Annotated in this window: 103 protein-coding genes and 2 pseudogenes (1 of these 105 only partly in view); 63 read left to right on the top strand and 42 right to left on the bottom strand. The window is 73.0% G+C overall.

Features of this window, described 5'->3' with window-relative positions; all coding sequences use genetic code 11:
- Positions 1 to 1,379 carry the 5' portion of a hypothetical protein gene (locus tag ACWFQ8_RS13320; protein WP_453786313.1) on the bottom strand. The gene continues 118 nt to the left of window position 1, outside the view, so only the first 1,379 of its 1,497 coding nucleotides appear in the window; it begins with the start codon at positions 1,377 to 1,379; its stop codon lies beyond the left edge, outside the window.
- A 166-nt stretch (positions 1,380 to 1,545) separates the two neighbouring features.
- On the opposite strand from ACWFQ8_RS13320, the gene ACWFQ8_RS13315 reads away from it, so the two are divergent.
- Both ACWFQ8_RS13315 and ACWFQ8_RS13310 read left to right on the top strand, forming a co-directional pair.
- Complete coding sequence (locus tag ACWFQ8_RS13315; protein ID WP_453786312.1) at positions 1,546 to 1,959, top strand: TraR/DksA family transcriptional regulator; 414 nt, start codon at positions 1,546 to 1,548, stop codon at positions 1,957 to 1,959.
- Between the two features lie 246 nt (positions 1,960 to 2,205).
- Positions 2,206 to 2,937, top strand: coding sequence for a VOC family protein (locus tag ACWFQ8_RS13310; RefSeq protein ID WP_453786400.1), 732 nt, complete (start codon positions 2,206 to 2,208; stop codon positions 2,935 to 2,937).
- 8 nt (positions 2,938 to 2,945) lie between these two features.
- On the opposite strand, the gene ACWFQ8_RS13305 is transcribed toward ACWFQ8_RS13310, so the two are convergent.
- Entirely contained in the window at positions 2,946 to 3,281 is a 336-nt protein-coding gene (locus ACWFQ8_RS13305; protein WP_453786311.1) for a hypothetical protein, read from the bottom strand.
- A 153-nt stretch (positions 3,282 to 3,434) separates the two neighbouring features.
- Here ACWFQ8_RS13305 and ACWFQ8_RS13300 point away from each other — a divergent pair, with 153 nt between their 5' ends.
- The 3 genes from ACWFQ8_RS13300 (at position 3,435) to ACWFQ8_RS13290 (ending at position 5,973) form a co-directional block, all read left to right on the top strand.
- Positions 3,435 to 4,013, top strand: a complete 579-nt coding sequence (locus ACWFQ8_RS13300; protein ID WP_453786310.1) for an STAS domain-containing protein — start codon at positions 3,435 to 3,437, stop codon at positions 4,011 to 4,013.
- Between the two features lie 127 nt (positions 4,014 to 4,140).
- Complete coding sequence (locus ACWFQ8_RS13295) at positions 4,141 to 4,686, top strand: DUF5133 domain-containing protein (RefSeq protein ID WP_453786309.1); 546 nt, start codon at positions 4,141 to 4,143, stop codon at positions 4,684 to 4,686.
- Between the two features lie 201 nt (positions 4,687 to 4,887).
- Positions 4,888 to 5,973 carry a carboxylate-amine ligase gene (locus ACWFQ8_RS13290; protein WP_453786308.1) on the top strand — a complete coding sequence of 362 codons (1,086 nt, stop codon included), beginning with the start codon at positions 4,888 to 4,890 and terminating at the stop codon, positions 5,971 to 5,973.
- A gap of 149 nt (positions 5,974 to 6,122) precedes the next feature.
- Here the strand turns inward: ACWFQ8_RS13290 and ACWFQ8_RS13285 are convergent, their stop codons facing one another.
- Complete coding sequence (locus ACWFQ8_RS13285; protein ID WP_453786307.1) at positions 6,123 to 6,494, bottom strand: PRC-barrel domain-containing protein; 372 nt, start codon at positions 6,492 to 6,494, stop codon at positions 6,123 to 6,125.
- A 183-nt stretch (positions 6,495 to 6,677) separates the two neighbouring features.
- Here ACWFQ8_RS13285 and ACWFQ8_RS13280 point away from each other — a divergent pair, with 183 nt between their 5' ends.
- The 4 genes from ACWFQ8_RS13280 (at position 6,678) to ACWFQ8_RS13265 (ending at position 8,487) form a co-directional block, all read left to right on the top strand.
- Positions 6,678 to 6,920 carry an antitoxin MazE7 gene (locus ACWFQ8_RS13280; protein WP_453786306.1) on the top strand — a complete coding sequence of 81 codons (243 nt, stop codon included), beginning with the start codon at positions 6,678 to 6,680 and terminating at the stop codon, positions 6,918 to 6,920.
- 100 nt (positions 6,921 to 7,020) lie between these two features.
- On the top strand, positions 7,021 to 7,329 hold the full coding sequence (locus ACWFQ8_RS13275) for a DUF6400 family protein (RefSeq protein ID WP_453786305.1): 309 nt from the start codon (positions 7,021 to 7,023) through the stop codon (positions 7,327 to 7,329).
- The gene (locus ACWFQ8_RS13270; RefSeq protein WP_453786304.1) at positions 7,316 to 7,576 is read left to right on the top strand and encodes a hypothetical protein; all 261 of its coding nucleotides are present in this window, start codon (positions 7,316 to 7,318) and stop codon (positions 7,574 to 7,576) included. The genes ACWFQ8_RS13275 and ACWFQ8_RS13270 overlap by 14 nt, the downstream gene beginning before the upstream one ends.
- An 80-nt stretch (positions 7,577 to 7,656) precedes the next feature.
- Positions 7,657 to 8,487 carry a class I SAM-dependent methyltransferase gene (locus tag ACWFQ8_RS13265; protein ID WP_453786303.1) on the top strand — a complete coding sequence of 277 codons (831 nt, stop codon included), beginning with the start codon at positions 7,657 to 7,659 and terminating at the stop codon, positions 8,485 to 8,487.
- A 213-nt stretch (positions 8,488 to 8,700) separates the two neighbouring features.
- Here the strand turns inward: ACWFQ8_RS13265 and ACWFQ8_RS13260 are convergent, their stop codons facing one another.
- The gene (locus ACWFQ8_RS13260; RefSeq protein ID WP_453786302.1) at positions 8,701 to 8,982 is read right to left on the bottom strand and encodes a hypothetical protein; all 282 of its coding nucleotides are present in this window, start codon (positions 8,980 to 8,982) and stop codon (positions 8,701 to 8,703) included.
- A gap of 201 nt (positions 8,983 to 9,183) precedes the next feature.
- Between ACWFQ8_RS13260 and ACWFQ8_RS13255 the strand changes: the two genes are divergently transcribed.
- Entirely contained in the window at positions 9,184 to 9,573 is a 390-nt protein-coding gene (locus ACWFQ8_RS13255; protein WP_453786301.1) for a response regulator, read from the top strand.
- Positions 9,574 to 9,775: 202 nt separating this feature from the next.
- On the opposite strand, the gene ACWFQ8_RS13250 is transcribed toward ACWFQ8_RS13255, so the two are convergent.
- A complete protein-coding gene (locus tag ACWFQ8_RS13250) occupies positions 9,776 to 10,186 on the bottom strand; it encodes a rodlin (RefSeq protein WP_453786399.1) in 411 nt (136 codons plus the stop codon).
- Between the two features lie 164 nt (positions 10,187 to 10,350).
- Between ACWFQ8_RS13250 and ACWFQ8_RS13245 the strand changes: the two genes are divergently transcribed.
- Complete coding sequence (locus ACWFQ8_RS13245; RefSeq protein ID WP_453786300.1) at positions 10,351 to 11,844, top strand: AMP-binding protein; 1,494 nt, start codon at positions 10,351 to 10,353, stop codon at positions 11,842 to 11,844.
- 187 nt (positions 11,845 to 12,031) lie between these two features.
- Entirely contained in the window at positions 12,032 to 13,234 is a 1,203-nt protein-coding gene (locus ACWFQ8_RS13240) for a tyrosine/phenylalanine carboxypeptidase domain-containing protein (protein ID WP_453786299.1), read from the top strand.
- On the opposite strand, the gene ACWFQ8_RS13235 is transcribed toward ACWFQ8_RS13240, so the two are convergent.
- The 5 genes from ACWFQ8_RS13235 to ACWFQ8_RS13215 all read right to left on the bottom strand — a co-directional run bounded on the left by ACWFQ8_RS13235 (position 13,235) and on the right by ACWFQ8_RS13215 (position 16,665).
- Positions 13,235 to 13,924, bottom strand: a complete 690-nt coding sequence (locus ACWFQ8_RS13235) for a hypothetical protein (RefSeq protein WP_453786298.1) — start codon at positions 13,922 to 13,924, stop codon at positions 13,235 to 13,237.
- A gap of 325 nt (positions 13,925 to 14,249) precedes the next feature.
- Positions 14,250 to 14,453: a hypothetical protein gene (locus ACWFQ8_RS13230; RefSeq protein ID WP_453786297.1), complete on the bottom strand. Its 204-nt coding sequence runs from the start codon at positions 14,451 to 14,453 to the stop codon at positions 14,250 to 14,252.
- Between the two features lie 46 nt (positions 14,454 to 14,499).
- Entirely contained in the window at positions 14,500 to 15,786 is a 1,287-nt protein-coding gene (locus tag ACWFQ8_RS13225) for an RNA polymerase sigma factor (RefSeq protein WP_453786296.1), read from the bottom strand.
- Positions 15,783 to 16,190 carry a YciI family protein gene (locus ACWFQ8_RS13220; protein ID WP_453786398.1) on the bottom strand — a complete coding sequence of 136 codons (408 nt, stop codon included), beginning with the start codon at positions 16,188 to 16,190 and terminating at the stop codon, positions 15,783 to 15,785. The genes ACWFQ8_RS13225 and ACWFQ8_RS13220 overlap by 4 nt, the downstream gene beginning before the upstream one ends.
- A gap of 274 nt (positions 16,191 to 16,464) precedes the next feature.
- A complete protein-coding gene (locus tag ACWFQ8_RS13215) occupies positions 16,465 to 16,665 on the bottom strand; it encodes a hypothetical protein (protein ID WP_453786295.1) in 201 nt (66 codons plus the stop codon).
- A 301-nt stretch (positions 16,666 to 16,966) separates the two neighbouring features.
- On the opposite strand from ACWFQ8_RS13215, the gene ACWFQ8_RS13210 reads away from it, so the two are divergent.
- Both ACWFQ8_RS13210 and ACWFQ8_RS13205 read left to right on the top strand, forming a co-directional pair.
- Positions 16,967 to 17,398, top strand: a complete 432-nt coding sequence (locus tag ACWFQ8_RS13210; protein WP_453786294.1) for a GNAT family N-acetyltransferase — start codon at positions 16,967 to 16,969, stop codon at positions 17,396 to 17,398.
- Between the two features lie 171 nt (positions 17,399 to 17,569).
- A complete protein-coding gene (locus tag ACWFQ8_RS13205) occupies positions 17,570 to 18,400 on the top strand; it encodes a PhzF family phenazine biosynthesis protein (protein WP_453786293.1) in 831 nt (276 codons plus the stop codon).
- Between the two features lie 114 nt (positions 18,401 to 18,514).
- Here the strand turns inward: ACWFQ8_RS13205 and ACWFQ8_RS13200 are convergent.
- The 4 genes and pseudogenes from ACWFQ8_RS13200 to ACWFQ8_RS13185 form a co-directional block, all read right to left on the bottom strand.
- Positions 18,515 to 18,646 (bottom strand): annotated as a pseudogene (locus ACWFQ8_RS13200) (ATP-binding protein); the annotation flags it as partial.
- A gap of 311 nt (positions 18,647 to 18,957) precedes the next feature.
- Positions 18,958 to 21,282 (bottom strand): FtsX-like permease family protein, encoded by a 2,325-nt coding sequence (locus ACWFQ8_RS13195; RefSeq protein WP_453786292.1) that lies wholly within the window; start codon positions 21,280 to 21,282, stop codon positions 18,958 to 18,960.
- Between the two features lie 2 nt (positions 21,283 to 21,284).
- Positions 21,285 to 22,052 carry an ABC transporter ATP-binding protein gene (locus ACWFQ8_RS13190; protein WP_453786291.1) on the bottom strand — a complete coding sequence of 256 codons (768 nt, stop codon included), beginning with the start codon at positions 22,050 to 22,052 and terminating at the stop codon, positions 21,285 to 21,287.
- Positions 22,049 to 22,555: a PadR family transcriptional regulator gene (locus tag ACWFQ8_RS13185; protein WP_030723089.1), complete on the bottom strand. Its 507-nt coding sequence runs from the start codon at positions 22,553 to 22,555 to the stop codon at positions 22,049 to 22,051. The genes ACWFQ8_RS13190 and ACWFQ8_RS13185 overlap by 4 nt, the downstream gene beginning before the upstream one ends.
- Before the next feature lie 168 nt (positions 22,556 to 22,723).
- Here ACWFQ8_RS13185 and ACWFQ8_RS13180 point away from each other — a divergent pair, with 168 nt between their 5' ends.
- From ACWFQ8_RS13180 to ACWFQ8_RS13150, 7 genes are all read left to right on the top strand, one after another.
- Positions 22,724 to 24,004 carry an ABC transporter substrate-binding protein gene (locus tag ACWFQ8_RS13180; protein ID WP_453786290.1) on the top strand — a complete coding sequence of 427 codons (1,281 nt, stop codon included), beginning with the start codon at positions 22,724 to 22,726 and terminating at the stop codon, positions 24,002 to 24,004.
- 257 nt (positions 24,005 to 24,261) lie between these two features.
- A complete protein-coding gene (locus ACWFQ8_RS13175; RefSeq protein ID WP_453786289.1) occupies positions 24,262 to 26,031 on the top strand; it encodes a glycoside hydrolase family 13 protein in 1,770 nt (589 codons plus the stop codon).
- A gap of 48 nt (positions 26,032 to 26,079) precedes the next feature.
- Positions 26,080 to 27,411 (top strand): ABC transporter substrate-binding protein, encoded by a 1,332-nt coding sequence (locus ACWFQ8_RS13170; protein WP_453786288.1) that lies wholly within the window; start codon positions 26,080 to 26,082, stop codon positions 27,409 to 27,411.
- Between the two features lie 10 nt (positions 27,412 to 27,421).
- Complete coding sequence (locus ACWFQ8_RS13165; protein WP_453786287.1) at positions 27,422 to 28,753, top strand: ABC transporter permease subunit; 1,332 nt, start codon at positions 27,422 to 27,424, stop codon at positions 28,751 to 28,753.
- Positions 28,750 to 29,682, top strand: a complete 933-nt coding sequence (locus tag ACWFQ8_RS13160) for a carbohydrate ABC transporter permease (RefSeq protein WP_453786286.1) — start codon at positions 28,750 to 28,752, stop codon at positions 29,680 to 29,682. The genes ACWFQ8_RS13165 and ACWFQ8_RS13160 overlap by 4 nt, the downstream gene beginning before the upstream one ends.
- 710 nt (positions 29,683 to 30,392) lie before the next feature.
- Positions 30,393 to 30,737 (top strand): VOC family protein, encoded by a 345-nt coding sequence (locus ACWFQ8_RS13155; RefSeq protein ID WP_453786285.1) that lies wholly within the window; start codon positions 30,393 to 30,395, stop codon positions 30,735 to 30,737.
- A 484-nt stretch (positions 30,738 to 31,221) separates the two neighbouring features.
- Entirely contained in the window at positions 31,222 to 31,548 is a 327-nt protein-coding gene (locus ACWFQ8_RS13150; RefSeq protein ID WP_453786284.1) for a hypothetical protein, read from the top strand.
- A gap of 190 nt (positions 31,549 to 31,738) precedes the next feature.
- On the opposite strand, the gene ACWFQ8_RS13145 is transcribed toward ACWFQ8_RS13150, so the two are convergent.
- Positions 31,739 to 32,395, bottom strand: coding sequence for a lysophospholipid acyltransferase family protein (locus ACWFQ8_RS13145; RefSeq protein ID WP_453786283.1), 657 nt, complete (start codon positions 32,393 to 32,395; stop codon positions 31,739 to 31,741).
- 92 nt (positions 32,396 to 32,487) lie between these two features.
- On the opposite strand from ACWFQ8_RS13145, the gene ACWFQ8_RS13140 reads away from it, so the two are divergent.
- Both ACWFQ8_RS13140 and ACWFQ8_RS13135 read left to right on the top strand, forming a co-directional pair.
- Entirely contained in the window at positions 32,488 to 33,198 is a 711-nt protein-coding gene (locus ACWFQ8_RS13140; RefSeq protein WP_453786282.1) for a galactose-binding domain-containing protein, read from the top strand.
- A 315-nt stretch (positions 33,199 to 33,513) separates the two neighbouring features.
- Positions 33,514 to 36,051: a serine hydrolase gene (locus tag ACWFQ8_RS13135; RefSeq protein ID WP_453786281.1), complete on the top strand. Its 2,538-nt coding sequence runs from the start codon at positions 33,514 to 33,516 to the stop codon at positions 36,049 to 36,051.
- 74 nt (positions 36,052 to 36,125) lie between these two features.
- Here the strand turns inward: ACWFQ8_RS13135 and ACWFQ8_RS13130 are convergent, their stop codons facing one another.
- From ACWFQ8_RS13130 to ACWFQ8_RS13115, 4 genes are all read right to left on the bottom strand, one after another.
- The gene (locus ACWFQ8_RS13130) at positions 36,126 to 36,932 is read right to left on the bottom strand and encodes a hypothetical protein (protein ID WP_453786280.1); all 807 of its coding nucleotides are present in this window, start codon (positions 36,930 to 36,932) and stop codon (positions 36,126 to 36,128) included.
- Positions 36,932 to 38,209: a VWA domain-containing protein gene (locus tag ACWFQ8_RS13125; protein WP_453786279.1), complete on the bottom strand. Its 1,278-nt coding sequence runs from the start codon at positions 38,207 to 38,209 to the stop codon at positions 36,932 to 36,934. Before ACWFQ8_RS13125 ends, ACWFQ8_RS13130 begins: the two co-directional genes overlap by 1 nt.
- 131 nt (positions 38,210 to 38,340) lie before the next feature.
- Positions 38,341 to 38,583, bottom strand: coding sequence for a hypothetical protein (locus tag ACWFQ8_RS13120; RefSeq protein ID WP_453786278.1), 243 nt, complete (start codon positions 38,581 to 38,583; stop codon positions 38,341 to 38,343).
- Between the two features lie 166 nt (positions 38,584 to 38,749).
- Positions 38,750 to 38,962 (bottom strand): hypothetical protein, encoded by a 213-nt coding sequence (locus tag ACWFQ8_RS13115; protein WP_453786277.1) that lies wholly within the window; start codon positions 38,960 to 38,962, stop codon positions 38,750 to 38,752.
- A gap of 93 nt (positions 38,963 to 39,055) precedes the next feature.
- Here ACWFQ8_RS13115 and ACWFQ8_RS13110 point away from each other — a divergent pair, with 93 nt between their 5' ends.
- Entirely contained in the window at positions 39,056 to 39,481 is a 426-nt protein-coding gene (locus ACWFQ8_RS13110; RefSeq protein WP_453786276.1) for an HIT family protein, read from the top strand.
- A gap of 105 nt (positions 39,482 to 39,586) precedes the next feature.
- Here the strand turns inward: ACWFQ8_RS13110 and ACWFQ8_RS13105 are convergent, their stop codons facing one another.
- Complete coding sequence (locus ACWFQ8_RS13105) at positions 39,587 to 40,159, bottom strand: TetR/AcrR family transcriptional regulator (protein ID WP_453786275.1); 573 nt, start codon at positions 40,157 to 40,159, stop codon at positions 39,587 to 39,589.
- Positions 40,160 to 40,534: 375 nt separating this feature from the next.
- Here ACWFQ8_RS13105 and ACWFQ8_RS13100 point away from each other — a divergent pair, with 375 nt between their 5' ends.
- Both ACWFQ8_RS13100 and ACWFQ8_RS13095 read left to right on the top strand, forming a co-directional pair.
- Complete coding sequence (locus ACWFQ8_RS13100) at positions 40,535 to 41,752, top strand: MFS transporter (RefSeq protein ID WP_453786274.1); 1,218 nt, start codon at positions 40,535 to 40,537, stop codon at positions 41,750 to 41,752.
- A gap of 191 nt (positions 41,753 to 41,943) precedes the next feature.
- Complete coding sequence (locus ACWFQ8_RS13095; protein ID WP_453786273.1) at positions 41,944 to 42,375, top strand: MarR family winged helix-turn-helix transcriptional regulator; 432 nt, start codon at positions 41,944 to 41,946, stop codon at positions 42,373 to 42,375.
- A 357-nt stretch (positions 42,376 to 42,732) separates the two neighbouring features.
- Here the strand turns inward: ACWFQ8_RS13095 and ACWFQ8_RS13090 are convergent, their stop codons facing one another.
- The 3 genes from ACWFQ8_RS13090 to ACWFQ8_RS13080 form a co-directional block, all read right to left on the bottom strand.
- Complete coding sequence (locus ACWFQ8_RS13090) at positions 42,733 to 44,754, bottom strand: BTAD domain-containing putative transcriptional regulator (RefSeq protein ID WP_453786272.1); 2,022 nt, start codon at positions 44,752 to 44,754, stop codon at positions 42,733 to 42,735.
- A gap of 664 nt (positions 44,755 to 45,418) precedes the next feature.
- A complete protein-coding gene (locus ACWFQ8_RS13085; RefSeq protein WP_453786271.1) occupies positions 45,419 to 46,816 on the bottom strand; it encodes an amidase in 1,398 nt (465 codons plus the stop codon).
- Complete coding sequence (locus tag ACWFQ8_RS13080; RefSeq protein ID WP_453786270.1) at positions 46,803 to 47,015, bottom strand: hypothetical protein; 213 nt, start codon at positions 47,013 to 47,015, stop codon at positions 46,803 to 46,805. Before ACWFQ8_RS13080 ends, ACWFQ8_RS13085 begins: the two co-directional genes overlap by 14 nt.
- A 263-nt stretch (positions 47,016 to 47,278) precedes the next feature.
- Here ACWFQ8_RS13080 and ACWFQ8_RS13075 point away from each other — a divergent pair, with 263 nt between their 5' ends.
- The 4 genes from ACWFQ8_RS13075 (at position 47,279) to ACWFQ8_RS13060 (ending at position 51,899) form a co-directional block, all read left to right on the top strand.
- On the top strand, positions 47,279 to 48,190 hold the full coding sequence (locus tag ACWFQ8_RS13075) for an MBL fold metallo-hydrolase (protein ID WP_453786269.1): 912 nt from the start codon (positions 47,279 to 47,281) through the stop codon (positions 48,188 to 48,190).
- 292 nt (positions 48,191 to 48,482) lie between these two features.
- Positions 48,483 to 49,478: a hypothetical protein gene (locus tag ACWFQ8_RS13070; RefSeq protein WP_453786268.1), complete on the top strand. Its 996-nt coding sequence runs from the start codon at positions 48,483 to 48,485 to the stop codon at positions 49,476 to 49,478.
- A 161-nt stretch (positions 49,479 to 49,639) separates the two neighbouring features.
- Positions 49,640 to 50,824 carry a S1 family peptidase gene (locus ACWFQ8_RS13065; protein ID WP_453786267.1) on the top strand — a complete coding sequence of 395 codons (1,185 nt, stop codon included), beginning with the start codon at positions 49,640 to 49,642 and terminating at the stop codon, positions 50,822 to 50,824.
- A gap of 160 nt (positions 50,825 to 50,984) precedes the next feature.
- On the top strand, positions 50,985 to 51,899 hold the full coding sequence (locus tag ACWFQ8_RS13060) for a recombinase family protein (RefSeq protein ID WP_453786266.1): 915 nt from the start codon (positions 50,985 to 50,987) through the stop codon (positions 51,897 to 51,899).
- Positions 51,900 to 52,037: 138 nt separating this feature from the next.
- Here ACWFQ8_RS13060 and ACWFQ8_RS13055 read toward each other — a convergent pair whose 3' ends face one another.
- Positions 52,038 to 52,979: a hypothetical protein gene (locus ACWFQ8_RS13055; protein WP_453786265.1), complete on the bottom strand. Its 942-nt coding sequence runs from the start codon at positions 52,977 to 52,979 to the stop codon at positions 52,038 to 52,040.
- A 314-nt stretch (positions 52,980 to 53,293) separates the two neighbouring features.
- Here ACWFQ8_RS13055 and ACWFQ8_RS13050 point away from each other — a divergent pair, with 314 nt between their 5' ends.
- The 4 genes from ACWFQ8_RS13050 (at position 53,294) to ACWFQ8_RS13035 (ending at position 56,277) form a co-directional block, all read left to right on the top strand.
- On the top strand, positions 53,294 to 53,980 hold the full coding sequence (locus ACWFQ8_RS13050) for an SDR family oxidoreductase (protein ID WP_453786264.1): 687 nt from the start codon (positions 53,294 to 53,296) through the stop codon (positions 53,978 to 53,980).
- A 293-nt stretch (positions 53,981 to 54,273) separates the two neighbouring features.
- Positions 54,274 to 54,549, top strand: a complete 276-nt coding sequence (locus ACWFQ8_RS13045) for a chaplin (RefSeq protein ID WP_453786263.1) — start codon at positions 54,274 to 54,276, stop codon at positions 54,547 to 54,549.
- A 600-nt stretch (positions 54,550 to 55,149) separates the two neighbouring features.
- On the top strand, positions 55,150 to 55,458 hold the full coding sequence (locus ACWFQ8_RS13040; RefSeq protein WP_453786262.1) for a hypothetical protein: 309 nt from the start codon (positions 55,150 to 55,152) through the stop codon (positions 55,456 to 55,458).
- A gap of 399 nt (positions 55,459 to 55,857) precedes the next feature.
- On the top strand, positions 55,858 to 56,277 hold the full coding sequence (locus tag ACWFQ8_RS13035; RefSeq protein WP_453786261.1) for a hypothetical protein: 420 nt from the start codon (positions 55,858 to 55,860) through the stop codon (positions 56,275 to 56,277).
- A gap of 306 nt (positions 56,278 to 56,583) precedes the next feature.
- Here ACWFQ8_RS13035 and ACWFQ8_RS13030 read toward each other — a convergent pair whose 3' ends face one another.
- Complete coding sequence (locus tag ACWFQ8_RS13030) at positions 56,584 to 58,770, bottom strand: MMPL family transporter (protein WP_453786260.1); 2,187 nt, start codon at positions 58,768 to 58,770, stop codon at positions 56,584 to 56,586.
- 285 nt (positions 58,771 to 59,055) lie between these two features.
- Here ACWFQ8_RS13030 and ACWFQ8_RS13025 point away from each other — a divergent pair, with 285 nt between their 5' ends.
- Positions 59,056 to 60,405 (top strand): sensor histidine kinase, encoded by a 1,350-nt coding sequence (locus tag ACWFQ8_RS13025; RefSeq protein ID WP_453786259.1) that lies wholly within the window; start codon positions 59,056 to 59,058, stop codon positions 60,403 to 60,405.
- Entirely contained in the window at positions 60,402 to 61,070 is a 669-nt protein-coding gene (locus tag ACWFQ8_RS13020; protein ID WP_453786258.1) for a response regulator, read from the top strand. The genes ACWFQ8_RS13025 and ACWFQ8_RS13020 overlap by 4 nt, the downstream gene beginning before the upstream one ends.
- A gap of 216 nt (positions 61,071 to 61,286) precedes the next feature.
- Here ACWFQ8_RS13020 and ACWFQ8_RS13015 read toward each other — a convergent pair whose 3' ends face one another.
- The 3 genes from ACWFQ8_RS13015 to ACWFQ8_RS13005 form a co-directional block, all read right to left on the bottom strand.
- Entirely contained in the window at positions 61,287 to 62,186 is a 900-nt protein-coding gene (locus tag ACWFQ8_RS13015; protein WP_453786257.1) for a GNAT family N-acetyltransferase, read from the bottom strand.
- A 758-nt stretch (positions 62,187 to 62,944) separates the two neighbouring features.
- Complete coding sequence (locus ACWFQ8_RS13010; RefSeq protein WP_453786256.1) at positions 62,945 to 63,160, bottom strand: DUF6243 family protein; 216 nt, start codon at positions 63,158 to 63,160, stop codon at positions 62,945 to 62,947.
- 849 nt (positions 63,161 to 64,009) lie between these two features.
- Complete coding sequence (locus ACWFQ8_RS13005; protein WP_453786255.1) at positions 64,010 to 64,420, bottom strand: organic hydroperoxide resistance protein; 411 nt, start codon at positions 64,418 to 64,420, stop codon at positions 64,010 to 64,012.
- Positions 64,421 to 64,549: 129 nt separating this feature from the next.
- On the opposite strand from ACWFQ8_RS13005, the gene ACWFQ8_RS13000 reads away from it, so the two are divergent.
- Both ACWFQ8_RS13000 and ACWFQ8_RS12995 read left to right on the top strand, forming a co-directional pair.
- Positions 64,550 to 65,026: a MarR family winged helix-turn-helix transcriptional regulator gene (locus ACWFQ8_RS13000; RefSeq protein ID WP_453786254.1), complete on the top strand. Its 477-nt coding sequence runs from the start codon at positions 64,550 to 64,552 to the stop codon at positions 65,024 to 65,026.
- A gap of 181 nt (positions 65,027 to 65,207) precedes the next feature.
- Complete coding sequence (locus ACWFQ8_RS12995; RefSeq protein WP_453786253.1) at positions 65,208 to 66,260, top strand: PHP domain-containing protein; 1,053 nt, start codon at positions 65,208 to 65,210, stop codon at positions 66,258 to 66,260.
- Positions 66,261 to 66,264: 4 nt separating this feature from the next.
- Here ACWFQ8_RS12995 and ACWFQ8_RS12990 read toward each other — a convergent pair whose 3' ends face one another.
- On the bottom strand, positions 66,265 to 67,194 hold the full coding sequence (locus tag ACWFQ8_RS12990; RefSeq protein ID WP_453786252.1) for a UbiA family prenyltransferase: 930 nt from the start codon (positions 67,192 to 67,194) through the stop codon (positions 66,265 to 66,267).
- Between the two features lie 76 nt (positions 67,195 to 67,270).
- Between ACWFQ8_RS12990 and ACWFQ8_RS12985 the strand changes: the two genes are divergently transcribed.
- The 5 genes and pseudogenes from ACWFQ8_RS12985 to ACWFQ8_RS12965 form a co-directional block, all read left to right on the top strand.
- The gene (locus ACWFQ8_RS12985; protein ID WP_453786251.1) at positions 67,271 to 68,332 is read left to right on the top strand and encodes a type III polyketide synthase; all 1,062 of its coding nucleotides are present in this window, start codon (positions 67,271 to 67,273) and stop codon (positions 68,330 to 68,332) included.
- A gap of 54 nt (positions 68,333 to 68,386) precedes the next feature.
- Positions 68,387 to 68,941, top strand: coding sequence for an isoprenylcysteine carboxyl methyltransferase family protein (locus tag ACWFQ8_RS12980; protein ID WP_453786397.1), 555 nt, complete (start codon positions 68,387 to 68,389; stop codon positions 68,939 to 68,941).
- Positions 68,938 to 69,963: an NAD(P)/FAD-dependent oxidoreductase gene (locus ACWFQ8_RS12975; protein ID WP_453786250.1), complete on the top strand. Its 1,026-nt coding sequence runs from the start codon at positions 68,938 to 68,940 to the stop codon at positions 69,961 to 69,963. The genes ACWFQ8_RS12980 and ACWFQ8_RS12975 overlap by 4 nt, the downstream gene beginning before the upstream one ends.
- A gap of 211 nt (positions 69,964 to 70,174) precedes the next feature.
- On the top strand, positions 70,175 to 71,800 hold the full coding sequence (locus tag ACWFQ8_RS12970) for a carboxylesterase/lipase family protein (RefSeq protein ID WP_453786249.1): 1,626 nt from the start codon (positions 70,175 to 70,177) through the stop codon (positions 71,798 to 71,800).
- 40 nt (positions 71,801 to 71,840) lie between these two features.
- Positions 71,841 to 72,326, top strand: a pseudogene (locus ACWFQ8_RS12965) (HAD domain-containing protein); the annotation flags it as partial.
- A 47-nt stretch (positions 72,327 to 72,373) separates the two neighbouring features.
- Here the strand turns inward: ACWFQ8_RS12965 and ACWFQ8_RS12960 are convergent.
- From ACWFQ8_RS12960 to ACWFQ8_RS12940, 5 genes are all read right to left on the bottom strand, one after another.
- Positions 72,374 to 74,227, bottom strand: coding sequence for a hypothetical protein (locus tag ACWFQ8_RS12960; protein WP_453786248.1), 1,854 nt, complete (start codon positions 74,225 to 74,227; stop codon positions 72,374 to 72,376).
- Positions 74,224 to 77,862, bottom strand: a complete 3,639-nt coding sequence (locus tag ACWFQ8_RS12955; RefSeq protein WP_453786396.1) for a vWA domain-containing protein — start codon at positions 77,860 to 77,862, stop codon at positions 74,224 to 74,226. The genes ACWFQ8_RS12960 and ACWFQ8_RS12955 overlap by 4 nt, the downstream gene beginning before the upstream one ends.
- A 98-nt stretch (positions 77,863 to 77,960) precedes the next feature.
- On the bottom strand, positions 77,961 to 79,133 hold the full coding sequence (locus ACWFQ8_RS12950) for an ATP-binding protein (protein WP_453786247.1): 1,173 nt from the start codon (positions 79,131 to 79,133) through the stop codon (positions 77,961 to 77,963).
- A gap of 251 nt (positions 79,134 to 79,384) precedes the next feature.
- Positions 79,385 to 84,301, bottom strand: a complete 4,917-nt coding sequence (locus ACWFQ8_RS12945) for a DNA-binding protein (RefSeq protein WP_453786395.1) — start codon at positions 84,299 to 84,301, stop codon at positions 79,385 to 79,387.
- 104 nt (positions 84,302 to 84,405) lie between these two features.
- Entirely contained in the window at positions 84,406 to 85,272 is an 867-nt protein-coding gene (locus ACWFQ8_RS12940; protein WP_453786246.1) for a DUF4132 domain-containing protein, read from the bottom strand.
- 193 nt (positions 85,273 to 85,465) lie between these two features.
- On the opposite strand from ACWFQ8_RS12940, the gene ACWFQ8_RS12935 reads away from it, so the two are divergent.
- Both ACWFQ8_RS12935 and ACWFQ8_RS12930 read left to right on the top strand, forming a co-directional pair.
- Positions 85,466 to 86,206, top strand: a complete 741-nt coding sequence (locus ACWFQ8_RS12935) for a GmrSD restriction endonuclease domain-containing protein (RefSeq protein ID WP_453786245.1) — start codon at positions 85,466 to 85,468, stop codon at positions 86,204 to 86,206.
- Positions 86,203 to 86,502, top strand: coding sequence for a hypothetical protein (locus ACWFQ8_RS12930; protein ID WP_453786244.1), 300 nt, complete (start codon positions 86,203 to 86,205; stop codon positions 86,500 to 86,502). Before ACWFQ8_RS12935 ends, ACWFQ8_RS12930 begins: the two co-directional genes overlap by 4 nt.
- Before the next feature lie 124 nt (positions 86,503 to 86,626).
- Here ACWFQ8_RS12930 and ACWFQ8_RS12925 read toward each other — a convergent pair whose 3' ends face one another.
- The gene (locus ACWFQ8_RS12925) at positions 86,627 to 87,160 is read right to left on the bottom strand and encodes a GNAT family N-acetyltransferase (RefSeq protein WP_453786243.1); all 534 of its coding nucleotides are present in this window, start codon (positions 87,158 to 87,160) and stop codon (positions 86,627 to 86,629) included.
- Between the two features lie 153 nt (positions 87,161 to 87,313).
- On the opposite strand from ACWFQ8_RS12925, the gene ACWFQ8_RS12920 reads away from it, so the two are divergent.
- Positions 87,314 to 88,600 carry a sulfite oxidase gene (locus ACWFQ8_RS12920; protein ID WP_453786242.1) on the top strand — a complete coding sequence of 429 codons (1,287 nt, stop codon included), beginning with the start codon at positions 87,314 to 87,316 and terminating at the stop codon, positions 88,598 to 88,600.
- Between the two features lie 230 nt (positions 88,601 to 88,830).
- Positions 88,831 to 89,577 (top strand): VOC family protein, encoded by a 747-nt coding sequence (locus ACWFQ8_RS12915; protein ID WP_453786394.1) that lies wholly within the window; start codon positions 88,831 to 88,833, stop codon positions 89,575 to 89,577.
- Positions 89,578 to 89,637: 60 nt separating this feature from the next.
- On the opposite strand, the gene ACWFQ8_RS12910 is transcribed toward ACWFQ8_RS12915, so the two are convergent.
- Entirely contained in the window at positions 89,638 to 90,483 is an 846-nt protein-coding gene (locus tag ACWFQ8_RS12910) for a class II glutamine amidotransferase (protein WP_453786241.1), read from the bottom strand.
- 212 nt (positions 90,484 to 90,695) lie between these two features.
- On the opposite strand from ACWFQ8_RS12910, the gene ACWFQ8_RS12905 reads away from it, so the two are divergent.
- From ACWFQ8_RS12905 to ACWFQ8_RS12895, 3 genes are all read left to right on the top strand, one after another.
- Positions 90,696 to 90,884: a DUF6381 family protein gene (locus ACWFQ8_RS12905; protein ID WP_453786240.1), complete on the top strand. Its 189-nt coding sequence runs from the start codon at positions 90,696 to 90,698 to the stop codon at positions 90,882 to 90,884.
- Positions 90,885 to 91,013: 129 nt separating this feature from the next.
- Positions 91,014 to 91,850 (top strand): DUF1206 domain-containing protein, encoded by an 837-nt coding sequence (locus tag ACWFQ8_RS12900; RefSeq protein WP_453786239.1) that lies wholly within the window; start codon positions 91,014 to 91,016, stop codon positions 91,848 to 91,850.
- 277 nt (positions 91,851 to 92,127) lie between these two features.
- Positions 92,128 to 92,559 (top strand): hypothetical protein, encoded by a 432-nt coding sequence (locus ACWFQ8_RS12895; protein ID WP_453786238.1) that lies wholly within the window; start codon positions 92,128 to 92,130, stop codon positions 92,557 to 92,559.
- Here the strand turns inward: ACWFQ8_RS12895 and ACWFQ8_RS12890 are convergent.
- Positions 92,540 to 93,244, bottom strand: a complete 705-nt coding sequence (locus ACWFQ8_RS12890) for a FadR/GntR family transcriptional regulator (RefSeq protein ID WP_453786237.1) — start codon at positions 93,242 to 93,244, stop codon at positions 92,540 to 92,542. The two genes, ACWFQ8_RS12895 and ACWFQ8_RS12890, sit on opposite strands and share 20 nt — an antisense overlap.
- 85 nt (positions 93,245 to 93,329) lie before the next feature.
- Here ACWFQ8_RS12890 and ACWFQ8_RS12885 point away from each other — a divergent pair, with 85 nt between their 5' ends.
- From ACWFQ8_RS12885 to ACWFQ8_RS12870, 4 genes are all read left to right on the top strand, one after another.
- The gene (locus ACWFQ8_RS12885; protein WP_453786236.1) at positions 93,330 to 94,655 is read left to right on the top strand and encodes a CynX/NimT family MFS transporter; all 1,326 of its coding nucleotides are present in this window, start codon (positions 93,330 to 93,332) and stop codon (positions 94,653 to 94,655) included.
- A gap of 5 nt (positions 94,656 to 94,660) precedes the next feature.
- Positions 94,661 to 94,780, top strand: coding sequence for an SGM_5486 family transporter-associated protein (locus tag ACWFQ8_RS12880; RefSeq protein ID WP_453786235.1), 120 nt, complete (start codon positions 94,661 to 94,663; stop codon positions 94,778 to 94,780).
- Positions 94,781 to 94,939: 159 nt separating this feature from the next.
- Positions 94,940 to 95,179, top strand: a complete 240-nt coding sequence (locus ACWFQ8_RS12875; RefSeq protein WP_453786234.1) for a hypothetical protein — start codon at positions 94,940 to 94,942, stop codon at positions 95,177 to 95,179.
- 98 nt (positions 95,180 to 95,277) lie between these two features.
- Entirely contained in the window at positions 95,278 to 95,799 is a 522-nt protein-coding gene (locus ACWFQ8_RS12870; RefSeq protein ID WP_453786233.1) for a SixA phosphatase family protein, read from the top strand.
- A gap of 91 nt (positions 95,800 to 95,890) precedes the next feature.
- On the opposite strand, the gene serB is transcribed toward ACWFQ8_RS12870, so the two are convergent.
- The gene (gene serB, locus ACWFQ8_RS12865; RefSeq protein ID WP_453786232.1) at positions 95,891 to 97,090 is read right to left on the bottom strand and encodes a phosphoserine phosphatase SerB; all 1,200 of its coding nucleotides are present in this window, start codon (positions 97,088 to 97,090) and stop codon (positions 95,891 to 95,893) included.
- 400 nt (positions 97,091 to 97,490) lie between these two features.
- Between serB and ACWFQ8_RS12860 the strand changes: the two genes are divergently transcribed.
- Positions 97,491 to 100,061, top strand: a complete 2,571-nt coding sequence (locus ACWFQ8_RS12860) for an FHA domain-containing protein (protein ID WP_453786231.1) — start codon at positions 97,491 to 97,493, stop codon at positions 100,059 to 100,061.
- Positions 100,062 to 100,166: 105 nt separating this feature from the next.
- Here the strand turns inward: ACWFQ8_RS12860 and ACWFQ8_RS12855 are convergent, their stop codons facing one another.
- Positions 100,167 to 100,844 carry a transglycosylase SLT domain-containing protein gene (locus ACWFQ8_RS12855; RefSeq protein WP_453786230.1) on the bottom strand — a complete coding sequence of 226 codons (678 nt, stop codon included), beginning with the start codon at positions 100,842 to 100,844 and terminating at the stop codon, positions 100,167 to 100,169.
- Between the two features lie 612 nt (positions 100,845 to 101,456).
- On the opposite strand from ACWFQ8_RS12855, the gene ACWFQ8_RS12850 reads away from it, so the two are divergent.
- The 3 genes from ACWFQ8_RS12850 to ACWFQ8_RS12840 all read left to right on the top strand — a co-directional run bounded on the left by ACWFQ8_RS12850 (position 101,457) and on the right by ACWFQ8_RS12840 (position 103,662).
- Positions 101,457 to 102,605, top strand: a complete 1,149-nt coding sequence (locus ACWFQ8_RS12850; RefSeq protein WP_453786393.1) for a GAF domain-containing sensor histidine kinase — start codon at positions 101,457 to 101,459, stop codon at positions 102,603 to 102,605.
- A complete protein-coding gene (locus tag ACWFQ8_RS12845) occupies positions 102,598 to 103,257 on the top strand; it encodes a response regulator (protein ID WP_453786229.1) in 660 nt (219 codons plus the stop codon). The genes ACWFQ8_RS12850 and ACWFQ8_RS12845 overlap by 8 nt, the downstream gene beginning before the upstream one ends.
- Positions 103,258 to 103,416: 159 nt before the next feature.
- Positions 103,417 to 103,662 (top strand): chaplin, encoded by a 246-nt coding sequence (locus ACWFQ8_RS12840; RefSeq protein ID WP_453786392.1) that lies wholly within the window; start codon positions 103,417 to 103,419, stop codon positions 103,660 to 103,662.
- A gap of 122 nt (positions 103,663 to 103,784) precedes the next feature.
- Here the strand turns inward: ACWFQ8_RS12840 and ACWFQ8_RS12835 are convergent, their stop codons facing one another.
- Positions 103,785 to 104,567, bottom strand: a complete 783-nt coding sequence (locus ACWFQ8_RS12835; RefSeq protein WP_453786228.1) for a hypothetical protein — start codon at positions 104,565 to 104,567, stop codon at positions 103,785 to 103,787.
- Positions 104,568 to 104,700: 133 nt separating this feature from the next.
- Here ACWFQ8_RS12835 and ACWFQ8_RS12830 point away from each other — a divergent pair, with 133 nt between their 5' ends.
- The 4 genes from ACWFQ8_RS12830 (at position 104,701) to ACWFQ8_RS12815 (ending at position 108,003) form a co-directional block, all read left to right on the top strand.
- Positions 104,701 to 105,495, top strand: a complete 795-nt coding sequence (locus ACWFQ8_RS12830; RefSeq protein WP_453786227.1) for an ABC transporter ATP-binding protein — start codon at positions 104,701 to 104,703, stop codon at positions 105,493 to 105,495.
- 77 nt (positions 105,496 to 105,572) lie between these two features.
- Positions 105,573 to 106,001, top strand: coding sequence for an NfeD family protein (locus ACWFQ8_RS12825; protein ID WP_453786226.1), 429 nt, complete (start codon positions 105,573 to 105,575; stop codon positions 105,999 to 106,001).
- A gap of 84 nt (positions 106,002 to 106,085) precedes the next feature.
- On the top strand, positions 106,086 to 107,072 hold the full coding sequence (locus ACWFQ8_RS12820; RefSeq protein ID WP_453786225.1) for an SPFH domain-containing protein: 987 nt from the start codon (positions 106,086 to 106,088) through the stop codon (positions 107,070 to 107,072).
- A 160-nt stretch (positions 107,073 to 107,232) separates the two neighbouring features.
- Positions 107,233 to 108,003: a sulfite exporter TauE/SafE family protein gene (locus tag ACWFQ8_RS12815; RefSeq protein ID WP_453786391.1), complete on the top strand. Its 771-nt coding sequence runs from the start codon at positions 107,233 to 107,235 to the stop codon at positions 108,001 to 108,003.
- Between the two features lie 79 nt (positions 108,004 to 108,082).
- On the opposite strand, the gene ACWFQ8_RS12810 is transcribed toward ACWFQ8_RS12815, so the two are convergent.
- Together ACWFQ8_RS12810 and ACWFQ8_RS12805 are read right to left on the bottom strand one after the other, a co-directional pair.
- The gene (locus ACWFQ8_RS12810; RefSeq protein WP_453786224.1) at positions 108,083 to 108,586 is read right to left on the bottom strand and encodes an HNH endonuclease; all 504 of its coding nucleotides are present in this window, start codon (positions 108,584 to 108,586) and stop codon (positions 108,083 to 108,085) included.
- 211 nt (positions 108,587 to 108,797) lie between these two features.
- Positions 108,798 to 109,580, bottom strand: a complete 783-nt coding sequence (locus ACWFQ8_RS12805; protein ID WP_453786223.1) for a sporulation protein — start codon at positions 109,578 to 109,580, stop codon at positions 108,798 to 108,800.
- 134 nt (positions 109,581 to 109,714) lie between these two features.
- Here ACWFQ8_RS12805 and ACWFQ8_RS12800 point away from each other — a divergent pair, with 134 nt between their 5' ends.
- Entirely contained in the window at positions 109,715 to 110,356 is a 642-nt protein-coding gene (locus ACWFQ8_RS12800; protein ID WP_453786222.1) for a DNA-3-methyladenine glycosylase, read from the top strand.
- Positions 110,357 to 110,808 lie beyond the last annotated feature (452 nt).

Genomic DNA, 110,808 nt, shown 5'->3' with positions numbered 1-110,808 from the left:
TCGCGGGCGATGTGGACCTGCATGTAGGGGATGGTGTCTCCGGGAGCGAAGGGCTTCCCTTCACGCCATGTCGGGATCACCCACCACATGGCCGCCCAGTCGGGAGCCTGCGTCATGTTCATGATCGCGCTGCTGCGGTAGATCCTCGACCGGTAGCGAAAGAAGTCGTCTCCCGGGTCGGCGAGCCACGACGGGGCGTCCCAGACGTGCTTGCGATCGGCGGAGTCCACGTCCCAGGAGTACTCGATCGACTGCGGGTAGCTGTTGGCGAGCTTGCAGCGGTCGGCCCGGATGAACGAGACCGTAGCGCCCAGTTCGACGCGTCCCTGACCGACGTCCTTCAGCGGTACTTCGATGACGGCCTGCTTCGAGAAGTCGTCACCGGGGTCGAGGCGGCTGCCCGCGGAGGTGATCTGCCCTGCCGCCAGCAGGCGGGCCGGGGCGTTGAAGTCCTCGTGGCGGTGGGTGTCCCAACCGTCGCCCAGTTCGTCCCGCCACCTCGTCAGTCCGGTGCCCTTCGCGCGGAAGGCGCTCGGCCAGAGAGTCGCCGACCACTGCGTTCCGACGACGAAGATGCTGATGGATCCCTCGTTACGGAAGGTGAGATGGGCCGGTACGTACAGGCTGGTGCGGGCGGCGTTCAGGGTCGGTTTCCCGAAGGAGACCATGAAGGGCACCTTCGGCGGGGCGACGTACGGGGTGTACATGGCGGAGTACGCCACGCTCGCGGAACCGACGAGAGCCGACAGGGCGACTCCGGTCGCGAAACCCTTCGGGTGCGGAATCCCCTGCCAGACCTTGTGCCGACCCACTTCCCACAGCGCCCAGACCGACCATGCCACCAGGGAGACCCACAGCCGGAACAACCCCGCGTGGTAGCCGCTCTCCCACTGCAGGATGAGGAACATCAGACTCGTGACGGCCACGATGACCACCCCCAGCAGGACGCACTGCCCCGCATACCGCGTGGCCCGCTTGCCCCAGTGGTCAAGGGCTGCCGCTGCCGCGACCGTCTCCGCCAGCGCAGCGGCCAGGAACACCACACCCATGACCCGACCGCCGAAGGTCAGCGCTCCGAGGGTGTCCGTCAGCCCCACCCGGAAGAGCACGGCGGCGGACACCAGGAGGCCGAGCACCATGAGGCCGGCTTGGATGCGCCTCCACCAGGGGCGATCCGGCCACAGGTCCGGGTCGGCCCGCCATCGGACCTGCCCGGGATGGTCGAGGTCGATGGCCGCGGGCACCCCTGCCCGCCGCAGTACCCGGCGGAGGTCCCGAGGTGACCAGGCCCGCCCCACGGTCTTCCCCGCGACGCTGACCTCGCGCAGCCCCCGGCGGTCGGGTGCGTGGACGATGACCTGCGGTCCGCTGGGCGTCATGCCATCAGGATCGGCGTGGCGCGAGAGGGCCGCAGCCGGCATGGGCATCCGGGTGAGCCCCGCGCCCGCGGCACCCGTTCGCCCTGCGGGGGTGGACGCGGAGCCGGACGCGGTCCGGACGCGGTCGTTGAGGAATCGGCGACCGCGAACCCGCGTTGTCGCACGCATGGGCGACACATCCCGCTACGGCCATGACGAGCGCGGCCCGTCCCCGTTCGCGACCGCCCGCGCACGCCTCGCGGCCGACCGCGCCGACACGCTCGCGCGGATGGCCGCGCTCGGCCGCGACTTCGACGGGATCGTCGCGGCGAACGCCCTGGTCGCGGTCGACGACGAGCACGACCCCGAGGGGGCCAGCACCGCCTTCGAGCGGGCCCACGTGGCCGCCCTGATGGCGCGGGCGCGCGAGCACCTGGACGACCTGGACCGGGCGCTGGAACGGCTCGAACGGGGCGGGTACGGGCAGTGCGAAGGCTGTGGCGAAACGATTCCGCCCGAGCGCCTGGAGATCCGCCCGGCGGCGACCACCTGTGTCCGCTGCGCCCGGTCCGACCCGCGCCGCCCGCCGCGCCCCGCCTGACGGCACGGCCTGCCCTGGTGCGGAGAGGCACCGGCGGGTCTGGCTCCCCGGCGCCACGTCCTTTCGCCCGCCCGCCCCGGACGGCGACGGCGTCCGCGGGGAATCTGCCTGGCCGAGCCTCGCGGGCTTCCGCGTCGGGCCGGGCTACGGTGGGGCCGATCCCGATCAGGACGAGCGACAGTGGAGTGGGCTGCTGTGTCGACGTCAAGTCACGAGGTGTTCGGCGCGCCGTGCTGGGTGAGCCTGATGGCCCACGACCTCGCCTCCGCTCAACGCTTCTACGCCCCGGTGCTGGGCTGGGAGTTCCGCCGCACCCGCTTCGGAGACGGCTTCGCCGTCGCCTTCCGCGACGGGGCACCGGTCGCCGGGATCGGCGTACTGGCCGAGAGCCTGGCCCTTCTTCCGGTGACCTGGACCCCGTACTTCGCCGTGGAGGACGCGGACGACACGGCGGCCCGGGTCCGCGAGCGCGGCGCCACCATGGCGGTCGGCCCGCTGTCCTTCGGTACGGGCCGGGCCGGACTTGCCGCCGACCCGGACGGGGCGGTCTTCGGCTTCTGGCAGGGCGAGGTGATCCCCGACTGGACGGTGGGCCGCGGCACGGCGCCCGCCTGGCTCGAACTTCGTACCCGCGACGCCTTCGCCGCGGCCATCTTCTACGGCGAGGTCCTCGACTGGGCCGGCGAGCGCCCGGGCTGCTGCGCGGTCGCCTACGAGCACGACCACGTGGTGCTCCGCCACGGACACGCCGCCGTCGCCCGGATCAGCGGCGGCGCCGTGGACACCGACCCGGACCCGCAGGTCAGGCCGCGCTGGCACGTCCACTTCCAGGTACCGGACCTGGAGGCCGCCCTGACCGACGCCGTCCGCCTGGGCGGCCGGACCGTCTCCCCCGTCCGGACGTCGACGTCGAGCCGGTGGGTCGCGGTCAGCGATCCCGACGGGGCCGTGTTCACACTCGTCTCGCCCCGGTCCTGACCGGGCCCTCAGCCCCGACCTGGCGGCGGCCGTACGGGAGGGCTTCCTCCCCCGGGCGCCCCGAGGTGAACGTCGGGCATGAGGTAGCTCATGCCGTCGTCGGTCACGAAGGAGCACAGCGGGCAGTCGTCGGGGCCCCCCGGGGGTCCGAGGTGGATGCTGAAGGGCTCCGGCGGATCGCCGGGCATCTGCGCGGCCAGCACGGTACGGGCCACTCTCTGGGGCCGCGCGGTGGCGACGGTCCTGCCGTCCACGAGGACCTCGACGGGGCGGCGGGGGCCCTCGCACAGCACGCTGATCGAGTGGCCGTTCTGGTCGAGATGGAAACAGTGCCGATTGGTCATGGCGCCCTCCCGGAGCCACGTGTGTTCCCCCTCTGCATCGTACGGCGCGCCGTACGGGTACGGACTCCCGCGGGCGACAGGATGTGCCTCCACCAGAAGTCACTCGGAGAGACCGGATCGGGACTTCTGTGGCAGGCCAGGAAGAGACCGTCTATGCAGTCCACTTTCGATACGGCGATCGAGTACGCCGGAAACACCGTGCTGATCAGTGCGGCAGGCGTGCTGGACGCGCACGCGGCACCGGCGCTGGTGCACGCGCTGGACGGGGCGCCGGACCATACCGCCGTCGCGCTGGTGGACCTGCACGGAGTGCACGTGATGGACGAGCCGGGTCTGGGACTGCTCCTGGACCTCCGGCGGCGCGCCGAGGACCTGGGGCTGCGGGTCCTGGTCGTCGGCTGGCAGGCCCAGCCCCGGCAGCTGCTGGAACTCCTGGCCCTGGACACCGAGGACGTCGAGTGCGCCGAAACCGACCCCGGATTCGGACACGCGACCCGCGCTGCCACCGGGACCACCGGGACCACCGAGGACACAGCGGGCACCGGCGACCCCGCCGCCGCCCGCGCCTTCTGCCGCGTCGTACGGCAGCGCGCCGAGCAGGAGCGCGCCTGGGCGGACGTCGAGGCGCAGGCCAGCGGCAAGGGGCTGCACGCGCGTTCCGTCCACGACATGCTCGCCAGGATCTGGCGTACCCGGCCGCCGGCCGGTGACACCCGCCGCCGGCGGGTGTGAGGGAGGCCGCCGCCAGGTCGTCCGGCCCCGGGCGCGCCGTACCCGTGCGGTCCGGCACACCTCCGATCCGCATGCCAACTCCTGCCGTCCTCCACTCACCCCCACCCGGGTCGAAGGGAACGAGACCGTGGTGTTTCCCCCTCCTGCCGCCGCCGAGCCCGCACCGGCGCCCGCTGCCGCGACCGCGCCCCCTGTGTCCGGGGCGCCCGTTTCCTGCGCCCCGGACGAAGCCGTCGACCCTCCCGTGACGGCGCAGGCGCTCGGCATGATCATGGCCCTGACCCCGTGCACGGTGCGCGAGGCCCGGACGGTACTGACAGCGGCATCGGAGATGGCGGGTGTCACTCCAATGGCGGTGGCCCGCGCCCTGGTGAACGAGTCGCGGGGCGGCGGCGTGCCGTCCGGTGTGGAGCGCGGGCTGCGCCTCGCCATCGGGGCCGCCCGTGTCTCGCCCGCCCCGCGAGTGCGGGGGCTGCTGCCGTGCCCCGAGCGGACGGCGGAGGCACTGGCGCGCTTCCGGGAGTGCCGGCGGCGGGTCCGGGCGACGCCGGGGGACGCCGGCGCCCGGGGGGAGCTCGACGACGCCGCGTACACGCTGTGCGTCCTCATGGCCCGCCGCACGGTGCACGAAGCGGTGCTCGCGGCCATGCGACACCTCGCCGACCGGGGGTAGCTGGCTCTCCCGGCCCCGGGGGGTCAGAGTGGGGATGCGGGGTACGCACCTTTCGCGGCCTTTGCACCCTTTGCCCATCTGACCGATGAGGGGTCGACGATGTCACTGACGGTGTCCGCATCCACTCCGAGCCCCGAGACGCCCACGGGGACCGGCGCCGCTCCCGCGACCTGCCCCACGACCGTTCGGACGCGACTGACCATGGGAGTGGAAGAGGAGTTCCTTCTGGTCGACCCGCGCAGCCGAGCCCCGGTGGGGCGCGGGCCGCGCGTGGTCCGGGCTGCGAGCGGGCTCTTGGGCGCGCGGGTGCAGCCGGAGTTCTTCACCTCTCAGGTGGAGGTCTGCTCCCAGCCCGCTTCGAGCGCCGATGCCCTCCGGGCCGATCTGGCGCGGCTGCGGTCCGTCCTGGGCGCGGCGGCCGCGGACGAGGGATGCCTGCTCGTCGCGTCCGGCACTCCCCCGATACCGCCGGACCGGCCGCTGGAGGTGACCGACGGCGAGCGCTACCGGCGGATGGAACAGCGGTTCGCCCACGCCATCGGCCGGTACGACCAGGTGGTGTGCGGCTGCCACGTCCACGTGGGCGTCACGGGTCGCGCCCAGGCGCTCGCGCTGGCGAACCACATGCGCCCCTGGCTGCCCGTCCTGCAGGCACTCGCGGCCAACTCCCCCTACGCGCACGGCGTGGACACCGGGTACGCGAGCTGGCGGTCGGTCGAGCACGCCCGGTGGCCCACGGTGGGCCCCGCGCCGCTCCTGGACGAGGCCGGCTACGACCGGCTGGCGCAGACCCTCGTACGGGGCGGGACCCTGATGGACCGGCGCATGATCTACTGGTACGCCCGCCCCTCGGAGCACGTGCCCACCCTGGAGATCAGGGTCGCCGACGTCACCGCCGATCTCGACACGGTCGTCCTGCTGGCGATCCTCGTACGGGGCCTCGCCGCCGCACTGGCGCCGGAGATCGACGACGGCCGGCCGCCCCCGCGGCTCGCGAGCCGCGCGCTGCTGGAGGCCCACCGGCTCGGCGCCGCGAACGGTCTGGACGGCGAGGGTCTGGATCCCGTGGCCGGCCTGCGGGTGCCCGCTCCCCAGTTGCTCGACCGGCTGCTCGAAAGGGCCGCTCCGGGTCTGGAGGCGGCGGGCGACCTGGCCGCGGCCTCCGCCCTCGTCGAGCGGATCCGCACCCGGGGCAACGGCGCGGCCCGGCAGCGGTCGGCCTACGCGCGGCGCGGCCGCATCCACGACGTGGTGGACGGCCTCGCGCGCTCGACGGCGGCCGTCTGATCCTCGGGCTGACGCCCGCACGCGACAGGTCCCCGGCCCGTGGAACGGGCCGGGGACCTGTGCGTCGGGACCTCGGTCGCCGGGATCTCGGTCGTCTTGGGATCTCGATCGCCGGGCCTCGGCGCGCCGGGGCCCCGGTCCCGCGGAGCTCAGGCGCGGTGGCTGCCGAACGGTCCGCCGCCGATGCCGTAGTAGAGGCCCAGCTCCTCGCGGTAGCCGGTGTCGGCCAGGTGCTGCTCCCGGTGGAACTCCGGGGCGTCCTTGATCTGGTCCTTGGTGAGGCTGACGTGGATCTTCTCCTCCTCCAGGTCGACGCGGGTCACCGCGCCGGCGGGAAGGAGGACTTCCTTCCCGAAGATCCACACTCCGGTGTCCACGACGAGGTACGCGTCGCCGGCCTCGTCGGAGTGCTTGTCGACCTTGCCGATGCTGCCGTCGAGCGCCTCGACCTTGTAGCCGGTCAGGTCGGAACCCGTCAGGTGGCCCGAGCTGACGGGGTAGTTCCAGGCATGGTCAGTCACGCGAAAACATCTCCTCCGGTGACGGAAGACTGGCGGACGCGGCGGACGTGACGCCTTCGTCGCGCGGTCTCCCTCTCGGTCCTGCGGTTCTCCTTGTCCATCGTCGCGCCTGCCCCGCGACCGGCGGCGTACACGTAGGCCGAACGGCCTTCCCCGTGCGGCGCGGACGCGCATACTCGGAACATGGCTGACACCACCACGGTCGAGCTCGACGCCGACGTCCACGCTCGGCTGACCGCCCTCGCCGAGGCCCGCGGGCTGGCCCTGGGCGGTTACCTCGCCGAGCTGGCCGCCGCCCAGGAGCAGGAGGCCGGCCTGGCCCGCGCCACCGCCGCCTTCGAGCGGGCGGTCGAGCGGCCCGGCTTCCGCGAGGCGTTCGCGCGCGACTTCGGTCCCGGGCGGAACGGCTCCTCCCGGGCGGCCTGAGGCGCCGCCGCTCCTCCGGGGCCGCGACGGACGGACGGGCCGCTGTGACTCCGCCCACCCTCCCTTGACCAGGCGAGGAAGGGTTACCTAAGTTCGCAGTATGAGCCAGCACCCTCCGTCCCCCGACGGCCCCGACGCCGCCGCCCCGCGCACATCCGGCGCCGGGCGGCCGGACCCGACGGCGCTGACGCACCTCACGGTCGACCTCACCTCCCACGAGCTGCTCCGCCGTGCCCAGGTGATGGCCGCCCTCGGCCCCGACTGGGACCCCGTCCAGGTACTGCGGGGCGAGGAAGCGGCGTACGACCTGCTCTACTCGGGGCTCGACGAGGCGCAGCAGCGCATGTACGACGATCTGGTCGCGGCCGGCGTGCTCCCGGAGCGGGGGCACGGCAGTGCTGCCGCTTGACCCGCAGGCCGACATCGGCCGCCGGGCCTGGGCGGCCTGCCCGAACTGCGACGACACCCGGGGCTGCGCGCCGTGCGCCGAGGGCCGGACGTGCTCCGCGCACTGGCGGTACCTGCTCACCAACACCGGCAGCCTGCTCCACCTCCAGTGCCCGGGCTGCGCCCACGTGTGGGTGCACGAGAGCGGTTTCGGCGCCACCCGATCCACCCTGTGGAGCCGTGTCACCGGCGGCCTTCCGCGGCTCTGACCCGGTCGAGGAGCCGCGCCCCGCAAACGTACCTATGCTCGGAACAGAGGGGGCGCTGCGAACTCTGGAGGGCGGCCGTCATGACCGAGCTGAGCGACGCGGTCCAGGCCGACCGCGCCCTGAAGGACAAGCACCGGGCGATGTGGTCCCTGGGCGACTACCCGTCCGTGGCTTCCCGCCTCATCTCCGAGCTGGGTCCCCTGCTCGTCCAGGAATGCGCCGTCGGACGCGGTGACCGGGTGCTCGACATCGCCGCCGGCTCCGGCAACGTGGCCATTCCGGCCGCCGAGGCGGGAGCCGACGTGGTCGCGTCCGACCTCACCCCCGATCTGCTGGAGGTGGGCCGGCACCTGGCTTCGGTACGCGGTGTCGAGCTGGAGTGGTGCGAGGCCGACGCGGAGGCACTGCCGTTCGCGGACGGCGAGTTCGACAAGGTGATGTCCTGCGTCGGCATCATGTTCGCTCCCCACCACGGGGCGGCCGCCGCGGAGATGCTGCGCGTCTGCCGCGCGGGCGGCACCGTCGGACTGATCAACTGGACCCCGCAGGGGTTCATCGGGCAGATGTTCGCCACGATGAAGCCCTACGCGCCCCCGCCGCCACCCGGTGCCCAGCCGCCGCCGCTGTGGGGCGACGAGGAGCACGTCCACGAGCTGTTGGGCGACTCGGTCACCGATGTGGAGGCCACCCGCCGTACGGTCCGGGTGGACCGTTTCGCGCAACCGGAGGAGTTCCGCGCGTTCTTCAAGGCCTGCTACGGGCCGACCATCGCCGTCTACCGCTTCATCGGCGACGACCCCGAACGCGTGGCCGCCCTCGACGCCGACCTCGACGCGCTCGTACGCGAGCACACCGCGAACGGCGCCATGGAGTGGGAGTACCTGCTCCTGACGGCACACCGCACCGGCTGACCGCACCGTTGCCCGTGTTGCGCGCCCGCGCGGGCGGGGGCGGGGGCTGTCCCCAGCCGGGCGGGGGGTCCTGGTGCGACATGGGTCCAGGGTCCGCCGGGACGGGCACGGCCGCATCCCGGACACCCGCCGCGCCGGGCGAGCTCGCGGCTGCGGTCGCGTGGAGCCGCCGCGGGTCCTGGAGTCGATCCCCCGGGACCGCACCTCACGCGCTCATCGCGCGCCGTGCGGGTCCGGCTCGGGGGCGATCACGGCTTTGAGGCCGTAGTCCAGTTCCGCGCCGTCGACGAGCAGTGCCTCCACGGTGCGCGTGCGCGGATCGATGTCGGCCTCCAGCCCTTCGCCCTGGTAGCGGGGGTACCCGGAAGCGCCCTTCTTGCCGGTCGCCTCGACGACGGCGGACCGCAAGGCCTTGTCCGTCGCCTTGGCTCGGCCCAGGTTCTCGATGTGCTCGGGCACCAGCAGGATCTCGAAGCGCTGCGGCTCAGTGGTCATGCCCGAAGCTAGACACGCCTCCCGCGGACAGGCAAGGACCCTGCCCCGCTCGGCCGCGTCGTCACGCCTGCGCCGGGAAGGGGCGGTACGGGGCGCCCCGTCCTTCTCGTACGCTCGTCGGGAACAGCGCACGAACGACACGCGCACGAAGACGCACACGCAGACGCAGACGCAGACGCAACGCAGACGATGAGGCACACGATGAGCGGCGACACCCCCGGCAAGATCCTTCTCGTGGCGAAGGACCGCACGCTCCGGGACCTGCTGGCGCGCCTCCTCGCGGGCCGGGGGTACGCCGTGGTCGACGGTGGCAGCGGCGCGGACACCGTAGCCCTCCTGGACGGGGGCGGCGCCGTCGCGCTGGTGGTCTGCGAACGCACCGGGCCGGGACTGGACGAGGTGGCCCTGTTCGAGGAGATCCGCCGGCATCCCGTCCACGGGCGGACGCCGATCCTCGCCCTGCCGCCCGCGGATCCGGAGTGCACGGCCCGCGCGCTGGAGGCGGGCGTGGACGAGTGCCTCGCGAAGCCCTTCCATCCGACCGAGTTCCTGACCCGCGTCGAGCGCCTCGCCCGGCCGTCGGCAGGCTGAGGGCACGTACCGCGCGGCGAGGCCCTCTCGCGGCGCGGCCTCCTGACGCGGCGAAGCCTCCCGCTCCGGTCGGCGGGAGGCTTCGTGCGTCGTGAGGGTGCCCGGGCGGAAGAGTCGGATCCGCGGGTCCGGGTGGTACAAGCCGGGGCCCCGTGGGCACTCGCGCAGGCGTCCGAGGCCCCGGCTCGAAAAGGGGACCGCGTCAGCTGCCGTTCGACAGGTTGCCCGACAGCACCGGGATGTTGCTGAGGATGTGCGAGAGCGGCTCGTCGCCCTTGGCCTGGGTGGAGTTCTCGACGCACTGCTGGTTCTGCGGGTTGGACAGGATGTTGATGTCCTGAACACCGACGTTGACAGCGGCAAGGATCGACTGGAGGTTGACCTTCGCCGGCAGGCCGATGCAGGGCTTGTTCAGGGTGCCTTGGACCAGGCTGAGCTGCGGGCTCAGGTCGCCGTGGGTCTTCTGGTTGCCGTAGATCTGCTGGGAACCGTTGCCGTTGACGGTGTTGACCCCGTTGTCGTTGCCGATGGCCATGGCCGGGGCGGCCAGCGCGGCGCCCGCACCGAGGATGGAGGCGGTGGCGGCGGCGGCGGCCATCATCTTCTTGATCATCATCGTCCTTCTGTTGCACACGTGCACGGGGGTGAGCGCTCTGATCAACGCCCGGGCCCGCGGCAGGTTCCGCGGCTTCACCCGATCGGCCGCCGGTGTGGCGGGCGCCGCCGCCGCGGATACGGCCGTAGCGTCGGCCGCGGAGCCGGAGAGGGAGGCCTCGGGTGGCGGGTGCGCGGTCGCGGTACGTCACGGGACTGGTGGCGTCGTTCGAGCGGTACGCGGGGCGGCCGGCCATCGGCGCCGGACCTGACGTCCTGCGCTACGCGGAGGTGCTGGAGTGCGGGTACCGGCTGGCCGGGGTGCTCGCGGACGCCGGCGTGCGGCGGGGTTCGGGGCTGGCCTGCGTGGCGGCCCGGAACGGGCCGGAGGTGCTGTGGGTACGCCTCGCCGCGCACCTCCTGGGTGCGCGGCTGACCCAGGTCGTCGCCGGACCGGCCCTGTACGGGCTGGAGTTCATCCTGCGGGACTGCCGGCCGGACCTGGTGCTGTACGGGGTTCCCGTGCCCGCGACCGGGGTGCGCGTGCTGGCCCTGGACGAGGCGCTGCGCCGGGCGGCCCGGCGCGATCCCGTGCCCGTGGCCGTTCAGGCGCGGGAGGAGGACCTGGCACGGGTGACCTACACCGGCGGCACCACCGGCCGGCCCAAGGGGGTGGCCTCCACCTTCGGCGCGATGGCCGCGCGGAACACCGAACGGGACCCGGACGGGCCCGCGCCGGTCTATCTGTCCGTCACCTCGCTGGCCCAGCGGTCCGGCGGCCGGTGCCTGGAACAGCTGCGGGCCGGCGGGCGGGTGGAGGTCCTGGAGCCCTTCGCACCAAGGGAGTTCGCCGCCGCGTGCCTGCGACTGGGGCCGGTGTCCACGTACGTGACGACCTCGATGATCTACCGGCTGCTGGACGATCCGGTGACGGCCGACGGCATGCCCGGGCTGGAGCGGATCTCGTACGGGGACTCGCCCGTGCACCCGGAACGGCTGCGGCAGGCGGTGACCCGCTGGGGCGGGCGGTGGCGGCAGGGCTACGGCACGAACGAGGCAGCGGTGATCTGCCGCCTCTCCCCCGCCGACCACGACGCGGCCGTCGCGGACCGGCCGGAGCTGCTCGCCTCCGTCGGGCGCCCCGTCGCGGGGGTCGGGGTCGAGGTGCGGGACGGGAGCGGCGCGGCGGTGCCCTCCGGGACCACCGGGGAGGTGTGGACGCGGTCGGCGGCCATGATGGCCGGCTACTGGCACCGGCCCCGGCTGACGGACGGTGCGCTGCGCGACGGCTGGCTGCGGACGGGCGACCTCGGGCACTTCGACGGGGACGGGTACCTGTACCTCGACGACCGGGTCGAGGACGTGGTGATGGTCGACGGGGAGAACGTGTACTGCCTGCCGGTCGAAGCCGCGCTCACCCGGCATCCGGCCGTGGCGCGGGCGGTGGTCGTGGGCCGGCACAGCGACCGGACGGGCGAGGAGGTGTGCGCCTTCCTGGTCCCGGCGCCGGGCGACCTACCGGGTCCGGTCGCGGCGGGCGAGGCGTGCGACCTGGTGGAGCGGGCCCTGGCCCCGGCACACCGGCCCACCGCGGTGTTCTGGGAGCAGGAGATTCCGCTGACCGGGCGCGGCAAGCCCGACAAGCGGCGGTTGCGCGAGCGCGCGGGCGGTCGGTGAGGGCGGGAGCGCGCGGAGCCGAACGGGCCGCGCCGGGGCCGGTCTTGGCGCTCGGCACTCGGCACTCGGCACTCGAACAGATTAGTACTCGAACAGATGGGAACAGAGAGCTGAGAGAGGCTCGGGACGCGGCCGTCGGCCGATGACCGGGTGACCCCGACGACCGCGACCTACGGAGCACTCAGGCGTGAACCCCGAGATGGACGGCATGCGGCGCGCCGACTCCGCGGCCCGCCGGTACAAGGCGGCCACCGCCGGACTGTCGCTGCTGGCGGTGGTGCTTCCCGACGACCTGGGGGGCCACCGCGAGCGGTTCCTGCGCGCGGCTCGGCGGGGCGTTCCGGACAGCCCCCGGTTCACGTACCGCGAGGCGGACGAGGGCAGTTCCCGGGCCCTGCGGGCGATCGTCGCCGAGGGCGCCGCCCACGACGACCCCTGGCACCGGCTGATAGCGGAGGAGGCCGCGCGGCACCTGGACAGGTACCTGGCCTGCGCGAGTCACGACGCCGTGAGGATCACGGAGGCCACGACCCGGGAGAACGGGGCCCCGGACGCCGCCCTGCTCGCCGACGCGGTCGCGCTCCTCGAAGGGGGCCCGGATGGGCCCGGCCCGGAGCGGGCCCACCGGCCGGAGGAGGAGCCGGCGCTGAACGCGGCCGCCGCCGCCTCGGCGATCACGGCCGTCCTCGACCAGGAGGGGCTGACGGACTGGACCGTCCGGATCAAGCCGGGCGCGGCCGCCCGGATGAGCGTGTCGACGGCGGACCGGTCCGTACGGATCCGGCCGGACATCCGGCTCTCGCGGGACGAGCTCGTACGGCTCGTCGTCCACGAGATAGGCACGCACGTCTTCCGATGGGTCAATGCCGTGCGCGGGGCGCGGATACTGGGTCTGCAACTCTCCGGGCACACGGCGACCGAGGAGGGATTCGCCGTCTGGAACGAGCAACGGGCGGCGAACGGCGGTGCGCTCGACCGGAGGTTCGCCCTGCGTGTGGTGGCCGTGGACGCGGCCCTGCGCGGGAGTTTCGTCGACGTGGTCGAGGCCCTCGCGCCGTACGCCCCGACGGACACCGCCTTCGATGTGGCCGTGCGCGTGAAGCGCGGCCTCGTGGACACCTCCGCGCCGGGAGGATTCGTGAAGGACCACGTCTACCTGGCCGGCTTCCGCATGCTCGACGAGCACTTGAGCGGGCGTCCGGACGACCACGACCTGCTGATGAGTTCGAAATGGCCGCTCGCCCGCCTCGATCTCCTACGGGACGCCGGGGTCCGCGACCACCTCGGCGACGACCTCAGGCGGCCGGACGAGCAGTTCGTGGCACGGGTGCGGGAGGTCGTACGGGGCCGAGCCGGGGCGTACGCACGCCCCGGCTCAACCCTGGAGTGATCAGCGGCCCGGTTCGGCGTCCCCGCCGGGTGGGCCGGCGTCACGCGCGACGGTGTCCGGGGTCTTGTCGCCGTCGGCGCGCGGCCCCGGAACCATTGCGGGATGCGTTCCGTCCGCGCCCTCGCTCGCGGCGGCGGCGGGAGTCCGCGCTCCGCCCTCGGCCGGTGACGCGTCCGGTGCGAAGAGGGCCATCTTCCGCGTCCAGCCCTCGTGCGGTTCCTCGCGGGTCACCCTTCGGCCCTTACCCTTCTCGAAGTTGCCGTAGAGCATGTGCTCCAGGGGCCCCTCGTACTTCATCTCGAACTGCTTCCCGATGCCGGACATTCCGTCGCGCGCGAAGCACCGGAACCGCAGGTGCGCGGGGCGGGTGCCGCCGAGCGTGCGCGCGGCGACGAGTCCGATGATGTCCTCGCTGTACGCGACGGTGTACACGCCCGAGACGTTCTCCGTCTGCTTGCGCCAGCTGCGCCCCTTGATGGACATCGGATCCGGCCGGTTGCGCATGATCAGCTTGGTCTTGGTCCGGCCCTCGGAGTTCTCGTAGACGAGGACCAGTTCGAACCTCAGGTCCACCAGCATGCGCCGGCTCCGGTTGACCAACTTCATGCTGTACCGCAGTCCCTGCCCCTCCACGGACCACTTGGCCGCGATGTCGGAAGAGATTTTGATGCGAGGTCTGAACAGGCGCATTCCCACGAGCGAGAGCGTCGAGGCCGAAGCGGCGACGACCACTTTTTCGGCAATGCCGAACAATAAGTCCACTGGCACCACGGACCTTTCCTCACCGCCAGACCGACCCGGTCCTCGACCATTTCCGCTGACTCGATGTGGCTGGAGCAGCTTCCCGCAACGCGCCGCACGGCCGGGGGTGATTGCGCCACTTGGCCGAATCGGGGCAGTCGATGGCCGAAACGCACGAGGAGGGACGAGGGGGCGGGCCGGCCCGCCGGTCGCGGGTCCGCGGCTCACGGCGCGGACACCCGCCGCCGTCCGGCGGATGCGGCGGTCCTATGTCCTACGCGGCGGGTACGACCGAGGCCCGTATCGCCGCGGCCCACTCCTGCAGCAGCCTCGCGTGCCGGACCCGCTCCGCGTCGGACAGCCGGCCCTCGGCGCGGGCGAAGAGGCCCCGGATGTCGGCGTTGATCTCGGCGAGGGAGCGTTCGGCCGCACGGGGGGCCGGGGTCCCGGGGGTCGTGGTGTCAGGGGTCGGGCTCACGTGATCAAGACTAGGCGGGGGGTCCGACAACCGTGCGCGGTGTCCGTCATGCGGACGCGTCTGCCCCGTCGGCGCCCGGTCCGGTTTCCGCGAGCCGGGCGGCCCGGGACCGGAGGTAGCGGCGTTCCGGGAGGCTGAGCGTGAGTGCGGCGGCCCGGGTGTAGGCGGCGCGCGCGGCCTCCCGGTCTCCGGCCGTCTCCAGCAGGTGCGCCCGTACCGCCTCCAGCCGGTGGTGACCGGCCAGGCGGTCGTCGCGCTCCAGGTCGGCCAGCAGCGCGAGGGCGGGGGCCGGCCCGTGCACCATGGCCACCGCGACCGCGTGGTTGAGCCGCTCCACGGGCCCCGGGACCATCCGGATCAGCAGCTCGTACAGGGCGAGGATCTCCGGCCAGTCGGTGTCGGCGTCGCTCGCCGCCTCGTCGTGGACGGCCGCGATGGCGGCGCGCAGTTGGTAGGGGCCGAGCCCGGTGTGCGTGAGTGCCTCGCTGACCAGGGCGACGCCCTCGGTGACGGCGGCGCGGTCCCAGCGGGAGCGGTCCTGTTCGGCGAGGGGGACCAGGTTCCCGTCGGGGCCGGTGCGGGCGGCGCGGCGGGCGTCGGTGAGGAGCATCAGGGCCAGCAGGCCGGACACCTCGCCGTCGGCGGGCAGCAGGGCGTGGACGGCGCGGGTGAGACGGATCGCCTCGGCGCAGAGGTCGGCGCGCCGGAGGTCGCGGCCGGAGGTGGCGGTGTAGCCCTCGTTGAAGATCAGGTAGAGCACGTGGAGCACGTCCGCGAGGCGTTCGGCGTGCTCGTCCTCGCCCGGCATGCCGAACGGCGTCCCCGATTCCCTGATCCGGCGCTTGGCACGGCTGATCCGCTGCGCCGTCGTCGCTTCGGGCACCAACTGGGCGCGGGCGATCTCGGCGGTCGTCAGACCGCCCACGGCGCGCAGGGTCAGCGCGATGCGGGCGGCCGGCGGGAGCTCGGCTCGGCAGCACAGGAAGAGCAGGGTGAGCGTGTCGTCCTGCGCCGGGGCGCGGCTCTCGCCGGGTGGCGGGGCGGTGAACGCGTCGCGCGGGGTGAGCGCCGCGTCCCGCTCCTCGCGGCGGCGGCGCGCGTCCTCGGCGCGCAGTTCGTCCACCAGACGGCGGGCGGCCACCCGGATCAGCCAGCCGCGCGGACGGGCGGGAATGCCTTCCCGGGGCCACTGGCGGGCCGCGGCGAGCAGGGCCTCCTGTACGGCGTCCTCGGCGGCGTCGAAGTGGCCGTAGCGGCGGACGAGCGCGCCGAGGACCTGCGGCGCCAGGCGGCGCAGCAGGTCCTCGATCGCGGGGGCGGGGTCCGCCGTCACATCTCGGTCCCGGTCCCCTCGTCCACGGGCTGGACGACGACGGGGTAGTTCGGCGCGCCCTCGGGGACGGGGCAGGCGTACGCCCGCGCGGCGATCTCGGCGGCGCGGGCGAAGTCGGCGACGTCGACGATCCAGTACCCGGCTAGCACCTCCTTGGACTCCCCGTAGGGCCCGTCGGACACCACGGGGGTCCCGTCGGGGGCCGCCGTGACCAGCCGGGCCTGCCGGGGCTCGGTGAGGCCCTGGCCGTCGACCCATTCGCCCGACTCGGCGAGGTCGTCGTTCAGCGCCCGCATGTGGTCGAACATGGCCTTGAGCTCCGCCTCGGACCAGGCAGGGCCCTCGCCGCCCGCCTTGCCGCCCATGGCGTCGTAGTCGTCCTGCTTGCCGAGGACCATCAGCATGTATTTCACGGGATGCCACTCCTTCTGCTCGCGAGCCCCGGGTCCGGGCCTCTCGTACGGGACGTCGGAGCCGTCCCTCCCCTTTCGACATGCCGGCCGGGCGGAGCGGGACGGTTCCGCCCTGCTGGAGGGACGGCGGCGGGGCGGAACTGGCCGGGCTCGCACCGATGCCGCGGGAGCCGACGGGCGCAACACTCCCGTGCCGAGACGGTGCGGGCCCGCTTCCCGGCGCGCTGAGGCACCGGGCCGCGGGCCCGCACGGTCGGACGGCAGGTCAGTTGTTGGAGCCGACCGTGTTGTCGTGACCCGCGTTGAACACGTCGTCGCCAGCGAACTGGAGCCAGTCGCCGAAGACGAGCGTGTACGAGTTCTCCGCGGGGGCGAAGACCACTACGTCGGCACTGGCCGCGGAGGCCCCGCCGAGGACGATGGCGCCGGCGGCGAGGACGGAGAACACGGTACGCATGGAGCGCATGGATCCACCTTTTCATGAGGTCGAAGGGGCACCCCCGAACCTAGGGAGAGTTCGTCCCGCTGTCCCGACGCACTGCCGGGCGCGGCCGAGGGATAGCCGATTGGCCGAGCCCCGAGGTCCGGCCGGGGCGGGGTCGGGGGGGCCGGGGCGGGGCCGGAGGCCGGGGTCGGTCCGGCTCGCCCGGGGTCGATCGGCCCGCCCGACCGCCGTGCCCCGCCCTGCCCGGTCGGCCTGCCCGCCCCGCCCGGCCAGCTCGCCCGAACCCGGCGGGGCGCGGGGTCTCGCGGATACGCTCGCCCCCATGAAGATCATCGACCTGGAGCCCGGCGACCCGCGGCTCGCCGAGGACCTGCTGCCCGTCCTGCGCGAACTGCGCCCCCATCTGACCGAGGAGCTGTTCCGCGCGGTCCTCGCGGAGGGCAGCGGCCAGGGGCTGCGGTTCACTGCGGCGTACGACGGGGAAGGTGCGTGCGTGGGTGCGGCGGGCTGGCGGATCGTGGCCAACACCAGCCAGGTCCGCAAGCTGTACGTGGACGACCTGGTCACCGCCGCCAGCACCCGTTCCACGGGCGTCGGCCACGCCCTCCTCGCGCACCTGGAGGAGCACGCCCGGGCCGCGGCCTGCACGGCCCTGAACCTCGACTCCGGGACCCATCGGACCGAGGCCCACCGCTTCTACTTCCGCGAGCGCATGTCCGTGACGGCCTTCAACTTCACCAAGCCCCTGGTCTGACCCGGCGGTGGCCCCGGCCCGCCCCGAAGCCCCGGGAACCCCCCGACCCTCACCCTGGACTTGAGGTTCACCCCCGCTGCCGGGCCGCCCGGGCCACTGAGGGCCGATCCAGGCCACTATCGCAGAATTGGCCTTGCCCATGGCGCGATTGGCCTCGGTACGTTTCGTGGCATGCATCTCAAGATCGTGGACGCCTTCACCTCCCGGCCCTTCGCCGGAAACCCCGCCGGAGTCTGTCTGCTCCCGGCCGGGGCATGGCCGGACGACCAGTGGCTGCGGCACATCGCCGCAGAGCTGAACCACTCGGAGACGGCCTTCGCCCTGCCGTTGCCGGCCGGCGGGGACGCCGACTGGGAGATCCGCTGGTTCACGCCGCTCGTCGAGACCAATCTGTGCGGTCATGCCACATTGGCCACCGCCCACACCTTGCACCGGGAGGGTCTGACCCCGGGACCCGTACGGTTCCGCAGCCGGTTCAGCGGCATCCTCACCGCCCACCCCCGCGAGGACGGGGCCGTCACCCTGGACTTCCCGGCCGCACCCGGCACCGAGGTCCCCGTACCCCGGGGTCTCGCCGAGGCCCTCGGGGCGCGGCCGGAGGCCACCTTCCGCACCGGGGCGCTGGGGGACCTCCTCACGGTGCTGCCCGACGAGGCCGCCGTACGGGCGGTACGCCCCGATCTCGGGGCGATCGCCGGCCTGACCCGGCGCGAGGAGCTGCGCGGTGTCATCATCACCGCCGCGGCGGCGGCGCCGGACCTCGGGTACGACTTCGTCTCCCGGTTCTTCTCTCCCGCGGAGGGCATCCCCGAGGACCCGGTCACCGGCAGCGCCCACACGGCACTGGCCCCCTACTGGTCGGCCCGGCTGGCCCGGCGCGACACCCTGACCGGCTTCCAGGCCTCCGCCCGCACCGGCCTGGTCAAAACCTCCGTCCACGGTGACCGCGTCCACCTCACCGGCCATGCGATCACCGTCCTGGAGGCGACCCTCCAGGTATGAGGGCCGGATCGCTCCGACGAAGCGTGCGGCGCTGCCCGCAGTGCGGACAGGAGGGGGCGGGCGACGGTGCGGGTACGGCGCGGCGGGTACGAGTGGGGGCGGGTGGGCAGCCCGTCAGGCGGCGCCGACGTCTCCTTCGATGGCGGTGAGCCGGTTCTTGAGCCGGTAGCTGGGGCCGTTGATCGGGACGACGTCGCAGTGGTGGAGGAGCCGGTCGAGGATGGCGGTGGCCAGGACTTCGTCGCTCGTCGCGGACCGGAATCCAGTCCAGAGCGGACCGGATCCCCTCCTCCAGGGACGGCTTGGGGGTCCACCCCAGCAGTTCCGCCGCTTCGACTCCATCCTCACGGACGCGAAGCGCTCGACCGCGATCAACCTGGGCACGGGCAACGGCACCAAACCAAGAGCGACCGCGCTTGATCGCCGCGATGTGGGCCGCGGCGAGGTCTCAGACGTGCACGTAGTCCCGGATGCCGGCGCCATCGCGCGTGGGGTAGTTCGTCCCGGTGATCGGGAACGGCCGGCCTTCGCCCCTGGGGTCGCGGCTGTCCTCGGGGTCAGAGCGTCTCGCTCAGCGAGTCCGCCAGGCGCCGCCGCGCCGCACGTGTCGCCGGCAGCGCCGCCGCCGCCACCGCACCCAGTACGGCTCCGACGACCACCGTAACCAGCACCGGCAGGGAGGGCAGTCGGGCGATCCCCGCACCGATCCCGCTCGACGCGCCCTGCGTGTCCACCAGCCAGCTGCCGGCAAGCGCACCCACCGCCGTCCCCACCACCGCGGAGACGAGCGCGGTCAGACCGGCGGCCGTCACGATCATCGCCCCGATCTGCCGGGGCGTCAGCCCGATGGCCTTGAGCGCGAGCAGGTCCCGGCCCCGGTCGCGTACGCCCGTGCTGATCAGCGTGAGCAGTTCGGTCAGCCCGATCAGTGCCAGTACCGCGATCAGTGCGGCGATCACTCCGCGTGCCGGCTCCAGCCGGTCGGCGGGATTGGGCGTCTCCCTGATCTCCAGCGTTCCGCCCGCCGCCAGGGCGAGTGTTCCGCTCACCGCCCGCGGGTCCGCCCCCTCGTGGAGCACCAGGGCGTGGTAGGCGGGGCGCAGCTGCGGATCGCGTTCCCGCAGGGCGTCGAGGGTCGTGGTGATCACCCGGCCGCCGGACTCGGGTTCGATGGTGCGGCCGACGAGGTGCAGGATCTGCGGCCGTCCGCCGACGGTCATCCGTACCCAGTCGCCGACCCGCACTCCGAGGAGGTCCAGCAGCCCCTGCCCGGCCACCGCCTCGTCCGGGCCGCCGACCGCGCGCCCTTCCACCACGGTCGAGGGATACGGGTGGCGAGCCGTCCCCAGCCCGCGCAGCGTGATGGTGCCGGTCTGCCCCGGTACGAGCGCCGCCATCTCCGCGCCCGGATGGACCGCGGCGATGTCCGGGATCGTCGCGAGGGTCTTCTCCAGCTCCGAGTCCGACGGCCCGGCGGGCTGATCGGCCCGTACGGTCAGTGCGGCGGGGCGTCCCACCTGCGCGGGCCGGCTGCGGAACTGGTCCAGCGTCGACCAGGCGACGAGCGCGACCGTGATGAGGAGCAGCGGCAGGGCGAGCCGGGCCACCGGTACGAGCGTCCGGCCGCGTCGCGCGAACGCCGCCCGCCACCCCAGGACCAGGGCCGGAGGCACCCGCATCCCGAGAGCCCGCCTGCCGAGTGCGGTCATCGGCGCGGCGGACGGCAGCGCGGCCCGGGCCACCGGAACCGGCGGCACGCGTCCTGCCCGCCAGGCCGAGAGGCCCGTGGCGGCGGCGATCAGCAGTACCGCGCCGCAGGGGATGCCGATCATCAGCGCGGTGTGCCCGGGGAGGTCCTGCCAGACCGCCGCCGCCTCACCGATCCGCCCCGGTATCCGCGCGCCGAGGAGGGCGATGGCCGCCGTGCCGAGGGCCACGCCGAGGAGCGCGAAGGCCAGGTGCTGCACGAGGAAGCCGCGGGTCACCTGGCCGGGGGTGAAGCCGACGGCCTTGAGAATGGCGATGTCCCTGAGCTGGCCGCGGACGCGGGCGCCGATCGCTCCCGACGCGGCGAGCGCCGCCGCGAGCAGCGCTCCGAGTCCGAAGACGGCGAACATCTTTCCCAGGAGCCGGTCGTCGCCGCCGGCCTCGGCCCGTGCCTGCTGCCACTTGGTGACCTGTGCCACCCGGTCGGCGCCGAGTACGGTCACCGCGCGCTGGACGATGAAGTCGGTGTCGCCCGGATCCTCCAGGCGCAGCCCCACGCTCTGCCCGGTGTCTTCCCGGGCGATCTCGTCGAGCGTGCCGGGGAGCACCCAGCCGATGCCGGGTCCGCCGCCCGGCTGGTAGCGGGGCTCGGCCACCTCGGCGATCCCGCCCACCCGCAGCACGTGCGGGGCACCGTCCGGTCCGGTGACGCGCACCGTGTCGCCCGGCTCCGCCCACAACGCCCGTGCGACCGAATCCTCCAGTACGACGCTGCCGTCCCGGTCGCCGTCGTCCGGCCGGGAGAGCCAGCCGCCCGCGGTGACGAGCGGCCGCCCCGTCTCAGGGGGCGCCGCCTCGGCCGCGCGCAGCGTCACCCCGACCCGCGCGCCACGGGACTCGACCGTTGTGGCCGCCGTGCGGTACGGACCGGAGAGGGCCGCGACGCCGTCCACGCCGGACAGGGCGTCCATGTCCGCCCCGCCCCGGGTGTGCAGCCAGATGTGCGCGCCCTGGGACTGGTTGAAAACGCGCTGCCAGGGGTTCGCGGCGTAGCTGAACAGTGCACCGGCCAGCAGGAGCGAGGCGATGACCCCGGCGCTGGCCAGGACGACGAAGAGGGCTTCCCCGCGGTGTGCGCGGAAGTCGGCCTGCGCCCAGCGCAGAGTGGCCCGCACGGTCACTCCTTGAGTTCGAGTACGCCGGAGACGCCGCCACCCGGCCCGCGCCGCCCGCCGCCGAGCTGCGCGTCGTCGGCTATGCGTCCGTCGAAGAAGCTGATGACGCGGTCGGCGGCACTGGCCATCCGGGCGTCATGGGTGACCATCATGATCGTCTGGCCGCGCTGGTGGAACCGGGAGAGCAGCCGCAGCACCTCGCGGGTGCCCTTGCTGTCGAGGCTGCCGGCCGGTTCGTCGGCGAGCAGCAGCGTGGGGTGGTTGACCAGCGCGCGGGCGAGCGCGACCCGCTGCTGTTCGCCGCCCGACAGCTCGCCGGGCATCGACCGTTCGCGGCCTTCCAGCCCCAGTTCGGCGAGCAGCTCGGCGCGGGAGTCGCGGGCGGCCTTCGGGGAGGCGCCGGCGAGCAGGGCGGGCAGTTCGACGTTGTCGGCGACGGTGAGGTTGGAGACCAGGTTGAAGAACTGGAAGACGACGCCGATGCTGCGGCGCCTGAGGACCGCCCAGCGGGCCTCGCGGTAGGCGTCGACCCGTTCCCCGCCGAGCCACAGCTTCCCGCTGTCGGGCCGCTGGAGGCCGCCGATCAGATGCAGCAGCGTGGACTTGCCGGCTCCCGACGGGCCGGTGACCGCGACGAACTCGCCCGGCTGGACGGACAGGTCCACCCCGCGCACGGCGGGCACCGGAGCGCCCTCGCCGTAGTGCGTCTTGGTCAGGCCCTCGGCACGCACGATGGGCATCGCAGGAGCGGTGGTGGCGTCGTCGCTCATTCCAGCTCCTCCTGACAGCGTTCCAGCCAGTCGAGGTCGGCCTGCAGGTGCAGCATGGCGCCCTCGATCAGCAGTTGGGAGATCTTGTTGTCGCGGTCCTCGGCTGCGGCCAGCTTCGACAGGTCCCGCATGGTGTTGAGGTACTGGCGCCGCTGCTTGTTGATCAGCGCGACGGGGTCGGCCAGACCGGACCGGGGGGCGAGCGCGAGCTTCATGAAGAACTCGTCCCGTACCCGGGGCTCCTCCGCGGTGTCCTCGAACCAGGCCAGCACGGCCTCGCGCCCGGCGTCCGTCAGCTTGTACGTGCGCTTGTTGGGCCGGCCCGACTGCTCGACGTCCTCGCCTTCGATCAGGCCGCTCTTCTCCAGCCGGCCGAGGGTGACGTAGATCTGGCCGACATTGGGCTGAGGGTACGCGGCGCCCAGGAGCTTCTCAAGGTCCTGCTTCAGCTCGTAACCGTGCGCAGGGCTACGGGTGAGGAGTGCAAGGAGCGCCAGCCGCAACGCGCTCCCCTCCTTCCCGCTCCGTAGTCAACCGTTCACCCGGCACCGGACCGATCGGCGTCCGAGTCCGTCTTGTCTGCCTGGGCGTCTAGTATCGCCCATGCCTAACGGGTATATATGGGCCACGATGGTCGGCGGCGCAGCCCGAGCGCGCACTGGGAGGAATCTATGCGGTGGATGCATGCCGCGGGTAGAGCTCTCCTCGTCGTGGCGGTGGTGCTGGCGGGCTACGCCGGTTTCGGCGTCCGCGCCGACGCTGGCGGGGGTGCGGCCTCCGAGGGGCGCGGCCCCCTGACGCTCGTGACGGCGGGCGACCTGACCGACTACCTCTCCCCGCTGCTCGACGACTGGAACCGCGACCACCCCGACGAGCCCGTCACCCTCGTGGAACTGCCCGACTCGGCCGACGAGACCCGGGCCCAGATGATCAGCGAACTGCGATCGGGGCGCGACCGGTTCGACGTGCTGAACATCGACGTCGCCTGGACCTCCGAGTTCGCGGCGGCCGGATGGATCTCCCCGCTGGAGCGGGACCGCTTCCCCCTGGACGCCTTCCTGCGGCCGGTCGTCGACACCGCGACCTTCGACGGGCGGCTGTACGCCGTCCCGTACGTCACGAACGCCGGACTGCTCTACTACCGCAAGGACATCCTGGACCGGGAGGGCGAGCAGCCGCCGCGCACCTGGGCCGAGCTGGTCCGCCAGGCGCGCACCCTCGCGCCGAAGTACGGACTGGACGGCTATGCGGGCCAGTTCCTGCCGTACGAGGGCCTCACCGTCAACGTCACCGAGGCCGTGCACTCGGCCGGCGGTTCGATCCTGCGCGACGACGGCGCCCGGGTGACCGTGGACTCCGACGCGGCGCGCGCCGGACTGCGCTTCCTCGCGGACGGGGTGCGGGACGGCTGGATCCCCCGCGAGGCCCTCGGATACAAGGAGGAGGAGTCCCGGCAGGCGTTCCAGGACGGCCGGCTGCTCTTCCTGCGGAACTGGCCCTACGTGTACGCCGACGCGAGCGCCGAGGGGTCGAAGGTCGCGGGCCGGTTCGGCGCCGTGCCGCTGCCCGGACCCGACGGGCCCGGCACCAGCGTGCTGGGCGGCTCCAACCTGGCGGTGAGCAGCCGTGCGCGGCATCCGGAGTCGGCAGCCGATCTGATCTCCTACCTCACCAGTGAACGGGTCCAGCGGCGGGTGCTCACCGAGGGCTCGCTGCCGCCGGTGCGCGCCGCGCTGTACGAGGACCCCGAGCTGATCCGCGCGTATCCGTACCTTCCGACGCTCCGGCAGAGCGTGCTGTCGGCGGTGCCGCGCCCGAAGAGTCCGCGCTACGACCAGGTGAGCCTGGCCGTGCAGGCGGTGGCGCAGGACGTGATGGCTCTGCGCCAGACGCCCGAGCAGGCGGCGGCGCGGCTCGCGCGCGAGCTCGGGACGATCTCCCGCAGGGGCTGATCTGCCGCAAGGCCCGATCTCCCGCACGGCTTGATCCCACCTCTCCGTCTTCTTCTCCGTCCCCCAAGGGTCGCTACTTACATGTTAAGTAGAGACCCTTGGTTTGTGCATCGTACATTCTTGGGCAAACCACCCCAGCTTTCCACTGTTTCTGGGCACATCGTTGACACCTTCCAGTCAGTGCTACTTAACATGCATGCATAACAGCGCACCGATCTGGGGCGCTCTCGCATTCAGCAGAAACAGGTCGACGCGAGATGCTCAGCACCCTTCCGGCCGACATCGGCCACCCCTCCCGCAGTGCCACCCCCACCGACCCCTGGTGGCGCGACGCGGTGATCTACCAGGTCTACGTCCGCAGCTTCCTCGACAGCACCGGGGACGGTGTCGGTGACCTGGCCGGCGTACGGGCCGGGCTTCCCTACCTGCGGAAGCTCGGTGTCGACGGCATCTGGCTCAGCCCCTTCTACCCGTCGCCGCAGCACGACCACGGCTACGACGTCGCCGACTACTGCGGCGTCGACCCCGTGTACGGCGACCTCGCCGAGTTCGACCGGCTGGTGTCCGACGCCCGCCGGCTCGGGCTCAAGCTGCTGCTCGACATCGTCCCGAACCACTGCTCCAGCGAGCACCCGTGGTTCCGCGACGCGCTCGCCGCGGGGCCGGGCAGCGCGGCGCGCTCCCGCTTCCACTTCGCCCCCGGCCGCGGCCCGGACGGGGGCGAGCCGCCCAACAACTGGCGCGCCATGTTCGGCGGCCCCGCCTGGAGCCGGACCACCGAGCCCGACGGCGCCCCCGGAGAGTGGTACCTGCACCTCTTCACGCCCGAGCAGCCCGACCTGAACTGGCGCAACCCCGTCGTGGGCGACGACTTCGAGCGGGTGCTGCGCTTCTGGCTGGACCGCGGTGTCGACGGCTTCCGCATCGATGTCGCCGCCGGACTGTTCAAGCACCCCGAGCTGCCCGACTCGGACGACCCCGGAGCCGACGAACGGGCCCGCGACGCCGTCAACCAGCTGGCCTGGAACCAGCCCGAGGTCCACGACGTGTGGCGCCGCTGGCGCTCGGTCTGCCAGGAGTACACCGCCCGGGACGGCCACGAGCGGCTGCTGGTCGGCGAGGTGTCCGTGCCGACCGCACGCGAGCACGCCGAGTACGTCCGACCCGACGAACTGCACCAGGCGTTCTTCTTCGACCTGCTCAGCGCCCCCTGGGACGCCGGTGCCTTCCGCGCCACCATCACCGAGGCGATGCGCGACATCGCCGGCACCGGCTCCACCGTCACCTGGGTCCTCAACAACCACGACCAGGTCCGCACGGTCACCCGCTACGCGGGCGAGCCCGGGGTGGAAGGCAGCGGACTGGGAGCCGCCCGCGCCCGCGCCGCCGCCCTCCTGATGCTCGCCCTGCCCGGCGCCGCCTACGTCTACCAGGGCGAGGAGCTCGGCCTCCCGGAGGTCCTGGACCTGCCCGACGAGGTCCTCACCGACCCGATCTTCCGCCGCACCGGCAGCCGCAAGCACGTGCGGGACGGCTGCCGCGTGCCACTGCCCTGGTCCGGGCACGCCTCCCCGTTCGGCTTCAGCCGGGAGGCGGTCGCCGCCAAGCCGTGGCTCCCGCAGCCCGAGTGGTTCGCGGAGCACGCCACCGACCGCGCCCTGGCCGACACCCGTTCCTTCTGGCACCTCTACCGCGACGGTCTCCAGCTGCGACGCACCCTGCCGCAGCTCGGCGACGGCACCCTGCGCTGGCTGGACGCCCCCGTCCACGTGCTGGCGATCGCCCGCGGCGACGGCCTGGTCTGCGCGGTCAACTTCGGCACGGAGCCGGTGCCCGCCCCCGTCCCCGGGACTCCGCTGCTCGCCAGCGGACCCTGTCCCGACGGCGTGCTCCCCGCAGCGACCGCCGCCTGGTGGACGGCCGAGTGCCCCGGCCCCCTGGGCCCCGGCGAACCCGATGCCGGCCCGCGCTCCTCCAGCCCTGCCCCCCTGACGTTCCCGACCCCGCGCGAAAGCCCCTCCCCGTGAAGCCGGGACCCACCCCGTAGCCCCGAACTTCCTCGAAAGGACCTCACGATGCGACGACTCAGCAACACGACCCGACGGACCACGGCGACCGCGACGGCGGCCCTCGCCCTCGCCCTCGGTGCCACCGCATGCGGCGGCACCACCGGACCCGCGAGCGGCGGCGAACTCGGCGGCCAGACCGTGACCGTGGCGGGCGTCTGGACCGGCAGCGAGCAGGAGAACTTCAAGAAGGTCCTGGACGCCTTCACGGAGAAGACCGGAGCCAAGACGGTCTTCGTCCCCTCCGGTGACAACGTCTCCACCTTCGTGGGAAGCAAGATCGAAGGCGGCAATGCCCCCGACGTGGTGATGATCCCCCAGGTGGGCGTGCTCCAGCAGTTCGTGAAGGAGGGCTGGCTCCTCCCCCTCTCCGACCAGACCGCCAAGACGGCGGACTCCACCCTCGCTCCGGTGTGGAAGAACTACGGCACCGTCGACGGCACGTACTACGGCCTCTACTTCAAGGCCGCCCACAAGTCCACCGTCTGGTACGCCCCCGAGGCCTTCACCCAGGCCGGTGTCAGCGAGCCGAAGAGCTACTCCGACATGCTGAAGGCGGGCCGCACCCTCGCCGACTCCGGCCGCCCGGCCTTCGCGATAGCCGGAGAGGACGGCTGGACCCTCACCGACTGGTTCGAGAACATCTACCTCTCCCAGGCAGGGCCGGAGAAGTACGACCAGCTCGCCCAGCACAAGCTCAAGTGGACCGACGAAAGCGTCGTCCGGGCGCTGACCACCCTCGGGGACCTGTTCAAGGACAAGCAGCTCGTCGCCGGCGGCGCCCAGACGGCGCTGAGCACCGACTTCCCCTCGTCGGTCGCGCAGGTCTTCGGCCCCGAGCCCAAGGCGGGCATGGTCTACGAGGGCGACTTCGTCGGCGGCGTCGCCAAGAGCCAGTTCGGCAGGAAGCTCGGGCAGGACGCCAAGTTCTTCCCGTTCCCCTCGGTCGACGGCGGCAAGGCGCCGGTCGTCAGCGGCGGTGACGCGGCCGTCGTCCTCAAGGACGCGAAGAACGGCAAGGCCGCCATGAAGCTGGTCGAGTTCCTGTCCGGAGCCGAGGCTGCCGAGGTCTGGGCCGGCGCGGGCGGCTTCCTGTCCCCGAACAACGCGGTCGACTTCGCCTCGTACGGCGACGACACCACCCGCAGCACCGCCACCTCGCTCATCGAGGCGGGCAACTCGATCCGCTTCGACATGTCGGACCAGGCCCCGGCCGCGTTCGGCGGTACCAAGGGCGCCGGCGAGTGGAAGCTCCTCCAGGACTTCCTGCGCGACCCGTCGGACCCGCAGGGCACGGCCGCGAAGCTCGAGGCCGAAGCCGCCAAGGCCTACGGGAACTGAGGCGCTCCCCATGGCTGACGCCCTGACCACCCGCGCCGCGACGAATCCACGGCGCCTGGCGCAGAGAAAAAAGCGCCGCCTCGCCGTCGTGTTCGTCCTGCCGGCCCTGCTGCTGCTCGGCGCCCTGGTCGTCTACCCGGTCCTCTTCTCCGTAGGCCGCAGCTTCTTCGACGCCGGCGGTGAACGCTTCGTCGGGGCCGGGAACTACGCGGCGATCCTCCACGACCCGGCCACCCTCAAGGCCATCCGCAACAGCACCGTCTGGGTCGTGGTCGCCCCGCTCCTGCTGACCGGGCTCGGGCTGATGCTCGCCGTACTCACCGAGAAGGTGCGCTGGGCCACCGCGTTCAAGCTGGTGCTCTTCCTGCCGATGGCCGTGTCGTTCCTCGCGGCGGGCATCATCTTCCGACTCGCCTACGAACAGGACCCGGACCGGGGCGTGCTCAACGCCGCCGTCGTCGGCGTCCACGACACCTTCGCCGACCGTGCCGCCTACCCGACGGCCCGTGCCCGGGAGGGCCACGGTCTGACCGGCGGGGCGGGCGGCCCGTACAGCACCGAGGAGACCCTGCGCCCCGGCCGCTCCGTCAGCCTCGGATTCGTCGGGGTGGCACCCGACGCGATGCCCGCCGGAGCGAAGGCCGCAGCCGACGCCGTGGCCGGGGCCGACTCCATCGCGGGCGCCGTCTACCTCGACTTCGCCCCCGGCGGCGCCGGTACGCCGGGCACGGTCGACCCCGGAGAGAAGGGGCTGCCCGGCATCACGGTCGAGGCCGTACAGGACGGCCGGGTGGCCGCGACCGCCACCACGGCCGACGACGGGTCGTTCCGCCTCACCGGCCTGGCCGACGGCGAGTACACCGTCAGACTCCCCACGGCCAACTTCGCCGCCCCCTACCAAGGCGTGAACTGGCTCAGTCCCGCACTGGTGACGCCGGCCATCATCGCCGCCTACCTATGGGTGTGGACCGGCTTCGCGATGGTCCTGATCGGCGCCGGCCTCTCCGCCATCCCGCGTGACGCGCTGGAGGCCGCGCGGATGGACGGTGCCACGGAGAGCCAGATCTTCCGCAAGATCACCATCCCGCTGCTCGCACCGGTGCTCACCGTCGTCTTCGTGACCCTGGTGATCAATGTGATGAAGGTCTTCGACCTCGTCTACATCATCGCGCCCGGACCGGTCCAGGAAGAGGCGAACGTACTGGCCACCCGCATGTGGCTGGTCTCCTTCGGCGGAGGCAACGACCAAGGGCTCGGCAGCGCGCTCAGCGTGGTCCTGCTCCTACTGGTCGTACCAGCGATGATCTTCAACATCCGGCGTTTCCGAAGGAGCGGAGCATGAGCCGCCACAGCACCATCGAATGCCCGCCGGCCCGACGGGCGGCAGCCGCCCTGCCCGTCCCCACCCCGTCCACGCCCGGACCCCGCCGCAGGAGCCGGCTCTCGCGCCTGCTGGGCAACTCAGTCGTCCAGGGCGTGCTGCTCCTGGTCGCCCTTGTCTGGATCACCCCACTGGCGGGCCTGTTCCTGTCCTCGATGCGCTCCGAACAGGACAACGCCTCCGAGGGCTGGTGGACCGCGCTCACCGACCCGTCCCAGCTGTCCCTGGACAACTACAGCGCCCTGCTGAAGGACTCCGGCATCGCGACGGCCTTCGGGAACACCATCCTGATCTCCGTGCCGACCACCGTCCTGGTGGTCGCCCTCGCGTCGCTCGCCGGATACGCCTTCGCATGGCTGGAGTTCCCCGGCCGGGACAGCCTCTTCCTGGTGGTCGTCGGACTGCTGGTCGTACCCGTGCAGATCGGGCTGCTGCCCGTGGCCAAACTCTTCGGTGCGGTCGGACTGTTCGGCACGATCGCGGGCGTCGTCCTCTTCCACGTCGCCTACGGCCTGCCGTTCGCCATCTTCCTGCTGCGCAACTACTTCGCCGAGATACCGCGCGAAATGCTGGAGGCCGCCCGCATGGACGGTGGCAGCGAGTGGCGGATCTTCTCCCGGCTCATCCTGCCGCTCGGCCGTCCCGCCCTCGCGAGCCTGGCCATCTTCCAGTTCCTCTGGGTGTGGAACGACATGCTCGTGGCGCTGCTCTTCGCGGACAGCGGGTCCCAGCCCCTCACGGTGGCGCTGCAGTCCCAGATGAGGCAGTTCGGAAGCAACATCGGCGTCCTCGCACCGGGGGCGTTCCTGTCCCTGGTGGTCCCGCTGATCGTCTTCTTCGCCTTCCAACGGCACTTCGTCCAGGGCGTGATGGCCGGCTCGGTGAAATAGCCGCCCCCGGGCCCCGGGCCGGGCGCGCCACGCTCAACACCGCGGGCCCTGCCGCCGGCGTCCCCTCGTGGGGCACGGCAGCGGGGCCGGCGTCGGGGCCCCGGCGCCGAGGGCAGGGCGGCGGAGGCGCCGGCCTTCTCGCCGGTCCCGTCACCCACCTGTACGCCTGCGTGACCCAGCCTGACGGCTTCCCCTCGTCGTACGGGACCGCCACCGATGAAGTTACCCACGGGTAGCCAGGGGTGAACCAGGACGGTGGCGTCGGCCGCCGAGAGGGAGAGCCATGCCCCGTGCGTTCACCGTGTCCGACAGCATGGTCGTCCAAATCCGTCCCGCCGACGTCTACCGGCGTTTCTCCGATCCCGCGCGGATGGGGGATCTGGAGCCCGGAGAACCTCGGCGCCACCGTCCACGGCAGTGCCGGCGAGACCTGAGTCGCGGGCACGACCCCTCACCCCGCGCGGCGGTTCGGCGGCTCGGTCCGGTTGACCGTGGACGCGGAGCGAGACGGCGGTCCGGTCATCGAGGGGCCGGTGCCGGAGCTGCGTCGGCCGCTCGTCCGCCGACGCGACCTGGCCGACTTCCTCCGCCTGGTCGGGCCCTGGGCGGGCTGCGGTTGCCCGACCACGCCGCTGGCGGCCCCGCCGCCGTCGTCCGCGCTTTGGACCTGGCCGGGCCCGCGCCCGGCGGGGCGTCGTAGGGTCGCGTCCATGCGTGCGTACCTGCGTCAGATCGTCGTGGACTGTCATGACCCCAGGGCCCTGGCCCGGTTCTGGGCGGAGCTGCTCGGCGGTGATCCCGTGGACCGGGACCGGGGCTGGTCCCACATGGAACTGCCCGGTCTCGCGCGGCTCGCCTTCCAGCCGGTGCCCGAGGGGAAGGCGGGGAAGAACCGGCTGCACCTCGATGTCGCCGTCGAGGACATCGAGGCGGCGGCCGCCGAGGCGGTGCGCCGGGGAGCGGTCCGGGTCGGCCGGGTCGTCACCGACGACCAGGGTTCCTTCCAGGGCATGCTCGACCCGGAAGGAAACGAGTTCTGCCTCGTCAGCGACTGATTGGCACTGACCGGCACTGACCGGCGCCGAACGGCGCCGAACGGCGCTTCGGGCAGGCCCGCGAGGCCGAGTGCGACGGGCTCGCGGGGCGCGGGTTCGGCCGTGACGAAACGTCACCGGCCGGTCCGAGGCCCGGACGGGCCCGTACGTGCGGGACGGGCTTGTGAGGTACCGGCGTCAGCCGCCGATCCGAGGAGCCCTCTCCCCTGCCGGGACCCGCCGGACCGCTCCGGTCCCTGGCCGCCGCCGCCCTGGCCGCCGCCCTCCTGGCCGGGCTCGTCGGCTGCGCGGACACGGGCGGCGCGACCCCGACGGCTGCCTCCGTCCCGCCGTCGGCCACGGCCTCCCCGTCCGTCGCCGCGTCCGCATCCGAATCGGCGTCTCCGGCCTCCTCGGCGTCGGTGTCCCCGTCGCCCCCGTCCACGACCGCGTCCCTGACCATCGCGCCGGCCCGGCCCACCCCGCGGGCCACCACCGCGCCCCCGTGCCCACTCGCCCGACCGTCGCGGTCAAGACCCGGAGCGGTCGGCTGACCCTCGTACGCGGCGGAGCGGCGCAGGAGTTCACCCTCACGTTGCGCAACGGGAACTCCGTCGACCACCGGCACCTCCTGGTGGCCTTCCGATGGAACCCCTCGTCGGCGAAGTCGGTGACCCGCCCGCCGACGGGCCCGGCTTTCGGCCGGAGCGCTTCGACCCGACCTCGACACCTGGCGTGCCGCCACCCTCCCCTCGCCACCGAAGCCAACCCTGCCTCGCTGTTCACCGCGGGCGGCCCGCTGGGCCCCGGCGCGGTGCGCGTCGAGCGGTAGCGACTGCGCGCGAGCACCGGGGCCCGACGGGCAGCAGCCCCCTGATGGTCTCCTTCGTCGACACCGACGCCGACCGCGAAGCCGCCGCCCCGGTCTGCGTCCCGCACACCAGCAGCCGCTGAGCCCCTCCCCGCACACGCACGCCACACCCGTACATACGTCGACATAACGGATCATCCGGACGCTGCCGCTAGCGGGCCGCGGGCTCGCCCAGGGCCCGCGCCGCGGTCCGCCACGCGGCGGTGACGGCCTGCCGCGCCCGGTCCGTCGCCTCCGGCACGCGGTCGGGGAGGTGCAGCGGCGATCCGATGTGGACGTGCAGGTCGGGCCGGCGGAGCGGGGCGGTGAGGGCTCCGGCCAGCTGCTTCACGCCGCCGCCGGAACACAGCCGCCGGGCGCCGGCCTGGCCCACGGGAACGACGGGTGCCCCCGTGGCGGCGGCGAGCCGGGCCAACCCGCTGCGGAACGGCCCCGGGGCGGACTCCCGCACGTCCCGGCGGACCGGCAGCCCGCCCTCGCCGTAGAGGAGCACGCTGCGACCTCCCGCCAGCGCGGCGGCCGCGAGGTCCAGGGAGTCGGCCGCGCGCGAGGTACCCCGGTGGACGGGGATGTGGCCCTCCCGGCGGAGGGCGGAGCCGAGCAGCGGTACGCGCCACAGGCCCCCGGTCGCCAGGATGACCGGGTCGATCCCGTGCCGGCGGAGCGCGGCGACGACCACGGCCGGGTCGGCCAGGGAGGTGTGGTTGGCGACGATGATGCTGCCGGTGGCGTGCGGTGCGCCCGGGTCGGCGGTGACCGTCAGCCGCCCGCAGGCGGGTACGACGGCGGAGGCGATTCGGCTGAGCATGGACGTCCCCGTTCGGGTGGCGCGGTGTGGTGCCCCCATGGTCGGACGGCGCGGCGAGCGAGGGATGAGTAGGCGTACTCAACCCGGGCTGGGTGTGCCGCCCCCCGTCACGAGGTTGGCTCCGGTCCGTGTTGCAGGCGCTCGCCTCCGCCGTGTCGCCGACTTGCCGAGCTGTCGCGTCCATACCGAGATCCTCGACTCCTCCTACGCCGCGATCCATTCGATCGAGGGCGCCATCAGCGGGATCGAGTTCACCGACGGCACCATCGACGGCGCCGGCACCTACGCCCTCCCGGCCCAGGCCGACATGGACACGAAACGCACCCGCGTCACCGCGAGGAACGTCGCCCAGGCCGCCACCCCGGTCCACAACTGCCTCGATACCGGCCTGCGGATCACCGACGGCCGGCGGCAACTCCGGCTGGAACACCGGTCCGACGGACCCGCCGATCACCGCTCCCCCGCCCGCGCCGCCGGGCGGCGGGAACCTCGCCCGGGGCCGGACCGCGGCGGACACCGGTCACAGCCGGGGATACCTCCCCGGGCAGGTCACGGACGGCGACGCGGGCACGTACCGGGAGAGCTCCGACCACGCCTTCCCGCGGTCACTGACGGTGGCCTTGGGCGGCGATCGGACGGTAGGCCGCCTGGTGCTGAAACTCCCGCCCGCGTGGGGTGACCGTACGCAGACCCTCTCGGTGCACGGATCGGCGGACAACTGCGCCTTGTCGACGCCCAAGGCGTCCGACGGCCACGCGTTCGCCCGGGGCGCGGGGGCGGGGGCGGGGGCACCGTGCCGCTGACGGCGTCCGGTACGCGCTACCTGCGGCTCACCTTCACCGGGAACACCGGCCGGGCCGGCCGGCGGGTCAGCTGTCCGAACTGGAGGCGTAAGCCTCGTGGGCACTGCCGCGCCGGGCGTTCCGCGTTCGGGCCGAGTATGACCGTACGGTCACAGGTCGCGCTGCGGGGAACGCGGTGGGCCCGGCCGGCATCTAGGGGGTCGGCGGGGACCCCCGGGGGCCCCGCCGCACGATATCGGCAAGACCGGCGGGCCGCGGGTCATCGCGTGGGCGGTGGGGGCGACGGCCGGGTACGAGCAGCAAGGCGGGGCTGGGATGAAGGCGGTAACGGTGTCGGGTGACTCCTCGGACACTCCGAAGGACGAGGGGACCCCGGTCCCCGCGGGGCGCGACGCGGACGCGGACGCGGTGACGGCACGGAAGCCGGCGGACCGGGACACGGCGGGGGCCGACTCGGCCGAGGCCGTGTCCGATGCCGACGGCGACGGCGGGGGCCGCGCAGACCGGGCGCCGGCCGCCGTCCCCGAACACCGCACCACGGCGGAAGCCGCAACCACCTCTACGGGCGCCACCGACCCCAGCCCGGCCGATCCCCGGACCACCGCGGACGCCGACGCCACCGCCGTCCCGGCACAGACCGAACGACCCGCCAGGCCCACCGACACGAGCGACGCAGACGGCCTCCCGGCTCCGGCGGAGGTCGAAGTGCCGGGCACCGCCGAGTCCGACGACGCCGATCCGGCGACGGCGGCCGAGCAGTGCGCCGACGACGACACCGGCGGGCGGAGCGCTCCGGAGGCCCCCCGCACCGCGTCGACCGGGACGGAGACGAGGGCGGGTGGGGCACCGCGCTCGGCCGATCCCGCGAAGCCCGCGGGGCCGGCCGAGCCGGACAGGACGCCGGCTCCTACGGGCCATGCCGACCCGAGGAAGGCCGATACCCCCACGGGTGACGCGGGCCGAGGCGCCCTGGACACCTCCCCCGCCGGGACGCGTCCCGCGAAGAACGGCTCGCCCGAACGGAAGACCGCGCCCGACAGCGCTCCCACCGCCCCGGACGGAACCGACACCCCCGCCAAAACGGCGGAGCCCGCACAGCGGAACGCGGCAGACGCCCCGCGCCCGCCCGCCGGAACGCGTCCCGCATCCGATGCATCCCGTCCCGCCCAGGTCGAACAGGAGGCGGCGGGCAGATCCGGCGGCCCCGCCAAGACGGCCGGGAGACGGGACGTGCGCGGCGACGCGGGCTCCGCGCCGGGCGCCCGCGCCGGAACGGCCGCGCCCGGAGCGCCCGGAGCGCGTGCTGCGGGGGACGGCGGAAAGGGCGGTCCTCGCGAAGGTCGGGAGTCCCGGCCGGCGCCGGCCCCGGCGCCGGCCCCGGCGCCGGCCCCGGCCCCGGCCCCGGCCCCGGCCCCGGCCGAGGATCGCGCGCAAGCGGCGGACAACGAGCGGACGAGCGAGTTCGTGGCGCTCAAGGAACTGCACACCCGCGCCACCGCACCGGCGCCCGTCCCCACGCCCGTACCAGCACCCGCACCCGCACCCGCCGGCCGGTCGCCGCTCGACCTGCTGGCGCCGCTCACCGACACGCCTCCCCCGCCGCAGACCGCCCGCCGGACGGCGCCGCGCCGCGTGCTGCTGTGGACGCCCGTCCTGCTGCTGGTCACCGGCGCGGCCGCCGCCGTTCAGCTGCTGCGCCCGCTGCCCCTCCCGGAGATCGTGTCCACGACCCCCGTGCACACCGTGGACGGTCAGTTCTCCATCCCGTGGCCCGAGGAGGGCCAGGGCGCGGTGCGCGTCCCGGGTTCCGGCGACATCGGCTCCTTCGGCGAGCAGAAGCCCGTACCGACCGCCAGTGTGGCCAAGGTGATGACCGCCTACGTCGTCCTCAAGAACCACCCGCTCAAGAAGAACGACCCCGGCCCCTCCATCAGCGTCGACGCGAAAGCCGTGGCGGACGGCACCTCCGAGCACGAGTCCCGGGTCGAGGGGCTGACCGCCGGGACGAAGTACAGCCAGCAGGACATGCTGAAGATGCTGATGATCCCGTCGGGCAACAACGTCGCCCGGCTGCTCGCCCGTTGGGACACCGGCACCGATTCCGAGGCCGCGTTCGTCGAGAAGATGAACGCCGCCGCCCGGGAACTCGGTATGAACGACACCGTCTACACCGACCCCAGCGGTCTGGAGGCGGCGACCGTCAGCACCGCGGCGGACCAGCTCAAGCTCGCCGAGGCCGTCATGAAGGACGAGGCGTTCCGGGCGATCGTGGCCCTGCCCAGCGCGCCGATCAAGGGCCTGTCCAAGCCGCTCGTCAACAACAACGACCTGCTCACCGTTCAGGGTCTGAGCATCAGGGGCATCAAGACCGGCTCCAGCACCCCCGCGGGCGGAGCCCTGATGTGGGCCGCGTACAAGTCGGTGGGCGACGAGACCCCCCTGATCCTGGGCACGCTGATGGACCAGCACGTGACCGGCCCGGACCCGGACGGCTCGAACAGCCTGATCCTGGTGAAGGCGAACAGCAGGAAGATCATCGAGGCGGTGCGGGCGGCCCTCAAGCAGTCCCCGGTGGTCCGCGAGGGGCAGGTCGTGGGGTACGTGGACGACAAGCTCGGCGGCCGTGCCCCGCTGGTCGCCACCCAGGACCTGAACGTGATCGGGGTGCCGGGCCAGCAGCTGTCGCTGGCCCTCTCCGGCACCGACTCGTCCCTGCCCCGTTCGGCGAAGGCGGGTACGGAGGTCGGTCGGCTGACGATCGGGGGCGGTGAGGGCGCGAAGAGCGTGCCGGTGGCGGTCCGGGGCGACCTGGACGAGCCCTCGTACGGCACCCGGTTGCTCCGTGTCGAGTAGCCGCACGCGACGCGACAGCGGAAGGGTCCCGCCGGCCGCCGGAGCGGCGCGGCGGGACCCTTCCGCGTTCGGGGTCAGGCGCCGTGCGGCATGCGGGAGGAGCGGCCCCGGCCGCGCGTGAGGGAGTACCCCCAGATGCCCGCGAGAGCGCCGAGCACGCCGCCGGCGGCGGTCCAGATCCAGCGGTCGGACCACCAGCCGCCCGACCAGCCGTCCTCCGGCTCGCGGAGGGCGCCGGTGACGGTGGCGGGAACCAGCGGGGCGGCGAGCGCGCCGTCCACCGCGTGGGCGCCGCCGGTCTCCCTCAGGTCCGCGTCGACGGCGACGCGCACCGGCTGTCCGAGGTCCTCTTCGGGCAGGTCGACGACGGTCAGCCGGACGTAGTAGCTGCCCGGCAGCGGGTCGTTGGCCCAGGCCTCGGCACCGGCGCGGACCGTGCGCAAGGTGCAGGACAGCTCGACCTTGTCGGCTTCCTTGGCCGCCGCCGCGTTCTGGGTTCCGTAGGTGCACGCCTGGCGGCGGCGCAGCCCGTCGTACACGTCGAGCCGCCAGGTCGCGGCGCCGTGCCGGCCGGTGGACGGGGGGAGGGTGACCGAGGCCCTCACCGTGACGCGCTGCCGCGCGTCGACGGGCAGCACCCAGTACAGGTAGTCGCCGGTGGACGCGGCGGCCGTGGCCTGCCGGCCCGGGCGGAACGCGGCGGCCGTACGGAAGCTGGTGCCCGCCTCGGTCGGCGCCGTGTCGGCCGTGCCGGAACTCCGGCTCGGGCTCGGGCTCGGGGTGGCGGCCGAGGTGTCGGCCGCGGCGGTAGCGGCGGTAGCGGCTACCGAGAGGGCGGCGGCGGCCAGGATCGCCGCGGTCAGGGTGCGCGAGATACGCATCAGTTGGTCCTCCAGACGGATACGCGCCAGCGGGAGACCCATCCCCACACCAGGCCGGCGGCCAGGCCGGTGAGCACCAGGGCGGCCAGCAGCCACCAGCCGCGGCCGAGCCCGAAGGCAGCGACGTCGGAGATCTCGTCGGGGCCGTCCACCAGCTCGATGGTCAGCTCGACGGGCATGCCGGGCGCGGTCTTGACGGACGCGGGCGCGGAGAAGGAGTTGCTGACCTGGATGCAGACGGTCTCCGTCTGCCGGCCGGTCTCCTCGTCCTCGCCGTCGATCTCGGCCTTCGGGTAGCGCAGACCCGTCGAGAGGACGTCGGTGCGCCCGTCGCCGGCCTCCGAACCCCGTACGATCTCCCGCCCGTGGACGGTCGTGGCGCGCAGCAGGACGCCGTAGTCGTTGTTGACGGCGCGGTCGGCGGCGATGCTGACCGAGGCGCGCAGTTCCTGGCCGGGACGTACGTCCACCCGGTACCAGCGGTGCTCGCCGAAGCTCTCCCGGTCGCTGTAGAGCCCTGCCTTGAGCAGCGGCGCGCTCTCGCACCGCTTCGCGCCTTCGGTGACGACGGGGTTGACGACGGGGTCGGCGGCACGGTCGATCAGTTGGCGTACCCGGCCGGAGAGTTCCGCGGTGTGCTGCACGGAGGTGTACGTACCGCCCGTGGCCTCGGCGATGCAGGTCAGCTGGGCGCGCATCTTGGCGTCGGGGACCAGGCCGAGCGTATCGATGACGAGGTGGATGCCCTTGGCGGCGATCTCGCGCGCCACTTCGCACGGGTCGAGCGGGGCGCAGGTGTCCTCGCCGTCCGTGATGAGCACGATCCGGCGGGTGGCGTCGCCGCCCTCCAGGTCCTGGGCCGCACCGAGCAGGGCGGGCCCGATGGGCGTCCAGCCGGTGGGGGCGAGGGTGGCCACGGCCGCCTTCGCCTCGGTCCGGTTCAACGGGCCGACCGGGTAGAGCTGCTTGGTGTCCTTGCAGCCCAGCGCCTTGTCCTCGCCGGGATAGTCGGCACCCAGCGTGCGTATGCCGAGACGGACTTCGTCGGGTACCGCGTCGATGACCTCGTTGACGGCCTGCTTCGCCGCGGCCATCCGGGACTGGCCGTCGATGTCATTGGCCCGCATGGAGCCGCTGACGTCGAGGACGAGGTCGACCTTGGGGGGTTCCTTCGGTGTCGGTCCGTCGGCGGCGGTGGCGCTCGCCGGGAGGAGGCCGACGACCAGGGCGGCGAGCAGTCCGCACGCCCGGGCCGCGAGCCGATTTCTTGTGATCATCGCCGGATCGTATTGAGGATCGTCCGGCAATCCAAAACGGCCTCGCGGCGCGCGTCTTCGCCGTCCGGCAGGTGGGACGGCGAGGCCGGGCGGGTGGGGCAGCGGGCCGTGCGCGCTCCGGCGGAGCGGTGCTACGAGTCGGTGCCGCAGGTGGTCGCGGGGTGCACGGTGAGGCGTTGACGGGGGCGCGCCGAGGCGGGCGCGGGCACCGGGCGGGCGCCGGGCCGGATCACGAAGGCGGTCGGGCCGGACGCCGCGTAGCCGCGAGTGAACTCGCCCGCGCCGTGGCCGTGGACCGGCAGCCGCGTCGCGCCGTCGGGGCCGTCGGGGGGGCCGACGGGGCCGTCGGGCGCAAGGATCGCGCAGGCCCCCATCCTGCCTCCGAATGCTTCCCGGGCGGTCGCGGCCGGGGCGTCGAAGCCGTGGTCCGGCCAGGCGCTCGGCGTCGTCCGCCGGGCCGTCGGCGTAGAGCAGCAGGACGTGGTCGCGTGCGGGCAGCGGGTCGTACAGGCGCCTTAGGTGGGCGGTGATCGGGTGCCGTCAGGCCGGCGCAGTCCGGGGCGCGGTCGCCCGGCTGGGGTCCCGGACCGTCTCCCGGCGGACCCGCGAGCGCGCCGCGGCCCGGTAGCCGACGCGGAGTTGTGCCCCGCGCAGCACCAGGGCGGCGGGGTCGGACGGGTCGGCTCCGATGCCCTGCTCGGCGTGCCGGACGGTGCGGCCGGCGACTTCTTCCAGGAGAACGGGTTCTGGCACAACTTCCGTGGCGTTGCGGGCCGTCTCCGTGGTCCGCGGTCGAACCTGAACTGGTTCGCGAATGCCGTCCCGCGTCTGGCAAGGTCGGGCCGCATGGATTGCATTTTCTGCAGGCTCATCCGCGAGGACACTGCGGGCTGGGTGGCTCGTGATCCAGTGGCCTGTGCCTTTACTCCACTGAGCCCGCTGGCGCCGGGACACACTCTGGTTGTTCCAACGTCCCACTACGCGGACGTCTTCGCTACGCCGCCTGCGGTCCTCGCCGCGACCATGGCACTGGTCCAGCGCGTGGCCGAAGCCACGCGGACCGCCTTGGACGCCTCAGGTGTGAACGTCCTCAGCGCCAGCGGCCCTGGATCAGAACAGTCGGTGCCCCACCTGCACTTCCACGTCGTTCCGCGGTGGGTGGACGACGGGATCTCGACATGGCCGGCCGGACGCTCCGGGCATCGTGTCACTGGCGATCCGGCGGCGCGGCTTGCCGACGCCCTGGCTTCGAGACAGCACCACAGAAGGTGAGCCAGAACCCGAGAACGGGTTCTGGCTCGCGGCCGAAGCGTCAGCCTGCCGGCGACGGAGCGTCCCCGGCGACACGCTCGGCGGCGGGGGACGGATCGCGGCCGGTCAGCGGGACGTGCCGAATCCGTCCAGCGTCTCCCGCACGAGCCGGTCTGCGTATGCGTCGGTGAGTCCGCCGGGACGGAAGAGGATGCGGTACATCATGGGTGCCACGACCCGGTCGATGACCGTTTCGACGTCCGGGGTTTCTTCGCCGCGCTCCGCCGCCCGGGCGAGTATGGCGCCGATCTGCTCCCCCGCGAATACCGAGCACTTGCATGCGTTGTCACCGTCGGGATCGCCGAGCAGGGCGTCGCGGATGTAGGCCCGGCCGACAGCCGATCCCATCTCTTCGAGGAACTGCTCGGCCCAGTTCCGCAAGTCCGCCGACAGGCTTCCGTGGTCCTCCGGCGGAGCCTCCGGACGCAGGTGCTCGACCGCGACGTCCGACAGCAGCTCCTGCAGGTCGCCCCAACGGCGGTAGATCGTTGACGGAGTGACTCCGGCACGAGCAGCGACCAGAGGAACGGTCAGCGCCGAGCGGCTCACTTCCACCTGGAGTTCACGAACTGCGGAGTGAACGGCCTCCTGGACGCGGGCGCTGCGGCCGCCGGGGCGCACCATTGATTTGCGACTCATGAGACCAGCCTAAAGCAAAGTTTTGCACCTTAGGCGGAGCCGCCTGATCGCCAAGGCGAAGCGTTGGCTTTAACCGGCCAGGGTGGTCCGCGCCCGCCTCACGTGGCCCCGTCCATCCCGTGCGACCCGACACCACATCGCCTTCGGCTGCACCATGACCGCAAACGCACCATGACCATGGACGCCTCCCCCTCGCAGCCGCGCATGAGGTGCCGCTGTGGTGCAGCAGCCCTGACCGCGCCGGGGCCCGACCGACGACTCCGGGCGTGGTCACGTGCCCTCCACCCTCTCGACACTAAAGCCAATGCATTGCATTAGCGCGAGCTAGGCCGTACGGTCTTTAAAGCAAATCAATCGCTTTAAGCGGGAGGTCCTATGAGCAGCGCGTCCACGGGCGCACTGATGGCACGCGCCGCCATGGCGAAGCGCATGCCGTTCGCGGTGGATTCATCGATCCTGATCGCCCTGCTGGCCGCCTCCAGCGCGCCCACGCCCCTCTACCCCGTCTACCAGGACCGGTGGGAACTGTCCGCGCTGTCGGTGACGGTGGTCTTCAGTGCGTACACCCTGGCCCTTCTCGCGGCCCTGCTCACCACCGGAGCTCTGTCGGACCACGTCGGGCGGCGTCCCGTCCTGGTGGGCGCGCTCGCTCTGGAAGCGGCCTCGATGGCAGCGTTCGCCGCTGCCGACGACTTGGGCGCGCTCATCACCGCCCGCATCCTGCAGGGACTCGCCACCGGCGCGGCCGCCGGCGCGGCGGGCGCCGCGCTGGTGGATCTCGACGAGCCGGGACATCCGGGCCGGTCCACACTGACCAACAGCATCGCGCCCGCGGCCGGCATGGCGGCCGGGATCCTGACGGCCACGCTGCTCATACGCTACGCACCCGGACCGACGGTCACCGTGTACCTCTCGTTGATGCTCGTGTTCATCGCGCAGGCCGTCGCCGTCGCTCTCTCTCCCGAGACAGCCCGCCGTCACCCCGGGGCATGGCGCTCCCTGCGTCCGCGCGTCGCGGTGTCACCCCCTGCCCGCCGGGCCTTCCTGCTCAGCGGCGGAGGCGTCGTCGCCGTTTGGGCGCTGGGCGGTTTCTACTCGTCCCTCGGCCCGGCCTTCGTCCGCCTCGTAGCACCTGACGCGCCACAAGCGGCAGGAGGCATGGTCTTCTTCGCGCTGAGTCTGTTCGCGGCCCTCACGGTCTGGGCCACTCGCGCGCTGCGCCCCGTGACCGCCACGCTTTTCGGCACCGCCGCGATCCCGGTCGCCGTCGTACTGTCCCTGGCCGGCCTGCACCTGAAAAGCTTGCCTGCCGTGTTCGCCGCGGCCGTCCTCGCCGGTGTCGCCTTCGGCGCGGTGTCGCAGGGCTCGATGCGCATGGTTCTCGCCTCGGCCCCGCGGCCGGACCGCGGCACGACCCTGGCCGCGTACTACGTACTCAGCTACGTGGCGATGAGCCTGCCCGCGGTGGGCGCGGGCGTCCTCACTCAGCTGTACGGACTGGGGACAGCGGCCCATCTGTACGCCGCCCTCGTCGCCCTGCTCTCCGCGACGGCGCTGATCACACTCAGCGCAGTGCAGCGGCCAGGTCGCTGATCGACGGCGGCGACCAGCAGGGAGACGGTAACGGGCGCGTTTCAGCCGTCGGGGTGGAGTCGGAGCGTCGTGCTGAACCAACAGGTGCCCCATGTCGTAGAAGCACTCAGACCCGTGGCCGTGGGGCAGCGGCAAAGTGAGGAACATCCATGGTGCTGACCCGGCCACCAACGGCCCATGAGGACGCGAGTGTGCCACTCCAGGGCGACCCCGGTTTCGCCCTGTACGTGGCGGCGCGGGCAGCGACCAACCACTATCGTCCGCTCCTGGCCGAGCTCGGACTCACGTATCCGCAGTACGTGGTCATGCTGGTGCTCTGGGACCGGGGGCCGGTCACCGTCAAGGACCTGGGCGACGCGCTCAGCCTGGACTCCGGCACGCTGTCCCCCCTTCTGAGGCGCCTCGGGGACACGGGAATGGTGGACAGGCAGCGCAGTCGCAGCGATGGACGCCGGATAGAGGTGTCCAGCACGGAAACGGGGAACGCCTTGCGTGACCGAGCGCGTGGCATCGCGGAGTCGGCCCGGGAGGCCCTGGGCTACTCACCGGAGCAGTACGACGCCCTCGTCCGCTCCCTGCGCGAACTGACCGGCCGCCTGCGCGTGGAGACATGGCCGGAGTAGAGCTCCGGGCCGACATGTATGCGAACAGCGAGGATCTTCGCGGACGGCTCGGCCAGGTCGGCCAATCCCCCAGGGCTACGGAGCGGGTTACACGTCCCGGTTGTTCGGCGGCTTCCAGGGCGACGGACAGGATCGAGGCCGCCTTTGACGAGCGCCCCTGCGCGTCCAGATACCCCTGGAGCCGCCAAGCCGGTTGCGCGGCGTGCTTGTCGTGTCCCGCGTCTGCGGCCTGCCGCAGCACGGTCCTGAGCACCGGCAGCTCGGTCGCGTACCCAGGCCATCGGCTGGTGCGTGTCCGGCAGGTGCCGCCCCACGACCCCGGCCTCGACATATGACAGCGCGGCAGCGGCCCATGGGTCAGGCTTGGCCCCCGGCAGACGCGGTCTGGAGGGAGTGGTCGTTCATGCGGGTGCGGGCCGCGGCGCGCGCCTCCTCGGTCTCGTGCTGCTGGACCAGTTCCCAGGCGTAGACGCGCAGCAGGTCGTGGAGGACGAAGCGGCCCACCGAGGGCTCGTTGACCAAGCGTGCACGGGTGAGATCGGTGAGCAGGCGGCGTGCCTCGATCACCGGCAGCGCCGCCAGACTCGCTGCGGCAGCGGTGGAGACCTCGGGGCCCGGGTGCAGGGCCAGCAGGCGGAAGAGCCGGGCGGCCGGCCCGGACAGGGCGCGGTACGACCAGGAGAAGACGGCGCGTACGTCGGCGACGCCGTCGCTGCCGATGAAGGCGTCGAGGCTCCCCTCCGTGGCGCGCATTTCCTCGGCAAGGGCGCGCAGCGAGAAGTCGGGGTGCAGCGTAGCGCGCGCTGCGGCGATGGCCAGGGCGAGCGGCAGCCGTGCGCAGAGGTTGATGATGTCCTCGACAGCCTGCGGTTCCGCCGCGACCCGCTTCGTTCCCAGGCGTCTGGCCAGGGCGGCCCGACTGTCGGCCGCCGGGGGGATGTCCAGGGTCAGCGCCGCGGCGCCCTCCACGGTGACGAGGCCCTGCAACTGGATGCGGCTGGTGACCACCACCATGCAGCCGAATGCCCCGGGCAGCAGGGGCCGGACCTGCTCCTCGTCGCGGGCGTTGTCCAGGACGATGAGGACGCGCCGCCCGGACAGCAGGGTCCGCAGCAGAGCCGTGCGCGCGGTGGTGCAGGACGGAAGTGCCGTGCAGGACACGCCCAGTGCGATCAGGAATTTCTGGAGGATCTCGGCCGGTTCGGCGGCGCGATCGCCCGGGTCGAAGCCGCGCAGGTCGGCGAAGAGCTGCCCGTCGGGGAAACGCTCGGCGATCCGGTGCGCGAAACGCAGCGCGAGCGTGGTCTTGCCGACGCCGGGTGCCCCTCCGATCACGGTGACCTGGGTGGTGGCGTCCACGGAACGGTGTTCGGAGGACTGCGGCAGCAGCCCCGCCAGGGTGTCGAGTTCGGCCCGGCGGCCGGTGAAGTATGCCGGGGCCGGCGGAAGTTGCGCCGGGCGCGAAGCCGACTGGCCCGGCGAGATATCGGTACGGGCCGCCTGATCGGATGTTCCGCGCGCTTCCGGCGGGGCGGAGTCGACGGCGGCCGGACCCGGCAGCTGCGCCGTCCGGCCGCTGCCGATGTCCGTGACGCCGACACCCAACGCCTGCGACGGGTATCCGGTGTCATATCCCGAGGTGACGATGGACCAGGAGGTATGCCTGATGAACCCCACGTCGTGGCAGAGGATCGCCTCCTGCAAGCTGCTCACCGATGGGCTCGGCTGGAGGCCGAGCTCCTCGGACAGGTGCTTGCGCAGTTCCTCGAAGCGTGCGAGCGCCTCGGCGTGACGACCAGTGAGGTACAGCGCGCACAGCAGCAGACCCCACGCCACCTCACGAAGCGGATACTGCTTCGTGAGCGCCTCCGCCGCGCCGACGGCATGCTTCACGTCGCCGTCGTGCATCAGCGTGCAGATGCGCAGCTCTTCAGCGGCGATTCGGTCCTCCTCGAACCGGGCGGCCTGCCGGGCGGCGAACAGGTGGTCCCGGGCATCCTCCAAGGCCGCGCCCCGCCACAGGGACAGGGCGTGCTCGATCTCCCGGCGGGCCTCCTTCACCCTTCCGGCCGACAGGGAGCGGCCTGCCTCGGCGACCCCGCGCTCGAAACGGAAGGTGTCGCGCGCTTCGGGGGGAACGTGCAGGGAGTATCCGTGGGAATCGCGCACCAGCAGACCCGACTTGCCGTGCGGCGGCCTGCCCGGTTCCAGTACGACGCGCAGCCTGCTGATGTGGGCATGCAGGGAAGCGACCGCCCGCGACGGCGGGCGTCCCGCCCACAGGTCCTCGCAGAGGCGGTCGGTGGAGACGGCGCGTCCCTCCTCCAGGAGCAGGCGCACGGCGAGCACGCGGCGCTTGGGCGGCCCGAGATCCAGCACTGCCCCGGCCCGCCTGATCGTCAGTGGCCCGAGGAGGCCGCACCAAAGGCCCCTTGTCGTGCCCCGCGCCTCGGTGTCTGCTGTGCGCTTCACTGCTCTCGTCCCTGTTCGGGTGTCGGCGACGGCCTGGTGGCCGAGCCGCCTTCCGGCAGGGCGTCGGCCATGGGAACGGCGCCCTTTCCCTGGTGCGCCATGCCCTGCACGGACCTACGGGGTCGGGAGGCAAGCGGTTCGAGTCAGGGACGGCGAACTTCCGGAGCCGGGATCCCGCGGAGGGGCATGACGGTTCCCATGCCTTCTCTGCGCTCGCTCATGGCCTCGGACACCAGCTGGTGCGTGCACGGAGCGGGAACAGGACGCGCTGCGTGTGGGCGGTCGAGATCTCGGTGGGGTTCGCGGCTCGGCGGGCGCCCGCCGGTCGAGCGAACCGCCCGGGCGGGCCCGCCGCACGGTGTCCCCCGGCCGAGCGATGACCTGGGGCCGGCAAGAGATTTCTCGACAGACATTTGCCCACCGGCGAGCCGAAGAGGAAGTCGAACGCTCGGGATGACTGCGCCGCCCGGGGTGTTTGCGCATCCGCAGACCTGTCGGCCGTCGGGTTACCGCGGCGGTGGTGAAACTCGCTCGCACCCCGGCCCGGCAGGTCCGGGCACAGACGCGCGTCTTACGCCGCGGGCGCCAGGGCGCGGCCGGTGCCGGGGCCGGTCTGCTCGTACGCGTGCCCGACGCGCAGCAGCGCGGCCTCGCCCAGGGGCCTGCCCATGAGCTGCATGCCGATCGGCATGCCCGCCGAGTCACACCCGACCGGCACGGTCAGCGACGGCACACCGGTGATGTTGGCCGGGGCCGACAACCGCACATACGCGTCGGAGACGCTTTCCACCGTGCCGTCGCCCCAGGTCACGGCCGCCTGGCCGGCCTTGACGGCGGTGAGGGGCACGGTCGGCGCGGCGATCACGTCGACCGTGTCCAGCATGTGCTGCCAGCCCTGTCGCATGAGCGTGCGGGCGCGCTGCGCGCGAAGGTAGTCCCCGGCGGTCATGAGCTCGCCTGCCTCTAGGAGGATGCGGACGTCGGCCCCGTACAGATCGGGCACCGCGCGCAGCGTCCGCTCGTGGTACGCGCTCGCCTCGGGCACCATCAGCCCCCACTGGGTGGCCTGGATGTAGCGCGTCAGCGGGATCTCCACCTCGACGAGCTGCGCACCGAGGGCCTCCAGCCGGCCGATGGCGTGCCGTACCGCGGCCTCGATCTCGGGGTCCACCCGGTCGAAGTAGTAGTTGGTCGGCACGCCGACCCGCAGACCCGTCAGATCCGGGTCGGGGCCCGGCCGGTAGTCCACGGGCGGTGCCTGGACGGATGCCGGGTCGCGCGGGTCGTGGCCGACCAGGGCGGCCAGGACCAGCGCGGCGTCCTCCACCGTGCGGGTGATGGGCCCGACATGGTCGAGCGACCATGCCAGCGAGGTCACGCCGTACCGGGAGACCAGTCCATACGTCGGCTTCAGGCCGACGACCCCGTTCAGCGCGGCGGGCACCCGGATCGAACCCCCGGTGTCGGTACCCAGCGCGAAGGCGGCTGCCCCGGCGGCCACGGCGACGGCCGACCCGCCACTGGAGCCGCCGGCCACCCGGCCCTGGTCATAGGCGTTGCTGGTCTGTGGCGTGGTCAGGCCGTACGCGAACTCGTGCGTGTGCGTCTTGCCGACGAACGCCGCACCGGCTGCGGCCAGTCGAGCGGCGACCGCGCTGTCCTCCTCCGCCCGGTGACCGGCGCGCACCCGGGAGCTCGCAGTGGTGGGCATCCCGGCCACATCGATCAGGTCCTTCAGCCCTGCGGGAATGCCGTGCAGGGACCCCCTGGCACCGTCCGTGACGACCTCGGCCGCCGCACGCCGTGCCGCGTGCCGCGCGTGGTCCGCCGTCACCGTGGTGTAGGCCCGCAGGCGCGGTTCGACCTGCTCGATGCGCTCCAGCACCGAGTCCACCAGCTCGACCGGGGACACCTGCCGCGTCCGTACGGCCTCGGCCGCGTCGGCGACGGACAGTTCATATGGCTGCATCGTGCTGCTCCCATCCCGCGGCGCGGTACGCGGCGGACGGCGGTGTGTCGCCGAAGTCCAGCTCGCGCAGGACGGAGACGACGGAATGGATGTGGTCTGCGGTGGCTGCCATTCCCGAATGGCGCTCAAGTGCCAGCGGGAGCCCGCATCGTTCGGCCCAGCGGGCCGCCTCCGGCGGCGTGAGGTCTGCGGCGGACATGAGCGGCCTTCCTGATCGGAGTAAGGGGCGCGGTACGACTTCGCCGCACTAAAGCTAACAGGTTGCGTTAGCCGACACTAGCGCCTACGGTGCTTAACGCAAACCAATAGCTTTTGATCGAGGTTGGGCAAGGGAACCGCGCGTAGCCATCTCGGGCGGCACCTGCACGCGAGCTGTGCAGACTGCGGGCACCTCCTCCCTCCGATGCGTGTCCCGCTCCCGCGCGGACATCCGCTCTCTCCAGACGAAGGAAAGCACCCCTCATGAGCACAGCTCAGCTCGTCCCGTCCTGGACCGTCGGCGACATCACCGTGCACCGCATCGACGAGATGCTCCTGCCGCGGCAGACCGGCGCCTGGCTGCTGCCTGCCGCCACTGCTGACGTTGTCGCCGGGCAGGACTGGCTCCGCCCCGACTTCGCGGACCACGACGGCGTCCTGCACATCGACAGCCACAGTTTCGCGCTGGTCGTGGACGGACTGCGCGTCCTTGTCGACACCGGCGTCGGCAACGGCAAGACACGGGCGAACCCGGCATGGCACGACCTGCGCACCGACTACCTCGCGCGCCTTGCGGATGCCGGGTTCACCCCGGAATCCATTGACCTGGTGGTGCTGACCCATCTGCACACCGACCACGTCGGCTGGAACACGCGAGCGGTGGACGGCGTGTGGGTGCCCACGTTCCCCCACGCCCGGTACCTCACGGCGAAGGCCGAACACGACTTCTGGGCCGGGTACGACATGGACGAGGCGCGGCGCTCCATGTTCCGCGACTCCGTGCACCCGATCGAGGAGGCAGGCCTGCTCGAACTCATCGACGTGCCGGCCGAGGGGGTCGACATCGCCGCCGGCCTGCGTCTGGTACCGGCCCCGGGGCACACCCCCGGCCACCTTGCCGTACAGGTGGGAAGGGGTGAGGCCACGGCCCTGATCACCGGGGACTGCATCCACCACCCGGTTCAGCTGGCGCACCCGGGCATCGGCAGCTGCGTCGACATCGACCCCGCGCAGGCCGAGGCGACCCGCCGCTCGCTGCTGGCCTCGCTCGCCGACACCAACACCCTCGTCCTCGGCACCCACTTCCCCCCGCCGACCGCCGGCCGCGTGGTCACCCGCGGGGACGCCTTCCGGCTGGAGCCCGTACCCACCGACGGCCCGGCTGCCACGGTCTGACATGTGCGTGGCCGATCCCCTGCCCCTGGAGCGCCCCGCCCGCCCTGCTCACCGCGCTGTCCCGGCGTGAGTCATCGCCGTCAGGAGGTCGGCGCGTGAGGGCCCCGGGCGAAGCCGGCCGCCTCGTACTGCGGCCGGTACGCGACTGCAAGACGGCGGACCAAGGGAGAAGCAAGGGAAAAGCAAGCCCGGACAGCCACGATGCCACTCATACCACCCGGGCTGCCCGGTCGCGCACCGGGCACACATCCGCGAGAAGCCGACCAGCACTGACGTGTGCGCAGGAGACGTAATGACACGACCCGACCACTCGGGATTCGACCGCCGCGCCATCCTGCGCGGTGGGATCGCCCTCGGTGCCGCTGCGGTCACCGGAAGCGCGACCGCCGCGTTCGCCTCACCAGCCCAGGCGGCAGGACCGGGCGGCATGCCGACATACCGGTATCTGCGCGATGCCCTGGCGTTGCCTTTGAACTACAACCTCACCGGGGAGTTCATCTTCCCGTGCATCCGCGGAGTCCACGACAAGATCGAGAATCCCCGATCGCGTTTCTATCTGTATTACGCCCCGCACGAGAACCCGGGCGGGATCTGCGTCGCCTTCAGCGACACGCTTGAAGGGCCGTTCAGGGACACCGCGGCGAACCCGATCATTGACCGTGATCTGCCGTCGACCTCGGTCAGTCACGTCTCCTCGCCGCACGTCATCTGGGATGCCGCAAGCCAGCAGTTCTTTTGTTATTTCCACGGCGAGAACACCGTCACCCGGGTCGCCCGTTCCAGGGACGGCATCAACTTCACCGACGAGACACCCGTCCTCAGCACCCGTCTCGTTCCCGGCACCTCCGAGACCTCCTACGCACGCGTCTTCGAACACGCGCTGCCGGGCCGCAACAACAAGTACGTCATGGTATTCATGGGCGTGAAGGGCGGCCGACGGATCTTCTACGGCTGGTCCCCCAATGGGTGGGACAACTGGCAGTTCAGTCCCACCCCCCTGGTCAACCCCGAACCCGACGGCCTCACGGACATCTCCGGACCGACGCTGGTCAAGCGCAACAACACCACCTACGTTGCGTACCACGGCAACGACGGCCGTATGCGGATCACAGACGTCGGCAACGCATTCAACCGCGAAACCCACCTGGGTGTTTTCCACTCGCCGATCGGCTCGGACCAAGGCCGCGTCGCCGCTCCCTCATTCGGAACCGACAACGGCACCGAGTACATGTTCTACGAAGCCGGCCCCCGGCTCAGTGCGCGCATCTGCATTGCCCGCGCCATCTGAACGACCGTCACACCAGAGAACAACTGCAATGACGAGAGCAAGCTGCAACCGGAAAGCCCGCCGGCGGCGTATGCGAGGCGCGCCACATCCGCGAACCGGGTTGCTTCGCCTGTCCTTGCATCAGGTGTTCACCGTAACGTGCGCCCGATAGGGAGAAGATCTTGTTCGATTGGGTAAAATCGCTGCGCAGGGGCAGGGCGGGAGCTAGGCGCTTCGCGCTGGCCACAGCGTTCTGCGTTGCCGCTTTCACTGCATCACCCAGCCCTGCGTCGGCGATTTCCGGAGGCGATACAGCCGGCGCTCTCCGAGGCCAGGTGCAATTCTTTGTCAATGGAAGTTTCAACTGCGGGGGCTCGCTCATCGGAGCGGACTGGGTCCTCACGGCCAAGCACTGCGTCACAAGAGCGACGGCGGCAAACAGTGTGGTCTACGCCGGAAGTCGGCATCTCCGCGGTGGCCACCGCATGCTTGTATCCGAGATACATGTGCATCCGCGGACGGACCTCGCCCTCCTCAAACTCCGGGAAAGGGTGCCCAATTCTGAGGGAGTCGTAGTCAAGTACGCGATGGGACTGGCCGTTCCCGGCGCAACCATCGCGCTCAGCGGGTGGGGAGGGACATCATCCGGAGCGAACGACGACAGTCAGGACCTCAAGATCGCCTCCATGCGAGTCGAGAATTCCCGAGTGAGCGATTCTCTGACGGGCAGTGACTCAGAAGATCCCTTCGACCCCGAATCCGCCATGACAATCAGAGGCTACGGCCAAGGAAGCGGAGAGAGGGGAGACTCAGGGGGTGGCATCTGGCACAAGGGGCACATCATCGGTGTGTACACCGGAGATTCAGTGGACAATGGCCGCGTGGCCACCCTGGTGGGCACGTACGGTGGCGAACGGTGGATCTCAAGCATCAGCGGGATACACGGCGGCGGTTACCGACACAGGATCAAGTTCAGTGAAAGTGACGCGGAGGAATGCCTGAGTGGATACGAACGCACGACAGACCCCATCGTCACAGAAAGATGTGACGGGGACAACCAGCACGGGAATTGGAAAATCGTCCCCTACAACGCAAGCCACTTCTACCTGATGAACTGGGATTCGGGAAAATGCCTCATCCCGGAGTATGCCCGCTTCAAGGCTACCGGAAAGCTGATCATGGGGTACTGCGGCAGCAAGGGAGCAGAATGGACCCATGTTTGCGAAAACCAAAAAATCATGAACGCTGCCACAACGATGGTACTCACAGGCTGGAACGACAACACCGTGAGCTTGACTCACACAGGCGATCAGCCCGTTAAGGACAGTTGGGAAATCGTTCCGAAGCGACCGGTTGGCGTCTGCTGAAAAGCCGGGCTTCTTGTGTCCCAGAAACGGTCGCTTCCGGGACGGTCGCCCGCCGCGGCGAGGGGATCACGGGGGGCGTCCCGAAACCGGCGGGCGCGGCGGAGAAGCGGGACGGGTATTCGGGACGGCTGCATCGAGCAGCCGGGCGGGAGGGGAACACGTGAACGGCGACCTGGACGAGATTGCCCGCGCCGAGCTCGTCGAGCGCGAACCGTGCCCGCGCTGTGGGGCGGCGCCCGGATCGGCATGCCGGGCCGACTCCGGCGTCGTCGCCGTCGACTACCACACCGGCCGGTACGCGAAGGTCTCCGGACTGAAGTCCGGGCCCGCGATCCGCATCCCTGCCGTCCGCGGCCCCAGCAGGCCCTGGCAGCCCGGCCCCGAACCCGACCCGGGCCTGCTCGCCGCGCTGGAGCGCGCCGGCGACCGGATCGGCTACGCGCGCGTCTCCAGCAAGGGCCAGGACCTCACCGGACAGGTCCGCGCCCTCAAGGATGCCGAGTGCGTGCGCATCTACGTCGAGAAGGTCGGCGCGCGGGAGAAGATCCGGCCCGAGTACAACGCCGCCCTAGCTGACCTGCGGCCGGCCGACACCCTCACCGTCACCATGCTCGACCGGCTCGGCCGCAACATGGTCGAGCTGATCACCAGCGCGCAGGACCTCGCCGAGCGCGGCCACCGCCTGGAGATCCGCACCGGGCCCCTCGCGGGCACCTACGACCCGCAGGGCGCGGGCAGGGTCCTCTTCGTCGTGTTCGCCGCGATGGCCGAGGTCGAGCGGGAGTTCATCCACGAGCGGACCCTGGTCGACCTGGACACCGCCGCGGCGAATGGCAAGCACGGCGGCCGCCCGCCGGCCGTGGACGGCGACATGCTCGCCGTCGCCCTGCGCCGCCGCGACGCGAAGGAGTCGGTCACCGCCATCGCCAGGCACCTCGGCATCGGCCGCGCCGCTCCACCCTGTACCGCACCTTCGCCGCGTACGACGAAGCCATCGCCACCGGCCGGGAACCGGCGGGGTGACCTTTGCGACCCACAACCTCGGCTGCGGACTCCTCGACGCCACCCAGCGTGACCACGGATGCGGCTGGGCCTGGCAGCACGTCCACCGCGTCACGCCCCCCGGGTGCTGAACTGCCCCCACTGCCAGCACCGGATGCACGCCAAGAAGTCCATCAACGGGCCTCCGTCAGCGTGCCGGGTGTGGTGGTGCCTACGGCAACGAATCGTGGGACCAGCGGACTGGGCCGTCGGTAAGCCAGGAGCCGTCACCCAAAGGCTCCAAATCGTAAGGGTGGGCAGCCTCGACGGTCATCTCGCCGCTGATCGTGCCTGTGCGCACGTCGATCAGGTGGTAGCGGAACCACTCCTCCCCCTCCTCGGTCTCACTGCCGAGGGTGACCACGGCCGTGTCTGGGGTCAGGTAGCCGCCGCTCCATTCCACGAAGGTCTCCTCCGGGTCGTACCCGAAGGCCTCGACGGGGAGAGTAAAGAGCACGTCCCCGCTGGGGTGGCGGTGGAAGGAGACGTCCGCCTGCCCGTGGTCGACGGTCATGAACTGCTCCCCGCCCGGCGCCAGGTCGATCAGGCAGCGGTCCAACCACGGGTACGTCACGAACTCCACCTCGCCATCGGGCCCGGCCGTACCCCGGAGAATGACGGAGCCGTCCTGGCCCTCACCAATGTCGAGGTAGATGCTGCCGTCCACAGGGTGCACGTGGTGCCCGGCGCCGTGCCCGACCGTCTCCAGCTCCCGGCGGGCGAGGACCGCCCCGCTGTCGGCGTCGTACACGACCCACTGGTCTCCGCCCCCGCGTCCCGCCATCGCGTCCGGCCGGTAGACCCACACGGTCCGGCCGTCCAGGGACAGCGCACAACCAGGCCGGTGGCCACGGGGCACGTCGGAGTGCGGCTCGAAGTCCGACGCCCACACCAGGTCACCCGAGCGCGTGAGGCAGACGACCCGGTTCAGCGTCGCGTACACGACTCGCTCCAGATCGGGCCGTACCACCGACGCCACGACCTCGTCGCCAGCCTGCGGCTGGAACACTGCGGCGGGCTCCAGCACTCCGAAAACACCGGAGTCAATCACGTAGGCATAGATCCACCTGTCGCGGTGACGGGTAATGACCTTCAGATGCTGCGGAGGAATCATTCGTCGAGGCTAACGCCCAGCTCAGGCACCCGACGGGCGGGGCTGGCCTGCACGATCCCGCCCATGACGACTCGTGACGTGACACGGCAGTTGGAACCCGGTGCCAGGACCACTGCTCGGGCCTGCCGAGGGCGCCGACTCCTGCGGCTCCGATCGGGCAACCCGGTGCACGGTAGACGCTCATGCACCTCATCCAGACCCGCCGCCCCCACCTCACATCACCGCACCCAGTTGTGGCCATGAGCCGCGGGGGCTCAAACGACTCTCAACACCCGCACTCTCAGCACGCTCCCCAACGCAAAGGCGGCAACGGCATGATCTCGTCCATCGTCATAGGCGGCAGCGGCGGACTCGGGCGCGTCATCGCCCAGCGGTTCGCGGACCGCGGCGACTCTGTCGTCGTCACGAGCCGTGACACAGCGCGGGCCGAAGCGGCGGCGGCCGAGATCGGCGGCGCGACCCGGGGACTCGCCCTCGATCTCTCCCGGCCGGAGACGATCGCAGCCGCCCTCGCGAGCGTCACCGAAGTCGACCACCTGGTCGTCACAGCCATGGACCCTGTGCCGAACACGCTCGCCGACTTCAACATTTCGGACGCCGTCCGAGTCGTGACCATCAAGCTGGTCGGTTACGCCGAGGCCGTCCGCGCCCTGAGCGACCGATTCACTCCGGCCGCTTCCGTCGTGGTCTTCGGTGGCCTGGCCAAGGAGCGCCCCTACCCCGGCTCGACCATGGTGACCACCTTCAACGCCGGCCTGTCGGGTCTGGTGAAGACCCTCGCCGCCGAACTGGCCCCCCACCGGGTCAACGCGCTGCACCCCGCTCTCATCGGGGACAGTCCCAAGTGGCGTCATGTCACCGATCACCCGCACGCCTCGCGCACCCCCATCGGACGCCTGGTGACGATGGAGGAGATAGCCGACGCCACCGACTTCCTGCTGCGCAACGCCGGAATGAACGCCCACGACCTGCACGTCGACGGCGGCATCCTCATCACCTGATCCCGGCGATCCCGGGTACCTGACCCTGATCCCTCGGCAGCGACGGCGCGGCTTCCGCGGGCGCGGGCCGGTGTGAGGGATGCCGGCAGGGCACTGCTCGTCTCGTCGAGCGCCCGTCGGGAACGGCGGGGCGACTTCCACGAAGCCGGACACGAACGGCTCTGCCGGCGGGTCTGGAGATGGCCGGAGGTCACCGCTTCGGCCGAATCTCCGTAACCGGCCGCCGGCTCGTGCTGTTGAACGGAGCCCATGCCGCAATCCCTGCGGCATGCCCGCTCCTCAAGGAGATTTCGATGTCGCGTATCGCAAAGGCCGCAGCCGTTATCGCGGCAGCCGCTGCTGTCCTGGCCGGCAGCGCCGGCATGGCCGCCGCGGATGCCACTGCCGAGGGCGCTGCCATCGGTTCCCCCGGCGTCCTGTCCGGCAACGTCGTCCAGGTGCCCGTCCACGTCCCGATCAACATCTGTGGCAACACCGTCAACGTCGTCGGCCTCCTCAACCCCGCCTTCGGCAACACCTGCATCAACAACGGCGGGAACGGCAAGGCCGACCACCACGGCAAGCACTGAACACCGCCCGGCTGACCTGCGAACAGCCACCACCGCGTCGAAACCAGCAGATCACGCCCTCCTCTGAACCAGCCGCAGGGCACACGCCCTGAGCGGTCCGGCCTCCCCCCCCCCCGGGGAGGCCGGACCGCTGCGGCTCGACAGCCGTGAAGCCCAAATCGTCGTGCCCACCACCGACCAGAAGCAGAGCTGGCTGTCATGGCGTTGAAGATCGACGGCGTAATGGACCCACGAGCAGCGCTCCGTCGGTGCGGTCGGTACCCGAACGAAGGGCATCGGGTGTGTTCTGGTGACACCTGGTCGCCCCGGGAAGGGCGGCTGCGGCTCACCACCCCCCGCCCCCGGGGCTTGCCGTCACGTTTCGCCGGCCCCCGGGCGGGGAGAGCGAGCGACATCGGTGCCCGCGTCGGCGGCTTCCCGGTCCAGGCTCCCGTCAACCCGGCCAAGTGCCCGCGCTTCGAGCTCCATCGGGTCATATTGTCCCTTACGTGATATTTACCTCCCTATTGCGGGTAGTCGCTGAGTGGGACGGCGCCGATCTTGGCGTGATCCCAACCCGTGGAGCACTCCGTGCTCCCCTCAACGGATTGGACACCTTCCATGACCAGTGCGAACCCGGGTGGCACCCCCGCAGGCCGCCGGACTGCCGGCGCCGACGTTTCCGGACAGGGGACACGTCGCCTGTCGACGGAGACGAAGTCGGCCCTGAAGACGACGGAGTTCTTCGTCTACATCGCTGCCGTCATCGCGGTCCTGATCGCTTCCATGCTGGTGGGCACCGAAGAGGGGCACCGCGACTACTTCCGCGCCGACCAGGCGTGGCTGTACATCGTGATCCTCACCGTCGGCTACATGATCAGCCGCGGGCTGGCCAAGTCCGGCAGCCGGGATCACTACGACGGCTCCTGACACCGGCCGAACGGGCGGCCTCCTCGCCAGCCGCAGTACCACCGCGCCCTGGTCGGGCCCGGGTTTCTCCGCTCCGGGTCAAGCGGACGCCCCGTAAGTCGGCGGATCCCGCGGCCGCCCGGTCGGGTGTCCGTACCGTCAGCCCCGAATCCGCTCCGTCCTGGCAATCACTGGCCGGTACCAACAGACTCACGCCATGGACGCAGGACTCGCAGGACTTCTCGGTGGAGTCATCGGAGCGGCGGTCGGCGCACTCGGCGCAACGGCATCCGCATGGATCACCGGACGGAAGGCAGAACAACAGGCCAAGATCTGGCGGAGGCCCAACTGGGACAAGCACACCTTCAGATAGACGCTGACCGGACTCGTACACTGCGCGACTCACGCAAGGCAACCTACGTGGCCTTTGCCGAGGGCTGGAGGCTGGTGCACGAAACACTCGGCGAGGCAGCCATCAAACTCGGAGGCATCGCGGCGAGCGACCCGCCCGAGGAACGCGAAGAGCGCCGTCAAGCCGCCCGTCGCCTCTGGAATGAAGCACGGGCGCTGGAGCGTCCGCTCGGCCGGCTGATGAGCGTTGTCTACGTGGAAGGCCCGAGTCAGATGCAGGAGGCGTCACGGGAAGCGTCCGGTGCCCTGGTCCCCTACTTCGGCGCAGTGCTGGACTGGCTGCACGCGATCGACAACGCAACGGAAACACCGCAGCACTCAGAGGCAGCGGGCAGAGCCGGAGGCGACGCACACTCGAAGCTCCTGGACTTCCTCTACGCCGCGTCGGACACCGTTGCGCCAGACCTATCCGTCCGCATAAATCAATGAGCGAGGGCCTCTAGGGGCCGTCTCATGTGGTGCTGGACAGGTTCCTTGACACGAGCGCGGTGTTCCTGCGAGAGACGACGTGCCGTCCCCGTCTGCACCCGCTCAGCTGATTCGCTCACCTGAACCTCTTGCCGTACCCGTTGTGCTGGTCCGGCGTTCATCTTCCAGCGGCGGTAGCAGATGCGGGCTGCAGCGATGCCTGCGACGCCAGGAAGTTCCAGCTCTCCCGACACCGGAGGCGCCGGCGCGCGCCGGACCGTACGAGGCCCTGCTCGCGCCGGCGATTTCGTGTGACCGCGCGGTGGTTCAGCCGACCAGGACGCGGTCCGGGGCTTCCTTCGGACCGACGGCAGCACGGGAGCGGCGCGGCCGCACCGGCCACCAGATGGACCGGCCCAGCAGCGCGGCCAGCGCGGGCACCAGCACGATCGACAGGACGAAGGCGGAGAGCAGGATCCCGAGGGCCGTCGCGAAGCCGATCTGCTGGGTGGACGGAGCGGGGGTGACGGCCAGGCTGCCGAAGGACGCGGCCAGCACCAGGCCCGCCGTGGCGATGGCGGGCGCCGTGTGCCGTACGGCGCGGCCCACCGCCGCCCGTGCCGGCCCCGGCCGCTCCATCTCCTCCCGGATCCGGTCGCTCATCAGGATGTTGTAGTCGGTGCCCAGCGCGACCACGAACAGGAACAGCACGAGCGGGAGGGTGAAGTCCACACCGGGCCGGTCCAGCGCGCGCTGGAACACCAGGGTGGAGGCGCCGAGGGTCGCGGCGAAGCCGAGCCCGACCGCGGCCAGCAGGATCACCGGCGCCAGCAGGCTGCGCAGCAGGGCGAGCAGGATCAGTGCGATGAGCACGGCCGCCACCGGGAAGACCACCTTCAGGTCCTTGTCCACCGCGGTCGAGATGTCGGCGAAGAGCGCCGGCGTACCGCCCACGTGCGCCTCGGTACCGTCCGGCGCGTGGGCCCGCACCGCGGCCCTGACCGGGCCGGTGACCAGGTCGCGCGCCTCCTCGCGCTGCGGGTCGGCCGTCAGGAACAGGTCGATGCGGGCCGCCCGCCGGTCCTGGCTCAGCACGGTCTCCGCGACCTGGCCCACGCCCCCGACCGCGGCGAGCGCCTTGGACAGACCGCCCAGGCGCTCGACGGTGAGCGCGCCGCCGTCGGAAGCCGTGACGAACACGCTGGTCGGGTCCGACACGCCGGCCGGCAGGGCACGTGAGATCTCGGCGGCGGTGACGACCGCGGCAGTGCGCTCCGCCGCCGCGCCCCCCTGCCCGTAATCCATACGCATGCCCATGACACCGGCGGCCAGGGTGCCGAGCAGTGCCACCGAGGCCAGGACCAGCGCCAGCGGCCGACGCGCCACACGGTCGCCCAGCCGTGCGGCGGAGCCCGCGCGGGGCGCGTGGTTCAGCGCCCGGGAGGGCCAGAACATCCTGCGCCCGGTGACCGCCAGCAGGGCCGGCATCAGGGTCAGGCTGCCCAGCAGCATCACCAGTACCGACAGGGCGATGGCCGGCCCGAGCACCCGGAACTGGCCGAAGGAGGCGACCCCGAGCGTGGCGAACGCGGCGACGATGGTCAGCGCCGCGGAGGTGATGGCCGTACCCACCCGCCCGGCGACCTCGCCCGCCGCTTCGCGCCCGGACTGTGCGGGGTGTTCGCGCAGCTGCTCGCGGAAGCGGAAGAGGAGGAAGAGGAAGTAGTCGATGCCGATGCCGACCAGCACCACGCTGATCAACCCCGGCGTGGAATCGGCCAGTCCGGTCCCGGTCAGCAGCGCCGCGCCGACCACGACGCCCGCCGCGGCGCCGCCGATGACGGAGACCGCGAGCAGCGGCAGCAGCGCCGCCAGGACGCTGCGGAAGACCAGTACGTGCAGCAGGACGATGACCCCGAGCATGACCGCCCCGACCACGGTCGTCCTGGTCTTCTCGGCGTCCGCCGTGTCCACCCGGTCGGCGATCCCGCCGGTGAAACCGGTGCGCAGCCCGTCCTCGGCGAACCGGTCCCGCGCCGAATCGCGGAAGGCGCGGTAGGTGTCCTGCACCCCGGGATCGGCGGGATTCCCGGTCAGTTCGACGGAGAGCAGGCGGAAGGAGCGGTCGGGCGCCGTCATGGCCGGGCTGACCCGGGGGACCTGTGAGTGGTCCTGGGCGAGGGGCATCGTGTCCTCGGTCCTGGGCATGATGACCCGCTTCCGGGCCAACTGCGCGGCCTGCGCATCGATGCGCTCCTCGTCGGCGGTGCCGAGCGGTGCGTCGTCCGAGCGCGCCACCAGCAGGGTCAGGAGGTTGGCGTCCGGCTTCACACCGAACCGGTCCTCCGCGATCTTCAGGGCGGCCGCCGAGTCGTAGTGCGCGGGCAGGAACCCGCCGTTGCCGGGTTGGATGGCGCGGAAGACGAACGCCTGGCCCGCGATGGTGGCTGCGATGCCCAGTACCGCCCACAGGGCGATGACCTTCCATGGACTTCGCGTCGAGAATCGGGTCAAGGCGCGGATCACTGGTCTCCTCCGGTCTGTGCGGTGCCGGCCGGGGTTCCCGGCCTGACTCCAGACCACCAGCGGGGAGCGGGGAAAACGTCGGGACGGCGGAGGATCCGTACGCGGGACCAGGGTCCGGCCGGGGGCGCCGATCAGGACCGGAGTCCTGGTACCGGCCCACACCGGGGACTGGTGGCAGGGGCGGCGGCCGGTGCCAGAATGGATCACCGGAGAGCGCGGCCGCGCGAGCCCGGCACCTGCCGGGAGGGGCGGCCGACGGGGAGGACCGGCAGCATGGGTACGGGTACGGGTACGGGTACGGGTACGGGTACGGGTACGGGTACGGGTGTGACCGTGAGAGCCGAAGGGGGCGGCGGCGGGCGTGCGGGTGCAGACCGTGACGCGGGCCGCGACACGGGGTGGAACGTGGCCCGGGCAGGCGGCCAAGGCGTGGGCCCCGGGGCGGACCGCGCCGCCGACCGCTCACCCTGGACGCGCAACGACGGACTCGTGGCGGTCGCGGCGGGCACCATCGACCTCGTCGGCTACTCCCTGGGCATGCAGACCGAGGGCCGGGTCCTGAGTGTGAGCGCGGCCGTCGCCCTGGTGGTCTCGGCGATGCCCCTGATCGCCCGGCGCGCGCGGCCGGTGACGGTACTCGCCTCCGTACTGGCCCTCGGCGTGGTGGTGAACATGACCACCCCTCTGACACCGCACTTCACCCTCACCCTGCTGGTGGCGCTCTACTCGGTGGCCCGGTTCAGCCGTCCCGCCGTTGCCGCGGCGGCGGTGGTCGCGGCGGTGCCGCTGATCGCCGCCGGCCAGGCCGGCTGGCCCCTGCCCTTCGGCTGGTGGGGTCTGGTCGCGAACGTGATCGGCACCCTCGGCGCCGTCGGCGTGGCCGCCGTGGTCAACCACCGGCAGGGGGAGGCCGAGGCCCACAGGACACTGCTCGCGGACCGGGCCGTCGCCGAGGAACGCCGTCGGATCGCCCGCGAACTGCACGACATCGTCGCCCACCACATCACCACCATGCAGCTGATGGCCGGCGGGGCGCGGGCCAATTTGGCGCACGATCCGGAGGTCGTCCGGGAAGCCCTCGTCACCCTGGAGGACTCCGGGCGGATGGCGCTGCGCGAGATGCGCCAACTCCTCGACGTACTACGGGCCGGAGAGGAGCCGGAGCACACCCCGCCGGCTCCACAACCCGGGGCCGACGACCTCGACCGGATCATCGCCGAGTCCCGGCTGGCCGGCACGGAGACCGAGTTCACCGTGGACGGCCCGGTCCGCCCGCTGCCTCCGAGCGTGGGCCTCACCGTCTTCCGGATCGTCCAGGAGGCCCTGACCAACACCCGCAAGCACGCGGGGCAGGCGCGGGCCCACGTACGGCTCACCTACCGCCGGGACGAGGTGGCCGTGGAGGTGCGCGACGACGGAGCGGGGACGCAGGCACCGGCCTCCCGGCCCGCGGCGCGCTCCGGGTACGGTCTGATCGGTATGCACGAGCGTGTCGCCCTGCAGGGCGGAACCCTGGAGGCCGCCGCACTCGACGGCGGGGGTTTCCGGGTGGCGGCCCGCCTCCCGGTCCGGGTCCCGGTCCCCGGCCTCGGGGAGGGCGAGAGAGAGGAACGGCACCGATGATCCGCGTGCTCATAGCCGACGACCAGCCGCTGGTGCGCCGCGGCCTGGCCCTGATCCTGGGCCCCGACCCGGAGTTCGAGGTGGTGGGCGAGGCCGAGGACGGGGCCCGGGCCGTCGCCCTGGCTCGCGAGCTGCTGCCCGACGTGGTCGTCATGGACATCCGGATGCCGGTCCTCGACGGGGTACAGGCCACCGAGGAACTCGCGCGGACGCTCCCCTTGACGCGCGTCCTCGCCCTCAGCACGTTCGACATGGACGAGTACGTGGTCGCCGCCCTGCGCGCCGGCGCGTACGGCTTCCTGCCCAAGGACATCTCCCCGGAGGAGCTGATCGCCGCGGTCCGCATCGTCCACACCGGCGAGGCCGCCGTCGCGCCACGGCTGCTGACCCGGCTCATCTCCGCCTACGTACGGACCCCCGTGCGGCCGCGGTCATGGGTCGGCGAGCCCCCGGCCGAACTCACCCCGCGCGAGCTGGAGATCTGGCGCCTGCTGGCCGGCGGCCGGGGCAACGCCGAGATCGCCCTGGACCTGGACATCAGTGTCTCCACGGTCAAGAACCACATCACGGGCATCTTCGGCAAGCTGGGCGTCCGTGACCGTGCGCAGGCGGTGATCGCGGCCTACGAATCGGGCCTGGTGGAGGCCGGCGGTGCGAGCGGTTGATCACCAAGTGCCCGCAGGGCAAACGGAATTCTCCTGGCGACCACCCCGGTGACAAGCCAAATCACGTGACTTGGCGCCAGCGTCCCGGCTGGTTGTGGTGGTTGCCGCCTCCCCCGCCCGCCGTCGATCACGCTGTCGGCCGGCGCGCCGCCGGGTACTGGTGAGCGGTCCGGGCCTGCCCTCGGGCCGGACCGCTCACCGCCGTGCTACTCCTCGCTAGGCCGCTTGGCCTGTCGGGTGGAAGTTGATGCGTTCACTGATGACGGGGAAGCCGGCCTTGGCGAAGTTCGCGGCCATGGGGAAGTTGCCCTGGTCCGTCGCTCCGCCGACGAACTCCGCGCCCTGCTCGGCCAGGAGGTGGGTGCACTCCGCGAGGAGGTCGTAGGCGTAGCCGCGACCGCGCTGTTCCGGGACGACTCCGATGAAGCCGATGGTCGGGCCGGAGGGGTTGTGGGCCGGGATGTGGATGCCGGCCAGGTCGCCCTCCGGCGTGTGCGCGATCTGCCACCATTCCCGTGGGGAGGGGCACCAGTGGAAGAAGTCGAGTTCCTCCTGGGCGGCCTGGTCGAGGCCGCCCTCCTCGATGGCCCTGAGCGCGTGGGCGTCCAGGGTGACGGAGTGGATGCGGCGCAACGCGTCGAAGAACACGGTGTCGTCGGGTTCGGCGCTGAAACGCAGGCGTCCGGGCCGCTCGGGCAGGGCCCGCTCCGGGGTCCAGCGGTACAGGAAGCGTTCCACCAGGAGTTCGTAGCCTGCGGCTCGTGCGGCGGCGAAGCGCGCCTCGGCGCCGGCGCGCAGGTCGGTCCTTTCCCGCCAGCCGCCGGGCAGGTTGATCTCGAGTTCGACCTGCCAGGGAGCGGAGCGCAGGAGTGCGGCCCCGGCTTCCTCCTCGCCCTCGGCCACGTCGAACCAGTTGATGTTGACGGGCTCCGAGTCGTCGGGGCCGCCCCACCACGCGCCGCGTGCGACGACCTCGCCGTCGCGCAAGGCGACGCGCTTCCAGTCGGGGCGGAACTGGGTACGCCGATGGCCTTCACGGGCGCCGAGGGGGTCTGGGAGTGCGTCGAAGAGATGAGCGTCGCTCGCGGAGAGCGCGCGGATGACCGGATCGGTCATGGATTCCTCCGGGATACAGGCTGCTTGGAGCGCCCCCGGTCAGAACTCACGAACCACGCCGGGATAGCGGAAGAGGGAGCGCTGGAAAGGTGTGAACCGCACGGCACTCGCCTCCTTCCGTCCATCAGGGCGTGGATCCACACGCTACGTGATCTTCCGCAGGTAGGTCCACGGATTTCTGCGCCCCTTGAGGGAGGGGTTTGCGCGACGATGCAGAGCCACCGTGAACCCCGCCTACGGGCGGGGCGGTTGATGCTGGGCACCTTCACGACGAGGCCGCAGTGCTGGTCGTCGAAGACACCGTCGGGGTCCAACGCCAGTACGCAGGCACCGCGGGACGGAGGGACACAGGACGCCGCGCGGAAGGTGCCCGGGCGTGCCTGCCAGAGGCTGTCCGGAAGAGACCTTCCAAAGCCAGAAGGGGCTCGCGGGGCTCGCAGTCCGGTGTCGTAATGCGTCACGCCGTCGATGAAGCGCTGCCGGGTGCGCCCACTGCAAACGGGCTCCTCTGTTCCCACACCCCCTCTGTAGCTGCCGGAACGCGCTGAGCTGCTGGTGCGGCTCGGGGGGTGCGGTGACGGGGTTGCCGAGTCTGCGACTGCCCCGGGGGTCGGTTGCGACGCGGGTGGTCGGCCGAGGGCTGAGCGGGACCGGTGGCGCCCGGTACGGCGGCAGAGCCCCGATACGGCAGCAGGGCCCGGACCGCGCGTCGCGGTCCGGACCCTGCCCGTGCGGTGCCGCCCTGCGGCGGCGGTGCGTCAGCTCTGTGCGGTGTCGTCGCCCGCCTGCTCGGCGCCCTCAGTTGTGCCTGCCTTCTCGCGCATCTTGCGCACCAGGTCCGCCTTCTGGTCGGCCGCACCCTGGCGGTCGAGGTTGCGGTGCGGACCGTTGTTCTGACGTTCGGCGCGGGACAGCCTCTTGCGCTGGCCGCCGCCCTGACCCACGGGGTTGTTGATGTTCTTGCTCACGGTCACGGGTTCTCCCGGTAATGATGTGAAGTGATCTACGGATTCGGGTGGGGGACGGGCGGCAACGTCCAAGGACGTCAGCAGGGGCCCATCACGCTCTCACTCGTAAATCGGCGTCTGCACGACGTTACCCGGTTCCGTCGGCCCTGCACACCAACCTTTTCGCCGCCCCGGTGTCCGCAGGGCCTTCAGGGAGCGCCGGGGGTCAGCCGTGTCCTTCCGGGAATCCCAGCACCGCCAGCACCCGCCGGTGGACGCCGCCCGCCGGGGCAGCTCCAGCTGGGTCGCCGCGGGCGTTGTCAGTGGTCGCGAGCACACTGACCGCAACAGAGAGCACCTCACTCGCGCCCCACCGTTACGGGACGACCTCAGGGACGGCAGCCGCGCGCATCGGTGCGCGGCGGGAGGCGGTCGGCGGTCGGCGGTCGGCGGTCGGCCGAGCCAGGTGTCGTCCGCGGCCTGGCCCCTGCGGCGTGAGCGGCCGAGTGCAGGCCCTCGGGGCAGCCGTCGCGCACTCCGCGCTGCTACAGGCTTCACAGCACGCGACCGTCAGCGTCCCGCACCGGGACGTGGCCGGCCTGCGGGGCTCGTACCCGGTGCGGCCTACGCGGCCAGGGTGCGCGGCTGGGCGCCGACCGCCTTCGCGAACGGCAGGCGGGCCGGTCGGCGGGCCGGCAGGTGACGCCGCGCCGCCGTAGCTCTTCCCGCCGTGGTCAGGCCGACCGGGCCCGCGCCGGCAACCAGTACGGCACCGCGTAGCCGTGCGCCGCCGGGCATCCCGGCCCGTCCCGTCGGCCCCCGTGCGAGGAGAAGTGCCTCCATGGTCGCCGGGGGCCGGGGGCGCCGCGACGGCTGCTACTCGATCACGAGCTCGACGGGGATGTTGCCCCGCGTGGCGCGGGAGTACGGGCACACCTCGTGCGCCTGCTTCACCAGGAGGGCGCCCGGCTCGCCCGCCAGGGCCTCGGGGAGCTCGACGCGCAGGGTGACGCCCAGGCCGAAGGCGGCGCCGTCCTTGCCGATGGAGACCTCGGCCGTGACGGACACCTCGCTGGTGTCGGCCTTGGCCTGGCGGCCGACGAGGCCGAGGGCGCTGGCGAAGCAGGCGGCGTATCCGGCCGCGAAGAGCTGCTCGGGGTTGGTGCCCTGGCCGTTGCCACCGAGGGCCGGGGGCATCGCCAGCGCGAGGTCGATCTGGCCGTCGGAGCTGACGGTGCGGCCCTCGCGGCCGTTGGCGGTGGCGACGGCGGTGTACAGCGCGTCCATCGGAGTTCCTCTCGCAGGGGTGGACCGTGGTGGGTGCGGCCGGTGGCCGGCCGCGCTCCACAAGTACAGCACACAATTAAGTTGTGCACAATTAAATGCCTCGCCCGTCTCGCCGCGTACACTGGCCCCATGACCGAGCAGCCGACCGCGATCCACGCCGACCAGGACTTCCTGCGCCTCGACGGCCAGATCTGCTTCGCGCTGAACGCCGCGAGCCGCGCCTTCGGCGGTCTCTACCGCGTCGTCCTCAAGGACCTCGGACTCACCTACCCGCAGTACCTGGTGATGCTGGTGCTGTGGGAGCACGGCGAGCTCCCCGTCAAGCAGATCGGGCAGCACCTGCGACTGGATTCCGGCACGCTCTCACCCCTGCTCAAGCGGCTGGAGGCGGCCGGCCTGATCCGCCGCGAGCGCAGTACGCGGGACGAGCGGTCCGTGCATGCGCACCTCACGGAGGAAGGCGCCGCTCTGCGCGCCCGCGCGGCGGCGGTACCGCGCCGGATCGCGACCGCGACCGGCTTCGACCTCGCGGAGATCCACGACCTCCAGAACCGCCTGAGCCGCCTCACGGCCGCCCTCGACGCGGCCGCCCCACCGGAAGCCTGAGCGCTCCCCGCCGCCTTCCCCGCCACGCGTGCGCCGGGGGGGGCCGCGTCCGAGAACCCGCGCGGGGCGCGCCGGTGCGCCCGGGGGCTCCCGGAACCCGCGCGGGGCGCGCCGCCCCTTGCCACACTGGGTGAGAAGGGGAGGAAGCGGCGACGGGGCGGAACGGCACAGGAGGTACGCCATGGACCCCGTTGCGGCACTGGACCGGATCGCCTTCCTGCTGGAGCGCTCGCTGGCACCCACGTACCGGGTACGGGCCTTTCGCAACGCGGCGGCCGTACTCACCCGCATGGGCGAGCGCGAAGTGGCCGAACGCGCCGGGGCCGGATCGCTGGAGGCCGTCAAGGGCCTCGGTCCCAAAACCGCCCAGGTGGTGCGCGAAGCGCTCGCCGGAGGCGTTCCGGCCTATCTGCAGAAGCTGGAGGACGAAGCCGCGGCCCTCCCCGACGGACCCCCGGCCGATCCCGCCGCCACCGCGCTGCGGGCCGCGCTGCGCGGGGACTGCCACGTGCACTCCGACTGGTCCGACGGCGGCAGCCCCATCGACGCCATGGGGCGGGCGGCCGACCGGCTGGGCCACGACTGGGCCGTGCTCACCGACCACTCCCCCCGGCTGACGGTCGCCCGGGGGCTGTCTCCGGAGCGGCTGCGCGAGCAGTTGGACGCGGTCGCGGAACTCAACCGCTCCTGGGCGCCGTTCGAGCTGCTCACCGGCATCGAGTGCGACATCCTGCCCGACGGGTCCCTGGACCAGGAACCGGAACTGCTGGAGCGCCTCGACGTCGTCGTCGCCTCCGTGCACTCGAAGCTGCGGATGGAGGCACCCGCCATGACGCGGCGCCTGCTGACGGCCGTGCGCAACCCGTTGACGGACGTCCTCGGGCACTGCACGGGGCGGCTCGTCACGGGACGCACCCGGCCGGAGTCGCAGTTCGACGCCGAGGCGGTCTTCGCCGCCTGCGCGGAGGCCGGCACCGCCGTGGAGATCAACAGCCGACCGGAACGGCTGGACCCGCCCCGCCGGCTGCTGCGCCTCGCGGTGGCGGCCGGGACCCTGTTCGCCATCGACACGGACGCGCACGCACCGGGCCAGCTGGACTGGCAGATCCTGGGCTGCGAGCGGGCCGCCGAGTGCGGCGTCCCGGCCGGACGCGTCGTCAACACCTGGACCGCCGAGCAGGTCCGCACCTGGACCCGCACCCGGCGACCCCCCGGTCCCGCAACGCAGACGTAGCCGGTCACACGGGTCCGGCGCCCCTGAGCCGCAGCGCCAGCAGCAGGACGTCGGCCCCGGCGACGGCCATCGTCACCAGGAACGGGAGCCGCCCGGCAGGCCGGCGGACCGTCGACGCCAGCGCCGCCGCCGTCACCGCCAGCAGTCCCCAGCCGTACGCCGTCACGCGCCCCGGCGGCCCGACGACCAGGACGGCGGCGGAGCCGAGGACCAGCGCCCCGGCCAGGGCTCCGGCGTACCGCGCGCCGAGCCGCTGCGGCAGGCCGGTGACCCCGGTGGCCAGGTCGTCCTCGATGTCCGGCAGCACGTTGGCGCAGTGCGCCCCCGCGCCCAGCAGTGCGGCGGCGGCCGTGAGCCACAGCGGAGGCCACGGTTCGCCGGGCAGGCCCAGGGTGACGAAGGCGGGCAGCAGGCCGAAGGCGAGGGCGTACGGGAGCCAGGAGGCGGACGTGCTCTTCAGCCGCAGGTTGTACGCCCAGCCCGCCGCGACGGCGACGAGGTGCACGGCGCCCGCGAGAAGTCCGCCGGCCAGGGACAGCGGGACGCAGAGCAGCAGGGCGGCGCCCGCGGCGCGGGACACGGCCGCCGCCGTCACCGTGCCGGCGACCAGGGGTTTGTCGCAGCGGCCCGAGGCCAGGTCGCGGCCCAGGTCGGCCCGGTCGTTGCACCACCCGACGGAGAGCTGTCCGGCGGCCACCGCGGCCGTGGTGGCGGCGACGCCCGCGAGGTCGCGCCCCACGATCACGGCGAGGGCGCCGGCGAGCAGCGTGACGGCCGCCGCGGGCAGCGGATGGCAGGCCGCCAGCAGCCCGCCGAGCCTGCCGCCCCGCGCACCGCCGCCGGGCCGGGGGCGCCCGGAGGTACGGCGCCCGGAGGTACGGGGGCGTCCGGCGGGTCGCGGCGGCCGGCGGGTCTGTTCACTGGACGCGGTCACCCCGCCACGCTAGACGGCGGCGCGCCCGGCGCCCCTGATTCGTAACGGGATGTCAGTTTTTTCCTATGGTGGATCAATGACACGGGTCCTGGCAGTGAGCAGCGTGTTCCCGCCCCATCGCTACGCGCAGTCCGAGATCACGGCGGCACTGACCCGTTTCCTGCCCCCCGGCTCCGACCCGGCGCTGCTGCACCGCGTCCACGCCTCGGTGCGGGTGGACGCCCGTCATCTCGCGCTGCCCCTGGACCGGTACGGGCCGTCGTACGACTTCGGCACCACGAACGCCCTCTTCGTCGAGAAGGCCCTGGACCTCGGGGGCCGGGCCCTCGCGCACGCCCTCGCCGACGGCGGTCTGGCGGCCGGGGAGATCGACCTCGTCATGTCGACCACCGTGACCGGGCTCGCGACGCCGTCCCTGGAGGCCCGCCTCGCCGCCCGCGCGGGCCTGCGCCCCGACGTCCGGCGCGTCCCGCTCTTCGGTCTCGGCTGCGCGGCCGGCGCCGCCGGCGTCGGCCGCGTCCACGACCACCTCACGGGCCGTCCTGACCAGGTGGCGCTCCTGCTGTCCACCGAGCTGTGCTCGCTGACCCTCCAGCCGACGGACACCTCGATGGCGAACCTGGTGGCCGGAGCGCTGTTCGGCGACGGGGCGGGCGCGCTGTTGGCCGTCGGCCGCGAGCATCCGCTGTACGCCACCGCCGCCGGGCCCTCGGTGGTGGCCTCGCGCAGCCGCCTGTACCCGGGCACCGAGCACCTCCTCGGCTGGGAGATCGGGCACTGGGGCTTCCGCATGGTGCTCGGCCGCGAACTCCCGGACCTCGTACGGCTGCACGTGGCCGAGGAAGTGGAGACCTTCCTCGCCGCCCACGACCTCAAGCCCTCCGACGTCGACGCGTGGATCTGCCACCCGGGCGGCCCCCGCATCCTCGACGCGCTCTCGGACGCGCTGGGCCTGCCCGAATCCGCCTTGGCGGCCAGTCGGCGCTCCCTGGCCGCCGTCGGCAACCTCTCCTCGGCCTCGGTCCTGCACATCCTGAACGAGGTCGAGGCGGCGGGACCGCCGCCGCCCGGTTCCGTCGGCCTGATGCTGGCCTTCGGTCCGGGGTTCGCCTCCGAACTCGTCCTGCTCCGCTGGTGACTGGAGACTGGTGACCGCATGCCGACGTACCCGACGTCGTTCCCGGCGTCCTCGATGACCCTGTACCTGCTCTTCATCGGCCTCGTCGTGGCCGAGCGGCTCGCCGAGATGGCGACGGCCCGCCGCCACCGGGCGTGGAGCCTGGCCCGGGGCGCCCGCGAGTACGGCCGGGGCCACTACCCGGCCATGGTCGCCCTGCACACCGCGCTGCTGGTGGGCTGCGTGGTGGAACCCTGGGCCGTCGGGCGCCCGTTCGTGCCTCTGCTCGGCTGGTCGGCCCTCGCGGTGGCCCTGGCGGCGCAGGGGCTGCGCTGGTGGTGCGTGGCCTCCCTCGGGCCCCGGTGGAACACCCGGGTGCTCGTCGTGCCCGGGCTGCCGCTGGTGGCCTCCGGTCCGTACCGGTACCTGCGGCATCCCAACTACGTGGCGGTCGTCGCGGAAGGCATCGCGCTTCCGCTGGTGCACACGGCTTGGCTGACCGCGCTGTGCTTCACGGTCCTCAACCTGATGCTGCTGCGGGTGCGGATCGGCTGCGAGGACACCGCCCTGACCGAGTGCGGCCGGCTGCGGGCGCCCGCCTCCGTCCCGTCGGCGGGTGCCGGGACGTGATCGACCTGCTGATCGCGGGCGGCGGTCCGGCCGGGCTGGCCACCGCCATCCACGGCGCGCTGGCCGGTCTGGAGACCGTGGTCGTGGAGCCCCGCCCCTCCCCGGTCGACAAGGCCTGCGGGGAGGGTCTGATGCCGCGTGCGGTCCGCGGGCTTCGGGAGCTGGGCGTGCCCGTGGCCGGGCAGCCGTTCCGCGGCATCCGGTACGTGGACGCGGTGAGCGGCCGGTCCGCGCAGGGCCTGTTCCACCACGGCCCGGGCCTCGGTGTCCGCCGGACCGTGCTCCAGGCGGCGCTGGTCGAGCGCGCGGCGCGGCTGGGCGTACGGGTGGTGGCCGGGCGCGTCGGCGCGGTCCGCCAGGACGGGGACCGCGTCGAGGCGGCCGGGTTCACGGCCCGCTACCTCGTCGCGGCGGACGGGCTGCACTCCCCCGTCCGGCGCGGCCTGGGCCTGGTGGCCCCGCCCGCGCCCGGCCGGCCCGCGCGCTACGGACTGCGTCGCCACTACGGGATCGCGCCCTGGAGCGACCTGGTCGAGGTCCACTGGTCCGCCCGCTGCGAGGCGTACGTGACCCCGGTCGGGCCCGACCGTATCGGCGTGGCGATCCTGACCTCGGAGCACGTCCCCTTCGATGTGCAACTGGCCCGGTTCCCGCTGCTGGCCGCGCGTTTGTCGGCCGCTGCGGCCACGGCGGTCCGCGGGGCGGGGCCGCTGCGGCAGGAGGCCCGCGTACGGGTGGCGGGGCGCGTGCTGTTCGTGGGGGACGCCGCGGGCTACGTCGACGCGCTGACCGGTGAGGGCGTCGCCATGGCCGTCACGGCGGCGGGCGAACTGGTGCGCTGCGTACGGCAGGGGCGGCCCCAGGCGTACGAGCGGGCCTGGCGCGAGCTGTCGCGCGGCTACCGGACGCTCACCGCCTCACTGCTGTGGGCGCGGCACCGGCCGCGGCTCGCCGAGCGGATCGTCCCGGCGGCGGCGCTGCTCCCCGGCGTGTTCACGCGGGCGGTGAACGTGCTGGCGTGAGTGCCCGCGCGGAGCGCGGGGCGGCACCTCGCGCGCCGGGTTCATCGAAAGCTCCGTTCGCCGACGCGGGGGTCTGCACATCGCGCCGGTCATCGTGCGTCACGACACGCGCACGCCTTGTTACATTGGGGGTCGGTTCTGTCCGCTGCGCCCTTCGGGGCGGGCAAGCGGGGTGCTTCCGCGCGACATCCACGGGGAAAGGGCGTCCGCCGTGCGCGACTTCCGAGGTGTACGGCGCCTGCGGTGCGCCCTGCTGCTGCCCCTCGTACTGATGCTGGTGGCGGCGGGCGGGCCGGGGGAGCCGTGCGTGGAGACCGACCGGGGTGCGGTGCGCGGCCGGGCGCACGGCGGCTACAGCACCTTCGAGGGCATCCCGTACGCGGCCGCCCCGACCGGCCCCTCGCGCTGGCGGCTCCCCCGGCCGGCCCCCCGGTGGGCGGGGGTACGCGATGCCGGGGCCCCCGGGGAGCCCTGCGTCCAGCTGCCCGCCGTCGGACCCGGCGGGCCCGGCGGCTCCGAGGACTGCCTGTACCTCAACGTCACGGTGCCGCGCGGACCGGCCGGCCGCGACGCCCGGGACCGGCCCGGCGCGGGCCCGCCGCGGCGGCCCGTCATGGTCTGGTTCCACGGCGGGGGCTTCACCACCGGCGCGGGCGACCTCTACGGGCCGGCGGAGCGCATCGCCCTCAAGGGTGACGCGGTGGTCGTCACCGTCAACTACCGGCTGGGCGTCTTCGGGCTCTTCGCCCATCCGGAGCTCGGCGGGGCCCCCGGCTTCGCCCTCGCCGACCAGCAGGCGGCGCTGCGCTGGGTGAGGGCGAACGCGGCGCGATTCGGCGGCGACCCCGGGAACGTCACGGTGTTCGGCGTGTCGGCGGGCGGCCTCAGCGTCTGCGCCCACCTCGTCGCCCCCGGCTCGGCGGGCCTCTTCCACCGGGCGATCGTCCAGAGCGGTTCGTGCTCGACGACCATGCCGCCCCGGTCCCTGCTGCCCGGTCTCGGCGCGTACGAGCCCTTCGCTCCCGAGCGGCGCGCCGTCTCGGACGGGGTCGAGGCGGCGGCCCGCCTCGGCTGCGACCGGCCCGCCGAAGTGGTGGAGTGCCTGCGGCGGCTGGACGCGCGCACTCTCGCGACCCCGGAGCTGATGCAGCGCTTCTCGCAGGTCCCGTACGGCGGCGCCCTGCTTCCCGAGGAGCCCCGGCGCGCGCTGGAGGCGGGGCGGTTCCACCGGGTGCCGGTCCTACAGGGCACGACGCTGGACGAGATGCGGCTCTTCCTCGGGCAGACCCTGGCCGTGGACCCCGTCGGCGACGCGAGCGCGTACCGGGTCCGACTGGAGCGGTCCTTCGGAGCCGCCACCGCCCGTGCCGTCGAGGAACGCTACCCGGTAGCGGTGTACCCGACGCCGGCCATCGCGTGGGCCGCCGTGCTGTCCGACGCGTCGTTCATCTGCCCGGCGCTGCGGGACGGCGCCGCGCTGGCCCGGTACGTGCCCACGTACGCCTACCGGTTCAGCGACCGGGGCGCCCCGGACTTCACCGGCCTGCCGCGGCCGCCCGACCTGCCGTACGGTGCCACCCACGGCTTCGAGCTGCCCTACCTGTTCGCGCTGGCGCCGCTGACCGCACCGCAGCGGGTGCTCTCGGACCACATGACCGGGTACTGGACCGGCTTCGCCCGCACCGGTACGCCCCGGGCGGCGGGGGCGCCCGCGTGGCCGCGCTTGGGGGCGGCGCCGGCCTCGGTCCTGTCCCTGGCCCCCGGGACGGACGGGATCCGCCCGGTGGACGCGCGGTCCGAGCACCGGTGCGCGCTGTGGGACGCCCGCTGGCCGTGAGGCACGCCGCCGGTCCGGCGGCGGGACGTAATGTGCTCGTATGACCGGTCACGACGTCCGTCCGCTGCTGTTCCTCGATGTCGACGGACCGCTGATCCCCTTCGGCGCCGGCCCGTATCCCCGGGGGACGGGCCCGAATCCGCTGCTCGCGCGCCTCGATCCCGCGCTCGGCCCCCGGCTGGCCGCCTCCGGTTGCGACCTGGTGTGGGCCACGACCTGGATGGCGGAGGCGAACGAGGTGATCGCCCCGCGCCTCGGCCTGCCGGAACTCCCCCTCGTGGACTGGCCGGAGCCGGCGGAGGAGGACGGGCGGGGTCGGCCGCGCGGGCCGCACTGGAAGATTCCGGCCCTGTGCGCGCACGCGGCCGGACGGGCATTCGTCTGGCTGGACGACGAGATCACCGACGTCGACCGGGCGTGGGTGGCGGGGCACCACCCCGGCCGGGCGCTGCTGCACCGCGTCGATCCCGGCGTGGGCCTCACCGACGCGGACTTCTCCGCGGTGTCGGCGTGGCTGTGCGCGCCGGCCGCCCCGGGCGCACGCGGCAGGGCGGCGACGGGGCGGGCCGCACCTCACGCGTCGCGGGAGGCCTCCCACGAGGCGGCGACCAGCGAACGTTCCGCGGCCGCCAGGTGGGTGGCCGCCGCCAGCCAGGCCCAGGCGTAGCCGTCGGCCGAGGGGTCGGTGAGGCGGCCGAAGGCGTCGCGGGGGCGGCGGTCCGCCTCGGCGGTGAGCGCGGTGGCCAGTTCCGCGGCGGCGCTCAGCCCGGCCCGCCGCAACGGACCCTGCACCGTGCGGGCTTCGCCGCCGCGGCCCGTCTCGGCCACCGCCCTGCGGCCGCCCGCGACCCCCGTTTCCAGCAGCCGGCGTACGCGCCACAGCGGGGAGTCCGCCAGCGGGTCGGGCACGGCGAGCGGGACCTCCGGCGGCGGGGCGTCGGCGGCGGGCGGGAAGTGGCCGCCCTGGAGCCGGTCGTAGCCGAGGTCGGCGCGGTCCAGCCACTCCTCGGGCAGCCGCAGGGTGTACTCGGCGCCGGGCACCGGGCCCACGGCCAGCGGGCGCAGGGTCGCCGCGCGGTCGAGATCGGGACGGCCCAGGACGCGCAGCAGCAGGCCCGGGTGGGCGGCGATGCGGCGCAGGTTGTCGGTGTGCGCCAGCTCCGGGTGGGGGTGGGCGGGCCGCAGCCGCAGGAGGGGGCCGCCGGGGCGCGCCTCGCGCACCAGGAGGTGGTCCCCCGCCGGGCCGACGACCACGACCTCGCAGCCGAGCAGTGCGGGATCGCCCCCGGCCGGGTCGGCCTGCAGCTCGGCCACGGCCTCGGCCGCCGGCCGGGCGAACAGCGCCGCGGCGGGCCGTTCGGTCCAGGGAGCGCCGCGCAGCGGGGTCGCCTTGACGCCGCGTCCGGAACCGAGGCGCCCCTCGGCGGAGACCGTGGCGCCGGCCACGCGCAGGCCCCCGCGGGCCAGTCCGGCGTGGTCGAGGACGGCTCCGCCCAGCGCTACGGAGGCGGTGCCGGCTCCGCGGGCCCGGGCGAGGCCCCCGGGCCGCACGTCGGAGACCGAGTAGGGGCTGCCGTCGCGGGCGAGCAGGTGGGTCACCACGCCCGCGTATCCGGTGGCGGAGAGCACGGGCTCCCGGCACAGGCCGTACACCTGGAGGCTGCCGCCGGAGGCGTAGGCCCGGCGGGCGGTTCCGGTGAGTGCGGGGTCGACGGATCCGGCCGCCAGCAGTCCGGCCGTGTGGAGGAGTTCGCGGAAGCCCTCGGTGAGGTCACCGAGTCGCTGGGCGGCCTGGCGGTCGCGGGCGGCGCGCAGGCCGCGTACGACCCGTAGGGCGGCCGCCTCGCCGCGCGGCAGCCCGGCGACGCGGGCGGTGTGCGCCGCGCGCAGGAGCTCGGCCTGGGCCACGGCGCCCGCGGCGGTGACTCCGGCGGCGAGGGCCTCGGCCGCGGCCCGCCAGAGCGCGGCGGCCGCGCGCAGCCGGTCCTCGCCGAGGGCGGGCGGGCCCTGCCCGCCGGGGTTCGCATCGGCGTGCGGGGCCGTGGACGCTGCGTCCGATGCCGGGGCCGCCTCGGGGTGCTGCTCCTCCCCCGGCGTCCGCTCCGGCTCCCGATCCGCCAGCGGGGCGGCGCCGAGGACGGCGGCCCGGTGCAGGCAGCGGGGGGCCAGCAGGCAACCGCAGACGGCCTGCCCGGCTTCGGAGATCGTGCCGTCCGGGCCGGGGCTCAGCGTGACGAGGGCGTCCTCGCCGAAGCGGACGCACGTACTCCCGTCCGTCGCGCGGACGGCGTCCGCGCCGCAGGCCGCGATCGCGGCGTCGAGCTTCTTGCGCAGTCGGGCGGTGAGGTTCTCGACCGCCTCGGCGAGGACCTCGGGTGCGACGGGCGGCAGTACGGTGCCGGGGCCGGCCGTGTTGTCAGGGCTCAACGGGGCTCTCCACGGAGGCGGTCGCCCACCCAGCGGGCGAGGGCGAGGGGACTGAGGGCGGCCACAGGCATACCGGCCGCGACGAGTTGGCGGGCGACGGGGACCGAGTACCGGGGTGTGCCCGTGTCGTCGAGGGCGGCGCAGCCCAGCAGCTGGGCGCCGGAGGCGGCCAGCGCGCGGACCTCGCCGAGGAGTCCGCCGAGGGGGGCACCCTCCTCGAAGTCGCTGACCACCACGACCAGGGTCCGGCTCGGGACGGTGATGAGGGAGCGGGCGTGCGCGAGCCCGGCGGCGATGTGCGTACCGCCGCCGACCCGCACCTCCAGCAGCAGCGAGAGGGGGTCCTCGACCCGGTCGGTCAGGTCCACGACCTGGGTGGAGAAGGCGAGGAAGTGGGTGGACAGGGTGGGTACGCCGCCGAGCACGGCCGCGGTGAGCGCCGACCAGACGACGGAGGCCTCCATCGAGCCGGAGACGTCGACGACCAGGATGAGCCGCCAGTCCGCCTCTCGGCTCGCCCGGGTGCTGAAGACGGGGCGTTCCGGTACGACGACCACGCTGCCGTCGGGCCGCCGCCGGGTGTGGGCGAGGTTGGCGCGCAGGGTGCGGGCGAGGTCGAGCCTGCCGCCGGGGCGACGGGTCGGGCGGGGGGTGGCGAGGCCGGAGAGGGCCGGGCGCAGCCGGGTGGCCAGCTCCTTCGCCAGTTCGTCGACCAAGCGTCTGACCAGCGGGCGCAACCGGGCGAGTCGGGCCTCGGGCAGACCGCCGGCGAGGGACAGTACGGACGTCAGGAGCTCCACCGAGGGGCGTACGGACGCCGGGTCGAGCTGGGCGAGCACGTCGGTGCGGCCCGCTTCGGCCGCTCCGGCGAGCACCTCCTCCCGTATGTCGGCGCCGAACAGCGATTCCAGCTCCTCGGACCACTCCCGGGCGGTGGGGAAGGACGCCTCCTGGCCGCCGCCGGCGCCCTGGCCGCCGCCGATGTCGGAGGTGCCTTCGCCGCGCCCGGCGCCGTACAGCTCGTCGAGCGCGTGCGCATAGCGTCGGGCGCCGTCCGGGAGGCGGTCGCGCTCGCGGCCGAGCAGCAGCCGCCAGCGGTCGGCGGGCGAAAGGCGCCGGTCGTCGTCCGGCGCGGTGGGGGTGGGGGCGGGGTCGGTCGCGGTGGGGGCCGTTTCGGCCGGGGGTGCCGCGGCCGGCGGCAGGGGCAGGTCCTTGAGCGCGGCGAGTCCGGAGGCGTCGGCGGCGGCCCACAGGGCCAGGAGGTCGGGCGACGCGTCGAGCGTGAGGTCGATCCGGTCGCCGAGCCGCTCGGTGACGGTGTCGAGCAGCCGGTCGCGGGCGGTCGGCGAGAGGGCGTCGAAGCCTCCGCGCAGGGCCGGGAGCCGCTCCAGGAAGTCCCGGTCGGTGAGGTGGTCCACCCGGTCCAGGAGCGGCGTGAGGGCGGTCGGGGACGACTGGAGGAGCGGTCCCGCGGCGGTGAGCAGTCCGGCGATCCGGCGGGTCAGGACGCGGCGGGCGTCGGGGGTGCCGGCGCCGTCGATCCAGCCGGCGGCCCGGCTGCCCAGCTCGGCCGCCGGGTCGAGGTCGAGGAGCACCCGTACGGCCAGGGCGGCGCCCTGCATCAGCGGGGACCCGGAGTCGGCGAGGGCGGCCAGGGCGTCGTCGGTGCGCAGCCCCAGGTGATGGGCGGCGGCGCGGTCGGCGAGGGCCACGAGGGCAGCTGCGTCGGCGGGGTCCGCGCTGCCGGACAGTCCGGGCAGGGAGCGTACGGCTGCCTCCAGCAGCTCGCCGGTGAGCGCGGCGGCGGTGGCGGCGGAACGGGCGGAGGTGCCGGGCAGGTGACCCCGGTGGAGGGCCTCCAGGAGGTCGAGGGCGTCGAGGAGTTCGGGCAGGGTCGCGGTCGCCGGCAGGGCGGTGGCCGCCTCGTGGAGGCGTACGTCGACCAACTCGGGCAGGTCGCACCGGGCGGCGGCGGCCAGCCCGGTGAGGATCTGGGCGGGGGTCGGGCCGCCGTCGGCCGCGGCCCGGCGCGCGGTGTCGCCGAGTGTTCCGGCGGCCGCCTGGGCGGAGGTGACCCCGCGGACTCCGGCGAGGTCCAAGCGGGCCGGGACGGAGGGCGTCCAGGACAGCCGCCACTTCGTGCCGAGGGCGGTGCCGTCGCCGGTGGAGGCCACGGCGAGGGGCTCCCCGTACGAGGCTCCGCAGACGAGGAGCCGTTGCAGCAGGACCTCGCGCCGTGCGTCGAGGTCGGACCGCAACGGGTCGAGGCGGATCTCCCGGGGTGCGGGGTCGTCGGGGGACGGCAGCCGCAGGGCGGTCAGCTCGGCCTCGACGGAGGGGCCGAGGCCGGAGCGGGGGGCGCGGGGGGTGATCCGCCCCCGGGCGGTGCCGACGAGTACGGCCTCCAGGGCGCGGGCCAGGGCCCGGCCCCGGCCGAGGGGTTCGCCCTGGCCGAGGACGGTGGTGACGGCCTCCAGGAGCTCGCCGCGGCCGGGCGCGGGAAGCCCGCGCAGGACGGCCAGGTCGCAGGCGAGCCGCAGGGTCTCGGCGGCCTCCCCGGTCCCGGCGGTGTGTCCGGCGCGGCGCAGCTCGCGGCAGATCCGGGTGACGGCGACGGAGGCCGCCTCGCGGAGCCGCCCGGGATCCCCGCCGGCGTGCAGGACGGCTTGCTGCCAGAGGGGGTCCCGGATCCCGGCGGGGTACCCGGAGCGGGAGTCGAGGAGGTCGAAGGAGTACGGCACGAACGAGGTGACGGCGTCGCGCCGCACGTCCGGCCCGGCGCCGACGCCGATAGCCGCGGCCGTGCCGGGCCCAGGGGTCGCGGACACGCCGGGGCCGGCGGCCGCCGCGGCGCCGGCGCCAGGAGCCGCCACACCGGGGCCGGAAGCTGCGGCCACGCCGGAGCCAGGAGCCGCAGGCACGCCGGAGCCGGGGGCCGCCGCCACGCCGGGGCCGGGGGCCGGGGGGCCGGTGAGGGCCGGGGCGTGGAAGGCGCCGATGACGGCGGCCACCCGATGGCCCCCGGCGGCGGCCGAGGCGATCACGTCCCGCATGCGGGCCTCGCGTGCCAGGTCCGTCGCCGGGACGGCGGCGTCGGCGCGCAGCGCCCAGCCGACGCCGAGTGCCGCGCGCCGGACGGCCTCCGGGGCGCAGCCCGGTGCCAGCACCTCCACCGTGCGGTCCCACATGTCGTCGCCGTCGCGGCCGGAGCCGGCGGCGGACAGGCCCTCCGCGAAGGAACGGCGCGGCCCTGCGGAGCCGGTGGGACGGGGCGCCGGGGACGGGTCCCGCAGGGTCCAGCCCTCATCGGCCAGCGGCAGGTCGCAGCACAGTACGGTCGCGCCCCGTTCGCGGGCCCAGCGGATCGCGGCGAGTTCCGGGGAGAAGTCCGCGAAGGGGTAGAACGCCAGCCGGCCGCCCTCCCCCGATCCCGCGAGGGCGACCGGCGCCTGCGTCTCGGGGTCGGCCAGGTGCTCCAGCCAGGGCTGGAACTCCGCCGGGAGTTCCACGCAGACCAGGTCCGCCCCCGACGCGTCGAGCAGCTCCGGGACCACGGCGGCCAGCGCGGGGCTGTGGTGGCGCACGCCGAGCAGGTAGGGCTCGCGCGACGCCGCCAACGCCTCGACCGCACGCAGCGGATCGGCCCCCGGGCCGGTGTCCGCGAGCCGGGTCGATGTGACGTCGACCGGCGGAACCGCGGTCGGGCGGGGAGTGGGGGTGGGGGTGGGGGTGGTCAACGGAGGCTCCCGCGCAGGTCCCACAGGCGGCGCCACATCGCCGAGCCGTCCTCGGCGCGGCGGCGGACCGGACCGTCCCAGTAGCCCAGGAGCCGGCCGTGGTCGGCCGGGTCGTCCTTGCGTACCACTCCGAGCAGGTGGCCCGGCAGCAGGTCCAGCACGTCGCCGCCGGGCAGGTACGCGGCGGCCACCCCCAGGGACGCGGCCACCTGCACGGCCTCGGCGGTGGACATGACGGTGCCGGGGCGTTCCACGTCCCAGCCCTCGGCGGAGCGTCCGGAGCGCAGGTCCCGGAAGACGGTCACCAGTGCGTCGAGCACGGCGTCGTCCACGCCGAAGGCGGCGCCGGCCCGCTGGACGGCGGCCACCGCCTGGCGGCGGATCAGTTCGGCCTCCGCGTCCGCGTCCGCGATCGGGGCCACCGTCTCGAAGTTGAAGCGACGCTTGAGGGCGGCGGACATCTCCGAGACACCGCGGTCGCGCAGGTTGGCGGTGGCGATGACCGTGAACCCGGGCGCGGCCGAGACCACCGCGTCCTGCGTGGCCGTCAGTTCGGGTACGGCGACCCTCCGGTCGGACAGGATCGACACCAGCGCGTCCTGCACCTCGGGCAGGCAGCGGGTGATCTCTTCGACGCGGGCCACCCGGCCGGTCCGCATCGCGGACAGGACCGGGGAGTCGACGAGCGCCTGTGAGGTGGGCCCCTGGGCCAGCAGCAGCGCGTAGTTCCAGCCGTAGCGGAAGGCGTCCTCCGTGGTGCCTGCCGTGCCCTGGACGGTGAGGGCGCTGGTGCCGCAGACGGCGGCCGCCAGGAGTTCGGACAGCATCGACTTGGCGGTGCCGGGCTCGCCGGTGAGCAGCAGACCGCGTTCGCCGGCGAGGGTGACCACGCAGCGCTCGACCAGGGCGCGTTCGCCGACGAACTTCGGGGCGATCGCCAGCTTCGCGGGCAGTGCGGTCCGGCGGCGGCCGGGGAGGGCGAGCTCGGCGCCGTCGCTGCCGCAGATGAAGGTGACGACGGCGCGCGGAGTCAGGGCCCAGCCGGGCGGGCGGGGGCCGGTGTCCTGGGCGGCGAGGAAGGCGAGCTCGCCGGCGTACCGCTCCTCGGCGGGCACCACCTGCCGGGCGGCGGGGACGGGCACGGGAGCGGGTTCTTCGGTGACGGTCATGCGGGGTCCTCGGTCTTCCGGAGCGGTGCGGGTGCAGGTGTGCGGGTGGTGCGGGTGCAGGTGTGCGGGTACGGGTACGGACGGGTCGGGGGGGGGGGGCCCCCCCCCGCGGGGGGGGGCGCCCCCCCCCCGCACGCCCCCCCGCAGCCGCGGGGGGGGGGGGGGGGGGGGGGGGGGGGGGGTGGGGGGGGGGGGGGGGGGGGGCCCCCGCGGGGGGGGGGGCCCCCCCCCCCTCCTGGAACGGCGCCGGATCAGCGGCGGCGGCCGCGGGTGCGCTTCACCTTCAGTTCCTCGAAGCGCGGTACGTCGCCCTCCCGGACCCGCTGCCAGGCGCGCCGGTACAGCTCCGCGGCCGGTTCCAGCGGTACGAGTACGCCGAAGGCGGGCCGGCTTCCCGCGACGGGGGCGTACATCGGGAGCTTCCACTGCTCCACGGGAAGGGTCGGGGAGTCCATCTCGGCCCACGCGCCCGGCAGGAACAGGGAGCGGCCCGCCCGGCTGCGGTCCGCCGACACCACCAGTGCGGTGGCGGCGAGTTCGGCGCGCGCGGCCTTGAGCCGGGCCGGCTTCCAGCCCGTCCAGCGCGCCGTGTTGCGGTCCGTGGGGTCGGGCATGGCGAGCAGCGCGAGGTAGAGCGCCGCCGCGTCGGGGCCCAGCCCGTACGCACCGGCGGCCTCGGCCACCAGCTCGGGCACGGAGCGGGTCGGGTCCTGCGGCCACCAGGTGCCGTCCCCGTCGGCCGCACCGGCGGCGGGGGCTCCCGGGTCGGCGAGCAGCGCGGCGAACCCCGGATCGTGGACGGTCCGCAGCGCCGTCTCGACCCACGACGGGTGCTGGTCGTCGCCGCGCAGCAGCGGCAGGTACGGGTCGCCCCCGGTGGAGTCGAGGAGCGCCGGGCGCAGCGCGGGCTTGGGCCGGTCGTCGTACGTGGCCATCAGAACGGCGCCGTAGCGCTCGTACCCCTCGCCGGTCTCGGTCGGTGTGCCGGCCGCCGCGCGGAAGTCGGTGAGGCTGGTGTAGCCCCAGGTGCCGAGCAGCAGTCCGGGCGCGGCCAGCCGCTGGCGCACTGCCGTCAGGACGGGGGGCAGGGACGCCCGGATCGGGTCCCCGGCCGGGAGCCGGTGGGCGAGCCAGGCCGCCATGCCGAGGGAGCCGGTCAGGACCGAGGTGTCGAAGGGCCTGTCGGCGGGTTCCAGGAGCTCCGCGTGGTCGCCGCGGATCGTCCACGCCGCGTCCACGGAGAGCTCGGGGGACGCGGACGGTTCGAGCAGGGCGCGCAGGGCGGCGTGGGCGGGCCATGAGGTCCGTACGGCGCGGGCGGCCTCGGTGGCCAGCCAGTCGGGGACGGGGGTACGGCGGCCGACCCGCCGGTTCCACACGTCCGCCGCGGCCGCCGCGTCGGGGCCCTCGCTCCACAGCCGGGCCGGTTCGGCGGGCAGCAGCGCCGCGACGACGGCGCACCGTACGCCGGAGTCGAGGCTCTTGAGCTCGTCGCGGGCGTGGGCGGCGTCGGTGGCCTTGACCCCGAGGGCGGTGCGCAGCTCGGCGGGCAGGAAGTTGCGGTCGTAGCGGTCGATGTGCGGCATCCCGGCGACCACCAGTCGGGCGAGCGTGGTGGAGACTCCGGTGAGCCGGGCGAACTCCTCGGCGGCTTCCGGCCGGAAGGGCGCCGGCCCGCGCTCGGCGGCCTCGGCGAGGAGGGCGGCCAGCCAGCCGGCGGTGCGTTCCCGGTCGCCCAGCGGGGCGTCGCCGCGCACGGTGTACGGGCCGGGGGCGAGGAACCGCCCGGTGGGGTCGTGGAACAGGGCGCCGTACTCGTGGCCGTCGGGAACGGCCTGGCTGTGCTCCGTCAGGGCCAGGGCGGCGCCGCCTCCGAGGGGGAGCACGGTGCGGTGGTGGACGCTGCGTTCGGCGCCGAGTCCGGTGGTCAGGTGGCGCTGGTCGAGGTGGAGCAGGACCCGGCGCCAGCGGCCGGCGGAGCCCTCGGACGAGTCCAGGCCGAGCCGGGCGACCGCGTCGAGCACGGTGACGAGGGCCGCGCGCTGCTCGTCGGTGAAGGCCTGGGTGACGGCGCGGTAGGCCGCGGCGGCGGGCTGGTCGAGGAACTGCGTCCAGGGCAGACCGCTGTACGGCAGGCAGGGTACGTCGAAGTGCAGTCGGCCGAGAACCGTCTCGGCGTCCGTCCGCGCGCACACGGCGCCGAGTTCGCGCAGCAGGCGGTGGGCGGCGTCGCTGTCGCTTCCCCAGCGGTAGTAGCCGGAGCCCATGAGGCCGTTCAGCGCGTCGCCGAGCAGGCGGTCGGTCGGGCCCTGCTCGGTTTCCCGCGCGGTGCCCGTGTCCGCCCGGAGCCGGGCGGCGACCGCGTCGAGGGCCTTCTGCTGGTCGAGGGTGAAACGGAGGACTTCGACGATCCCGCCGATCAGTTGGGGAGCGGTGACCTGGGGCAGGGTGGCGGCGACCAGGTCGGGCAGGTCAGTGAGCCGCTCCGCCGCGGCGGCCGCCTTGAGGAGCGCGGCGACGGTTTCCCGGTCGGCGGCGCGCAGGGCGAGCGAGCCCTCGGGGTCGCGCGGGCGCAGGGCGTACCAGTGGGAGAGCGGCGGGAGGTCCACGCTTCCCGTGGCGAACCGGTCGTCGTTGCGGTGGTCGCCGCGGGAGCGGGTGGTGAGGACGCCGTCGGGGTCGGTGAGGCTGAGCTCGCGCCAGTGGTGCGACAGGGCGCGGGGCCGGTCGTCACCGGGGAGGACGAGGGCGGCGACGGGCGCGTTGTGCCCTTCGGGCACCGAGACGCGCAGGCCGTTGGCGTGGGCCCCGCGCCAGCCGTCACCGGCGATGCGTACGGTGGTCCAGCCGTGCAGGCCGTCCACCGGGGCACCGAGCGCCGAGCCGGGCACGGTGGGGGTCGGCCGCAGCCAGCTCCCGTGACCGGCGGTGACGGTGTTCTCGGGACGGCCGGCGCGTGCCGCGGTGACGAAGTCGGAGAAGAACGCGGGCCGGGAGTGGCGGCCGTAGGCCGCGCCGCGCGGGTCGTATTCCTGCCAGCTGCCGTCGGTCTGCTGGTCGTTGGGCTGCCACACCCAGTACGAGGCGCCGTCGCAGAGCAGCGGCCGCTCGTCCGGCAGCTGCGTGTCGCCGCGGTGCAGGACGCCTCCGCCGGTGGTGCGGCCGCCGCCCGGGAGCGGCAGGCTGATGTGGTCGGAGCGCGGCGACCAGTAGTCGCGTCTGGTGTCGAGGGTGAAGACGGTGGCGGGCGAGGAGTGCCAGTAGGCCTGCGCGTCGCTGCCCCAGGAGGACCAGAAGACGAGCAGTTCGCCGTCCACGTAGTGGAATCCGTGGCGGTAGGAGGAGCCCGTCGGGATCCGCAGGTCGTGTGTGAGGACGGTGGAGTCCGCGTCGATGACCCGGACCTGGGTCTCGTTGGCGACGATCAGATAGGGCCAGGCCTCCGTGACCGTCAGGCCGTGGCGGCCCTTGGCGGGGGCGAGCTCGGCGACCGCGCTCTCCCATGCGGGCCAGGCGAGCTCCTCGAAGAGTCCGCCGCGCAGGGTGCGCGCGAGGGTTTCGCCCAGGTCGGCGGCGGCCGCGGCCGCGACGTCCTCGGGGGCGAGTTCGAGGGCTTCGGCGGGCAGCCAGGTCAGCCGCCGGATGGCGTCGGGGATGCCGGGCAGGCCGGCGACGGTCGAGGCGCGGGCGACCTCGCTCATCCACCGTGCCAGCAGGGGGCGTCCGCCGGCCGAGGCGGCGACGCGCTGGATGACGTCGGTGCCCGAGTTGGCGTCTCCGAGGGCGTCCAGAGCCCGGCGGAAGGCCGGGTGGAAACGCTCGTCGGCGGCGAGGGCCAGCAGTTCGCGGCGCTGGTCGGCGCGCGCCCAGTCGCGCAGGTTCAGCGCGTCGTGGCGGCGCCGCTTGTCCTGGGGGTCCGGGTCGGCGACGGGGACGTCCAGGGTGAGCAGCAGGTCGAGCAGGTCGGCGTCCTCGACGCCCACCCGCAGGCCGGCCTCGCGGCCGGGCCGGGCGAGCTCGGTGCGCAGGCGTTCCGCGCAGCGGTCGACCAGCCCGAGCAGGGCGGGGGGTGTGGGGCTCAGGCCCCAGCCGGCGTGGCGGGCGGCGTGGAAGCGCTCCAGCCAGCCGGCGGCGCCGTCGGCGCACCGCTCTTCGGCGGGGAGGTCCTCGGAGACCAGCCCGGCGGTGGCCCCGGACTCCTCCAGGACGTCCAGCCACAGGGTGGTGAGCGCGACGCTGTCGCCGCCGCCGGGCGGTGTCAGCCCGAGGAGGGTGCCGCGTACGGCCGGGACGCGGCGGGCGAGGGCCACGAGCGCGCCGCGGTGGGCCTTCCACCAGCCGGTCGCGGCGCGCAGGGTGGCGGGCAGCGGGAGCAGTTCGGCGAGGTAGTCCTGCTCGGGTTCGGTACCGGTGAGGCCCGCGGCGCGGGCGAGACGGCGCAGCTCGACGGCGGCCTGGGCGGAGGGCGGCAGTCCGCCCGCGGTGCGGCGTACGCACAGGCGGCGGAAGCGCTCGTAGGCCTCGGCGGGGCTGACGCGGACGGCCAGTTCCTTGCCGTATCCGGTGAGCACCTTCACCGGGAGGGCTCCGGCCAGGGCGAATTCGAGGAAGACGGCGTCGAGGCGGTCCTCGTCGACGGCCAGGCCGTGCTGGGCTTCGGCGGTACGGGCGCGGCCGAACAACTGAGCGGCGTAGGTGGTGTTCTCGACGGCGAGGAAGGTGCGGGCGGCCTGCTCGTAGAAGACCGGCAGGAAGTGGGGGACGGCCGCGGCGAGCCGCCCGGCCAGTTCGTGGCAGGCGTCGAGGGCGGCCTTGGGCTTGGTCTTGGCCTGCCGGGCGAGGCGGTCGAGTTCGGGTACGACGGCGAGCGCGTGGTGGCCGTCGTCGGGATGGTGCACGAGGACCCACTCGGGGAAGCCGAGTTCCTGGCGGCGCCGGAGGCCCACGACGGGAGGCGGGCCCTGCGCGGGGACGAGTCCGAGGAAGCCGGCGGCGAGGTCCTCGGCCGCGCCCAGTTCGGCGGCGGCGAGCCGGACGACGACGCGGCCGTCCTCCAAGGCGGGGTGGTGGTAGGAGCGTGCGGTCAGGTCGACGGCGGAGGGGCCGGCTCCCGGTGTGCCGTGCGGCAGTACCGCCCCGGCCTTGAGCAGCAGTTCGGCCTCGCTCACGGAGATGCCGTCCTTCCTCGTGTTTCTGTCGGTGCTGTCGGTGCTGTCGGTGCTGTCGGTCGTACCGGCCGTACCGGTCGTCGTGGTGGTGTCGATGGGGGTGCTCACGCGTCCCGGCCCTCCTCGATCTTGCGCCCGGCGTACAGCGCCGCGGCCATCCGCATGCCCTCGGACCAGGCGACCGGCCCGACCTCCGTCAGCGGGACCGCCCGGCCCTCCTCGTCGTGCCAGCTCAGGGCCCCGGTACTCGTCTCGTCCTCGTAGTAGGGCTCGCCGATCCACACCGAGGCCTCCAGGTCGCGTCCCGCGTCCCGGACCTTGCAGGTGGCGTAGCCGCCGGAGACGCGGTAGCCGAGGCCGGTCGCCCGGGCGGCCAGGCCGTAGCGGCTGGCGAACACCCCGCCCGCGTAGTCGCGGACCTCGGTGGCGGTGGCGGTGAGCCCGGCCGGCTTGCTCCAAGTGGCCCGGTGGATCTGCTCGACCCGCTGCTCGATGCCCAGTTCGGCCGCGAAGTCCCGTACGTCGTCCAGGTCGGGCAGCAGCACCGGGTGCGGCAGCGTCACGGTGAGCGGTGAGAGCCGCACCGTCTCGCCGTCCAGGTTGACCACCTTCAACTCGCCGGCGGAGGTGGCGTCCCGCAGGAAGCCCACCTCGTCCGGGTCCTCGCCGACGACGGCGAGGTCCCGCAGGGCGTGCTGCCAGGCCACGTCGGGCCATACCCGGGCGAGCAGTTCGGTCGGCACCGGCAGCGAGGACACCATCCAGGTGTCGACCTGGGCGACGCAGGCCGCCTCGTGCCGGTCGAGCCATTCCCCGAGCCGGCGCAGCCGGTCCACCTCGGGGTGTTCCTTCAGCGCCTTGGGCAGTGTCTTCAACTGCCGTCCCGCCGACCGGCCGGTGATGGACCGCGCCGCCACCCGTCCCTCCACCAGGGCGATCTCGTACCCCTCGCCCGCCGCAAGCCATGCCATGAGCCCGTGCCCCTGCCTGTCCCGTCCGATTCCGCGCAGCCCTGACAGGGGGGAGCCGAACCCCCTGAGCCGCGGTATGCCGGGAGACTAGCGAGGGCCACTGACAACACCCGTGCGAGGGTGCCCGGTCGGTTGTATGTACGGATCTGGGTAGGCTTCGCTGACAGAACGCGGAGCGGCTCGGGGTGGGGACATGGGACGTCAGACAGCTGTGCTCGGTGGGGTCCTGGTGGTTTCGCTGCTGCTGGGGGCGACCGGTTGCGCGGATCCGGCCGGGGGCGGGGCGGACGGGAAGCCGTCGGCGCCGGGGGGCACCGCGCGGTCCGCCCCGCCGACCGGCGCCCCACCGGCGGGTGACGGCAAGCCGGCCGGCGGGGACGTACTGCCCGGGATGGTCTCGACGGCCGTCGCCCGAAAGCAGTTGGCCGCGTTGAAGGTGGCTCCGGTGGGCACGATGGCGGGGTACAGCCGCGCCAGGTTCACGCACTGGGCCGAGCAGGGCGACAAGTGCGACACGCGGGAGACGGTGCTGCGCCGCGACGGCGTCGACGTCGTGCGCAACGCCGAGTGCAAGGCCGTCTCGGGCACCTGGAAGAGCCTCTACGACGGGGTGCTCGTCACGGACGCGGCGAAGATGGACATCGACCACGTGGTGCCCCTGGCCGAGGGCTGGCGCTCCGGCGCGGCCGGCTGGGACGCGGCCCGGCGCAAGGAGTTCGCCAACGACCTGAACCGGCCGCAGCTGCTGGCGGTCACGGCCTCCTCGAACCGTTCCAAGGGCGACCAGAGCCCGGACCAGTGGCAGCCGCCGGAGCGCTCTGGCTGGTGCCAGTACGGCCGGGCCTGGACCACCGTCAAATCAGCCTACGGGCTGACCGTCACCGAAGCGGAGAAGAAGATGCTCACCACGATGCTGGACACCTGCGCGTCATGACCGACCGGAACCCCGCCGCACCGGGGCGGCAGTGGCAGGACCAGGTGCCGGCGGGCCCGGGCGGCGCGATGACCGACGAGGTCGGCGTCATCACGGGCCCGTTGACCCTGCGCACCACGGCGGTCGCCGGGGAACTGGTCACCTTCGACGTCCAGTACACCGACGCGGACGAGTGGTACACGCTCACCGGCAGCCCGCTCCCCCATCACGGTGATCCCGCGGCCCTGCACGCCGCCGCCCTGGCCGCGATCCGGGCCGGCCGCGCGGCGCGGGCCCCGGGGACGGAACCGGCCTGAGGCAGCGGCGCGGAAGCCGCCGCCCGGCCGTCCGGCGGCCCCGACCGCCCGGCGGTCCGGAGGACGCCGGGGTCGGCCGATCGGCCCACGACGCGCGGGCCCCGAGGGCCCGCCGCAGGTGCGCTCAGGCCTCGTACTCGGTGAGGTCGATGCCGTGGATCTGCAGCAGGTGGCCGTACTCGGGGTGGGTGGTGTCGCGCTCCAGCACCATGCCGAGCTTGCGGATCACGTTCTCGGACTCGTCGTTGCCGGCCCGGTTGATGGCGACGACCCGGTCCAGCCCCCGGTCCTGGAGGGCGAACTCCAAGGTGGCGTGGGCGGCCTCGGATGCGTAGCCCTGGCCCCAGTACTGTCGGCCGAGCCGCCAGGTGATCTCCACGGCCGGGAGGACCTCGGGCAGGTACTCGGGGACCGAGAGGCCGGTGAGGCCGATCAGCTCGCCGGAGCCCAGGAGCTCGACGGCGAAAAGACCGAAGCCCTCCTCGTCCCAGTCCTCCTCCCAGCGTTCGAGGTCCTCGGCGGTCTGTTCCAGGTCACGGACCGATCCGTCGCCGATCCACCGCATCACCTCCGGGTCCGCGTTGATCTCGGACAGGGGGACGAGGTCGTCGTCGTTCCAGCGGCGCAGGAGGAGGCGGGGGGTAAGGATCTCGGTCATGCGGCCCATCCTGCCGAACACCGGTGCGCAGGGGTAATCGGGGCCCGGTTTCGGTCGATCCCGGCCGGCCCGGCCCGTGCGGGGCGTGGCTCGGGCGGGGTGGGGCATGGCTCTACGGTCCATCGGTAAATCGCGATCCAGGAGTGTTGCCTCATGTCCCTCGACCTGTCCGGTGAGAGTCAGTACGACCGTGTGCGGCTGCGGCAGTGGGCGCGTGGCCGCGCCCGTTGCGCCGGGGTGGACCGCCGTGACCTGCTCAAGCTGTTCGCGGCGGGAGCCGCCGCCGGCTCCCTGGGCCTGGCCGCCGGCGGTCCCGCCTCGGCCCGCACCGGCTCCGCCTCCACCGGCGGCGCCACCGTGCCCGGCATCGTCAAGCCGCTGCCGCCGGAGCTGTTCACCCTGCGGGGTACCAACGCCGAGACGAGGTTCGCGGCCCTGCGCGGCACCGGACACCTGACGCCCGTGGACCGGTTCTTCGTCCGCAACCACACCGCGACCCCGCGGATCGACACACATGAGTGGCGGCTGGACGTGTGGGGCGACGGACTCACCAGCGGTCCGGTCCGGTTCTCCTACGACCGACTGCGCGCTCTGCCGGCCGTCGAGCGGACCCTGTTCATCGAGTGCGCCGGCAACGGACGCGACTACTTCACCACCCAGCAGGGCCAACCGGTCCCCGGCACCCCCTGGACCCTCGGCGGTATCGGCGTCGCGCACTGGCGCGGCGCCCGCCTCCGCGACGTCCTGCGCGCGGCCGGCATCACCCCCGCAGCCGTCGACGTACTGCCCCGCGGCCTGGACGAGGACGTCACCGCGAACGGCGTGAACCTGGGCCGCGTCCGGCGCCCGCTCCCCACCGGGAAGGCTCTGGACGACGTGATCCTCGCCTACGAGATGAACGGGCAGCCGCTACCCCCCGACCACGGCGGCCCCGTCCGCCTCGTCGTACCCCACTGGATCGGAATCTCCTCGATCAAATGGGTCGGCGACATCCAGGTCAGCACCGAACCCCTGTACACACCCTGGAACACCGACCTGTACCGACTCTTCGGACCCGACCACCCCGCGCAGGGCGCCCCCCTGACCCGCCAAACCCTCAAAAGCGCCTTCGAACTCGACCCCGGAGCCATTTTCACCGCCCACCGCACCCGACTTCTCACCGGACGCTCCTGGTCAGGCACCGCACCCGTCGACCGCGTCGAGGTCAGCACCGACGGCGGACACCACTGGCACCCCGCCCGCCTCCACGACACCCCCCGCCGAGGCACCTGGACACGCTGGTCCCTGCCCTGGACCCCCCGCACCACCGGCCCCACCACACTCCTCGCCCGCGCCACGGACACCACCGGCCACACCCAACCCGACACCGCGACCCACAACACGCACGGCTACCTCTTCAACGCCGTCGTACACCACCCGGTGACCGTGCAAGACCGGTAGTCCGACGCCGCTGCGCCTCGCGGTGCCCGGCACCGGACGACTCGGGCCGGACCGGCACGATCCGAAAGGGACGACCCAGGGGTGTCGGGACGCCGAGGCGGCGCGAAAAGGGCCAGAATGGTGGGTTGGGTGGGTTGGGCGGTGGGGTCCTGCGGCGGCCACGAAGGACGGAGCGATCGGTGGAGATTTCGACGAAGGAGGTCTTCGGCGCTCCGTGCTGGGTGAGCCTGATGACCCGCGACCTCGTCGCGGCGCAGCGCTTCTACGGCGCGGTCGTCGGCTGGCAGTTCCGTCGCACGCGCCTCGGCGCCGGTTTCTCGGTCGCCGAGCTGGACGGGGTACCGGTGGCGGGAGTCGGCGCACTCGCCGGTGACCTGGCGGTCCCGGTGGCGTGGACGCCGTACTTCGCCGTCGACGACGCCGACGTGGCGGTGGACCGGATCCGTGAGCGCACCGGCACCATCGCGGTCGGCCCGGTCTCCTTCGCCTCCGGCGGTCGCGGCGCCCTCGTCGCGGACCCGGACGGGGCCGTCTTCGGGATCTGGGAGGGCCCGGTGTCCGCGGACTGGCGCGTGGGCACGGGCCGGGCCCCGGCCTGGCTGGAGCTGCGTACGCGGAACGCCTTCGACGCGGCGCTCTTCTACGGCGCGGTACTGGAGTGGGCCACCGGCCGCCCCGGCTGCTGCGAGGTCTCGTACGAGGAGGACCAGGTCGTCCTGCGGCAGGCCGGGGAGCCCGTCGCCCGGCTCAACAGCGGGCCGGTGGAGTTGGCGGGCTACGACCCGCACACGAGGCCGCGGTGGCACGTCCACTTCCGGGTCCCGGCGCTGCGGCCCGCCGTCGAGGCGGCCGTGTCGCTCGGTGGCCGCACCGTCTCGGACGTCACCTCGAACGCGACGGAGCGGTGGGTGGCGCTCCGGGACCCGGACGGCGCCCTCTTCACGCTCACCACCTCGCTGACGGCCGCTCCGGACTGACGCCCGCGAACCGGTCACGGCACGGGCACGAGGCACGGCACCAGGGCCACGGGGCAGCGGTCAGGGCGGCTCGGGGATGAACGGGAGGTAGTCCACTCCCGGAATCGCGGGGACCACGGTGTAGCTCGCCTCCGGGATCTCGTTCCACATGCCGGGCAGGTTCCCGAGGGGCTCGGAGACCACGAGGCGCGAGGCGTCGGAGACGTCGTTGAGAAAGTCCAGTTCCGGGTGGAGGTGCCGGACGGTGTCGGCCCGGCTGCTGTGGAAGAGGGACCGGGACCGGCCCTGGCTGGAGTAGCGGAAGGCCCACAGCCGCTCTCCGTCGCTCACCGCCACCGTCATCTGGAGCGGGTCCGCGACACCGTGCTCCTTGCCGAGCCGCTCCACCAGGCCGGCCATCCGCGCCACCGCCCCCGGCACGTCCTGGTCCAGGCCGTAGGTGACCGCCAGGTAGAACATCACCTCGGAGTCGGTCGAGCCCTCGATCGCCGGGAACAGGGCCGGGTCCACGGCCATGCACAGGTCCCGTTGCAGCCGCTGGAAGTCCGTGATCGCCCCGTTGTGCATCCACAGCCAGCGCCCGTGCCGGAAGGGGTGGCAGTTGGTCTGCTGGATGGCCGACCCCGTCGAGGCGCGGACGTGCGCGAAGAACAGCGGTGACCGGACGTGCCCGGCCAGCTCCCGCAGGTTGCGGTTGTTCCACGCGGGCGCGATGTCCCGGAAGACGGCGGGGGTGCCGTCCCCCACGCCGTCCGTGCTGTACCAGCCGACACCGAAGCCGTCGCCGTTGGTGGACTCGGCGCCCAGTCGCGCGTAGAGGCTCTGGTTGATGAGCGAGTGCTCCGGTCGGTAGAGCACGGCGTCGAGCACGAGGGGCGAACCCGAGTAGGCGAGCCAGCGACACATGGACATCATCCCCTTCTCAGCCTGCTCCGAGCGTAATACCCCCGGCCGGGGGGACGTCCGCTCCGGTCGGCCGGACGGCTCAACGGACGCCGCGCGGTCGCCCGGCCGGGTGGTTCGGGCGCGCACGCTCCGTCACGGTTCGAGATGCGGGCGCGGGGAGCGGCTGCTTCGCTGAACCCGCCCGCCCTCCCCCACGGATCAAAGGAGTGATCATGAGCGTTTCAGGCGAGTCCCGCGGCCGGTCCCGGCAGATGCGCGACAAGGCCAAGGAGCTGAACGAGGCGGCGGAGCGCTCCACCGACCCGCAGGAGAGCCGGCGGCTGCGCGAGAAGGCCTCCCGGCTCCAGGCGCAGAGCGAGCTGGAAAGCCGGATGGACGACCGGGACATGGACCTCGGGTAGCGTGCCGCGCCCGCTCCCGCGGGCATGGAGCGGCCGAAGCCGGGTAGCCGCCCCGTCTGAGCATCCGGCGCGCGGGGGGCGGTTCGATGAGCCACTCCGGACCGCTGCGCCCATGACGGAAGGGGTCCGATGTCGCACGCCGAACAGAACCGGATGGTGCGCGGGGGCACGCGGGCCGCGTCCCGCGGCGGCGCCGGTCGCGAGGTGGTGGCACGCTGCGGGCTGGTGGCACGCGGCGTGCTGTACGTACTGGTCGGCGTGCTGGCCGTCCGGGTGGCCTTCGGCGACACCGGTCAGGAGGCCGACCGCCAAGGCGCGTTGCAGGAGTTGGCGCGGCACCCGGTGGGCGCCGTCCTGATCTGGGCCGTGGGCATCGGCCTGGTGTGCATGATGCTGTGGCGGCTGTCCGAGGCCCTGTTCGGCGCGGCGGGCCCCGACGGCGACAAGGCCACGAAGCGGCTGGCATCGGCCGGCCGGGCGGTCTTCTACGCGGTCGCCGCGTTCTCCGTCCTGTCCTTCGCGGCCGGGTCCGGCGGCTCGCAGTCCGGTGACCAGCAGTCGCGGGACGTCACCTCCAAGGTGCTGGACCTGCCGGCGGGCCAGTGGCTGGTGGGTCTGGCAGGAGCGGCGATCGCGATCGCCGGCGTGGTCATCGCCGTGTCGGCGGCCCGGCGCAAGTTCCGCCGCAAGCTCGCCATGGGCGGGGCGTCCGAGGGCTGGCGCAAGACGGTGGACTTCCTCGGCGTCGCCGGTGGCGTGGCCCGGGGCGCCGTGTTCGCGGCGGCGGGCGGTTTCTTCTTCTACGCCGCGGTGCAGTACGACCCCGGCAAGGCGCGGGGTGTCGACGACACCCTGCGGGCGTTCGCCGAGACCCCCGCGGGCCCGTGGCTGCTCGTGGTGGTGGCGGTCGGACTCGTCCTGTTCGGGCTGTTCTCCTGGTGCCTGGCCCGGTGGCGCCAGGTGTGACGTACGGGGTGCGCGACGACGACGGGCCCGGGCGGGCCCCCCCCCCCGCGGGGCGCCGGGCCCCCCCCCAAAAAACCGCGCGGGGGGGGCGGCCCCCCGGGGGCCCCCCCCCCCCCGCGGCCCCCCCCCCCCCCCCGCCGTTCCCGGGCTCGGCGGCCGCGCTCTCGATCGGATGTTCACCGGCCGATCGGATCTTCCCGAGTCGAAAACCGGGACAGATACCTGCAAACTGACCAAGCCGGGATCTTCCCGGTGGGTACGGGGAGGAGGTGCGGGCGTGCACGCCAAGCCGAGCCGAGCGGTATCACTGCTGGTCACCTCCGTGGTCCTGACCGGACTCCTGATCCCGGGAGCGGTCGCCCAGCCAACGGGGGAGGAGGCCGCGCCCGGCCCCGAGGCGGCGGCCCCGGCCGTCGTGGACCTCGCCGACATCCCCGCCGAGCCACCCGAACAGCCCGCGCGGCCCCCCCGTCGCGATCTCTTCGGCGCCGACTGCGACACCGTGGTCGAGGGCTCGCGGGTGACGGCGTACTGCCACAACAGCTACCCCGAGACCGATCTGGTGCGGCTGCACGTCGAATGCGACCGCTGGTGGGACGTGGACGGCGACGGCGTCGCCGTGCCCGTGGGCCCCGCCGGCCGGGCCGAACTCACCGGGCGCTGCTGGAAGGAGGTCCGCGCGGCCTGGGTCAGCCACCAGCGCCCGTGAGCGGACCCCGGGGGGCGTCCCGGCCGAGGCAGACGAAGGGGTAGCCCGCCGCCTCCGAGGCGGCGGCGTCCGCGTCGCCGCGCCGGACGGCCTCGATCAGCCGCGCGTGGTCCACGTGGTCGGCGGGCCGCAGCTCGGTGCCCACGTCGGCGCGCAGCCAGTCGGCCACCAGGTCGCCGAGGTCCGCGTACAGCTCGACCAGCACGTCGTTGTGGGAAGCCGTCACGACGGCCATGTGCAGGCTGACGTCCGCCGCCACGAACAGTTCCGCGTCCCCGCTCGCCCAGGCCTCCTCGCGCCGGGCCAGCAGCGCGTCCAGCTGCACGAGGTCCCGGTCGGTGCGCCGCTCGGCCGCCAGGCGCGCCGCCGACGACTCCAGGGTCGAGCGCAGCTCGGCGATGTGCCGGGGGTCGGCCCCCGCGAAGCGGCGGTGCATCACGCCCGCCAGCTCACTGGTGGCGATGACGTACGTGCCCGAGCCCTGCCGGATGTCGAGGAGCCCGTTGTGCGCGAGCGCCCGGACGGCCTCGCGCACGGTGTTGCGGGCGACGCCGAGCAGCTCCACCAGTTCCGGTTCGGTGGGGATCCGGGCGCCCACCGGCCATTCGCCGGAGGTGATCTGGTTCCGCAGTTGGGTGATCACCTGGTCGACGAGCGCGGAGCGCCGGGGCGAGGTCAGCGGCATGGGTTCCTCTCGGGGACGGCGGACCCGAGGGGGCGCACCGGCGGCGACTGGACAACCAATCATCCCATGATTCTATGATGGTTGAATGCCCGACGAAGAAATCCAGACCATGAATCGCCCGGCGGTCGTGCGGCCACCCGCCCGGACGGCCTCCGGCCTGCCCGTTGCCACCTCCTCCGAAGCCGCCGCCCCCGCGTGGTTCGGCCCGGTGCTCGTCGTCGGCATCGTCCTCGCCGCCCTCAACCTGCGGCCCGCCATCACCAGCCTCGGCGCCCTCTTGGAGGAGACCCGTACGGGCCTCGGCATGAGCGGCGCCGTCGCCGGACTGATCACCTCCGTCCCCGCCCTCTGCTTCGCCGTCTTCGGCGTCACCGCGCCCCGGCTCTCCCGCCGCTTCGGCCCGGCCGTCGTCGTCTGCGCCGGCATGGCCGCCGTCGCCGCCGGTCTGCTGATCCGGCCCTTCGCCACGGGCGCCGCCGGTTTCCTGGCCGCGAGCGCCCTGTCCCTGGCCGGCATCGCACTGACCAACGTCCTGCTCCCGGTGATCGTCAAGCGCTACTTCCCGGACCGTGTCGGCACCATGACCGGCCTGTACTCCATGGCCCTGGCCGCCGGCACCTCGCTCGCCGCCGCGGCGACCGTCCCGCTGACCGCGGCCCTCGGCGGCAGCTGGCGCACCGGCCTGCTGATCTGGGCCGTACTCGCGCTCGCCGCGGTCCTGCCGTGGCTGTCGATCGCCCGGGGCTCCCGGCGGGCCGCGCGGGCCGCCGCCGAGGCCACCGACGGCGCCGGTCGGAGCGCCGTACGGCACCACGCCGGGCCCCCGGTCGTCCGCAGCCGAACCGCCTGGGCCCTGGCCTGCTACTTCGGACTCCAGGCCACCGGCGCGTACGTCACGATGGGCTGGCTCCCGCAGATCTTCCGCGACGCCGGTGTCTCGGCCTCCACCGCCGGAGTGCTCCTCGCCGTCACCATGGTCATGGGCGTCCCGCTCGCCTTCGTCATCCCGGGCCTCGCCGGCCGGATGCGCAACCAGGGCCCCATCGCCGTCACCCTCGGCCTCTTCGGCCTCGCCGGCTACCTCGGGCTCTCCGTCGCCCCCGCCGCCGGAGCCTGGGCCTGGGCCCTCCTCCTCGGCGTCAGCAACTGCGCCTTCCCTCTCGTCATCACGATGATCGGAATGCGCGCCAAGTCCCCCGCCGGCGTCGTCAGGCTCTCCGCCTTCGCACAGAGCACCGGCTACCTCATCTCCATCCCCGGCCCCCTCGTCATCGGCACCCTGTACCAGCACAGCGGCGGCTGGGACCTGCCCCTCGCCCTGATGGCCGCCCTGCTCGTCCCGCAGATCGCCCTCGGCGTGCTGGCCGGCCGGGACCGCACGATCGAGGACGAATGCGGCATGCGAGACTGACCGGTATGTCGCCCGTACTTGAACCGAACCCCCAGAACGGCCACCGGAAGCTGGGCCTCGTGCTCGGTGCGATGCTCGCCGTCACCGTGATCATCGCCGTCATCGCGACGTTCGCGTCCCCCTGACGGCCGCTCCTCCCCGACGGCGGGGTGGGGATAACCCCACCACCCCTAGGGGGTCCGGCTCAGGGTGAAGTGGGGTGCGCCCCGGATGGGAAGCGCGCCTTCGGATCCATAGATTCGAAGGCAACGCACTCGTCCCGTCCGCACACCCCGGAGGCGGTCATGTCGGCCCCCACGCACACCAGGCCCCTCCCGCCGCGCGCGCGGACCGCCGCCGGCCCCCGCCGCCGCGCCGGGCACGGCGCCGAGGCCCGGCTCCACTGGTGGGCCCTGGCCCTGCCCGCGCTCGCCTTCGGCCTCCTGCTGCTCCTCCTCGCCGGGTCCGGCGAGGCCCACGCCGCCGCCGGAGACGGTTCGTCCCTGGTTCAGGTCGCCGAACAACTCCTGCGCGCCGTCGGCTGAGCCCCGTGCGCCCGCGCGCCCCGGGACGCGCCCGTGCCCGGTCGCGGGCCTCCCAACACCCTGCGCCGCATGGCTCGCTTCATGCGAAGCTGGGAGCCATGAGCGCCGACACACCCCGCAGGATCGCCCTCCTCCGGCACGCCAAGGCCGACTGGCCCGAGGTGTCCGACCACGACCGCCCCCTGGCGGAACGCGGCCGCAAGGACGCGCCGGCCGTCGGTCTGAAGCTCGCCGCGACCGGCATCGCCTTCGACCTGGCCCTCTGCTCCACGGCCGCCCGCACCCGCGAGACCTGGAAGCTCGCCGTCCCGGAGCTGCCGCACCGGCCGCGGACCTCGTACGAGGAGCGGCTGTACGAGGCCTCGACGGGCGAGCTCGTCGCCCTGCTCAACGAGACCCCCGACGGGGTCACGGACCTGCTGGTCATCGGCCACAATCCGGGTATGCACGCGCTCGCCGACGGCCTCTCCGGGCGGGCGGAGGGCGACACCCTGGCGCGTATGACGCGGTCGGGATTCCCGACCGCGGCGCTCGCGGTCATCTCCTTCACCGGCTCCTGGAAGTCCCTGGAGCTCGGCGCGGGCACGCTGATCGACTTCTGGACCCCGAAGGAGCACTGAGGCACAGGCCGGGGGCCCGGCCGTGGGCCCGGCCGCGTACGAGGGCCCCGGCAGCCGCACCGGCTGCCGGGGCCCTCACGCCTCGTACGGGTCAGGCCAGGTCGGCGGCCTCGACCTCTTCGCGCGTGATGCCCAGCAGATACAGCACGGCGTCCAGGAACGGCACGTTCACCGCCGTGTGCGCCGCCTCGCGGACCACCGGCTTGGCGTTGAAGGCGACACCCAACCCGGCCGCGTTCAGCATGTCCAGGTCGTTCGCGCCGTCACCGATGGCCACGGTCTGCGTCAGCGGCACACCGGCCTCGGAGGCGAACCGGCGCAGCAACCGGGCCTTGCCCGCCCGGTCCACGATCTCGCCGGTGACGCGGCCGGTCAGCTTCCCGTCGATGATCTCCAGCGTGTTGGCGGAGGCGAAGTCCAGCCCCAGCCGCTCGCGCAGGTCGTCCGTCACCTGGGTGAAGCCGCCGGAGACCACGCCCACCTGGTAGCCCAGCCGCTTCAGGGTCCGGATCAGGGTCCGGGCGCCCGGGGTCAGCTGCACCTCGGCGCGGACCTTGTCCACGACGGACGCGTCCAGCCCCGCCAGCAGCGCGACGCGGGCGTGCAGCGACTGCTCGAAGTCCAGCTCGCCGCGCATGGCGCGCTCGGTGACCTCGGCGACCTCGGCCTCGCACCCGGCGTGCGCGGCGAAGAGCTCGATGACCTCGTCCTGGATCAGGGTGGAGTCCACGTCCATGACCACCAGGCGGCGGGCCCGGCGGTGCAGCCCGGCCGAGACCACGGCCACGTCCACGCCGATGTGCGCGGAGGCGGTGGCCAGCGCGGTCCGCAGCGGCTCCGTCTCGGTGCCGGAGACGGCGAACTCCACCGCCGTCACCGGGTACTTGGCGAGACGGAAGATGCGGTCGATGTTGCCGCCGGTCTCGGTGATCTTGGCCGCTATGGCGGCGGTGGATTCGGCGGTCAGCGGGTGTCCGAGCACGGTGACGTGGGAACGGCCGCTGCCGCGCGGCCGGTTGTCACCGGTGCCCGAGAGGATCTCGGCCTGCAGCTTGAGCGACTCGGCCCAGCTGTGGACGGTGGCCCGGAGCTCGCCCTCGCTCGCGCCGGCGGGCTGGGTGACGAGGGCGCACAGGACGATGCGGCCACGGGTGACGACCTGCTCGATGTCGACGACGTCGACCGAGTAGGCGGCGAGGGTGTCGAACAGCCCGGCGGTGATCCCGGGACGGTCCTTGCCGAAGATCTTGACGAGGATGGTGGGGACGTCGGAGGTCTGCGATGCGCTCATGGTGCCCTCACCGTATCTTCCCGCCTCCCGCACCAGGACCCCCGTCCCACCCTACGGTCGCCCCCCACCCCCGGCCACCCGGGACGCCGCCGCCGCGCCCGGAGGACCCGAGGGGCGCGGGCCCCGGCGGCGCGCCCCCCCGGCGGCGCGCGGCGCACCGGTGCCTCGGGCCGGCCCGGCCCCGCCCGGTCGGCGAGCGGGAGCGCGCCGGTACCGGCGAGAAGTCCCGTATCGCACTCTCCGGGTGGCTTTCGCCCCCGCCAACGGGCCCTCCCGGGCGCCCCGGCAAGGCCCGGATTCCACATGTGGCCCCGGGCCTGAAATAGTTCCCCCGGATGTTCGCCATCCCTAGACTCCCTGACGTCAGGGGGATCCTCGGGGGACCATAAGTGGGGCTGGAGTGCCGGAACTCGTACTGGAATTGAATGGAAGGACCTGGACGCTCGATCCGTCCAGGTCGTACTCGCTGGGGCGCGATCCCCAGGGAGACGTGGTGATCGATGACGCACGGGTGTCGTGGCGGCACGCCACCATCAGCTGGAACGGCCGTGGTTGGGGCATCGAGGACCACGGCAGCACCAACGGGACCTACGTGCACGGGGCCCGGGTCCAGCAAGCCGAGCTCGTCCCCGGCACGCCGGTCCACCTGGGCAACGCCACCGACGGCCCGAGGCTGAATCCGGTCGCCGCGCAGCAGCCCGCCGCGGCCCGGCAGACGCCGGCGCAGGCGTACGCCCAGCCGCAGGCCCCGGCGTACCAGGCCCCGCAGCAGCAGCAACAGCAGCAGCAGTACGTACAGCAGCAGCCCCAGCAGCAGGCCTGGGACCAGCAGCAGCACGTACCCCAGCAGCAGCAGCAGCAGCACGCGCAGCCGCAGCCGCACGTCCCGCCCCAGCAGGCCGGCGGCGCCCCCGCGCCCCGTCCGGCCCAGGCCGGCGGCGCCCCCGGCTACGGCGACCGCAGCCCCACGACGTTCCACCAGCTCTCGCTGGGCCACGTCATGCGGATCGGCCGCGCCCTGGAGAACGAGCTGGTGGTCTCCGACCTCCAGGTCTCCCGCCATCACGCCGAGTTCCGCTCGATGCCCGGCGGACGCTTCGAGATCCACGACCTCGGCAGCCACAACGGCACCTACGTCAACGGTCAGCCGCTCGCCAAGTCCGGCACGGCGCTCCTCGGCCCGAACGACATCGTCAGCGTTGGCCACTCGACCTTCCGGATCGTCGGCGACCGGCTGGAGGAGTTCGTCGACACCGGCGAGGTCTCCTTCTCGGCCCGCCACCTGACGGTCACGGTCGACGGCGGCAAGCAGATCCTCAAGGACGTCACCTTCGGTGTCCCGGAGAAGTCGCTCATCGGCGTCATCGGCCCCTCCGGCTCCGGAAAGTCGACGCTGCTCAAGGCGCTCACCGGCTACCGGCCCGCCGACCAGGGCGACGTCCTCTACGACAACCGCAACCTGTACAAGCAGTTCGCGGAGCTCCGCCAGCGCATCGGCCTGGTCCCGCAGGACGACATCCTGCACAAGGAACTGACCGTCCGCACCGCCCTGAAGTACGCGGCCAAGCTCCGCTTCCCCGGCGACACCGCCGACTCCGAGCGCGCGGCCCGCATCGACGAGGTGCTGCGCGAGCTCAAGCTCGACATCCACAAGGACAAGAAGATCACCGCGCTCTCGGGTGGTCAGCGCAAGCGCGTGTCCGTGGCCCTGGAGCTGCTCACCAAGCCGTCCTTGATCTTCCTGGACGAGCCCACCTCCGGTCTCGACCCGGGCATGGACCGCGACGTCATGCAGCTGCTGCGCGGCCTCGCCGACGACGGCCGCACCGTCCTGGTCGTCACGCACTCGGTCGCCGAGCTGGCCATCTGCGACAAGCTGCTGGTCATGGCCCCGGGCGGCTCGGTCGCGTACTTCGGCCCGCCGGACGAGGCCCTGAACTTCTTCGGCTACACGACCTGGGCCGACGTGTTCTCCGCCTTCGAGAACTACCGCGAGTACGACTGGGCCGGCCGCTGGAAGGGCTCGCAGCACTACCAGCTGTACGCCGCCGACATCGACGCGGTCGCCCCGCAGTCGGTCGCGCTGCCGCCCGCCCAGCACATGCGTCCGCCGAAGCCGCAGGGCTGGGGCTCGCAGCTCTTCACGCTGATGCGCCGCTACGTCTCGGTGATCGCCTCCGACCGGGGCTTCCTCGGTCTGATGCTGATCCTGCCCGCCGTCCTCGGCGTGGTCTCCACGGTCATCCCGGCGACCTTCGGTCTCGCGCCGCCGACGCCCCCGTCCCAGTTCAACGGCGACGCGGGCACGATCATGCTGATCCTCGCGGTCGGCATGTGCTTCTCCGGCGCCGCGAACTCGGTCCGTGAGCTGATCAAGGAACGGGTGATCTACGAGCGGGAACGCGCGACCGGCCTGTCCCGGTCGGCGTACCTGATGTCGAAGGTGATCGTCCTCGGGGTCATCACGGCCATCCAAGGCGTGATCATCTGCGGGATCGGCTTCCTCCCGCGCGACCTGCCCGAAGAGGGCCTGCTGATGCCGCCGGCCGTAGAGCTCTGCCTCTCGGTGATCGCGCTCGGCTTCACCTCGATGATGTTCGGCCTGGTGATCTCCTCGCTGGTGAAGACCTCCGAGAAGACCATGCCGCTGCTGGTCATGTTCGCGATCGTCCAGGTCGTCTTCACCGGCATCCTCTTCCAGGTCTACGACTCCCCGGGCCTGGAGCAGTTCGCCTGGCTGATGCCGTCCCGCTGGGCGGTCGCCGCCGCCGGCACCACGCTGAACCTCGGCAAGCTCATGCCGCCGTGGGACCGCGACAACCCGACGAACACCGACCCGCTCTGGGACGCCACGATCGGCCAGTGGAGCCTGAACATCACCGTCCTGCTGCTGCTCGGCATCGCCTGCGGCTTCGCGGTGCAGCGCCTGCTGCGCCGCCACGAGCCCGAGGTCATGCGGGCCGGCAAGTAGGACCGCCGCGGCGGCCCGCGGCCCTCGCGCGCGAAACGCCTCAGGGCGGCACCGGAACTCCGGGTGCCGCCCTGAGGCGCATGGGGGTCGAGATACGCCAGTGGCCTAGTAGGCGCTGTTGACGTTGTCCATGGAGCCGTAGCGGTCGGCCGCGTAGTTGCACGCGGCGACGATGTTCGCGACCGGGTCGTACTGGTCGAACTTGGTGCCCTTGACGTGGTACGCCTTGAAGGTCGGGTAGATGACCTGGAGCAGACCCTTGCTGGGGATGCCGTTCTGGGCGTTGATGTCCCAGTTGTTGATCGCCATCGGGTTGCCGCTGGACTCGCGCATGATGTTGCGGTGGATGCCGGAGTAGCTGCCCGGAATGCCTTCCTTCTTCATGATGAAGAGGGCTTCCTTGATCCAGCCGTCGAGGTTGTTCGTGAAGGCGGGGGTGCGGACGGCGGAACGGCTCGCGGCTTCCTTCTTCTCGCGGGCCTTCTTCGCCGCGGCCTCGGCCTTCGCCTTCGCGGCGGCCTTCGCCTTCGCGGCGGCGTCCGCCGCCTTCTTGTCGGCGACGACCTGCTGTACGGCGAGGTTCTGCTGTACGGCCTTCGTCTGGGCGCCGTCGACGACCTGGGTCCAGGCGACGGGGGCGGCGGCGAGCGTGTCGCCCTGCGCGGCACCGGCCGGAACGAGGGAGAAGGCGAGCGCGGCGGCACCAAGGGTGGCGACACCGGCGATGGACAGCTTGTGTGCCTTCGTCAGACGACTGTGACCGGGAGTGCGGGGAGCAGACATGGCGGGGCAACCTCTTCGAATAGCGGGGGCCGCAGGAAGGCGCCGCTCGGATCCGGGATCCGCGGCGCTGTGCGACGGGAGCAATTCTTAGCGGTGGCAAAAACTTGTGGCAAAGGTGTGACCTACGACCCCGCTTAGTGGATCAGGGGCGGGCGCCGGGGCCCGCTTTCGGGCCCAGGCGCTAGGTGCGCCCGTGCTGACAGGGCCTTCACCCGTCCACTAGGCACCTTCGTAAGTGATGTGCGTCCTATGCGCGGGCTCACATCGGGCACGTAACGGTCTCACCGTCCGTTGCGCACGCAACGCGTTCCGTGACCGCTTTCCCCCCGGGGCGGCGGGCGGGTGCCCCCGCACGCGTGGCCGGAGGGGGCCGGCCTTCGCCCCCTCGTACCCGTGAAGAGCGGCGCCATTCCCCGCGCTCGCGGCTCCGCTCGGGGGCCGCGAAAGCGGGTCCGTCGACAGGTCCGTATATAACGGACATTCCGCCGGGCTCGGCCGGCCGTCGGCCCCTCGGTCGAGAGGCCCACCCGGGGAGGCCCCCCGGACCTACGTCCCCGGCCCGATCCCGCAGGTCACAGCCGCGGGTACGGTGAGGCCATGACCGGTAGCCCCCTGTCCGGCGGACCCCCCAGCGGCCTGGCGGCCGTCAGCACCGCTCTGCTCGCCATGAGCGGCGCCCTTGAGGTCCGCGACGTCCTGCGCACGATCGTCGCCTCCGCCCGCGAGCTCCTCGACGCGCAGTACGCGGCCCTGGGCGTCCCCGACGACCACGGCGGTTTCGCCCAGTTCGTCGTGGACGGCATCAGCGAGGAGCAGTGGCGGCGCATCGGCCCGCTGCCCCGCCAGCACGGCATCCTGGCCGCGATGCTCCACCACGACGGCCCCGAGCGGCTGGCGGACGTACGCGACGACCCGCGCTTCGAAGGCTGGCCCGCGGCCCACCCCGACATGTCCGACTTCCTCGGGTTGCCCATCCGGGACGGCGAGGAGACCCTCGGCGCCCTCTTCCTCGCGAACAAGCGGTGCCCGCGCCCCGGCGCCGGCTGCGGTTTCACCGACGAGGACGAGGAGCTGCTGTCCCTGCTCGCCCAGCACGCGGCGATCGCCCTCACCAACGCCCGGCTCTACGAGCGCAGCCGCGAGCTGACCATCGCCGAGGAGCGCTCCCGGCTCGCCCACGAGCTGCACGACGCCGTCAGCCAGAAGCTGTTCTCGCTCCGCCTCACCGCCCAGGCCGCCGCCGCGCTCGTGGACCGCGACCCCGAGCGCGCCAAGGGGGAGCTCCAGCAGGTCGCCGTACTGGCCGCGGAGGCCGCCGACGAACTGCGCGCCGCCGTGACCGAGCTGCGCCCCGCCGCCCTGGACGAGGACGGCCTGGTCGCCACCCTGCGCACGCACGTCCAGGTCCTCGACCGCGCCCACACCGCGCACGTCTCCTTCACCTGTGACGGCGTACGGGCGCTCCCCGCGAGCCAGGAGGAGGCCCTGCTGCGCGTGGCCCAGGAGGCCCTGCACAACGCGCTGCGGCACTCGGAGGCGGAGCGCGTGGACGTGGCCCTGGCGCGCACGGCCGGCGGGGGAGCGGTGCTCAAGGTCACCGACTCGGGCCGGGGCTTCGACCCCGCGGCCGTCCGCAGCGCGGGCCGCCACCTGGGCCTGGTCTCCATGCGGGACCGCGCGAGCGGCGCGGGCGGCCGCCTCACCGTGCACTCGGGACCCGGAAAGGGAACCACGATCGAGATGGAGGTCCCCGGTGGCTGACACCTCCGCCCGCGACGGCGGTATCCGCGTCCTGCTGGTCGACGACCACCAGGTGGTCCGACGGGGCTTGCGCACCTTCCTGGAGGTCCAGGACGACATCGAGGTGGTCGGCGAGGCCTCCGACGGCGAGGAGGGCATCGCCCGGGCCGAGGAACTGCGGCCCGACGTGATCCTCATGGACATCAAGATGCCGGGCACGGACGGCATCGAGGCACTGCGAAGGCTGCGCGGGCTGGCGAACCCGGCCCGGGTGCTCATCGTCACCAGCTTCACCGAGCAGCGGACCGTGGTCCCCGCCCTGCGGGCCGGCGCGGCGGGGTACGTCTACAAGGACATCGACCCCGACGCCCTGGCCGGAGCCATCCGCTCCGTGCACGCCGGCCACGTCCTCCTCCAGCCGGAGGTGGCGCAGGCGCTGCTCTCCCAGGACGACCAGGGGGGGTCGGCGGGCCGCCCCGGCTCGCTCACCGACCGCGAGCGCCAGGTCCTCGGACTCATCGCGGACGGACGCTCCAACCGGGAGATAGCCCGGGCCCTGGTGCTGTCCGAGAAGACGGTCAAGACGCACGTCTCGAACATCCTGATGAAACTGGACCTCGCGGACCGCACCCAGGCCGCATTGTGGGCGGTCAGGCACGGAATCGCCGAGTAGAAGGAGCGAATCGGACCGCATCCTTCCGGTCCGGGAATCATCTGAGATTCATACGGTCGGGTGCATGTCGCCCACATGGCGTATCCCGCTCCGTCCGCCGCCGTTCTCCATGGCGTGCCGCGACGGCTGGTCGCGACAGACGTACTGGAGGACGAGAACGTGAAGAACTTCAAGAAGGCCGCCACCGTCACCATGATCGCGGGTGGCCTCCTGGCCGCCGGCGCGGGTGTCTCCTCGGCGCACGGCGGTGCGTCGGCGGAGGGCGAGGCCCTGAACTCGCCCGGCGTGGCCTCCGGGAACCTGCTCCAGGTGCCCGTGCACGTGCCCGTGAACGTGGTCGGCAACACCGCCACCGTGATCGGCCTGCTCAACGGCGCCTTCGGCAACACCGGCGTCAACGCCTGACACCTCCGCACCGCCGCCGGACCCCGCCCGTCGGACGGTCGGAGCTCGCGCAGTGCGCCATCGGCCCCGCTTCCCCCTTCTCCCCGGGAAGCGGGGCCGATGCGCACCGGGGCCCCGGGGGCTCAGTCCCGTTCGCGCTCCTCCACCGCCGCGTTGTACGCCGCGACCAGCGCCCGCCGGGCCACCCGCTCCACCGGCCGCAGCGCCTCGGCCCGCGCCGCCATCTCCGACGCGGCCACCGCACCCCCGGTCCCGTTCTCGTACGCCAGCGACACCAGCAGGTCCACCCGCTGCGCCAGCGCCAGCACCCGTACCGCCCGCGCCGGGTACCCCGGAGCCAGCACCTCCCGCCCGGCCTCCGCCCGCGCCCGGTACGCCGACAGCGCGGCATCCGCCACCGGCCCCGACCCCGCCACGTCCAGCCGGGTCAGTGCGGCGGTCGCCTCGCGCAGCGCCTCCGCCAGCTCCCGTTCGGCCTCGCCCAGCGACGGCACGTCCGCCGGCGGAGCCTCCCGCACCGGCAGGCAGTGCCAGGTCACCGACACGTGCACGTCCCCGGCCGGCCCGGCCTCCGCCACCTCCGGCACCAGCCCGACCGCCGCCCCCACCGCGACGACCGCCTCCTCCGCCTCCAGCGCCCGCGCGTTGAACTCCGCCGGGCCGCTCAGCCCCAGCGGATGCCCCGGCGCCGGCAGCGCCACCCGCAGCCCGGTCACCCCCAGCGCCCGCATCCGGCCCAGCGCCAGCGTGAGCCCCACCGGCCCCGACTCACCGGGCAGCCCCGCCACCCGGTGCACGGCGTCCTCGCCCACGATCGACGTCACGGCCTCGTCGGGCGAGACCAGACCGGCCAGCAGAGCGTTCCCCCAGGCGGCCAGCCGCCCTGAACGTGGTTCGAAAAGCATCCCCCTACTTTACGGATCCCGCCCCGCACCCGGCCCCGGCCCCGGACCCGGTCCGCAGTGGCGTAGGTTTTGCCCTGGGGCTGCGCCTGCCGGCGCACAGAGAACCGTGACTGCAAGGGGTGACAACACGCTCATGAGCGACGTTCTGGAGCTGGTGGACGTATCCGTGGTCCGCGAGGGCCGGGCTCTGGTGGACCAGGTCTCCTGGTCGGTGAAGGAGGGGGAGCGCTGGGTGATCCTCGGCCCCAACGGCGCCGGCAAGACCACGCTGCTGAACCTCGCCTCCAGCTACCTCTTCCCGACCAGGGGCACCGCCACCATCCTCGGCAGCACCCTCGGCACGGTGGATGTCTTCGAGCTGCGCCCCCGCATCGGCGTCGCCGGTATCGCGATGGCCGACAAGCTGCCCAAGCGGCAGACGGTCCTGCAGACCGTGCTCACCGCCGCCTACGGCATGACGGCCACCTGGCAGGAGCAGTACGAGGAGGTCGACGAGCGGCGCGCCCGCGCCTTCCTCGACCGCCTCGGCATGACGGAGTACCTCGACCGGAAGTTCGGCACCCTCTCCGAGGGCGAGCGCAAGCGCACCCTGATCGCCCGCGCCCTGATGACCGACCCCGAGCTGCTGCTCCTCGACGAGCCCGCCGCCGGTCTGGACCTCGGGGGCCGCGAGGACCTCGTACGCCGCCTCGGCCGTCTCGCCCGCGACCCGCTCGCCCCCTCCATGGTCATGGTCACGCACCACGTCGAGGAGATCGCCCCCGGTTTCACCCACGTACTGATGATCCGTCAGGGCAAGGTCGTCACCGCCGGTCCGATCGACCTCGAACTGACCTCGCGCAACCTCTCGCTCTGCTTCGGCCTCCCGCTGGTCGTCGAGCGCAACGGCAGCGACCGCTGGACCGCCCAGGGCCTCCCGCTGGGCTAGCCCGGCCACGGGTCCGGCCATGAGTACGGCCTGCCGCACCCTGTCCGGACCGCGCCCACCCGACCTACCATGACCATGTGGACATCGACGCATGGGTGTGGTGGCTCATCGGCGCGGTCGGACTGGGCATCCCCCTCGTCCTCACCGCCATGCCGGAGTTCGGCATGTTCGCCGCGGGGGCGGTGGCGGCCGCGGTGACGGCCGCGGTCGGCGGGGGAGTGGTGGCCCAAGTGCTCGTCTTCGTCGCCGTATCCGTCGCGCTCATCGCCGTGGTACGGCCGATCGCCAACCGGCACCGCGACCAACGCCCCCAACACCGCAGCGGCATCGACGCGTTGAGGGGGCGCAGCGCCGTCGTCCTCGAACGCGTCGACGGCAGCGGCGGCCGCATCAAGCTCGCGGGCGAGATCTGGTCCGCGCGTACCCTTGACTCCGACAGCAGTTTCGAGCCCGGTCAGTCCGTGGACGTCGTGGAGATCGACGGGGCGACCGCCGTCGTCATGTGACAAGCAGCCTGCTCGCGGGCCCCGGGTCTGCGAGACTCCGCTCAACGGGGCAGCACAGACAGCCGGAAGGGCACGGGGAACCGCATGCAACCGATCATCATCGTCCTGATCATTCTGGTGGTTCTGGTCTTCATCGCACTGGTCAAGACGATCCAGGTGATCCCGCAGGCCAGCGCCGCCATCGTCGAGCGGTTCGGCCGCTACACCCGCACGCTCAACGCGGGCCTCAACATCGTCGTCCCCTTCATCGACTCGATCCGCAACCGGATCGACCTCCGCGAGCAGGTCGTCCCCTTCCCGCCGCAGCCGGTCATCACCCAGGACAACCTGGTCGTCAACATCGACACCGTCATCTACTACCAGGTGACCGACGCCCGCGCCGCGACGTACGAGGTGGCCAGCTACATCCAGGCCATCGAGCAGCTCACCGTCACCACGCTGCGCAACATCATCGGCGGCATGGACCTGGAGCGGACCCTCACCTCCCGCGAGGAGATCAACGCCGCGCTGCGCGGCGTCCTGGACGAGGCCACCGGCAAGTGGGGCATCCGCGTCAACCGCGTCGAGCTCAAGGCCATCGAGCCGCCGACCTCCATCCAGGACTCGATGGAGAAGCAGATGCGCGCCGACCGCGACAAGCGCGCCGCGATCCTCCAGGCCGAAGGTGTCCGGCAGTCCGAAATCCTGCGCGCCGAGGGCGAGAAGCAGTCCTCCATCCTGCGCGCGGAGGGCGACGCCAAGGCCGCCGCCCTGCGCGCCGAGGGTGAAGCACAGGCGATCCGTACGGTGTTCGAGTCGATCCACGCCGGCGACGCCGACCAGAAGCTGCTCGCCTACCAGTACCTCCAGATGCTCCCGAAGCTCGCCGAGGGAGACGCCAACAAGCTCTGGATCGTGCCGAGCGAGATCGGCGACGCCCTCAAGGGCCTGTCCGGGGCCATGGGCAACTTCGGCCCCATGGGCGGGGGGTCGGGCTTCAACCCGCAGAATGCCGGAAAGGACGGCGGCGGCATCCCCGCCGCGCGGGACAAGGACGCGGCGGACCGCCGCGAACAGCCTCCCCTCGACTGACGCCCCGTCGCCCCCGCCCGCGGAGGCCGACCCTCGATCCCGGACCCCCTGACGACGGACGGCCCGTCCCCTCCTGCATGATCAGTGAGACCCCTCGACCTTCATGGCGGGGAGGCGACCCACTCATGCAAAGGGGATGGCCCGGTCCATGTCCATGTCCATGTCCATCTGGGAATCACTCGCCGTCTTCGCGGCCGGTATCGGCGCGGGGACCATCAACACCATGGTCGGCTCCGGCACCCTGATCACCTTCCCGGTGCTGCTCGCCACCGGCCTGCCGCCGGTCACCGCCAACGTGTCCAACACCCTCGGCCTCGTGCCCGGTTCCATCAGCGGCGCCATCGGCTACCGCGAGGAACTACGGGGCCAGCGCGGCCGCGTCCTGCGGCTCGGCGCCGTCTCCCTGGTCGGCGGCCTCGCGGGCGCCGTCCTGCTGGTCACCCTGCCCTCCGACTCCTTCGACACGATCGTGCCGGTCCTGATCGGCCTGGCCCTCGTGCTCGTCGTCCTCCAGCCCCGCCTCGCCCAAGCCCTGCGCCGCCGCCAGGAGGCCGCCGGAGGCGACCCGGGCCACCCCGACGGCGGCCCGGCCCTGCTGACCGGCATGCTGTTCGCCAGCGCGTACGGAGGCTACTTCGGGGCCGCCCAGGGCGTGCTCTACCTCGGCCTGATGGGCCTGCTGCTGCGCGAGGACCTGCAACGGATCAACGCCGTGAAGAACGTCGTGGCCGCGATGGTGAACGGCATCGCGGCCGTCTTCTTCCTCTTCGTCGCCGAGTTCGACTGGACGGCCGTCCTGCTCATCGCCGTCGGCTCCACCATCGGCGGGCAGATCGGAGCCAAGGTCGGCCGCCGCCTCTCGCCGACCGTCCTGCGCGGCGTCATCGTGACGGTCGGCCTCATCGCCATCGTCCAACTGCTGCTCGGCTGATCGACGGAGCAGGACTACGCCGACCTCGCTCCTGCCGCTCGCCCCCGTCCGTCGCCCGAGCGCCGGACGGGGCAGTCGCCTAGGCGGAACGCTCCAGCCACTCCGGCAGAGCCTCGCGCCCGCCCACGCCCAGGGCCAGCAGCATCGCGTCGGCCGGGGACGGCACGAAGGGCCTGCGCAGGAGCGGCATGCCCGCCTCCTCCGGAGTCCGGGCCGCTTTGCGGTGGTTGTCCTCGGCGCAGGAGGCCACCGTGTTCAACCAGGTGTCCCCACCCCCCTGGGCCCGCGGCAGTACGTGGTCCACGGTCGTCGCGCGCTTGCCGCAGTACGCGCACCGGTGCTGGTCCCGGACCAGCACCCCCCTCCGCGACCAGGGGGCGTGTCTTCGAAAGGGCACCCGGACGTACCGGCACAGCCTGATCACCCGGGGCAGCGGAAGATCCATGCTGGCTCCGCGCACACGCAGTTCGGGATGCGACTGCTCGACGACGGCCTTGTCCTGGAGCACCAGGACCACCGCCCGGTTCAGCGTCACCGTCGACAGCGGCTCGAAGCTCGCATTCAGCACCAGCGTGTCCCGCATCTCGCCCACCTCCCGTGTGCAGGCCCGCTGCCTCCCTGGCGGCAGGGCCCGCAACCACTCTGGCCGCGCGCGCCACGCGGGACAACGCAATAAAAATGCCCGGTCCGGGCCGCCTTTAGACCAGGACCGGGCAATCGCTCCGAGAAGACCGGCCCGCGGGTGCTCCGTACGCACCGATCACCCGGGCCCGGCCGAGCGTGTGGCGGGCGTGTCAGAGCCAGTTGCGCTGCGACCCCACGGAGGCGATCCACTGGTTCAGGTACGCAGCCCAGTCCGTCCCCGCGTACGAATCCAGACCCACCTGGAAGCAGCGGAAGGTGTCGCTGCCCTCGCTGAACAACCCCGGCTTCTTGTCCATCTCCAGGACGACGTCCATCTCCCGGCCGTCCGAGACGAAAGTCAGCTCCACCTGGTTCAGTCCCCGGTACTGCGCCGGCGGCGCGAACTCGATCTCCTGGTAGAAGGGCAGCGTCTGCCGCGTCCCGCGGATGTGCCCGCGCTCCATGTCCGCACTGCGGAAGGAGAAGCCCAGCTGGCGGAACGCGTCGAGGATCGCCTGCTGCGCCGGCACCGGGTGCACGTTGATCGGGTCGAGGTCGCCCGCGTCCACGGCGCGCGCGATCTCCAGCTCGGTGCTCACCCCGATGTTCATCCCGTGCAGGTGCTGGCCGCCGAAGTGGGTGATCGGCGTCTCCCAGGGGATCTCCAGCCCGAACGGCACCACGTGCAGGGCGCCCGCCTGCACCTGGAACGCGCCGCCGAGGCGCTGCTTGGTGAAGACGACGTCCTGCTTGTACTCCTGGTCGCCGCCCTCGACCTCCACCCGGGCCTGCAGCCCGATGGACAGGCCCTGGATGTCCTGCTCCACGGATCCGCCCTGGATCCGGACCTCACCCTGGACGATCCCGCCCGGCACGACGTTCGGCTCGGTGATAACGGTGTCCACGGAGGCGCCACCGGCACCCAGGCTCGCGAACAGCTTCTTGAAGCCCATGATCAAACTCCCCTTGAAAGCCCTGTTTGTCCCAGGGACACGACGACCACATCGACCCGGCCGCACCTACCCCTTACCAACGCGGAACCATAGGCCCCGGTTGCAGACGTACGCGTTCCACTACCCTCGACCGGATGAGCGCGCGCCCCGACCGTACGCCCCTGCCCCGATCCTTCTTCGACCGCCCGGCCCTCACGGTGGCCCCCGACCTGCTGGGCCGCATCCTGGTCCGCCGTACCCCGCACGGCCCCCTGGAGCTGCGCATCACGGAGGTCGAGGCCTACGAGGGCGAGAGCGACCCGGGCTCCCACGCCTACCGCGGCCGGACGGCGCGCAACGCATCGATGTTCGGCCCACCCGGACACGCGTACGTCTACTTCATCTACGGCATGTGGTTCAGCCTGAACCTGGTGTGCGGCCCGCCGGACCACGCGAGCGGAGTCCTGCTGCGGGCCGGCGAGATCACGGCGGGCGCGGATCTCGCAGCCAAACGTCGTCTCTCGGCCAGAAAACCGAGTGAACTGGCCAAAGGCCCGGCCCGCCTGGCCACAGCCCTGGACGTGGACCGATCCCTCGACGGCACCGACCTCTGCGCGGGCCCCGATTCCCCCCTGTCCTTGCTCGCGGGCACGGCCACCCCACCGGACCTGGTCAGCAGCGGCCCCCGCACGGGCGTCGGCGGAGCCGGGGCCGCCCATCCGTACCGCTACTGGATCACCCACGATCCGACGGTCAGCCCGTACCGCGCCCACGCGCCGCGCCGCCGCTCAACTTGACTCGGCACCCGTGGACGCCTAACGTTGTCCGAGCCGCTTGAACGGGGCACTGCCATCGGCGGACCTCCAGAGCGGCCAACCCACTACCTACGACGCGCCCCTGGCGGGGTCTTATTCGGCATGTCCGAATTCCCGGCCGCCGACTCGATTATGAGTCGCAAGGGGGAAGCGCTAACGTAGCGGAGCGCCGAAAGGCACAGGCCCTCCAACGGCCACCGAATTCAAATTCGAACCCAAATGGGTGCGGAAATGATCTGGTAACGTTGGAACCGCCGGAAAGGGAAAACGCGAGAGCGAAGGACCTGGAAAGCGAGCGAGACCGACTCTGGTAGAGTCGGAAACGCAAGAACAGAACGACAAGAACAGAACGAAACGAAGCCCGGAGGAAAGCCCGTCAGGGTGAGTACGAAGGAAGCGTCCGTTCCTTGAGAACTCAACAGCGTGCCAAAAAT

Source organism: Streptomyces sp. NPDC055254, assembly GCF_053606025.1.
Note: the sequence above shows the minus strand (reverse complement) of the source record. Positions and strands in the feature narration are given on the sequence as shown.

What these genes read in the sequence shown, in the direction of transcription:
- ACWFQ8_RS13315 (WP_453786312.1), top strand. Translation starts at nt 1,546, where the DNA reads ATGGGCGACACATCCCGCTACGGCCATGACGAGCGCGGCCCGTCCCCG.
- ACWFQ8_RS13310 (WP_453786400.1), top strand. Translation starts at nt 2,206, where the DNA reads ATGGCCCACGACCTCGCCTCCGCTCAACGCTTCTACGCCCCGGTGCTG.
- ACWFQ8_RS13305 (WP_453786311.1), bottom strand. Translation starts at nt 3,281, where the DNA reads ATGACCAATCGGCACTGTTTCCATCTCGACCAGAACGGCCACTCGATC.
- ACWFQ8_RS13300 (WP_453786310.1), top strand. Translation starts at nt 3,435, where the DNA reads ATGCAGTCCACTTTCGATACGGCGATCGAGTACGCCGGAAACACCGTG.
- ACWFQ8_RS13290 (WP_453786308.1), top strand. Translation starts at nt 4,888, where the DNA reads ATGGGAGTGGAAGAGGAGTTCCTTCTGGTCGACCCGCGCAGCCGAGCC.
- ACWFQ8_RS13280 (WP_453786306.1), top strand. Translation starts at nt 6,678, where the DNA reads ATGGCTGACACCACCACGGTCGAGCTCGACGCCGACGTCCACGCTCGG.
- ACWFQ8_RS13275 (WP_453786305.1), top strand. Translation starts at nt 7,021, where the DNA reads ATGAGCCAGCACCCTCCGTCCCCCGACGGCCCCGACGCCGCCGCCCCG.
- ACWFQ8_RS13265 (WP_453786303.1), top strand. Translation starts at nt 7,657, where the DNA reads ATGACCGAGCTGAGCGACGCGGTCCAGGCCGACCGCGCCCTGAAGGAC.
- ACWFQ8_RS13260 (WP_453786302.1), bottom strand. Translation starts at nt 8,982, where the DNA reads ATGACCACTGAGCCGCAGCGCTTCGAGATCCTGCTGGTGCCCGAGCAC.
- ACWFQ8_RS13255 (WP_453786301.1), top strand. Translation starts at nt 9,184, where the DNA reads ATGAGCGGCGACACCCCCGGCAAGATCCTTCTCGTGGCGAAGGACCGC.
- ACWFQ8_RS13250 (WP_453786399.1), bottom strand. Translation starts at nt 10,186, where the DNA reads ATGATCAAGAAGATGATGGCCGCCGCCGCCGCCACCGCCTCCATCCTC.
- ACWFQ8_RS13235 (WP_453786298.1), bottom strand. Translation starts at nt 13,924, where the DNA reads ATGCGCCTGTTCAGACCTCGCATCAAAATCTCTTCCGACATCGCGGCC.
- ACWFQ8_RS13220 (WP_453786398.1), bottom strand. Translation starts at nt 16,190, where the DNA reads ATGCTGATGGTCCTCGGCAAGCAGGACGACTACGACGCCATGGGCGGC.
- ACWFQ8_RS13215 (WP_453786295.1), bottom strand. Translation starts at nt 16,665, where the DNA reads ATGCGCTCCATGCGTACCGTGTTCTCCGTCCTCGCCGCCGGCGCCATC.
- ACWFQ8_RS13210 (WP_453786294.1), top strand. Translation starts at nt 16,967, where the DNA reads ATGAAGATCATCGACCTGGAGCCCGGCGACCCGCGGCTCGCCGAGGAC.
- ACWFQ8_RS13205 (WP_453786293.1), top strand. Translation starts at nt 17,570, where the DNA reads ATGCATCTCAAGATCGTGGACGCCTTCACCTCCCGGCCCTTCGCCGGA.
- ACWFQ8_RS13190 (WP_453786291.1), bottom strand. Translation starts at nt 22,052, where the DNA reads ATGAGCGACGACGCCACCACCGCTCCTGCGATGCCCATCGTGCGTGCC.
- ACWFQ8_RS13180 (WP_453786290.1), top strand. Translation starts at nt 22,724, where the DNA reads ATGCGGTGGATGCATGCCGCGGGTAGAGCTCTCCTCGTCGTGGCGGTG.
- ACWFQ8_RS13175 (WP_453786289.1), top strand. Translation starts at nt 24,262, where the DNA reads ATGCTCAGCACCCTTCCGGCCGACATCGGCCACCCCTCCCGCAGTGCC.
- ACWFQ8_RS13170 (WP_453786288.1), top strand. Translation starts at nt 26,080, where the DNA reads ATGCGACGACTCAGCAACACGACCCGACGGACCACGGCGACCGCGACG.
- ACWFQ8_RS13165 (WP_453786287.1), top strand. Translation starts at nt 27,422, where the DNA reads ATGGCTGACGCCCTGACCACCCGCGCCGCGACGAATCCACGGCGCCTG.
- ACWFQ8_RS13160 (WP_453786286.1), top strand. Translation starts at nt 28,750, where the DNA reads ATGAGCCGCCACAGCACCATCGAATGCCCGCCGGCCCGACGGGCGGCA.
- ACWFQ8_RS13155 (WP_453786285.1), top strand. Translation starts at nt 30,393, where the DNA reads ATGCGTGCGTACCTGCGTCAGATCGTCGTGGACTGTCATGACCCCAGG.
- ACWFQ8_RS13145 (WP_453786283.1), bottom strand. Translation starts at nt 32,395, where the DNA reads ATGCTCAGCCGAATCGCCTCCGCCGTCGTACCCGCCTGCGGGCGGCTG.
- ACWFQ8_RS13135 (WP_453786281.1), top strand. Translation starts at nt 33,514, where the DNA reads ATGAAGGCGGTAACGGTGTCGGGTGACTCCTCGGACACTCCGAAGGAC.
- ACWFQ8_RS13130 (WP_453786280.1), bottom strand. Translation starts at nt 36,932, where the DNA reads ATGCGTATCTCGCGCACCCTGACCGCGGCGATCCTGGCCGCCGCCGCC.
- ACWFQ8_RS13125 (WP_453786279.1), bottom strand. Translation starts at nt 38,209, where the DNA reads ATGATCACAAGAAATCGGCTCGCGGCCCGGGCGTGCGGACTGCTCGCC.
- ACWFQ8_RS13120 (WP_453786278.1), bottom strand. Translation starts at nt 38,583, where the DNA reads ATGGGGGCCTGCGCGATCCTTGCGCCCGACGGCCCCGTCGGCCCCCCC.
- ACWFQ8_RS13110 (WP_453786276.1), top strand. Translation starts at nt 39,056, where the DNA reads ATGGATTGCATTTTCTGCAGGCTCATCCGCGAGGACACTGCGGGCTGG.
- ACWFQ8_RS13105 (WP_453786275.1), bottom strand. Translation starts at nt 40,159, where the DNA reads ATGAGTCGCAAATCAATGGTGCGCCCCGGCGGCCGCAGCGCCCGCGTC.
- ACWFQ8_RS13100 (WP_453786274.1), top strand. Translation starts at nt 40,535, where the DNA reads ATGAGCAGCGCGTCCACGGGCGCACTGATGGCACGCGCCGCCATGGCG.
- ACWFQ8_RS13085 (WP_453786271.1), bottom strand. Translation starts at nt 46,816, where the DNA reads ATGCAGCCATATGAACTGTCCGTCGCCGACGCGGCCGAGGCCGTACGG.
- ACWFQ8_RS13080 (WP_453786270.1), bottom strand. Translation starts at nt 47,015, where the DNA reads ATGTCCGCCGCAGACCTCACGCCGCCGGAGGCGGCCCGCTGGGCCGAA.
- ACWFQ8_RS13075 (WP_453786269.1), top strand. Translation starts at nt 47,279, where the DNA reads ATGAGCACAGCTCAGCTCGTCCCGTCCTGGACCGTCGGCGACATCACC.
- ACWFQ8_RS13070 (WP_453786268.1), top strand. Translation starts at nt 48,483, where the DNA reads ATGACACGACCCGACCACTCGGGATTCGACCGCCGCGCCATCCTGCGC.
- ACWFQ8_RS13055 (WP_453786265.1), bottom strand. Translation starts at nt 52,979, where the DNA reads ATGATTCCTCCGCAGCATCTGAAGGTCATTACCCGTCACCGCGACAGG.
- ACWFQ8_RS13050 (WP_453786264.1), top strand. Translation starts at nt 53,294, where the DNA reads ATGATCTCGTCCATCGTCATAGGCGGCAGCGGCGGACTCGGGCGCGTC.
- ACWFQ8_RS13045 (WP_453786263.1), top strand. Translation starts at nt 54,274, where the DNA reads ATGTCGCGTATCGCAAAGGCCGCAGCCGTTATCGCGGCAGCCGCTGCT.
- ACWFQ8_RS13040 (WP_453786262.1), top strand. Translation starts at nt 55,150, where the DNA reads ATGACCAGTGCGAACCCGGGTGGCACCCCCGCAGGCCGCCGGACTGCC.
- ACWFQ8_RS13025 (WP_453786259.1), top strand. Translation starts at nt 59,056, where the DNA reads ATGGGTACGGGTACGGGTACGGGTACGGGTACGGGTACGGGTACGGGT.
- ACWFQ8_RS13020 (WP_453786258.1), top strand. Translation starts at nt 60,402, where the DNA reads ATGATCCGCGTGCTCATAGCCGACGACCAGCCGCTGGTGCGCCGCGGC.
- ACWFQ8_RS13015 (WP_453786257.1), bottom strand. Translation starts at nt 62,186, where the DNA reads ATGACCGATCCGGTCATCCGCGCGCTCTCCGCGAGCGACGCTCATCTC.
- ACWFQ8_RS13005 (WP_453786255.1), bottom strand. Translation starts at nt 64,420, where the DNA reads ATGGACGCGCTGTACACCGCCGTCGCCACCGCCAACGGCCGCGAGGGC.
- ACWFQ8_RS13000 (WP_453786254.1), top strand. Translation starts at nt 64,550, where the DNA reads ATGACCGAGCAGCCGACCGCGATCCACGCCGACCAGGACTTCCTGCGC.
- ACWFQ8_RS12995 (WP_453786253.1), top strand. Translation starts at nt 65,208, where the DNA reads ATGGACCCCGTTGCGGCACTGGACCGGATCGCCTTCCTGCTGGAGCGC.
- ACWFQ8_RS12985 (WP_453786251.1), top strand. Translation starts at nt 67,271, where the DNA reads ATGACACGGGTCCTGGCAGTGAGCAGCGTGTTCCCGCCCCATCGCTAC.
- ACWFQ8_RS12980 (WP_453786397.1), top strand. Translation starts at nt 68,387, where the DNA reads ATGACCCTGTACCTGCTCTTCATCGGCCTCGTCGTGGCCGAGCGGCTC.
- ACWFQ8_RS12950 (WP_453786247.1), bottom strand. Translation starts at nt 79,133, where the DNA reads ATGACCGTCACCGAAGAACCCGCTCCCGTGCCCGTCCCCGCCGCCCGG.
- ACWFQ8_RS12940 (WP_453786246.1), bottom strand. Translation starts at nt 85,272, where the DNA reads ATGGCATGGCTTGCGGCGGGCGAGGGGTACGAGATCGCCCTGGTGGAG.
- ACWFQ8_RS12935 (WP_453786245.1), top strand. Translation starts at nt 85,466, where the DNA reads ATGGGACGTCAGACAGCTGTGCTCGGTGGGGTCCTGGTGGTTTCGCTG.
- ACWFQ8_RS12930 (WP_453786244.1), top strand. Translation starts at nt 86,203, where the DNA reads ATGACCGACCGGAACCCCGCCGCACCGGGGCGGCAGTGGCAGGACCAG.
- ACWFQ8_RS12925 (WP_453786243.1), bottom strand. Translation starts at nt 87,160, where the DNA reads ATGACCGAGATCCTTACCCCCCGCCTCCTCCTGCGCCGCTGGAACGAC.
- ACWFQ8_RS12920 (WP_453786242.1), top strand. Translation starts at nt 87,314, where the DNA reads ATGTCCCTCGACCTGTCCGGTGAGAGTCAGTACGACCGTGTGCGGCTG.
- ACWFQ8_RS12915 (WP_453786394.1), top strand. Translation starts at nt 88,831, where the DNA reads ATGACCCGCGACCTCGTCGCGGCGCAGCGCTTCTACGGCGCGGTCGTC.
- ACWFQ8_RS12910 (WP_453786241.1), bottom strand. Translation starts at nt 90,483, where the DNA reads ATGTGTCGCTGGCTCGCCTACTCGGGTTCGCCCCTCGTGCTCGACGCC.
- ACWFQ8_RS12905 (WP_453786240.1), top strand. Translation starts at nt 90,696, where the DNA reads ATGAGCGTTTCAGGCGAGTCCCGCGGCCGGTCCCGGCAGATGCGCGAC.
- ACWFQ8_RS12900 (WP_453786239.1), top strand. Translation starts at nt 91,014, where the DNA reads ATGTCGCACGCCGAACAGAACCGGATGGTGCGCGGGGGCACGCGGGCC.
- ACWFQ8_RS12890 (WP_453786237.1), bottom strand. Translation starts at nt 93,244, where the DNA reads ATGCCGCTGACCTCGCCCCGGCGCTCCGCGCTCGTCGACCAGGTGATC.
- ACWFQ8_RS12885 (WP_453786236.1), top strand. Translation starts at nt 93,330, where the DNA reads ATGCCCGACGAAGAAATCCAGACCATGAATCGCCCGGCGGTCGTGCGG.
- ACWFQ8_RS12880 (WP_453786235.1), top strand. Translation starts at nt 94,661, where the DNA reads ATGTCGCCCGTACTTGAACCGAACCCCCAGAACGGCCACCGGAAGCTG.
- ACWFQ8_RS12875 (WP_453786234.1), top strand. Translation starts at nt 94,940, where the DNA reads ATGTCGGCCCCCACGCACACCAGGCCCCTCCCGCCGCGCGCGCGGACC.
- ACWFQ8_RS12870 (WP_453786233.1), top strand. Translation starts at nt 95,278, where the DNA reads ATGAGCGCCGACACACCCCGCAGGATCGCCCTCCTCCGGCACGCCAAG.
- serB (WP_453786232.1), bottom strand. Translation starts at nt 97,090, where the DNA reads ATGAGCGCATCGCAGACCTCCGACGTCCCCACCATCCTCGTCAAGATC.
- ACWFQ8_RS12855 (WP_453786230.1), bottom strand. Translation starts at nt 100,844, where the DNA reads ATGTCTGCTCCCCGCACTCCCGGTCACAGTCGTCTGACGAAGGCACAC.
- ACWFQ8_RS12835 (WP_453786228.1), bottom strand. Translation starts at nt 104,567, where the DNA reads ATGCTTTTCGAACCACGTTCAGGGCGGCTGGCCGCCTGGGGGAACGCT.
- ACWFQ8_RS12830 (WP_453786227.1), top strand. Translation starts at nt 104,701, where the DNA reads ATGAGCGACGTTCTGGAGCTGGTGGACGTATCCGTGGTCCGCGAGGGC.
- ACWFQ8_RS12820 (WP_453786225.1), top strand. Translation starts at nt 106,086, where the DNA reads ATGCAACCGATCATCATCGTCCTGATCATTCTGGTGGTTCTGGTCTTC.
- ACWFQ8_RS12815 (WP_453786391.1), top strand. Translation starts at nt 107,233, where the DNA reads ATGTCCATCTGGGAATCACTCGCCGTCTTCGCGGCCGGTATCGGCGCG.
- ACWFQ8_RS12810 (WP_453786224.1), bottom strand. Translation starts at nt 108,586, where the DNA reads ATGCGGGACACGCTGGTGCTGAATGCGAGCTTCGAGCCGCTGTCGACG.
- ACWFQ8_RS12805 (WP_453786223.1), bottom strand. Translation starts at nt 109,580, where the DNA reads ATGGGCTTCAAGAAGCTGTTCGCGAGCCTGGGTGCCGGTGGCGCCTCC.
- ACWFQ8_RS12800 (WP_453786222.1), top strand. Translation starts at nt 109,715, where the DNA reads ATGAGCGCGCGCCCCGACCGTACGCCCCTGCCCCGATCCTTCTTCGAC.